Here is a 115,343-nt window from a genome sequence, read left to right as displayed (position 1 = left end):
GATCAAAAGCAGTCCGCCCAAAACTTGGACAAACGGGATTTGCAGCAGCCAAATGGCAATGAAAGTCAGGATGATTCTCAGTCCGATTGCCCCGAATCCGCCCCAGAAAACAGCTTTCTTTTGCACTTCTGGACGCAAGTTACGACAAGCCAGCGCAATAACGACGGCATTGTCCCCACTCAAGACCAGATTGACGATGATGATTTGTAGTAAGCTAAGTAACAATTCTGTCATGATGGCTCCCTCCGTAGGCGATGATAGTGACAATAATAGACCTTTTCGTTTTCATCTGCAGTATTTTTTTCGCTTTTGCCTGCACTTTTTAGCTGGAAACAGTTCAGGTTCAGGCACAGAAAAAGTCTGCCCATCGCGACAGACTCTGTTTTCGTTCGATTGCGACTGGCTGAGGGATTCATCTAACACGATTGCATTAGTTGTTGCCCTCTCCCTTGTAGCCGTATACGGAGTAGTCGGCCTTTACTTTGCGGATCGCATGCCAGACAGGCAAGCCCCGCGCTACCCAACGCAAAGCCGACATGATATTTTGCTCATTCTCAAACTGCTCGACGATAATGACCGTCTTTTCATTTATATAGGACTGAAGCTCTTCCCAGCCCATTGCCGAATAACGGTCATTGCCGTAAGTGCGCAAGGCCAGAAAATCTTCTCGCTTCGGTTCTTTCATCTGGAGCAGTTGCCGAATTGCTCTCGCACAATCGGGATGAACATCGGAACTGGCCGCATTCGCCAAACGGTCATTCATAAACAAATGCCTCGTTTCTTCTATATATAGTTGCCCTTCTAGCATAAGCAATCCCCATGCTTTCAACAACCATAACATGCGCAAAAAGCATGACCGCACGGCGAGCCTAACTGCACCACTCCGCTATCAGCTTCGCCATAAAAGCGCTGGACAATACAACAGGCAATCCGGTCAGTTCGCTCACAAGCTCTCTCGCTTCCTCCGTATACCCCATGCAATCCATGAGCAGGACATCGACCTTGTCTTTGAGCGGTTCGATTGCCGCCTGGTATGCCGCCCGGTCCAGCGCGAACGGGGAGACGACGGCGAATATCGGCTCCAAGCCATGCGGCGCGTATTTTTCCCGCAGCGCTTCCACCTGCTCGGCCAAAGGCACAAGCACGCCGAGTCTGCGGCCTTTTGCCATAATTGCTGCCATGGGCGGAATGATCCGATCCGGCTCCAGCAAAAAAGCCTGCTCTGCGCGCAGTCCGGGAAAGACTCCCGTGCACAAAAGCAAAATGTTGCGGATTCCTGACCGCTCCATGTCCGCTATTTTTTGCTGCAAAATCGGCTGAATCCGTTCCCTGGACAAGACGACAGACTCGCCGCTTGTCAGGCGCGAAGTCAACACGTAATCGCCCGCAGTCGGAGCCAGCTTGTTTGCAATCTCCGCTTTCGTCATCTGATCCAGCACCCCGGCCTGGACCAGCTCCGCCCGGCCCGCCAAATGCTTTTCTACAATCGGCGCAATGTCTTGCCGCGGTGCTTGTCCAATCGTAATCATTCCTACTTTTCTCATCGGCTGCTTGCCTCCTTTTTCCACATCGCTTGTTTGTAAAAAAACGGGGAGAATCCAGCTCTCCCCGTTCGCTTGTTTAGTTGTGCGCTTCCACGCCCATCGTTTGAAAAATTTTCATGGAGCCGTAGCGGCGATTCATATGAGCAAATTCTTGTTCGTCGTAAAAGCTGGTTGTGCCGTTCGTGTATTCTTTTGCCACTTCAACCGCAAACTTGACCGCGAGCGCAATATCCGTCTCATGACTTGCGCCTGTGCCGCATCCGGGAACAGCCGTCTGGGCCGTAATCGCTACTCCGACTACCGGAGCATCGGTGGCGACAGCAGGCTGCAAAATGCTGTTGATATGAAAAAGATCGTTGCCGTACGGCGTGATGTCTTGCTGCGTAATCGGGAACGTCACAGGCAGCTGCCCTGTCGTCATTTCCATGATCCGCAACAAATCTTCGCTGATGCGCAAAATGTAGCCTTCCTTGACGGTTGGCGAGATGGCGATTCCTTTATGGTTCACGATGCGGTTGCCTTTTGTCGTGTCAATCGAGAGAATCGCTTCCATCTCGTCGCTGACTTCATAGCGATTCATCGTCAAAATATCGACAGGCGATCCCATGAAATCGACCGGCTCATGCGGCTGTGTCGGCGCATTCGGGCATATGTGCGTGCTGATGATCACATCGCCATCGAGAACGTCGCCATTTTTTTGCATCTCGGCAAGCTTCAAGGCGCAAGCGATTGCAGCTACAGCGCCGTCGGCATCAGATACCATCCCGATCCGGCTCGGACGCGCTCCGATTCCGCCAAGTCGGCCGATAATCCCGAATGTTCGCGCGCTGCCGCCAGTGGACTTGCCGTTTTTCCCCGGTACGACGATTTTTACGAAATCGGTGCTGCCTTCTGCTCCTGCGACCGTTTGCACGGCAACCGAAACGCCGGGGTAGGCGGTAAACAGCTCCTTGATCGTTTCGCCATTCACATAGGCGCTGTCCATCGTTTCAAAAACAGTCATCGTTTGCTTCAAAGACATGGTTGCTCCTCCTCGATCCGAACATAGATGTTGTCTCGTGATGTGATGTGGAATCAATCGTTTCTAGCCGAAAAGATAAGGCAGGATTTGTTTGCCCACGGCACCTTCCACAGCGGCAAGCAGTTGTTTGTTTCGCATCGTCGCGCTGAGAAGCAAGTTCTCTTTCGGGACGTGAATGACGGCAATTTGCTGTCCTTTTTCGATTTCCGCCGAAACAATCGGCTTCGCTGTATTGGCGTCGAGTGTCATGATCAGGTCCGGGAACGTGCCAAGCCGTTCTCCTTTGTGCTCCAATGTCATGTACTCGTTCCAGAAAGTCATTTCGTGACCGCTAATCACTACGCGCCCGACGTCAAAACCGCCCGCTGTCGTCAATTCGCATTCATCTACAGAGCCTGCCGTCACAATGCGCCCGCCCAATTTTCGGCACACAGCTTCGATCGCAGCCTCGCCTTTTGCCCCGAGCAGTGCCTGCCCCACTTCAATCGCTTGGCTGATCGCTCCTGGCGCTCCATGCTCGCGGGCATAGCCTACGCTGATCGGGTTGCGGGCCACGACTACCAGACCGCCCGTCTCGACCGACACTTTGCGCACCAGACCTGCCGCCTGCTGCAACTGTCCGCTCACACATACTTCATGGTAAAGCTCATCCTTGCCGCCGACTGCCGCCTGATGGGAAATGTAGCCCTCTACCTCATGCAGATTCATCGCTCCCATCGAACCAGTCGGATGGGCACGGCCGTTGCAAGGCAGGTCGATTACGGGCAATCCCGTCACTGCGGCCTGGAACCAGCCGTTTACGGTCGTTCCGGCGCCATTTTCATTGGTGATGATTCCTTTGATCGGTTGTCCGATCGTCTTTTCCAGCAGTTGCAGAGCGCGTACGTAGTGCATCGGCTTGACGTACTGATTTTCCGCAGCAGGCGCTCCGACCAGCGCAACGGTTGCCAACAAGTCAGCGTCATTCATTTCATCTGCTGTCACCAGGACAGGAGAGCCGACTTCGAGGGCGAGACGTCCTGTCTCCATGCCATCCTCGATCCAGCCGCCCCCGCCGCCGCCAAGGACTGCTCCGCCGTAGACGGCCGCTTCCATCATTGCTTGATCCAGTATGATTTTCGCCATTTCGTTTCTCCTCCAGTTGCTTTATTTTTTCGCGAATTTGATCAGGGAGTTACAGAAACTGTAGATCGCGTCACCTGCGATAAAACCTGCTGCGAGAATGCTCAGTGTGCTTTCCGCCTGTTTGCCCTTCACTTTCAGGACGACAAAGCGGATCAAAATTCCCGCCAGTACGGCCCAGCCCGCATTCGGGTTGAGAATCAGCAAACCTGTGGCAAACATGACGCCGAGCTGACGGTTGGAGCCGCCAATCAATTGCAGGAGCGCACCCGGAATCGCCCACAGGAACAACTGCTTGGCCACTTCCGGGGAAGTGCCTGCTGCGATTGTACTGGCGTAAACTTTGTCTACTGGCGGAATCAAGCCTTGCGAGAAAAAGCTTTGATAGGAAAAGGCAACGGTAATGAGCGCAACCCCGAAGGCAATCAATCCGGTAATGTACTGTTGCTTGCGACCGTCTACCTCCAGAGCCGCGTCTGCGCCCTGGCCGCGCAAAATGTAGCCGGTTTTCAAATCGTAGCCCATGTCGGCAAAAGCAGGCCCGGTCGCTGCGCTAAAGCCGACCAGAAGAGCGAGCGCGACAGGCGGGAAGCCAATCATCATCCCGATAATCAGCGTAATCAGTGCAATCGCAAACGCGGGGAACCAGCCGGAATGCATCGCCGCAATCCCCACAATCAGCTCGTGAACATAGGCGGCAAAAGCGGCGAACAACAGAAAGCCGATCAGCATGCCAAACGACATGTCCGTCATCAATCCGCCTGCAAGCGCAACAATCAGCGCTACGACGAGATATGCGACGAAGCCAAGCCCCAAGATGCGGGATGTCGTCTTTTCATTTTGAGTGTAGCTGTCCTCGGGATTGTTCGCGTTTCCTGCGGTGGCCGCAGCAGGCTTTTTCTTTTTCAATATGATAAAAGCTACCTGGAACAACGCGACGATCCCGGCCCCGATCATGAAGCCATGCGGAATGTACAGCGCGTTCAAGTCTTGATTGAACAACGGAACGGAATATTGCCGCAGCAAAAGACCGATTCCGAACATCGTGAGCGCCCAGATGTTCCCGATGAACGCCACCCCGAACGCCGACATCGAAATGCCGAGGTACGAGCCTAACAATCCAGCGCCTGTACCGACTCCCAGCAGCACGCCGCGCTTGCCGCCTTTGTCTCCGGCGATAATCGCCTCGGCCGTTGCTACGCCAGGTGCCCATGTCCCGGAAGCGGGAAAAATTTTCGAATCAAACAGCTTGTACAACAGGGCCGTGTCCACAAACATCGCCAGTCCAGCCCCGATCAGCATCGGAATAATCAGCTCCGGCATGTTCATCGCAAACGGAATCCCGATCGGAATCAACAAACTGTTGGCAGCCCCGAACGTCGCAGAGGAGATCGACGTTTGCACCAGATTTTGCCGATGAGTCGAGCGGTATTTGGAGAAAATCTCCATCGGAATGCGCGCAATCAGCATCGCGGCAATCGCCCCGATAATCGATGTGCTCGGTGTGACCCCGAGTGAAGTAATCAGTTGCATCCCGATCATCGCCCCGAATACGGACAAGGCGATATTGAGAATAAGCGTCATTGGCTCAAATGCGGAGGGATGTTTTTCTCGTGGTGTCTTGTCTTTTTGCATAAGTAGCGCCTCCTTTGTTGAATGAATCATGATGAAAAGAAAAAATGGAAAATAGCCTTTTTGCGATCCAACTTATTTGTTGGCTAGTATTGCCAATCCGCTTCGCCTTTTGCCATGAAAGCGCCTCCACGTTCGCTGGCCAAAAGCTTTGTTGCTTCCCCCCCTTTTGCGCCACGTTTCTTTCTATTCTGTGTTTTTCCACTTTAACAAAAAAAAGACGCTTTCCCCTATGGGAAGCGTCCCAAAAGTTCGCACCCTTTTTTGGGCACGATCACAAACGGCCTGTCGTTATTCGAACGAATGAATGTCGACTCCCTGCGTTTTCCAGACTCGCATGGCGACATCCAAACGAAACCGCACCTCGGGATCATTCAAATCGGTTTGCAGAATCTCGCCAATTCGCTCCAGCCGATACAAGACCGAGTTGCGATGAATGAACATTTCCTCTGCGACCCGCTTTGTATTTCCTCCCGATTGAAGAAAAGCGCCCAATGTCGCCAGCAATTCTGTCCCGTACTCTTCGTCGTAGCGGACGAGCGGCTCGATCAGCATGGAGGTGAGCGCCGCCAGCACCGGATGGCCTGTGTTGTCCAGCAGCAAGTCTTCGACGAGAATCTCGTGATAATGCACCATTTCCTGTTTCGGTCGCGTCTTGGCTCCGACAGCAATCGCTTTGTACGCTTCGCGCGAACTAGCCGGAACGTCTGCCAAATGCTCGCGCGCTCCCCCGATTCCTACAGCAAGCTGCCACTGGGCCGAAAACTCCTCTTGCAGAAGCGCCAGCTCCCTCATGAGTGCTTCCGCGTCCGCTTTTTGCTTGTCCGCTTCGGCAAAAGCCGATGAACAGAGCACGAGCAGCGAATCGTTGATGACGACTCCTTTGCGTGCATGCACCCCTGGCTTGTTCAGCTTTTGCAACAGCAGATGGTACACCTGCGCAAGCTGTTCATCCCGTTCCTTTTGCGCCATCTCGACCTTGCTTTGCACACGCATGACGATTACGTAATGATATTGCCTGAGCGAAATTCCCAGTTGCTTGGCCCGGTAGCGCAGCAAGTCTTCCTGGTGGGCAGAACCGGAAAACAGCTCGACCAAAAACGACTCCTGCTCTCGTTCCCGTTGCAGCTGCTGCGACTGGCGGATCGTAAAGTCAATCGCCAGCACGGTCACCGCATGATCCAGGCACATTTGTTCGAAGCGTTCCTGTTCTTTCAGTTCGCGCGAAATGGCAAGATAGCCCATCACCCTGCTGCCCACCTGGATCGGCCGCTTTTGTTGAATCTGCCTAACATCAAACTGCGACGTAGCACTCTCGATTTCCCCGTCCTCTTTCAGCACAGCCGCCTCGCAAGCGAGCATATTCCCGATCAATACGACAAGCTCGGTCGTTCGCCGATTCAGGACGAGATTGGTAAACTGCTGGTTCACTTCCCGCACCTCGCGCAGCAAAAACGCCTGGCGCTGAAGCACCTGGTCAATCACCGCATGCGTCATGTCGATAAACGAATTTTCCAGCGGGATATCAAACAGCGGGATACCGTACAAATTGCTTTTGTACAACGCCTCGGCAGGCACTTCCTGAATGACTCTCCTCGTCTTGATGCCGATAGCCGAACTGCCGATCCGATGCATTTCATCCAGCAAGCGACAGAGCAGCATCGGCTCATGCCGAAACGCGTAGCCTGTCGTAATAATCAGTTCGTTCGGCCGCAAAAAGCCTGTCAAATCAGGCATTTCCACGGAGCTTATGTAATAAATTTCTTTGGCGATTCCTGCGTGTCCGGCCATGATTTCCGATCCGCGAAACACAGGCAATTGCAACAGCCGCTCGACGGTAAAAGGAGAGTTTTCCATGACTTCACCTCTTCGCTTTTGACTCTTGGCTACATGCTACCACAAAATGCGGAGGGCAGAAAAACGGCAATAAAAAAGACCGTCATCACTTTGATAGGACAACGATCTCTTGTGCTTGTGCTGATTCAGTTTCTCCGCTTTTGTCTTCGTCGCTCGCTGTCTCATGTCAGCAAACACGAAAATGCTCCTGTTCAACTCCGGGTTGCGCTTGCCTTCCCGCGCCAATTTTTCCCGATGCTTGCGCGCGCTGCTTTTTGCCATTTTCACTCACTCCTTTGTGGCGGCCCGTTCGCTTTGGTACCGTCTGCGACTGCCATCCTTGTTGTTATCATAGTACGCCTGGTGCTGGTTTGCAACGAAAATAGGCGACGTCTACCAACACTTGTCCAAACCAATTGTTCGCTTGTGAATAAAGTAAAAGGGACAGGAGGTGTTCATCAAGATGAAAAAAACGGCAACACGCGTAGAAAACCAAGTGTACTCCACTCGCGTTCTGCGCTCGGAATTTGACAGAAACTGGCGCACATTCGTGTCCAGAAGCGGATACGTCGTTTATACGGCAACAGCTAACCAGGCCAAAATCATCGTCCTGTTGGCGGACGGTTCCAGAAAACTGCTGATTTTCGGCAAAGGCGGCAGAGTCCTCGTTGGCGGTGGGGGCACCAGTCATTATAGCAAACCCCACGTCGCACGCGATTTGTAAATGTCACCAAAACAGCCCCCCTGTGCGTTTAGGCGAGCAGGGGGGCTGTTTGGAAAGGTGACCAAGGGCAAGAGCATTTTTACGACGGATGAAGCCCTGTTCAAAATGCTCTATTTGGCGACCACGGACGTGACCCGAAAGTGGACGGGGCGTGTACAAAACTGGGGCAAATGCTCCTTCAACTCTCCGTTTTCTTCCCTGATCGGATCGGGCATTGCTTGCGTTAGTTCTATGCTTCAAAAGGGTTTACCAAAATACTGGTCAGACCCTATTACTTTCTATACAAGATAAACAACATAATTTGAGATAAACACATTTGCACTCCAATACACTAAAAAAACACAGATTATAAATATTGAAACATCCATTACTCTATTTGTTTTACTTGCATTATTTAATCGTAACCTTTTGACACCAATGTAAATAATATAGAATGCCACAACGTAATATATAAAATTGCAAAAGTAATAAAGTGCGGATTCTCCAAACGCCTGTTCATCACCTAGCATATAAACAAATACCTTTCCAAGAAACACGAAAGTCCCAGTAATCAAATATATTATTAAGTATTCTATTATTTTCCTCATAGAATATACCTCCTTACTAACCCACGCCCATTTTATGAGTCTCTCTTAGGCGCGGGTTAGTATTTTGGAACTATTTACCAGTTATTACTTTGATGCCTGTTTCTGCTTTTATATTGCCAATATAAGTTAAATAGGTAACACTTTCATTAGATCTAGCAGCAGATACAATTCCATATAAGTATAGTTTTTTCGTGTTTTTAGAATCAGGTACTCCAACTGGCGATCCGCTGTCTCCATTTACAACTTTAAGCGAAACCTTTTTCTGGTTTTTTAAATGGCTGCCTAATGCATATACACTTTCATTCGTTCCTTGTACAAATCCACACATTTGAGTATCAGATTGACCTAATGATGTGCATACTCCCATACCTTCCCAATCGTTGATTTGCTCACCAATGATTTGGTATCCTGCTTCATCGTAATTGTTTCCTGATGTAGTTAAGATGTTGTGAGTTGTTAAATCAGATTTAACTTTGACCAGGGATACATCTACTGAACTACCCCAGTAAAATATCTTTTTATGAACAGTGCCGATTAAATTGTCTTTATTGTAGCTCTGTAAAACTTGTTGCCCTGTATTATCAGCACAGTGTCCTGCTGAAACTAAAAAGTAAGTAGAACTATTTGAATCTTTTGCTGAAAAGCCATTTGTACAAAAACCGCTTCCTGAATAATTCATTTGAGCTGCTCCCGGTACTGGTCTAACCTTTATTTGTGCTCTATCTATTTTAGGCTCAATTTTTTCTGTTTGTTCAAATTTAATTAGTGACTCATCTATAGTCATTTTTCGAATCGATTTTTTGTTCAACCCTTTTTCTATACTATCTTTTGCCTCACTTTCATCTTCAGTATAACCTACGATTACAGACTGATCTTTAAAACTAGAAGAGATGCTTGCAACATTCTTCTCGAATCTATCAATGTTCACCGAAAGCTCTTCAACAACTTTATCCAAGTCTTCCTTGGAATACTTTACTTCATCATATTCAACTTCAACATCTTCCCCCAATATGTCTCTAACTTTATTCAACTCATCTTTTTGAGGGATAGAATGGAAACCAATATGAATTATTCCTCCATGTTCTTGATCAACGTATAGCCCCGCATAGTTATCATCAAACTTTTTTTCTAAATACTCAATCAAGTCAGGTATTCGCTTTTGAATCTCCATTCTATCCCAGAACTCATCTTCATCAATCGGAGTAACATAACGCACTTTGTCCTCCTTTTCCTTTCCTTCAGCAATGATCGTATTAGATAGTGGCAAAATAGATATTGCACCTACGACCATTAAATTCAGCACAACACTTTTCAACTTCATAATTTATGCCTCCACAAGAAATTTACATAATATGACAAATATAATATATATTAGTAATGTGTGCAACATTCGCTCATACTAGGCTCCATGTCAAGCCGACTCAACCGTTGGGTTATGTGCCTTACAATCGATCTCCAAAATGGATGGCCAGTTGTGATATACAACCATTTGCGGTGGTTTCATGCTTCTTCACAATGTGAGGTTTAAATTCGCTGTTACGGCCACGAGGTACACGAATTTTTGTGTTACCGAACTTTGTTTTCAGCGTCTTTTTACTATACCCATTCCGACTATTTCCTGAATGATTGCCCTCGGTACTATATTTGTTATAGCCCAAATGGTCATCTATTTATGCTTCAAACAACTGCTGGATGGTGTCACGAAACAAATCTTTAAGCATGGCGTGTACGTCTTAATCCTTCGCTAACTACTTGATCGTCATGTCTCTGTTGTCTTGCATAAATGATCATCTCCTTAATGGGGAGTTTAACCATTTACACAAAACTTTTTACGCTCTCTTAAACTGTACTGAGCCTGTTTTAGAAACGGCTTGATGGCTAACGGCTGGCTACTCAGCTGATTTTCTCCCACGCGTCTTGTCCCGGCTGGATTTTCTTAGTCTGCTTATTGTCGGTTGCTGTTTTTCTTCGGACAATTACACTGTGGTTAAAGGAGGACTTTTCTATTTAGGTAAACAAGATTATTTATTATTGTAACAAATGTAATATAATACTATTTTTATATAAAATAATACCAAGGAGGTGCAATAGTGCTAACCTACTTTAGAGGTGCAGGCTGTTCATTATTCGTTGCAAGTATTCTACTTTATTTTTATGTAGTAAGTAGAGAAGGAGTAGTACCAGTAGATGATAGCGGTACATACTATATACTTCAAGGCTACATTATTGTATTAAATTTTGTCGGAGCACTTTTTGGATTGGCACTATATTTGAATTTATCAAGAAAAAAGTCACACAACGTATTGCTTAATATCGTTTTATTCGCACTACTTGGATTGGCGTATTCCATCGTTCTTTCGTTTTTATTGCCGTTCAAAATGATTACATTTGTAATTACGATTTGCGGTTCAATATTTTTTTATCTTGCTCAGCTTTCTACTAAACGCACTGCTTCTTACACAACTGCGATAGGTGGCCTGGTCGTATCCATTTCTATCTTTTTGTTGTTGTATTTTGTTTATTAGTTTTGAGCTGTCATTTTTCGAACCATACACAAAAAGAAACAGGCAGCTTTTAAAAAGGGCCTGTTTCTTTTCGTATATTTTGAGCTTCTATCTCCCTACCTGGAAATTTTGCCTTTACTCATACGTAAACTTGTTAATCAACACTTTCAATTCCTCGGACAACACCGACAGCGCTTGCGCCGACGAGGAAATTTCCTCCATGGAGGCGAGCTGTTCTTCGGAGGAAGCCGCTACTTCCTCGGCAGTTTCGGCATTGCCTCTCGCAATCTGCGCCAGATCGTTCGCAGCTGTCGTCACTTCATGCACCGCGTTTGCGATTTGTCCCGCAATGGCTGATACTTCGTCGATGAGCGGATTCGTTTGGCGGGTACTCTGGACGATTTCCTCAAACTTGTGGATCGTTTCCGTAGAGAGAGCCAAGCCTTCAGCCACATCCTGTCTGACTTTCTCCATGTTATCGACCGAGGCTCTCGTCTCTTTTTGAATTTCTGCAATCAGTTCGACGATTTGCTTGGCTGACTCCTGGGATTGCTCTGCCAGCAAGCGCACTTCGGTCGCGACGACGGCGAAGCCTTTTCCGTGTTCGCCAGCGCGGGCTGCTTCGATCGCAGCATTGAGCGCCAGCAAATTGGTCTGCTGGGAGATGCCGCTGATGACTTCCGAGATCGAGCCGATTTCTTTGGAACGGTCGTACAGCGATTTTATCATTTGATCGGATTTCTCCACGGAAGCATGAATCGAGTTCATTTGCCCTACGACTTGCTGCACCGAGCTTCCGCCTTCATCCGCCTGCTCCGTCGTTTTCGTAGCGATATCCGCGAGAACCTGGACACTTTGCGTGATTTGGACGATTCCTTCCGACACCTCCTGGAGAGAGTGCACATTGCGCTCCGTGACTGCGGTCTGCTTTTCCGCCCCTCCTGCCACTTCCAGAACCGCATTCGTCACTTGCTCCGTAGCAATGCTTGTCTGCTGGGCACTTGCCGTCAACTGCTCGGACGAAGCGGCAACTTGCTCGGCTCGCGCTTCCACATCGGAAATGAGCGTGCGCAAATGCTCCTGCATCATGTTGAACGCGCGGCCAAGCTCGCCAAGCTCATCGCTCGTGCGCACTTCGATGGAATCGGTCAAAATGCCTTGGCTGACCCGGACCGCATGCTCTTTCACCTCGCGAATGCTTGCAATAATCGAACGCAAAATCACGAAAATGATCATCCCGCCCACGATCAAGCAAACCGCAATCGTCCAAAGCGTATGCGTATAGATCGGGCGGGCAGCCTCATCCACTTCCGAGCGGAGCATCGAACCAGCTACTTTCCAGCCCGTAGTCGGATTGGTCATAAAGTACATTTCTTTTGGCTGATCCTGAAACGAATACGAGAACTGGCCCGTCTCCGCCTGGTACAAGTTGTCATAGAAAGCTTCTTTTGCTTCCTCTCCCGCAGTCTCTTCCGGGTGCACAACGTACTTCTTGGTTCCATCCAACACCATCACGTAACCGTTCGTGCCGATATTCACGCTGCTGGCCACTTTTTTGATTTGCTCAATGCCGAGCGTAATGCCGATGACTCCAGAGCCGTCATCCGTCGCTTTGGCAATCGTTACGATGACTTCACCCGTAACGGCGGAAATGTACGGCGCGGTAATAATCGTTTTGCCTTTGCTCGCCATCGCGATTTTGTACCAGTCGCGGGTACGCGGGTCAAAGTCTGCCTTCACTTCCTGTCTGGGCGAGCGCATGTAACTCCCGTCTTCCGTCCCTAAACTGATACTCGCTACTTCCGGGTTCATCCCCATGTAAATATCGAGGAATTTCACAGCCTCCGAGTTGTCACTTGCTGCATACATGCTCTTGTTGATCACTTTCGCCAAGTAGTCAGCGTCTTTCATTTTCGGCTCAAACGTATTGGAGATGATCGAATTTACGAGAGAAACATTTTCATTCGCGCTTGTCATGATCTGTTTCTCAATTTCCTGCTTGGCCTCCTGGAAAGACAAGGCTCCAACCACGAGGGAAGGGATAATCAGGATCAACAGAAACGTCACAATCAACTTGGTTTTGAAGCTTTTGATCCATTCTAGCTGTCTTACGTTCAAGTCTGTTCATCTTCTTTCCTTGTTGAATTTGGATAAAAAAGGACAATCGTTATAAGTCCTAATGACTAATATCGGTAACTGCCTAATGCTTTTTTAGTAAAAAGACGATAAAGTTTGTCGGCTTTGATACCCGGGATTGCCTGTAAAAGGGCAGCAGCATGCGTTTCCGGGCGAAAAAAAGGCTAGAAAAAAAGCCGGGATATCCCCCGACTTTTTCCTGATTGCTTTTGCCCTATTGTTTATCGCTCGTTTTTCAGCTTGGTCAGCCGGATGAACTGCTCGTCTCTTGCGTGCAGCCTGTCCGCGACTGAGACGTGCTCGTACGAGTAGATGCCTGCGCCTGATTTGGTGCCCAGCTCGCCTTTGTTCACGTGCTCGCTAATAATCTGTGGAGCCGTAATAGATTGATCCAGTTCCGGCGCCAAATTGTCCATGACGCGCTGCCACGTATCCAGCCCGCCAAAATCAGCGGTCTCGATCGGCCCGACGAACGCCCAGCGAAAGCCGATGCCTGCTTTCATTACCGTATCGATGTCTTCCGCACTCGCCACGCCTTCCTCCAGCAAATGAAACGCCTCTCTCATCAACGCCGTTTGCAGGCGGTTGGCGATAAAGCCAGGCACATCTTTTTTCAGCAGCACGGGAGCTTTGCCGATTCGTTCCATCAGCTTGACTGTCGCTGTGACAACTTCCTCTGCCGTTTGCTCGTGACGCACAATCTCGACAAGCGGAACGAGCTGCGCCGGATTAAAAAAGTGAGTGATGATAAAACGGTGCGGCAACTTTGCCTTTTCGATCAGCCGCGCGATAGAGAAAGTAGACGTATTGGAAGCGATAATCGCCTCCGGCTTGGCAAACTGCTCCAACTGGGCGAACAGCTGCCATTTCAGCTCGATCACTTCCGGCACAGCTTCCGTAATCACATCAGCCTCAGCCACTGCTTGCTGCAAATCGGTAGTCAGCACAATCCGCTCCAGTGCAGAGGACTTGTCCTGCTCCGTAATGACTCCCTCTTTTTCCAGCAAGTCCAGACTTTGTTCCACGCTCGCTTTTGCTTTGTGCAATAGTTCCTCCTGCAAATCGTAAAGCGAAACAGAGAAACCCGCCAACGCATATAGCTGGGCGATGCCATGCCCCATTACACCTGATCCGATTACTGCTACGTGCTTTATCATGTGGAGAACCTCCCGGGAAGTAGGTAGATCGCTTTTGCTTTGCGAAAATTTCCACAACGGGCGGACCAAATCCTGCTGGCAGCAAGCAGAAAAGCCGCACCCCCGGCTGGATCATCCCCGGACGTACGGCTTGCCTTTTTTACAAAAACCTGCGATGCACCTTTTTGCCGTCATAGGTGAACATGACTTGCCGGTCTTCCACGACTGTCTCCAGGTGGATATTTTTTCCCCACAAGGTGTAGACGTAAGGCAGCGTCTTCTCGACGTACTTCACGTCCAGCTCCAAGCCTTCGAAGTGGTGCTTGAGCAATAGCTCTCCTGAGCGCAAATAGTCGCCATCATGCACCAGCACATATGGGAAGCCGCCGTTTACTCGCGTCCCGGCCAGACCGTCGCGTACTTGCTCCCACTGTTTTTCCGTTACGACCCAGTCGTTGCCCTGCTTGCCGAACATGTACAGGTCGAGGTCGCTCACCAAGTCTTTCGTCAGGAAGTTGCGGATAAAGCTGATGTCGGATTCCAGCTCGCGCACCTCAAACAGCTTGGCGCGCCCTTCGCCCGGCTTGCGGCCAAAGCGCTCCTGCTCTTCCTGCGTTGGATTGTCCCAGCGTCTTTCAATGTCCTCAAAAATTTTCAAGCCGAGATGGTACGGGTTAATGCTTGTCGTCGACGGCTGGATGACTGAGGAATGCAGCTTGGCAAATTCAATCGTCTCCGCCTCCGTCAGCTCCATCTCCCGCAAAATGCGCATATGCCAGTAGGTCGCCCAGCCTTCGTTCATGATCTTCGTCTCCATCTGCGGCCAGAAGTAGAGCATCTCGTCGCGGATGATCGTCAGCACATCGCGTTGCCAATCGTCCAACACGTTGCTGTACTCCATGATGAACAGCAGCAAGTCTTTTTCCGGAGCCGGCGGGAATTTGCGCACTTGCTTGGCGGGATCAGCCTCCACTTTTTCTTTGCGATCCAGTCCCCACAGGTCATCGTAAGGCGATGTCCGCTCATACTTCGCTTTTTTCTGTGGCTCTTCCCCTTCCCGCTTCCATCTCAGCTTGGGACGCAGCAAGCTCGGATCAATATGCTCCTGTATCGCCAGGCTCGCATCCAGCAAGTTCTCGACCGCTTCCTTGCCGTGCTCGATCTCGTACTGGCGAATCCGCTCGCCGCTCGCCGCCATGCTCTCGACCATATCGCGGTTCGTATTGGAGAAGCGCATGTTGTTTTTGAAAAAGTCGCAGTGAGCCAGCACGTGGGCAACGATCAGCTTGTTTTGGATCAGTGAGTTGCCGTCCAGAAGAAACGCATAGCACGGGTTGGAGTTGATGACCAGCTCGTAAATTTTGCTCAGGTTCAGGTCGTATTGCAGTTTCATCCGGTAAAAGCTCTTTCCAAAACTCCAGTGCGAGAACCTGGTCGGCATGCCGTACGCGCCAAACGTGTAGATGATGTCTGCCGGGCATATTTCGTATCGCATCGGATAAAAATCAAGGTTGAACCCCTTGGCTATCTCCGTGATCTCGTCAATGGATCGCTCCAGTTCTTTGCGCTCGTCGCCTGTCATTGCCTTTCCCCCTCCATTCGCCAAAGCCTACTTTATGTATATGGGGCAAGTGGAGAAAAGACGCCACGGTTCTTGGAAAAAACGGTTGGAGTGGCAGGGAAGTGTTTTGACAACAAAAAAGCGTCTCCTTTTGAGGAAACGCCTTCATCGAGTTTAGTCATTCTTTATTCTTGGGTACTTAAAAGCCCTCATATGTCATGCTATCTCACACTCTTTGTATTTTTGTGCTCATTAATTGTTCAAGTACGCTCTCAATCTTAGCCATCTCTTTTTCCTTTGAAATCCACCAATTTCGACTCCAAATGCGATGAATAACCCATCCCTTTTCTTCTAAAAATCTTTGTCTGTATATATCCCTTTCCCGCGCAACTAGCCACATTTAATCGATTTTCCCCACTGTCACGTGACAATGGGCCGAATTGACTTACCATTTTTCCATCGATATCTTTGGCATACCCAACTGAAAAAAGGATAATATCTCGTTCATCCCCCTGAACATTTTCAATATTTTTCACAAAAAGCCCGACATTCTCTTCACCATTTTTTCGATTTTTGGCTTCTTCGATAAGGAATTGGTACTGTTTCAACGATCTGCTCGGCTTCCAGTCTGTTTGATCGGTTTAACCAATGCCCATTAACAGGTATAAATTCGATAGGCTTCGATTTCTTGTCCGTTGATACTGTAGGTGCTATCTGAACTCGTTTGTCATAAAATGCGTAGTTTGAAAAATTGATTAGCTCTTCGTACTGCGAGCGATAATGCCAAGCCAACCATTTTTCTGGAAACTTAGGCTTTGCCCATTCCAATAAGCTCTTTGCTTGCTTCTCATCCCCAGCTACCACCTTTTTCCAGTAATACACGTGGATAAAAGCATAATTAAGGGCTGTCCCAAAAATCAGACATCTGACTTTCGGGACAACCCTATACACAATCGGTCTAAGATTTTAATGCCTTTAGCCGACGGAAATATCAATATTTTGAACAGTATTGTCGATTGAATCAATATCTAATTTTATAGTATGGACATTATCGTCTATGCTTTCTGTAATATTCTTAATCGACTCAACAGCAACTGTCATATCAATAAGATAGTCCTCGATCTTATCCACGCGCTCATTTAAAACCTTGATCTCACCTAGTATTTCCACCAAAACGCTTACTACATCTTCAAGAGTTGCCATTTTTTGCTCCTCCTAATTCGGTCAAATGAACATAATTCAGGCGATCCTCATTTCCAGAATATTTTAATTGAAAATTTCCAATATGTCTATTTCTTTAGCCCTATATCACAAATATGTAATGCACGCAGCGATGTTAGATAAGGCAATTAGCTTACTTGCTTTGCCACGCTTGAATCAATATGCTTCTAAATCGCCAGGCTGGCAAGAACTTGTTCCCCAAATAAAAAAGCGCCCCCATCCAGGAGACGCCTTCGCTTTGTTCACGCCTGCGTGTCGTCCTTATTTTTGGAACCAGTCACGCACGCCCGAATAAATAAGAGCACCGGAGAAGACGAGCATAGCGATCAGGCCAATGCCGTCCACCACTGGATTCAGCCCGTTCAAAAACGTGCCGTCCAACGGAGTGTTCAACAAAGCATAGCCGCCGAGCAGACCGCCAGCCAAGGAAAGCCATTTGTTCATGTCCACGTCACCTCCCTATGCAACAGCCTAAAAATGAAACCGCTGCAATACTTCACTCTATGTCAGAGGCTGACAAGCGGTCTGTACGTTCGTCCAACACACTGTTCATCAAATTGCAATTGGGCATAGCTCATCCTTGTGCGGTACAATAATAATGGATATTTGTGCCTGATTTCGATTATCTGAAGGAGTGAATGACGCATGAAGCTGTTTTTGCTGCTCGGCAGTGTCAGCGGTTTTCTTTCGGTTGCGCTTGGAGCATTCGGTGCCCACGCCCTGAAAGAAAAGCTGGATGAATATTCGCTTGGCATTTTTCATACGGGAGTGACGTACCAGACGACTCACGCTCTGGCACTCGTGCTCGTCGCTTTGCTGCTCAAATGGTATCCGGACTCTTCCGGGCTTGTCTGGGCGGGATGGTGCTTCGCAGCCGGAACTGTGATCTTTTCCGGCAGTCTCTACACATTGGCCATGACCGGGATCAAAGTGCTCGGGGCGATTACCCCGATCGGCGGCGTCCTGTTTCTCGCTGGCTGGGCACTGCTTGCCTTCCACGCCTGGAAAGCCGTATCGTAACCGCTCCATACTTCAGACGTCATCGTACGCCCAACGCTCGCTGTTTGGGCGTTTTTCTCTGTAAAAGAAGCAGCGCCGCACCCCGAATAGACGAATGCCATATGCTGTAGGGCTGGCACTACTGAATCGGTAAGGAGAAAAAAACATGACCAACTCCTCCTACTATTACGGCCTTCCTGATATTTACATGCAGATGGGCTACTTTCCCTTTCCCACACCTCCGCCCACTGCGCCGCTGAACCGCAACATGCCCGCCCCATACACGATGCCAATCTCCGATCCATGCAAGCACTTCCTCGGGCAATCGGAAAAAATAGTCGCTCAAGACGGCGAGCACGGCTTCGCTTCTCTGGTCAATCCGCTTCGCTCTGGCGTGCTTTTATACGTAAACCAGTGGCTGATCACGAATCCGCAAGCTTGCCCTCTCGAAGCGCACATCTGGTTTGGCAAAGCAGCTGGCATCGCCAAAGCCAAAGCATCGGCGCAAGTGACGTCCGGCTACATCCAGCTTGCTGCCTGTCCCGCGGCTCAAGGACAGATCATGTACGGATCAGACCATCCACCCGGCCATCCAGACGGAGTCTTCGCCTCGATCCGCATCGTCCCGCCCATGGCGACAGCGGGCGAGCAACCAAACGGCCAGTGGATCATCGGCCCGGGAATGGCCTTGACGATTCGCGTCCCGGATACAGGCGAGCAACCGGCTTTTTATGTTTACATGAACTGGTGGGAGCACCCGTTATAGGAGGGAAAAAGCCATTCGCTTTTTCCCCGCCCTCTTTTCCATAACCATAACTGCCCCTGAAAGCAAAAAAACGAAGACACAGGCATCGCCCCGTCTTCGTCGTATCGGCTACTATTTTTTTACATGTTGAAAACCTATAGACCCTCTGCTACAATGGGAATTGGTCTGTAGGTGACTTTCGAAAAAACTATCATTCTATCTCCAATATAATCTTACCACATTGCAACATCCTTGTCAAACCTTCAGATCAAAAAAGGGGAACGAAAAAGGAGCGGTACCATGAGCGCTACTGATCAAGAAAGGCAAAACGAACAGCAACGGGTTGAGACAGTCATCACTGAAATCAGCAACCGGATCACCGACCTCGAACAGCAGGTACAAGTCGTAAGTGAAGATATCGTCGGAATCCGCAAGCATTTTTGGGACGATGTGACCGTCAACTTCGAGGATGCCACCGAGGCGATCGAGACGTACGTCAGCATCAAGCAGCAAGCTGAAGTATTGTCGGAGCGGGAGCGCAGCCAGCGTCATGCCCAGAATCAGTTGCGTACCATGCAGCGATTGATGCACTCTCCCTATTTTGGCCGGATTGATTTTCACGAAGAAACCGAGCCTGGTTCAGAACGCATTTATCTCGGAATCGCCTCTTTACTGGACAAAAACGACGAGCATTTTCTCATTTATGACTGGCGGGCACCGATCTCCAGCCTGTACTACGACTATTCCCCCGGCCCGGCTCACTATGACACGCCAAGCGGGGTCGTCTCAGGAAAGATTACGTGCAAGCGGCAATATATCATCCGCGATGGGCAACTGCTTCACATGTTCGATACTGGCGTGACCATCGGCGACGAGCTGCTTCAGGAAGTGTTGGGCAAGCAAGCCGATTCGCAAATGAAAAGCATCGTCGCCACGATCCAGCGTGACCAGAACCGGATTATTCGCAACGAAAAAAGCCGCTTGCTGATCGTCTCCGGGGCAGCCGGCAGCGGCAAGACTTCGGCCGCCCTGCAACGGGTCGCCTATTTGCTCTACCGCTATCGCAAGACTTTGACCGCAGAGCAGATCGTCCTGTTTTCCCCCAACTCGCTGTTCAACAGCTACATCTCGACGGTTCTTCCCGAGCTGGGCGAGGAAAACATGCAGCAAACGACTTTTCAAGAGTACGCCCAGCATCGGCTTGGCGATTCCTTTTCCCTGGAAAATTCGCTGGAGCAAATGGAGTACGTGCTTACCGCCCATGACGAGCCTGACTACGAGGCAAGGCTTGCGGCGATTCGCTGCAAATCGTCCGCTCCTTTCCTGCGCGTGATGAATCAGTACGCGGATCGCCTCATGCGAGGAGGCATCGTGTTCCGTCCGATTTCGTTTCGCCAGGGCACGCTTATTTCCGCCGCGCACATACAGGAGCTGTTTTATTCCCATGACACCTCTTTGCCGATCCCGAACCGGATGGCTCTGGTGGCACGAGCTTTGCTCGCGGAAGTCAAACAGCTGGAACGGCGCGAGCGCAGTAAACCGTGGGTCGAGGACGAGGTGCAATTGCTCGATAAAGATGCTTATGTAGCCGCCTATCAGCAGCTTCGCCGCAAAAAGCAGTTTCGCGACGATTCTTTCGACGACTTCGACCGCGAGCAGGAGCTGCTGGCAAAGCGGGTGGTCAAACAGCATTTTCAGCCGGTTCGCGACTCGATTGCTTCGCTGCAATTTATTGATATACAGGCCACTTATCGCCAAATGTATGCCGACCAGGCGCTGCTCGACCAGTTGCTGTCGGATGAGCCGTCCCTGAGTTCAGCTGCATGGCCCGCGATCTGTTCGCTGACCCTGGAGTGCTTGGATCAAGGCAAGCTGACACAGGAAGACATTCCGCCTTATTTGTACTTGCAGGAGCGCCTGGAAGGCAAGCAGACGAACAATCTCGTCCGCCATGTATTTCTCGACGAAGCCCAGGATTACTCGGCGTTTCAGTTTGCGCTGATCAAAAACTTGTTTCCGCGCGCCAAAATGACCGTGCTCGGCGACTGGAATCAGGCGATTTACGCGCATGCTGCGCACGACGAAAGCTTCGGCACAGTCTCCTCGCTCTTTGAACCAGAAGAGACAGAAACATTCGTGCTGACGAAAAGCTACCGCTCTACCTTGCCGATTGTCCGGTTCACGAAGCAGCTGGTCGCAGGCGGCGAGCAGATCGAGCCTTTCAACCGGGATGGCCGGATGCCGACCGTGACGAAGGTACACAGCGACGCCGAGCTTACACAGCAGATTGTCGAGCGGGTGAAAAAGCTGTCGGCAAACGGACACAAGACGATTGCCGTCATTACGAAAACAGCTGCGGAAGCCGAGAAAGCGCATCAGAGTCTCGCTGCGCTTTTGCCGATTCGTCTGATTACCACTTCTACCTTGTCCTACGATACAGGCAATCTCGTCATCCCGTCGTACTTGGCAAAAGGGGTCGAGTTCGATGCCGTCATCCTATACGACGCTTCTGCCAAGAGCTACAGCCGGGAAAGCGAACGCAAGCTGTTTTATACCGCTTGCACACGCGCCATGCACGAGCTGCATCTTTACTACCGCGATGCAAAAACGTTCTTGCTCGACCACGTATCCGCGAGCAGCTACGAGCATCTGGAAACGGACAACTGATCACAAAAGACCCGGCTGCGCCACTCTGGCTTAACCGGGTCTTGCTTTTGTCGGTTTAAGGCCGACATAGATCGCGACCAAAAGCAAAATCAGATCCAGTTCATACCCGCCGATGAACCCTTTCTCCCACTTCACCGTCACAATCGCTCCGGCCATAACCCCTGCCAGTCCCCACGCCGCATAGCTCGCTCCGATCCCCAGCAAAAAGGCCAGTCCGCCAATCAGCTCGATGGCAAGCACCAGAAAAGCAAGCCACCCCGGCAAGCCGAGATCGCCAAACATTTCGCTGACCGCCCCCATCCCCCGCTGCAGCTTCGCCAGACCATGGAGCAAAAACAGCACGCCAGTCGCCATCCGCAAAACAACGAACGCTCTCTCGTAAGCCATAGCTCGCCCCTCCTCACCACTACCATATGCCAGTCGCGGGACAATCAGTCGTGCTCGGCATGACGTTCGGTCAGCGCACCTATGGGCAGCTCTGCGATCGAACCGAGCCACAGGGCAATCAATCATGATCAGCATGACGTGCGACGCTACAGCGAGAGATCAGTTCAAACCTCGTCTGTCGGCAGCGCGGGCAGCCTTTGCTTTTCAACGCTTCAATCGTTTTCACCCGCTCGTTGGCCCCAACCTTGGCCACCTGAGCGCAGCGCTTGCAGCGATACAGTCGCTGTGAACGCACTTCTTCTCCGGTGTACAGCGGCTTTCTGTACGCTTCCTTCACGATTGGAGCCGTCTGCTCGGTAGTGACGAGCACGATCATCTGGCCTTTTCCGCCCAGCAGTTGTGCCCCCTCGTACTCGTTAAAATGACTGAGAACTTCCCGGACGCTCAATCCCGCCTGCACGAACTTCTGCTGCATCTGCAACGTAAAATCGGGCGACTTGTGCGCAAAAGACAAAAAAACAGGCAGTCCTTTGCGCGGCTGCAAACCGCTGATTCCCCGTGACAAAAACAAGGACATCCCTTGCAGCGTATACGGCGGATCGGTAAAAAAGCAATCGAACTGACGATGCAACCGCGCAGGCAGCGGCTCGCGCAAATCAGCGTGATGGCATTGGATCGCCAAGTTCCGCTGCTGCGCTACATCCCTGATATATTGCAAAAAGCGTTCATCAATATCGACAACCTCAATCTTGCCTGCGCCCCCCGCTTTTCCTGGAAACAACCGTTTCAGCAAAAGGGCGAGCGACACGCTGACCAAGTCGTCGTCGCCCACGCACAATACTTTCTTGCCGACAAGCGCATGGTTCCGCAGACAAAGCAACGCCCGGCGCATACTCGTCTCTGCCGTGCATTTTGCCTGATCGAGCTGCACATTCACTTGCGGCCGCTCGGACAAGATGCTCTCCAACTCGTTGTACACGTCCGCCAGCTCGTTTTTCCAGGCCGACTCGTCTTGCATCAGCTTATTGTACAAAGTCCGGTCCAGCCCGCCGAACCCAAGTCCATTTTCCACGTAGGCCAAGCCGTCTTCCGTGCAAGCCAAGCCGTTTCTCGCTTGCAACGCCCCGGCCTTGATCAGTTCTTTTTTGATTGCAGTCGCCACCGGAACAGGCAGCATGACTTTTCGCGCCAACTCTTTGCCAGGCAAGCCCGGCTGAAAATAACAATGCAGCAGGAACTGCTCAATCACTTGCGGCCCTTCCTGCAATTGAACTTGACGATACGTTTCTTCTATATAGTTGCGCATGTGTACGCCTCTTTTCATTAGGGATATGCCTCCCTCTCCCTGCGCCGAAGCGGTCATAGTGCTTCCCCTTTATCTGAGGAGCAAAGTGATGACCGCAAGCGGACACACCCACTTGCATGAAAAAAAGGCAGCGAAGAACACATGGTTCCCCTCTGCCTTGGGTGCGCAGAAAAAATCGTAGCCGCTGATGCAAAAAAACCGTGCAAAAAGAGCACGGTTCCGGCGACTGATCGGATTGGGCAGGTCGATGACCGTTGTTCTTAACCAATGAAGCTCTCCCTGTTCCCATCACAAACAAACCACTTGCTAGATGGCTTTTTGCGAAAAAATGGGAGAACTTTATCCAATTGGATTAGTTAAGCACAAACGCCGACATCAACATTTCCCCTAGTGAAAAGATTTGAGTTCCAGTATATACCTTTTTACAAATACAGGCAATACTCTTTTTGTTTGACTAGCTGACAGTTTTCACTTGTACACTCTCTTGCATGCTTCGCTGCTCATGAAGGCGGCGGCCTAACCAGTAAAAGACCAAGCTGACCATGGCAATCGCGCCCATCATGACAAACATCGTCGGCCCGCCGTATGCGTGCAGCACGATTCCGCCCGCCCACGGCCCGAGAAAGCTGCCGAGCATGCTGACGCTCTGTGCTCCGTAATAGGTGCCGCGCATATTCGCCGGGCTGATTTGGTCGATCTGCGCGTACTCGGCTGGCACGATCAAAATTTCTCCCAACGTAAAGACGATCATCGCAGCTACGAACCAGCTCCACGTAGCCGAAAAGGCGAAGCCCAGCTCTCCGACTGCCATCAGCGCCGCTCCCGCTGCAATCCGCGAAAACAAGGAATAACGCTCAACCAGTCGCGTCAGAGGCACTTGCAACAGCAGCACCGTAAAGCCGTTGGCACTCATCAACACGCCAAACAAGGCGACGCCTTCCGTTATGTTTTCACGCAAATACTGGGACAACGTAACAGACATCTGCCCATGAACCGTCACCAGCAAAATTCCGCCCACGACAAAAGACAGCAGAGCCACGTCTTTTTTCAAGATGCTCCAGATTTGCTGCAAGCTCGCTTTCTCTGTTGTCGCCTGCCCGCCAGCATCGCCATCTGAGACGCGATACTTTTGGCACACGATCCAAAGCACAGCCGCAAAACAAAGCGTGGAGAACGCCGTAAGCATAAAAGCAATCCCGCTGCCCGCAATGCCTAAAAACGCTCCCAGCATCGGCCCGATAGCCACTCCGAGGTTTATCGCCAAATAGCGGTTGGAAAACACCCGAAACCGTTTCCCTTCCTCCGTCAAATCGCCCATCATCGCCTTCGACACCGTTCCGTAAAAAGACGCCGACAAACCCATCAACAAACTGATCAGCAAAAGCACCAGCAGATTGCCGAAAAAGACGAAACCGACGAAAGCTGCTGCCATCAATACCATGGAAAAAATCATCAGCTTTTGCCTGCCGAACAAGTCCGACAAAATCCCGCCGAGGAAGCCGCCAACTGTGCCCGCCAAAGGCCCCGCGCCGATAATCAACCCGATGTAGGCAGGCGTCAGCGTCGTCGTCTCGCTCAAGTAAATCGCCAGAAACGGCATGCTCATCGATTGCGTCAGGCTGACGAACACCGTGCCCGCCATCAGCAGATGCACAATCGGGTGATACGCCTCCCAAACTTTTTTCCACTTATTCATCGGTCATTCTCCTTGCTCCCTCCCTGTGCAAAAAGGAACGCAGCAGCACAGGCAGACGATCGACGAATGACTCGCGCAAGCTGTAGGCTGCAATCGTTGTGCTGCCGTTATAGTGCGCGCGAATCAGTCCAGCCCGGCGAAGCGCCGTGACGTGGTGGTGGACCGTGCTTTTGGCGAGCGACACCTGCTCTTGCAGCTCTCCCAGCGTACTTTTTTTTTCAGCGAGGCACCGCAAAATGTGCAGCCTTTTTTCATCCGCCAGACACTGGGCAAGCGGCAGAAGCTCAAGCAATGGCTGCGGCTCGGTTTGTCCGGCATCTCTGACCGGATACAAGCACGTGGCAAGTCCGCGGTAAAAATCGAGAACGGACGTAGGCGCACAGTGATATTGCGGGATGAGCACGACCTCTTGCAAATCGGGCATAGGCTCGATCCAGATGCCGTTTGACGCATGGTCGATCAGCTCGATCGCGGTCATTTTTCCCGCCAACTCCGTCATTTCCGCCGCGCTTCGCTCCAGACTCGTGACAATGGCTGGCGAGATCCGGGAAAAATAATGCTCATTCCATCGCGCCAAAAGCGACACGCTATGATCGCGGATTTCACCGAGATTGAGCGGGATCGTCTCTACCCATGGAGCGAGCAGCTCGTAAATTTCTCCGGGAGGCAGCTTTTCCAGCCAGCCGAGAAAGTCCGCCACCGACTTTTTCTCCGGGGCTTGCGCGACCAATAGCACCAGTCTATGCAGCACCTCCCAGCGCTCATCCTCCAGCTCTTGGGCGAACGCTGTGGGCAGCTGTTGCTTCGTTTCTTCCTTCCAGGAGACGCCAAGCTGCAAATGCTTTCGTTCCTTTTCGTAAATGTACGCATACAGGCTGATGATGCATTCATAGGCAGCAGACCATTCGATTCCAATAGAATATTGGTTATTCATTCGATCACCATCGAACATCAGATTTTTTATTAGTGTAGCATCTCCGCTCGTTTTTGAAAAGGCCCGTCTCCCGCGAGCTTTTTCCGAAGTACAGATTAAACCTGACACCCGCTATTTTCCCCAACAAAAAACCCCGCCAGAATCTCCGGCGGAGTAGATGACAAAACCTGACTTTAGCCTGGTTACGTTAAACAAGTTAGACGGCTTAGACAAACGGCGGGTCCCACGCTTTTTTGCGCCAGCCCAGGCGATGATCGACCACATTCAGCTCGCGATCCAGCACGACATCTACTCCAAACGGCAGTTTCCGGTTGTACCAGAAGCGGACGTCGCTCCAGGTAACTTCATATCCGTCCTGCGATTCTTTCCAGGTGACGTGGATGCGCTGGGCAAATCCGAGAAAAGCGCGCACGCCGTCCACGCCGACCGTAGCCTGAATGATCTCGTCGCGGCACTGCTTGGAGTATACGTCTTCGAGCAGCACATGGTCATACTCGATTCTCCCCGTATAAAACCGCTGCTCGGCTTCGATGACAAACCGCCAGTGAAACGGATGCAGACTCGGCAATACGTGGCATACGCCCGCTGTATTCAAGGCGCTTTTCACACGCTTGACTTGCCGCTGATGCTGCCAGCACCGCAAAGCAATGTAAGCAAAAGTCAAGCCGTACGCAACCGGGAACAACACCGTCGCGTCTCCCTGGAAGCCGAGCCACCAGATGGCAGCCGCCAAATGAATGGCGAACAGAAACGGTTCAAAAATCGCCAGCACATCCAGGTGAACCCATTTGCGGCTGAACGGTCGGACACACTGCACACCGTACGCGTTCAGCATATCCAAAAAGACGTGCAGCACGACAGCCGCAAGCGTGCAGCCGTACAATATTCCGATGTGCTGCATTTGCCCAAAGCCCCAGGCCACAGGGAGCGAAATGAGCAGCGGCCAGATGAACAGGGCGGGGATGGAATGAGTGATCCCCCGATGAAAACGGATGTAAAAAGAGATCCCGCGAAGCCTGGCCACTGTGTCAAAATCGGGCGCGTGTGACCCGACTACCGTCGCGACCATCACCGCTTGCGCCAATCCAGGATCGTGCGCAACGGCAGGAGTGAGCTGGGCGAGGCCCGCAAGCGTGACCCCAAGCAAAAGATGACTGGCAGTGTCCATGATGATACCTCCCTTTGCATGGCTATCCCTTCTCTTTCACTGTACAAAATGAACGCGACGATTCCATAAATCCCAGGTAAAAGTTATCCGAAGTTTTGCCGGCGCATCTTTACAAGATCTCTACGAATCGGCGGCAGGCATAAAAAAACAGCACCGCGATTGTCGTGTACATCCAACAATCGCGGTGCTGTTCATACTCGGACAGGCAGCTTGCCCGCTGTTTAGGTCAGGCGCAGAAATTCGTCGATATCGGCCACAGCCAGATCGACCGCTTTTTGCCAGAACTCGACGGTCGTCATGTCTTCGCCCAGATGCTTTTTCGCCAAATCTTCGACCATCAGACGGCCCGTATCCTGGAGAAGCGCATCGTACTTCGCCGCGAAGCTTTCGCCTTCCTCCAGAGCACGCGCATACACGCTCAGGCTGAACAAATAGCCGAAGGTGTACGGGAAGTTGTAAAACGGGTACGAAGTGATGTAAAAGTGCAGCTTGGAAGCCCAGAAGTGCGGCTCGTATTCCGCCAGTGCGCCTTTGAACGCCTGCTTTTGCGCTTCTTCCATGATCCGATCCAGCTCGGCTGCGCTGACCAGACCTTTTTTGCGCTGCTCGTAGAAGTTTTTCTCGAACAGGAAGCGGGCGTGGATGTTCATGAAGAACGCGACGACTGATTGCAGCTTGTCTTCGAGCAGGACGAGACGCTCTTCGTCGTTCGCAGCATTTTTCACGGCAGCGTCAGCCAAAATCATTTCCGCAAACGTCGAAGCTGTCTCGGCTACGTTCATCGCGTAGTTTTGCGCGAGCGCTGGCAAATCCCACATCACTTGCTGATGATACGCATGCCCCAGCTCGTGGGCCAGCGTAGACACGTTGCTTGCGCTTCCGGCATACGTCATGAACACGCGGGACTGCTTGCTCACAGGGAAGCTGGTGCAAAATCCGCCCGGACGTTTTCCAGGGCGATCTTCCGCCTCGATCCAGCCTTCTTTGAAAGCTTTCTCGGCGAATTGCGCCATGCTCGGATTAAAGCGGTTGAAGTGCTCGACGATCAAGGCTGCTGCCTCGTCATAGGACACTTTTTTGTGCACGTTGCCAACTGGCGCGGAGACGTCGGACCAGCTCAGCTTTTCAACGCCAAGCAGCTTGGCTTTGCGCTCCAGATAGGCCACCAGACGGTCTTTGCGATTGTCGATCGCTTGCCACATCGCATCGAGCGTCTTTTCCTGCATGCGCCCGATATCGAGCGGTTCGCGCAGTACGGACTCCCAGCCGCGGTGACGGTACAGAGCCAGGCGGAAGCCGCCGAGATGGTTGAGGGCTTGTGCGCACAGCTCCGTTTCCTTGCCCCACGCTTCTTTCCATTTGGCAAACACTTGGTCGCGCACAGCGCGGTCCGGATGGCTCATCAGGTTGGAGGCTTGGCCTACGGAAAGCTGCTTCGTCTCCCCGTCCAGCTCCACTTCAATCGTCATGCGCCCTACTACCGCGTTGTACAAATCTTGCCAAGCGTGATAGCCGTCTACAGCCAGATCGCTCGCCAGCACTTCCTGTTCAGGAGTGAGCTTTTCCTGGGCGCGGCGGCGGCGTTCGTTCAGCACAAAAGCAAGCGGTTGCAATTCTTCGTCTGCAAGCAGCGCGTTCCATGCCGCTTCGTCAATGCGCAGCAATTGCTCATCCCAGCGCGTCAAAACAGCGCCGAATGCCGCAGAGATCGTTTTCACGCGTCCGCCGAGCAGCTTGGCGCCCTCGTCCTTCACGTTTTGCGCTGTCAGGCAAGAAATGAAAGCGCCTGCTTGTCTCACCCGCACGGCAATGCTTTGCACTTCGGCAACGACATCGACGAACGCAGCTTTTTCCTGCAAGTTCAGGGCCGCATCCTCAACCCGGCCTTTCAAAGTTGCGATATCTTTTTCCAGTTGCTCCAAAAATGCATGGAACGAAGCGGACTCACTTCCACCGGAAAACAACACATCCAAATCCCAACGTTGTGGCAATGCTTGTGACATATGTATCCCTCCTCAAAAACTCTTGATAAAATAATTTCTATAACAACGGGATGATTCCTTCTATTTTATGCAGTTCGCCCGTATATCTATGAATTTAGCGGAAAGAGCGACTGCCGTAAAAAGCAGTCGCTCCGCTTGATCACACAGGCAAGGTAAACGTCTCCCCTTGCTTTTCTACAACAATTCGCTGTTTTTCCTCGCCTGCTGCCGCAAGCAAGCGCTGCATTGGCTCTTCCACAGGCTCGCGCGAGAGTACGAATGTATTCCAGTGGATAGGCACCAGCCATTTGCCGCGACTCTCCTGAAACATTTGCCACGCCTGTTCCGGTGTGCAGTGTGCGGCCTGGTAGGAATCCGGCTTGTAGGCTCCAATCGGCATAAACACGATGTCAATTGGTCCAAACTTTTCAGGCAAATCCTCCATCGACATGTACGCCGTGTCGCCCGGGTACAAAATGCGCACGCCGTTTTTCTCGATGATGTAGCCGTTGTAGCCGTAGTCGTGGTTCCACGGGAAACGGTTTCCCCAATGTCTGACGGGAATCGCCGTGATAGTCACGCCGTCTTTGGTCGTCGCTTTTTGCTGCGCGGAAAGCTCCTTGCAGGAAGCGAACGGCATGCCGCTGAGCAGTTTGCCCGTGTTCGCCGCAGTAATGACGTGCGTAGCAGGATGCGCCAATCGTCGCAGTGTTGGCAGGTCGACATGGTCCATATGCGCATGAGACAATAAAATCAAATCGACGATGCCAATCTCGTCGAAGTCAAGAGCAGGCGGAGTGAAGCGTTTCGGGCCAAAATGAAGCAGCCCTGCGACGCGAAGTCCCAATTTTTCGCCTAATACCGGGTCAGTCAAGATTTTGGTTCCGTACACATTCAGCAGGATCGTCGAATGGCCTACCCATGTAATCGTCACCTCATCTTCTGACCAGTTCGCAGGCTCAGGCTTTGCGTCAAGCTCCTGAAACGCTGGCTTGGGAAGCTGCCCCATGTGATACCAGTAGCGGTACGCCATATAGCCAATCAAGCCTAAAACGAGCACTCCCAAAAAGGAGCCGAACCAGATGAGGATCGTCATATGCATCAAAGAACCCCTTTGTCATAACGTGGTTGTGGTCTCATTATAGCAAAGGGGTCCGTCAGGGACGCAAGGGTAAAACGTGCCGGAAACTGCCGGTTTTGCAAAAAGCCGCGCATGTCCATTCCGCTTGCTTTTGCCCCAGATCAGAAAGAAACACGCCGCGACATACCAAAAAGCACCTGCCGTCCAGTCGAGGAAAGCAGGTGCCTGCGGGGCTGATTGTGGTATACTGCTACTGCCTTATTGATCGTTTCCGAAGGAGGAAAAGCCCATGATTTTACATAAAGGCGAGACGCTGTTCCGCCAGGGAGAAACTGGACCGCTCTTCCATCTGAAAAGCGGATTGCTCAAAATCAACCGGGTGCACGCAGACGGGACGCTCACTCTGGTGAACATCATTGTTCCAGGCGAGACAATCCCGCATCATTCGCTGCTTAGCCCGAACCCTTACTACGGAACAGCCGTCGCGCTTGTCTCCTGTGAAGTCGAGGTGCTGTCCGCAACAGACTGGTACCGGGAGCTGGAGGCGGATCACCAGAAATGCAGGGAGATCGCTTTGCAACTCCAGGGCAAGCTGCGCATGATGCAGCAGCGCATCGACCAGTTGTCGGAAGTCTCCCCGGCAGAAAGACTGCGCAAGCTCCAGTTGTGGTTCCAGTCGTTTGTTCCCGTCGCTTCGTTGTCTGAAGTCTTGACCCAGGACGAGATCGGCCAGTTCATCGGATTGCGCCGGGAAACAGTCAATCGTTTATTGCGTGCCCAATCAGGCCATAAGAAGTAAAACCGCGCCAGCGCCTCTGCTTTAGTCCAGTGTACCGGCAGGGCCGAAAAATTCGAAATGGATGTCTGCCGCGTCCACGCCCCACTCCTTCAAAGCGCGGTTGATTGCTGTCATGAAAGGAACGGGACCACAGAAATAAAAGTTGGCGTTTTTGTCAGCTACGATGCTTTGCAGCCATGGCAAGTCGATGTAGCCTTCTTTATGGAAAGCGTGTGCAGCGCGATCCTGTTCTGTCGGCTTTTCATAGCACCAGAACGCTTTTACTTGCGAATGCTCGGCAGCCAGCTCCTCCACGGCCTTTCGCATCGCGTGTACGTTGCCGTTTTGCGCTGCGTGAATAAAAGTAACCGGACGAGTCGGGGACGTTTTCACCAGCGTTTTCAGCATGCTCATCATCGGAGTCAAGCCCACGCCGCCGCTGATCAGTACAACAGGTCTGTCGTCTTGCTGATCCAGCGTAAAATCGCCAGCCGGAGCGGATATACGAAGCGTATCGCCTTCTTTGATATCCTCCGACAAATAGACGGATACTTTTCCGGCAGGTTTATCGCCAATCGCGTCCTCGCGTTTCACCGAGATGCGGTAATACGGATTGCCCGGCGCATCGGAGAGACTGTATTGGCGAATGTGGGTATTTTCTTCTCCCGGTATATCCAGCTTGACGCTGATGTACTGGCCAGGCTCGTAGCTTGCGATCGCTTTTCCATCCGCTGGCACCAGGTAAAAGGATGTGATGACGTCGCTTTCTTTTACTTTGCGCTGGACGATGAACTCCCGGAAGTCTGCCCAACCGCCAGTCTGCCCTTCTGCCTGGTCATACATTTCCGCTTCCACGCTGATGAACACATCCGCGATGACCCCGTACGCTTCTGCCCATGCCTGGATGATTTCGTCCGTGGCGGCATCCCCCAACACTTCTTTGATTGCCGCAAGCAAGTTTTCCCCGACAATCGGATAATGCTCAGGCTTGATTCCCAGACTGCGGTGTTTGTGTGCGATTTGTTTCACTACCGGCAAAATCGTTTCCAGTTTGTCGATGTACAAAGCAGCCGCGTACACCGCATTTGCCAGTGCCGTTTGCTGTCTGCCCTGTTTTTGGTTGGCGTGATTGAAAATGTTCAACAGCTCTGGATGGCTGGCAAACATCCGTTTGTAAAAATGTTTGGTTATCGTAGTGCCGTGCACTTCCAGTACAGGCACGGTCGATTTGATAATGTCGATGGTTTTTTGGTTCAACATACAAAACCCTCCTTGAAGTTCAACGTCTTGCTTATGTATGTAGTGTAACGGAGCAGCTGTTTTCGCTCGTGTGATTATAATCACAGGAAAAAGCAACGATTTGTGACAAGGAATTTGGGAAAAGGGTACCTCTCGCGCAACTCCTGCGATATAGTAAATCTAGGAAAATTAAGGGAGTGGACCGATATGACGCTGGAAGAATATCAAAAACGCGCCTCGGAGCAAGATGACTGGGCACCAGGCTGGGATGCCCTTGATGAGGCTTTTCAGAAGCTGTACCCTGGTCAGGAGCCTGCCCATTACGGCACAAATATGGTGAGCCGCGCCATGTTTGGCGGTGACGAGTACCTGGATGGCTACAGCATTTATGAATCGTCGCACGGCTTCAAGCATTTGCTGACCTACGGCATGACGGAGCTGTACACAAACGAACAGGCGTATGGAAGCGAGTGGAGCCAGTGGGGCTACGAAATGACGATCAAGCTCAAAGCAGAATCCAATGAAGAATGCATGTGGGCGATTGACATGCTGTCCAATCTGGCCCGCTATACATATACCCAGAAGCGCTATTTCGAACCCGGCCAATACATCGCCGGAAACGGACAATCTTTGCGGATCGGCACAGACTCTGCCATCACCGCCCTTCTGATTGCCGCCGATACAGAAGTAGATGGAATCGACACTGTGCACGGTCGGGTGGATTTTGTCCAGCTTGTCGGCATCACGCAAAGAGAGCTGGAAGTGTTGAAGGAAGACCCTTCCCAAGCTGAGGTTTTGATCGAGCGGATGAAGGACGACAATCCGTATTTGGTGACGGATATGGCGCGGAGCAAGTCCTACTTGTAATTCATGACCGTTCTGTTTCCTCTAGCCTGCTGGTTGATAGAAAGAAAGGAAGTCGGCACACGTGAAAGTCGGTTTAGTGAGACACTTCAAAGTCAAACAAGCTTACCCAAAAGGGGCATTCATTCCCGGCCGCGTAGTGAATGAGTGGTTCCGAACGTACGATCAGGCAGACATTGAATCTGGCAGCACCGACCTTAGCGGAATCGAATGGAACAAGTGCTATGTCAGTACGCTCCCGAGAGCAGTCAAAACGGCGGAAACGATTTTTCCCGGGCCGATTACGCCAATGGTCGAGCTAATCGAAATTCCCCCGCCAGCCTTTTCCGAGCGTCTGCGGCTTCCTGTTCTCATGTGGGCGGTATGGATCAGGCTGTCGATGTACTTCGACCGCAAGACGCGCGAGGAAATCAAGCGTGCTCGCTTCCGGATCAGCGAAGTATTTGATCACGCCTTTGGAAACCACACGGAAAATGTCCTCATCGTCAGCCACGCTGCCCTCATGGTGTTCATGCGAGAAGAACTGATTCGCCGCGGCTTTGCAGGGCCGAAATTCAAGATTGCCAAAAACGGGGAGCTGTACGTTTTTGAAAAGCCTCCTTGTTGACAAACGAATTGCCCATCTGCCCATGAAAAAAGATCATCCCTTATATTCGTCGGGATGATCTTTTTGTATTCGCTCTCTCACAAACTTGGCGATGCTCTCTACGTCATCGACGTGAAAACACGGTACATTTTCCTTGCGATCGGCTGACCAGCTCACGACCCCAACCAGGTGAGAGACGGACTGGAGCAACTCTTCGTCTTCTGGACGCCGCAGCAGCACCAGCTTGGGAAAGTGCTCGCGCTTGAAGCCCTCGATCAAAACGAGATCAGCTCCCGCCTCTGTCAGTCGCTGGACGAGCACAGGCAGCTCCAAGGGGCGCTGCTCGATCATCGCCGTCTTTGTTTTCGAGGTAATCGCGACGAGCGAAGCTCCGGCCTCGCGGTAGCGCCATGTGTCTTTTCCCGGCTGATCCCACTCGAAATCGTGTCCGCCATCGTGCTTGACCACCCCGACCCGCAAGCCTGTACCCTCCAAAAGTGGAATCAGTCTCGTTAACAACGTCGTCTTGCCGCTGTTGGAATAGCCGACAATTTGCAATACCCGTCTCCGCTCGTCCATTCCTATCCGTCCTTTCTCCACGCAGGGGCGGCATGGGCCAGCACATCTACCAGCTCTCCCACCGCTTTGCCACTGCCGCCTGCCGGAATGACAATGAAGCATTCACTGTCTTTCAGCGTCCCCAGGTTGCCTGCCTTGTCGTTGAAATCGGGCACGGCCAGCAACACGCTGTCCTGTTCCATTAATTTCCCCCGCAAATAGCGCGGGTATGGGCAAGGCTTTTCGTACGGAACGGCGAGCCTTGCCTGGATTATCGGCGGCTTTACCCCTTTTTCCCCGGCAAGCTGACGGATCGCCGTCCGCCCGAACAGCTCGAAGCCAAGAAAGCAGGCGCCCGGGTTCCCCGACAGCGCCAGAAGCGGCTTGCCTGCCACGAGCATGCTGGTCGTAGGGCTTGCCGGACGCATCGCTACCCGGTTGAACAACAGCTCTACATCAGGGTCATCAGCCAGATGTGCAATCACGTCGTAATCGCCGACCGACACGCCTCCGCTGGAGATGAGCACATCTACTTGCTGCATGTACTCGCTAATCTTGTTCTTTGCTGGCGCAAGTTCGTCCTTCATGCCGGAAAAGCAGACAGGGACGCCTCCTGCCTCCGCTACCAAAGCAGACAGCATCGCCATGTTGCTGTTGCGGATTTTGCCTGGAACAAGCGGCTCGTCAACGCCCAAAAGCTCGCTGCCCGTGGACAAAAGGCCCACTCGCGGCCTGCGAAAAACGTCTACCCGGGAAAACCCGAACGTAGCCAAAATCGCGATCGTGCCAGCATTGATCCGTTCACCTGCCTGCGCGATTACCGTTCCTTTCGCCATTTCCTCGCCGCGGCGGGAAACGTTATCTCCTGGCTGAAGCGCTCGCTTGATCCAGACCTGCTCAGACTGTTCCCCCGGATTTTGCGTCTGCTCAAACATGATCACAGCATCGGCACCTTCCGGCATCATCGCTCCGGTCATAATCCGCGTGGCACAGCCTGCCATCACTTCCCGGGCAGGCACCTGGCCTGCGGCTACCGTCTCGATCACGCGCAAAGCCACCGGACTTCCCACGGAAGCAGTCACCGTATCCGCTGCCTTGACTGCATAGCCGTCGAGCGGCGAGCGATCAAAGTGCGGCAAGTCGTGCGTCGCGTGCAGATCGCAAGCCAATATCCGCCCGTACGCTTCTCCGATGTTCACCTGCTCTGTCGCCAGCGTCGGCAACACCGCCAGCCATTTGTCGACCGCTTCCTGTACCGAAATGGTTTGTCGCGCAAAACGCATCGTCCGTCCTCCTAGTCATGACCGCCCAGCACGCGGCTTATAATCAGCCGACGTTTACATCCAAATCCTCTACTGGTCTTTCCTTGTATTTTAAATCTTTGTTTGCGGTAAAAGTATCCGCTTTTTCGATCTTGACCGCTGTATTGTATTCCGGGATGCCCGCATAGGCTTCGTATACCCCTTTTGGAATCAGCACGTTTCCTTCCGGCCAGTACACCTGAATATTTCCTCTTTTCGTCTCTTCAAACTTGGCACGTCCCTGGAAGGTTCCATAACTATTATACACAACAATGCTCTCGCCTTCCGCAATGCGCAGCTCCCGAGCGTCTTGCGGATTGATCAAAATATCGTAGCGGTCCGCGTTGTTGAACGGGTCCTTGTTGCTGTAAATCATCGAGTTGAACTGTTTGCCCCGGCGAGTCGTCACGTAGAAGTGCCCGTCCGGCTTGTGCAGTTCAGGAATGTCGATCGGCAGCAGATTCGCTTTGCCATCCGGTGTCGGACACACACCGTCCTCACACAGCCAGGCTCCCCCCCACTGAAACACATCCCCGCGGTTTTTCAAGTGCTGGATGCCTTCGTAGTTCGGATTCGCCTTGGCGATCTCCGCGCGAATTTCCGCGGCGCTCGCGAAGTGCATGAGGTGCTTTTTGTTCGGATGGACGCGGGCTGCCAAATCCACGTAAATCTCCCACTCAGGCCGGGCTTCCTCGATTCGCGGCCCTTCGATCTCCGCACTGAAGTACACCATCCGCTCCGTGCTGGTCGAGGTGCCGCCGCCCGGCTGCTCATAACGCGTCATCGCCGGAAGCACAATGACCTCTTCCTTGGCATCCACAAGCGTAGACGTGTTGAAAATAATGTCCTGATGGACGCGCAGCTCCACACTTTCCAGACACGTCCGCATGAAATCAGGGTCGGGCATCGTCTCCAGAAAATTGCCCCCGCTCGTGTAAAACAGTCTGGTCTTGCGTTCGTGTCCATCCGGCAGCAAGGCGTTTTCCAGCGAGACGCCGACGATATCGCCTTGCCATTTCGGAATCGGAAAATTCCACAGCTTCTCGATTCGCGTCCAGCTTTTTTCATCGAAATCTCCGCCCGGCAAGCTGAACGGGTCCGCTCCCATCTCCCCGGAGCCTTGCACGCCAGAGTGACCGCGAATCGGCATGACGCCGCAATGCTTGCGTCCGAAAAAGCCGCGCAAGATCGCCAGATTGGCTACGGAAGAAATATTGTCCGTCCCGAAGCGATGCTGTGTCAATCCCATGCTCCACACAAACACGCCGGATTTGGAATTGGCGAGCAACAGCGCAAATTCTTTCAAGCGCTCCTTGCTGACACCCGATGATTTCTCCAATGCTTCCCACGATTGATTTTGCAGATGCGCGCGCAGCTCCTCGATGCCGTTCGCATGCTCGCGGACAAACTCGTGATTGATAGCCGATCCTGGATTGGCTTGCTCCATCTCAAACCAGTGCTTCATGACGCCATTCATGAAGGCGATATCGCCGCCGATGTTGACCTGATAAAAGTCGTCCGCGAGCTTCGTGCCAAACACGGCGCTCTCCGGCACGGAAGGAATCCAGTATTGTTCCATGGCCGGTTCCTTGTACGGGTTGATCAGGATGATTTTCGTTCCCGCCTTTTTCGCTGCGTACATGTACTTGGTCGAAACAGGCTGGTTGTTGGCCGGGACTGAACCGAAAAAGACGAGCACATCCGTGCCGATCCAATCCTGATAGTTGCAGCTGGACGCCCCGATCCCCATAGAGCGCTTCAATGCTGTCTTGCTCGGCGAATGGCAAATCCGCGAGGCGTTGTCGATGTTGTTCGTTCCGAGAAAACGGGCCATTTTCGCCGCTGTGTAGTACACCTCGTTCGTAATTCCGCGTGCGGTCAGGAAAAAGGCCAGCTGCTTCGGGCTGATTCCTTTGATCTTTTTGGCGATTCTGTCCAGGGCATCGTTCCAGCTGATTCGCGTGAACTTGTTCTCCCCCGGCTTGCGCGACAGCGGATACGGGATTCTGCCCAGCTTGCGCAGCTCGACGCTGGACAGCTCTCTTAGAGCGCTTACATTTTCCAGCCACTTTGGCTCCATCGCAGGCATTGTATTAAGCCGCAGAACGTTCAGGCGAGTCGTGCACAAATGCGGGCCTGTCAATGTCTGATCGTACAAGCCAGATACGCCGAGCGCGCAGCCGTCACACACGCCCTGGGTCAAAATCCGGTACGCGTAGCCGAGATTGTCCCGGTTGTCGTACACGACCTTCATCGTGTCGAGAATGTGATGCGGCTTGATTTTGCCAAGGCCCATAGGCATCATGGAAGCCCACAGGGAAGGCTTCAAAGAAGTATCCAATTTGACCGGTCCATTATGCTTCGTCTTGCCCATAGCTTTTCCGCTCCCCTCTTGTCTATCACCCGCGAGACTAAAAAACCACCATGAAACCGTCCCTGTCCCGAAGGATAAGAGCGTGTTCACGGTGGTTGTCTACGGCAGGTTCGCTACCTAGTCTCAACGTCGTGTTTGCTGGCGAAGTCCGCGTTGTCTAACCGGTGAACAGGAACGCTGCTTCGTTTAGACTTACGGTTCGTTTTTCCATTTTTTCTCGATGTCCTGATCAAATACAAAGATGGACATCCCAAAGTCACGTTCAATGTCGATGTCAACGAACAGGTCGACGAGCTTGGCTCCTAGAAACGCTTCCATATCAACTGGCTGATGCTTTCGATACATTTCCTTGACCATTTCGGTTCTGGCAGCTCGTAATGTCTGCTTTCCATCCTTCGAAGTGGCAATGAACTTTTCCACTGGCGAAAGATTGCCTTCCATCTCGCAGATCGCCCAGTTTTTGCAAAACGTGGTGCTGATCTTGCTCGGTCCCTTTCCCATATGTCGCTTGCGGAAAGCTCTGACCAGATTACTGAACTCTGCTTCGAACTTATTCATCGACGCTACTCACCTTTATTCCAATCATTCTCTACTATGACTTTACCATTGATCAACTAGCCAATTCAACAGACTTTTCTCTTTGTTTGGCTTCTTCCTTCAATTTTTTAATATCCACTCGGATTAAGAGGGAAATGAGCAGGGCGACAATGAACATCGCCGCAAAAACGCTCATCGTCCCGGTGTAGCTTTTCGTCGTCTCCCGAACCCATGCGGCAAAGATCGGGCCTGCCAGCCCGGCTGCCGCCCAAGCCGTCAAAATATAGCCGTGAATCGCGCCAAGCTGCCTTGTGCCGAACAAGTCGCCAATGTAGGCCGGAATCGATGCAAACCCGCCGCCGTAGCACGTCATGATGATGAACATCGCAACCATGAACAGCAACGGATTGCTCATGTTCGGCAAAAGGAAAAACAGCACCATCTGGATCGCGAAGAAAGCTGTATACGTGTTGGCACGGCCGATGTAATCAGACAGCGAAGCCCAGCCAATCCGTCCTCCCCCGTTGAACAAGCCGTTCAGCCCCACCATCAGGGCAGCGGTCTGCACAGACATGCCGACCATTTCCTGCGCCATCGGGGAAGCGACCGAAATGACAGCGATTCCACAAGTCACATTGATAAAAAGCATCAGCCAGAGCCAGTAAAAACGCCGCGTCTTGATCGCTTCGTTGGCCGTCAGCTGGCACAAATCTTTTTTGATCGGCTTGTCGCCCGCTTCGCCGTTTGTGGAAAAGCCTGCGGGAACCCAGTCTTTCGGCGGCGGAGACAAATATTGTGCAGAAGCAAACATGACGATGAAATAAACAATGCCCAAAACGTAAAAAGTGTTCGCAATTCCTGCACTTTCAATCAGCGCATTCATGATCGGGCTTGCGATCATCGAAGCAAAACCGAAGCCCATGATCGCCAACCCCGTCGCCAGTCCGCGACGATCCGGGAACCATTTGACCAAAGTAGACACCGGAGTGATATAACCGACTCCAAGCCCGATACCGCCTAACACTCCGTAGCATATGTACAGCAGCGGCAAACTGGCTAACTGGGTCGCAAGCCCGGAGCCGACGATGCCCACTCCGAAAAAGATCGAGGCCAGCGTTCCCGCTTTTCTCGGTCCGTGCTTTTCGACGTAATGGCCGAGAAAAGCAGCCGACAGCCCGAGAAACAGGATGGCGATGCTAAAAGTAAACTGCACATCCGGCAGTTCCCAGCCAAATTGCTGGGTAAGCGGCTTGGTAAATACGCTCCATGCATACACCGATCCAATCGAGATATGGATTCCCACCGCAGCCAGCGCAATCAGCCAGCGGTTTTTCACTTGTTGCTCCATCGAACTCATCTCCTTTAGAATGGTTTTGGAAAAGCAAAAAGAAAAACTGCTGATTTCATCGAAGCCCTTGTGTTCCCAACATGCAAAGCATGCAGAAACAAACGGTTCAATGAAACACAGCAGTTAATCATCAGCAGGAACGCTACATCAGCATCAACAAGCACGTGCCCTCGTATTCGGTTGGCAAATCGCTGCGAAAGGTTCGGTGACAGGTTCGCTGTTCCGTGCCATCTCGCTTTGTGGATCGTTCTGATTACTGAAAGAACGAAATATTATGACACTTAAAGTTCTACATAGTATACTACCATGTAAGCGCTCACTAGACAATATTTTCCTCTCTATAAATCTATTTATCGCTTTTCTATCGATTACGACTATATGCACACAGGAGGTTATCATGTCGGAGCTTAGCAAAACAACGAGCCGAAGCGTCCTAAAAATTACGGCTGACCACCACGTCTGGGAAGACGACAAAATCGTCACGGAATACCCGCTCACGATCTTTTTGAACGAGGAAGAGTTTGCTACCATCGTCTGTACGCCTGCCGATCTGGAAGAGATGGTCGTCGGTTTTCTGGCTGCGGAAGGCGCGATCCAAAGCTTTGCAGAGATCAAACAAATCACAATTGATGAAGCAAAAGGCATAGCTTACGTAGACTTGCACAAAGCGACGATTTTGTCGCAGAGCTTTTACTCGAAGCGCAGAATTACTTCCTGCTGCGGAAAAAGCCGGCAATCTTTTTACTTTTTCAGCGATGCCCGCACGGCAAAGCCTGCCAGCGGCACCACTTCCGTCACTCCAGATCAGTGCATCAGGCTCATGGAGGACTTGCAAGCCTCCTCTGACATCCATCGGCAAACGGGAGGCGTGCACAATGCGGCCCTCTGCTCGCCTGAACAAATCTTGCTGCAGTATTCAGATATCGGCCGCCACAACGCCTTGGACAAAATATACGGAAAATGCCTGCGGGAAAACATCTCCACGACCGACAAAATTCTCGTGTTCAGCGGCCGCCTGTCGTCTGAAGTTTTGTTGAAAGCAGCCAAAATCGGCGCGGGCATCATCTTGTCCAAATCGGCTCCGACCGATCTGGCGCTGCAACTGGCAGATGAGCTGCAAATAACCGCTGTCGGCTTCATTCGCCACAACAAAATGAACGTGTATACGCAGCCGCAGCGGATTATTTTACCCTGAACATTTTCGTCCGCCCCCGCACAAAGCAAAGCTGCGCCTACTGCTGCCCTGTTGTTCTGCGCTTTTCCTCGCGGCAGGCGATGTCGTACTCTTCCGGCGTGTTCGCATTGAACAGCGCCCACGGATCGAGCCAACCATCCGGCACCTGTAAAACCGCCAGCTTCTGAATCGTCTTCATCAGCCGCAGCTCTCCTTGCTCAAGCGCTTGTTCCCAGACAGGCTGCGTGCTTTTTCGATACAAGGCGCAGAGCGGATGCAGCCTGTCTTGCGCATACGGAATGACGGCTTCCCAGCCCGCTTCCTGATCGTCTGCGCAAGCAACCAGTCGCGCAATCTGCTCACGATCCATAAACGGCAGGTCGCAGGACAGTACAAGCAGTACCTCTTCCGTACACAGCCGCAGCGCCGTCACCAACCCGCTCACTGGCCCTGCGGACGGCACCAGATCAGGGGTGACCCGCACGCCAGGACGTCCCGCCACCTCTGCCGGGATACGCTCCGGTTCATTGGAAACAATCAGGCAAGGCATGCCTGCCGCTGCTACTTCTTTGACCAGCTCGGTCAGAAATGTTCCCTCTCGCCATGGCAGTTGTTCTTTGGGCACGCCCATCCTGCTGCTTTTTCCCCCCGCCAAAATGACGGCGTGTATGCTTGGCTGCATGATTTTTTCCCTGCTTTCTCGAAGATTTCAGGATGAAAAGCTTGACAATAACGAGTATTAGTTTATAATAATTATAAACAAGGAATTAATTTAAAAAAGAGGAGAGATCATCACTATGGAAAACACACTGTTCAACGTTTTGAATAAACAAGTTGCGAACTGGACTGTCCTGTATACAAAACTGCACAACTTCCACTGGAATGTAAAAGGGCCTCACTTCTTCACCTTGCATGCGAAATTTGAAGAGCTGTACACCGAAGCTGCCGGACATATTGATGCTTTGGCAGAGCGCGTTCTCTCGATTGGCGGCAAACCTGTAGGCACCCTTGCTGCATGTTTGAACACAGCGAGCATCGCGGAAGCGGAAGGCAATGAAACCGCCGAGCAAATGGTGGAAATCATCACCCGTGACTTCTCGGTTCTCACAGACGAACTGAAACTGGCGATGGAAGCTGCCGAGCAAGCAGGCGACGAAGCAACAGAAGACATGCTGTTGTCCATCCGCAGCGGCCTGGAAAAACATATCTGGATGCTCAAAGCATTCCTCCAGTAAACGATACAAATACTCTCACTCCATGAAAAACGTTGAGACGTTTTTCACAGAAAAAGGCGATCGTGCTAGCACGTCGCCTTTTTGCTGTGTACGCAAAAATGTATTAGGCCAATGAAAAAATCAGCTTTCTTCCGTCCTTTTCCACCTTTACCTGGGGCAGGTACTTCAATGACTTCTGTACACCGATGTAAGGGCTGGCAAATTCAACATCGTGTCTTTCCTTCAGAATCAAACAAAGGTCAACAAGTGACATCGGAGACATGTTTTCCCGCAAAATGTTCTCAATATAGTCCGCCACTTCCTGATAATTGTGACGAATGTGCGTCTTCCTTACTTTGATGCGCTTCACCATGTCAGCTGGAAGTTCCTCTGCAGCCACCGCTACTTCTTCAGATGCTTCAACCGCTTCAATCCCGGCTTCCATGTCCATTTCCCGAATCCGGTTGAGAAGCTGTTTGATGTCTGCTCCCAGTTGCTTGTCCTGATCTACGTATTGACGGCGCAGAACCATCCTTTGCTCCAGCATGGCCTGTAGTGTCATCTGCAACGCTTTCCGTTCATTAAACATTGCGTTATGTATTCCCCTTTTCGTAAAAAGTAGAATTTTGTGGAATGTATAACCAATGATAATATAATTCGCTCCCCTTGAAAATGAGAATTTAGGCTCACCAATACTGGGCTTTTGCTTATCTTAGAGATAGATGTTGAATTTAAGAAGCGACAAGGAAAGGATGCACGGGATGGACTTTCATCTGACGATTGTCGGTCTGTTGGTGGGCTTTCTTGTCGGGCTCACCGGAGTTGGCGGAGCTGCCCTTTTGACCCCTATCCTGATTTTTTTAGGCATCCAGCCGACCGTCGCCGTAGGCACAGACCTGGTGTACAACGCCATCACAAAAATCTTTGGCACATGGCAGCATTGGCGACAAAAAACCGTCCATTTTTCCATCGTGCTGTACCTCGCGTTGGGCAGCATCCCCAGCGCTATCGCAGCTGTCCATGTGATGAACTGGATTCATTTGTACGTCACTTCCGCCGATCAGATTTTTAAAAAGATACTGGGCTTTGCCTTGATTCTCATACCGATCGCCATGCTGCTCAAAAGCTTGCTGAACCGCCGCCAGCCGCAGCTCAATACGTGGCAGCAAAAACCTCTCGCCCAAAAACGTCTCGTCTTGATTGCCGTCGGCGCACTCCTCGGCTTTCTTGTCGGCCTGACCTCCATCGGCAGCGGATCGCTGTTCGCCATCGCCCTGATGCATTTTTTCGCCTTTTCCGGAAAAGAAGTCGTCGGCACGGATATCGCCCACGCTTTTTTCCTGACCAGTGCAGCAGGTCTAGCCCACATGAGCTTTGGTACGGTTGATCTGTTCATTGTAATGCAGCTGTTGCTTGGCTCCATCCCCGGAGTAATCATCGGCAGCAGGCTCTCCTGCAAGGTGCCGACTGTGTTTTTGCGATGGGTTATTTCTATTGTGATTATTATTAGTGGGATTAAAATTTTGTGAAATTTGTAGTTGTACTTTTAGTAAATAGGAAAAAGCTGTTGAACAACTTCAACAGCTTTTTCTTGTGTTATTCAATGTTGTACTTACTTGAAACTTCTTTCTGCAACTTGTCAAACTCAGGGAAGTTATAATGTTGAAATTCGTCTTTGTATACAGAGTGTAAACTTTTTCTTGCTTCATCGAGAGGAAACTTACCTTGAATAACCCCTAAGGGAGCCAAGTTATTAAAGTAAGTATTTTTCTTTAGAAATAAAACATATTTCTTTTTATTTTGCATAAGCCGATAGCCTTCAATCGTCCGCTGCTGTTTTCCAATGACATCATCTTTCACGATGATACTAGGTTCCCAAACTTCGACCTCATCACCGACAGCAATTTTCTCATCCAATTGGTTCTTAAATATTTTTTCGACTTTCACCATTCTTTTCGTCGAATAATCATCAATTTCCCCATCTTCGTGATACCTTATATAGTTTTCTGTCTTATTAGTTGCTTCCCCAATGATAATCAGGTCAGCATCTTCTTCCAAATCCTTCACACTCTCATACACTGTAACGGATGCATGGGAGTTTCTTACTTCTACCTGATTGTCTAGGTAGACATATCCAGCTACAAGCGAAGCTGTTAAAGCCATTACAATTTTTCCAAACATGTTTATTTCCCTCCAAATTACTTCCACCTATTTTTCAAATGGGTTTTATCTGCTTTTTGAGGCACATTAAAAGAAAGGTCTCCTGGTTTCATGACTGATACATCATCATTGTTATGTGCCAAACTTAAAGAATGACCAAATTCATGCACAGCAACTTTCTTTTTAAAACTAGAAGAACTTGTTCCTATTTGTTGCAAATTAAGTCTAATGTTTCCTACGCTCCAATCTTCGAAGTTATTGCTATCAAAACTTAATTTTCCTTTTGAATCAGTATAATAAGGCTCCCACTGTCCATCCCAAAATTGAGAATAATAAGAAACATATGCCCTGACCTGTGAATCATCTTTTTTTGATACTTTGGAAAGTGAAACATTTGCTGATATATCATTCCATGACGAGGCTCCAAAATCTAAAATAGAAGTATAGTTGTTACTAGAAACCGAGGAGTCCAACCAATACTTCAAATCGCTGACCTTATCCCCAGTATTAAATCCACCTCGCCACACGTGGCAACTAGAATCGTTGCAACGATCATCATGGGCTGCAGCACTTGTTGATAACAAAGATATAGTTGCTAGAAGTAATAATGATAACAGTTTCATTTTCTTCACTGATTTTCTACCTCCATAACTACCCACAAAGTTTGAAATGATATTTCCCTAGTTAAAAAATGCACTACACTGCCTTCCAGTGTTCAAGCATGTAACCTTTTCACTCCTCTCTATCACTAAATGAATAAGCATATAAATCAGAAACCAACAAAATACCTTATTTTTACATTAAAGGATGAAAAATGTTTATTTCTTCACAAAACGGTAACATTTGTTACGTTTTTGTGAACTAAACAATCGAGTAATACATAACTGTTATCTTCACCCAAGCAGTGGTCATTCGATTAGATATCCTTGTATTAAAAGCTTCAGATTACTATTTTATATATATTAAATACAAAACAAGCGGCCTTTTACGAAACCCTCGTTCAACACTAATTATCTAAGACTTACTAACTAGGTAATTTTTTCGAGAAATATTCTCTTAATTTGTAATAAGCTCACGCACTTTCAATCCTTTTACAACAAAAGAGCCCCAAGTATGCTGCTCTTGGGGCTCTCTGCATGCGCTGAATTGCTATAAAGATTGTTAACTAACGCAACTGCATCAAAATTTGCGGGTCTTTGATCTTGCTGTCTTCCGCAAGCATGACGACTTTGGACAAAATCTCCGCTGTCTTTGGATCTTCGTCCAGGAATGGCAGGAAGAGGCGTCCTCTGTGCTGGGAATGAACCGGAACGATGTGCAGCGCTCCTGCCGCCTGCTTGTACGCCATGCCGCTGCCCAAGTGGACAGCAAATTCGCCAAGGCTTCCGTCTATGCGGGCGTAGTTGCCTTCCAGCCGCACGTTGCCGAGCTTCAACAGGCGCAGCGATTCGGCTACGATGACACGGCGAAGCTCGATCGTCGTCAGGCTGGCCTCTGGATCGACGCCGCCGACATGAGCAACGCTGACGACCAGATCGACGTCACGCATCACTTCCGAGAACAGAACAGGCGGAATTTGATCCAGCCCGACATTTTTGTACGTTTTCCGGTCGAGGAATTGAATATGTTCCAGCGTAGGCGCTTCCGTATCCGCTGGCGAGAACCAGTCCGCCAGCGCCTGGAGGCTGGCAATCAGATTTTCCGCGTAAAACACTTTTTGCAGCCCTTCCTCATAGCTGACCGTCCACTGTCTGCTCTTAAGCAACGCAACCGTCTTCTTGGGCTGCACCTGATAGCCCGCATAGCGGCGGGAATGCGTCACATGAGCAAGCTCGTCCGCATTCGGTACATACAGCTCCCGGAATACTTGCTTGAACGGCTGGCGAAGCTGGCGCTCGAACAAATCGCGCTGGAACAAGCTCCATAGCCCGCTTTCAAAAAGATGCACCGGATGGGCGATCAGCAGTTCCTCTTCGTCTGTCAGGCCGACAAGCTTGCCGGACGGATCGCGTAGCGACTCGATTTCCCCTTCGTAGTAGCCGAGATGCTCCCCGCACTTGAACACCAATGTGCTCAGCAGCGGACGAATAACCGAATTGCCGTAGAGCTTCGCCAATTCTTTGCCGGTAAAGGTGTTGCCCGACACCATGGAACGCTCCAGCTCCTGGCGCGCCCTGCGATACTGTTCCGTCAGCTCGGACTTCATTTCTTTCAGCAGAAGCACATGCTCGGCTTTGTTGAACTTGGCAGGAACCGATTTCAGCTCTTTGCCTTTGCGAATGGATTTGATCTCTGCTTGCCCTTCCTCATCCACTACGAGCTGGACAGTCGTTTCTTCATCGAGTGCATATGGCTCGAAATACGCCTGCATTTCGTCGAGCTTGCGTGCCTCCATGTCCCATTTCAGACGAATAACGTCCCTGTATCCGGCATTGCGCGCCAGGTTGTCCAACGCGATTTGCCCTGCCACTCCTTCGCTCGCCCGTCTTTGCGCACCGAACTTTTTGCTTTGCAACAAAAATTGTTGAATGAAATCATAGCGCTGGCGCAAATCTTGCTCGCGCTCATCACGCAACGGAATCAGGCTGTAGCTGAGCAGATGGTCTTTGTTGCGCTTGTCTGCCGCTGAATCCCGCATTTTTGCAAGCTCCAGCTTGCCCAAAGTAGCATCGGCAAACAGCTGCGAGCGTCTGTGATTGGCCCCTGCGGAAATGTATTTGGCACACTCATACAACAGTTTGAAACGTTTTTCCCCGAGCGTGTCATACGCCTCGCGGAACCAGTTGATATCAAAAGCGCCATCGTTGAACTCTTGCGGCGTAATCGGGGAGTAGTGGGCAACCACCGTCTCCTTTTCCGCCGAAAAGCTTTCATTGATGTGGGCGTGGAAGTACCAGGCCGCGCTGCGCAAACCTTCCCAGCCCAAGTGCTCGGCTACGATATCAATCCACTGCGGCGCATACATGGCGGCTTCGAGCAGACGCTTTTCCGTAATGCCTTTGTGCTCTTTCAGCAGCTTGCCGAGCAGGGCAGCATCTTCGCCTGTGCGCGGGTGGCAGTTTTTCAGCAGATGGCTGAACGATTCCTTTTTCGTCAAATTGCCATTGTAGCTGTAGACGTAACCGCGGACAAAAGCATCCTGGTCAAGCCCGGCCAAAAGACGCACCCAGTAGTCCATGCCCTCGAATCGCTGAAGCCTTGTCACAAAAGAGCTCACCTCTGTAGCCAAGTCTCCTCGACCAAGCTCGATGCTGACGATCCGATCCACGACTGTATCGAGGACAGCTTTCACCTTCGGCCGCTCCTGCAGCGAATCGATCCTGCCGGAAGTCATCGTCCACAGGTAGCTGCTGCTGTCGCCACTGCCGAGCAGCGCCTTGTACAGCTCTGCTTCGCCAATCATCCCTGCTTCAAAAGCGCGCAGCCGTTCTTCCAGAGTGTAAGAGGACATGCCATTTTTGTCGCGAACCATCCGATCATAGGCGAATACGGTATGGTAAAACTCTTTGAACGACGCATCATCGTACACGCGAGTCCGGGTCATGTTCAGCCATGGCTGCGCCAGCAACTCAAATACTCCCGTGGAGTTTTTGGACTCGTATGGACGCATGTTTGCAATCAGCTTGTGGACAGCCGAATCGGTCAAACGGAACGTTTCCTGCTTGTCGCTGTCATGATAAAAAGCCTGAATCAACTGCCTGACCTGGTTGTTGTAAGTCAACGCCTTGAACGCTTCCTGAATCTCCATTATTTTCGCAAGCGGATAAGCTTCCTCGACAAACTCCTTGCGCCAACCTTCCAGGAGCTTGTGCTTCTGCAATTCGCTGTACTCCATCTCGTCGGAAAAATAGCTGTACAAGCCGTCCAGCGTCCGATCCAACGGCTCCAGTATCGTATAGTAGTGAAGCTGCATCAGCTCGTGAGCCGACAGCTTGCTCTCCAGCAGATAGGCCCGCCACTCTTCGGCGAGCGGGTAGCACTCCAGACGCGAGCCTTGTTCTTCCCCGGTTTGGTGCCAACGATGCGGATACAGCTCGCGCAAATTCGTGCCGATCAAAAGCGTGTCTTTGTAGCCGGAATAGTATTCGGACACGTACTCCACATCGCGATGCTTGTGCACGAGTTCGTCCAGCCCTTGCAGAAAAGCTTTGATTTCATTCAGGGACAACGTGAAGGCGTCTTTTTCAAAAGAAAACGTGCTCGTGTCCTTTTCTTCCAGCAACCACGGCTCTGTCTGCTCAGGATCATACAACCCGAAGCCTTCCGCTCGTCCTGCACTGCTTGTTTGCACCAGCTTGTCCAGAACGGCTTTTTCTTTTGCCGTCGGCTCAGCGATCAGCTCTGCCAACGGTTGCAAACGTTCAAACTGCTCCTGGCGCGAAGCATCGCTTTTCACTTCTGTCAAAACTTCCAGTCCGCCCAGTCGCTGCAACTCATTTTTGGCCGAAAGCAGTCTGGTCAGGGAAGACTTCAAAATCTCTTCCGGCTGGCTGAGCAACAGCCCAATCGTGCTTTGGCGAAGCGAACCCGTCTTGAGCTTCAACAGTTCCTCCATCGGAAGCAGTTCCTCGTCCGCGAGGCTCATTTCTTTGGCTTGTTCCAGCGCGTGCTCGCGGTTTTTCATGCTTTTGTCCGTCAGGCTCTCAAAAATAAATGATCGCAGCGCCGGGCGCTCCTTGTCGCTCATAAAATGGGACAGCATGGCGCCGCGCTGGTCAGGGCTCATCTTGTCTTTGCGCGAGATGAGCTGGGCAATCCAGTCGCTGTCCATATCGTATGCCGCTATGTACAGCATTTTCTGCACAGGCAAATCGGACGTGTACTGGATATGGACAAAATCGAGAGCTTTGGACGGAGCCGAGTATTCTTTTTCCATTACGTCAAACATCGCGAGCAAGAGTGAAAAATCACGCTGCCGCTCGTTTTTGTCCTTCAGCGCCTCTACCTGCTCAAACGTAATCGTCGGGCCGTCCGCTTCTGTTCCAGGCTTGCGCCAGAGCGGGTAGTATTGGTAGCAGTAATTCATCAGTACCCAGTATTGCAGCTCGGGATCAGTCTCATGAAGCTGCTCGCGAGCCAATCGCAGACGCAGTTCGCGGTTTTGGCTGTTCGCCAGCACGTACAGCGCAACGATCTTCTGGTGACGCTGTCCCTCGCGCATCAACCGCTCAATCTGCTCGTACAAGTCTTTTTCCTCATGGACGGCTGTCGCCCAGAGCGCAATGTAAACCTCGTTGGCATGGCTGCTCGCCAGCCACTGCTCGCGCACATCTGCTTCTGTCAAAGCGCGGTACGCCTGCTCGATCAACTGTCCAGCCACCCGTTGATTGGCCGCTTCCAGAGACATGCCCGTCCAGACGCCCAGTGCCCGGACTACGGAACTGTAGCGTATGTAGCCTTCGTCGATGATCAGCTTGAGCATGTACAAATTTGCCGCAAGCGTACCCTCGTCCATCCGTTCGACGATGCTCTGCCGCAGCCCTTCTTGCAGACGAGCCGCTTTTAACAGCTCCCCGAGCATTTGGTACATGTCTTCCTGGTGACTCATGACAATCCCTTTGATCATTTCGTGAGTGAGCAGCGCTGTCTGGTTTTCCCCGTAAATGATCTCTTTGAGTGCCTCGCGCACTTGCTGGTTGCCCCGGTCCAGCTCGAAGCCGATCACGTCGCCAATAACATGGCGAATCTGGTAGTTTCTCGCCGGAGAGTAGTCTGTCGTGGTCAAATAATCCGACATTTTGAACTGCTCCCTGTCCATGACCATCAGCGCGATTGCCTTTTGAACGATGAGTCCCATTTTCGGCGCTGCCTCAGCTGTACGGAACGGCCGACGCGCATAGCCTTGGGCGAACGGATATTCCGAGGCATGCACTACAATATGGCGCAACACCTCAGCCTGCTCGCTTTCCAGCAACTGTCCCACGATTTGGACGAGCGGCTCGAACAGACGGCTCTCCTCCCCCGCTGCCCGCTCCAGCAGAAAACTTCTGCACTCGTTCATGTTGTCTTCATCGATGTATCTCTGTTTGCTCAGCTCGACAAGCAAATGGGCGAAATCCCGATCTTCTTTCGCAATTGCCTGGATTCGAGCCTGGATCAATTCTTCGTATGCTTGCTCTTTTTCTTCATGACTCATTGGGTGCTCCCCTCTCACCATAATCTCCCAGCCAACATCGTGAACCGGATCAGCACGATCTCATCGTCCTCTTTTAAAGCAAGCGGCTCATCCAATGCCTCGATTTCCCGCTCGCAAACAAACACGCGATACAAGCCGTCTTCAAAAGCGAGAATCGCTGTGTCGACAGCTTGCTGCACATCTGGAACCCCGTCATTGTAGACAGCGCCAAAGCCCACTTTGCCAATCTCCGCCTGCTCCTGTACTTCTTCGGCGGTCAAGTAAGGAACAAGCGCTACCTGCTGCTGTTTTTCGAGCAGCCCCCGAATATTCCACTCTACCAATCCGGCAATCAGCTCCCGCAATGTCCGGGGAGATGGCAGCAGCTCGACCGGGATGCGGCTAAGGGCATTTTTGCGCTTGCCAATGCTTTTGACTGTGACAGCCAGACGCATACGCGGTGTTCTCCTTTCGGTCCAATTATGGATACATATGTTCTATACAGCTATTCTACTAAATTGTGGTTTGATTTTCCAAATTGATAGAGTGCTTTCCAGCAAGAATCGTTAGTTCGAACTATAGGGAAATGGCGGGATTGGAACGATCGACCTAGAGGGAACAGAAAGCACCTCACATTAGGCACTTTGGGAAAGCTTGCTGCCAAAAAAAAGGACTTCCCCAGCTTTTGCAAATTCTGCTGGGGAAGTCCCTTTTTACGATGCTGCTATGCGAGTTTCGTTCCTTCATTTTTACTCCTCTTCCGACATCACATAAAATTCCTTGCTGAATCCTGTGCGCTCCCAAAATGCTTGCGCCGATGCGTTATCCACGTCGACAAACACCTGGATCGCCACAACGTTTTGGTTTTCCAGCCAGCTTTTCAGGCTATGAAAAATGGCTTGCCCCGCTTTTTGCTTTCGGTAGGCTGGGACGACGTAAAGCTCATCTACTTGGCCTATGTACTCCTCTGTGAGCATGTCTTTTTTGAGGGAAGCAAGGCCGTAGCCAACCAGTTTTTGCTCGTCGTCAACAGCGATGTGTACCATTCCATACGGAGACTGTACGTAATCAGCCAGCTGCTGCCCGATTGCCTCCACCTCTTCTTCGCTCAGCGAGCAATCTGCTGTTTCTTGGGCGTTGTCATTCCATAAACGCACGATTTGGGACAGGTATGGCTGATCTGCTTGCAGTCGCTGGATATGCATGAGTTTGTTTCTCTCCTTGCTCTATCTTCTATTTTTATTTACTTTCACTTGCGAAATGGAAGTTCCATTCATCATCCCGTCCCGTTCGTGCTGCTAATCAACCTCGGATTTTTTTGGCATGATAGCTCCTTGTTTGCTGAAAAGGGCCTTGTTGGCTGGTGTTCCGGAAGCTAAATCGAACTATTATATAGAAGACGTATGAATAGAAAAAATGCCACACATTACATTGGTTTGGCAGCAGGAACATGTCTCGGCAGCTATCCTCTGCCTTTTAGACTGCTTGCTGGTAATGAAGCTCCGTTCTTTTTCCCTTGCTTGAGGGCTTGCTGGCATGGTCGCTTGTCCCTTTTCGCTATTGATTATGAGCACGCAAAAAGCTTATTCCCTTCGTTGCTTGAGTGGGAATAAGCTTTTCGTGTCGGAACTTCTGGATGGATTTTTCGCGCATCAGCAGGAGCATCCTAGCAAATCGTGATATATTTTGCGCTAATCTCGTCCGCCAGCCATACTTTTTCATTGCCAAAATAAAAGGCAGTTCCCTCTTCCCATGCCTTTTTCGCGTGAATTTTCAGCAAGACAGGCTTTTCATCTCTTCTTTTCCCGACTTGCAGCGCGGTTTCTGTATCCTCTGACAAATGTACGTATTGCCTGCCTTTTGGCAAGAGGCCGCTTTCCATGATGGAACTTACAAACCGTGTCGCCGTCCCGTGGTACAGCACTTCCGGCGGTTGTTTTTTCTCCTTCGAGATTTTCTGCGGTACGGAGTGACCATACAAGGCCCGAATTTTTCCGCCCGATATTTCATGACGTTTTTTCGCGGAGGCTTCGATCATTTGAAACAAATGCTCTTCCTTAACCTCCCTCCACCGCTTTGCTTCCCTCAATGCTTCCAATAGCTGCTGCACGTCTACCCAGCCGTTCTCATCCAGCTCCAGCTCATATTCGTGCGGGGCGTGCCTGAGGGCGTATGAGAGTTCTTTGCTGAGTTTGTCCAGGTCCATGTGGGGCCTCCTTTTTTGGGGAGTAATTTTGGTGATCAAACAGTCCAATAGCCATCATTCATTATTTATTCGTATCGGACAGTACGTACTACTTCATGAGTAAGATACTTTTGGAGTCAGCTAAAATCCTTTTGATCAAATCATTCGGTTATCAAATTTTGCATGCTGCAAGTCACAGTATTCAATTCGCTTAGCTGACATGGTCGCTCAATGCCGAAGCGAGGGTAGCCCTAACATATTGCCACTTCATTTCATAGAATCAGTGTAAAAAAAGCCCCATCCGAGCTATTCATTACTCGTTTAGGGCCAGGCACTAGATGGTCGCCAACTATTCCTAACATCCAAAATTTTTAGTATAGATTAGTTTTTTGTAGAGCGGAGTGGCTCATACATATCTGCGACAACCTTGTATGATTCTGCATCAGCTAACTCATAACTTTCACCAATAAACAATTCTTCCCAAAGCCATAAAAAGAAATCTCGTGCATTAGGCGGAAGGTCAAATGGTGGAAGCAGTGATTCAAATACACTTTCAAAATCAACTGTTGGTTTCGTTAAACAATAACTAAGGGCTAATTTTGATTTTCTCTTTACATCTTCCTCAAGATTTTGAAAATATTCTACAAGCGTTTCTCTGATGACTTCTTTATACTGTTCTTCTGTTAGTAATTCAATATTTTTATAATGTTCTATGGCCTCGTCAGCATCAGCTAGCCCCGTTATTGGAACTAAAAAAACAGACAAAAAGTGTGGGTTCACTACCTTCATGTTATACCTCCAAAAATTGATAATTGATTATCTTAACTTAGGGTACAACGTAATCAATTTCCCCTCTCTATACACAGCTTGAACTTTAGTCGTATTGATTATGCTCCCCCCACCTGATAAATACCCTTCCCCAATTATCTCACCCATATCGAAATAGAAAGAGTTTTTTCCAGTTTGCTTAAAAATAGTATCTGCTCGTTGAACAGCATTTAGTTGTTTCTGATGTGTAAGAAAACGAGATGAGTCAACTGCACGACCAATAACTCCATCTGGAGTTACTCCAGTAGTTGCTCTTTGCAATTGTTGGGCAAGCGTTGTTTGCGCGCCATGTCTCGAGAAGAAATGCCCTCCAGCAGTCTGCTCTATTTTCGTTAGCTGCGCCATGGCATTAGATTCAATTTTTGCAGCGATATTCCCCAAATTTTTCAAAGTACCAGCAGCTGCACCCGCTCCAGCCGCAGACACTCCTAGTGTGGAAATGTCCCCTGCTTCTTCCGCCCACTTCTTGCCACCAACGAATCCTACAATCGTTTTAACTTCCTCAACGTATTCCGCTGGTACAACTTCTGCTACACAATCATAAGGAACCTTTCCTGTAGCATCTGCCCATTCTACCGTCTTTTTCGCCCAATAAATCGATGCGTCTTCAAATGTTAAACCAGTAGAATTAACTCTTTCTTGTCCACCAGTTGTAAACTCCAGTTGCTTATGCCCACTTGGATCCACAAACCTCAGCGGATTATTACTCACATACACATACCGATTCAGCGACAACGGATTATCCACTTGCCCCTTATACGTATCCTCCGAAACAAACCGTCCTACCTTCGGATCGTAATACCGCGCCCGCAAATAGTAGAACCCGGTCTTCTCCTCGTACATCTCGCCGCTGTACTGATACGGATTGGACATCGCCTCCGTTTTGGCGGTGAGATTTCCCCACGTGTCGTATGTGTACGTGTTCAGCTCCTGGCCAGTTGCGTCCGAGATTGCCACGACATCTCCGTGGCTGTTGTAGTGGTAGTAGCCCTTTTTGCCAGCCGCAGCGTCCTGGCGGAATAGCAGTTCGTTGCCCCAGACGTTGCGCGCCTTGAGCGCGTTGGTTGCGTCCAGTTCTTCGATGACTTTGCCGCTCAGGTAGACGTACTTGGTTTGCGCACCGTTCTCCGTTTTCGTGGCGCGCAGGCCGTCGCTGTAATACGTGTAGGCAGACGTCTCGCCTGTCGTTTCGTTCAAGACGCCGCGCAGGCGGTTGCGCTCATCGAAGGCGTAGGTGAAGCTGCCGGATTCGGTTGGCAAAGTGCCTGCAAAAGCGGAGCGGTTGCCGCGGCCGTCGTATGAGTATTGATTCGTCGTGCCGGGAGCCACTTCCTTGGTCAAGCGGTCGATTTTGTCGTATTCGTACTGAAGAGTCGTGCCGTTGCGCTGGATGGACACCACGTTGCCAAAAGAATATTGGCTCGCTTCATTCCAGACCGCAGCTTGATTTTTCTCGTGCACAACAGTTTGAACTTGCCCGAAAGAATCGATTTTGCGCTTGTTGCTGCGACCATTCGGATATGCCGCCTTGATTTGCTCTCCGGTATTGTCCACGACATAAGCGTACTCGATTTTTCCCGTCAGTCCGCTGTTGGCCTCGATGAGACGACCAGCATGATCATATCGATAAGCGATTGCTGTGCCATCCGGGTACGTCAACGAATCCATGAGATCGTCGCGATCCGTGTAGCCCATTTGGTAGGTGCGTCCAAAAACGGTCTGGCTTTTCAAGCGCTGGAAGGCATCGTAGCTGTACGTGATCTCGCGGTAGTTGCTGGCCGTCGGGGTGATGTCCGCCCCATTGCTGTTTGTTTCTTTCTGGACCAGTGACGTATTCGGAACGTAGTCTTTGGTTTCCAAATTGGTCACGGTACCGGAAGCGTTGCGGGTCATCAGGCTTGCCAACTCGTTAAACGGCGTATATCGATAAGAGTGGCGATTTCCTGTCTTGTCGGTAAATGTGTTCAGCGTACCATTCTGATTAAAATAATAAGATTCGGTCGCGCCAGATGGCACGTCCTGCTCGCTCAGCTTCCACGACAGGGCATTGTAATGATTTCTTGTCGTCAGTACCTGATTTTCCGTCACAGTCACCAGATTGCCGAGGGCATCGTACTCGTACTGGTAGCGGTTTTGTTCGGGATCGAGCAGGTTGGTGATGTTGCCGTCATTGGTGTAGCGATACTCCCATGTGCGGCTTTTGCCTGTCTGGTCTGTTTCCGTCTTTTTCGTTACCTGGTCAAAAGCGTTGCGGACGAGCTTGGTCGTCATGCTTTGCACGCCATCCCCAGCCCGCTGGACTTCTTTTTCCAGTTGCCCGTAGCGGTCGTGGTACTGCACAGCTTGCAAGCCGTTTGGCGCCAAGGTCAGGCGGGTGAGCGCCGGCGCATAGCTGGTTCCGTCGTTGACCGTGTTGGCGGTCAAGTAAACGGTGGTGCCGACCGGGTCTTTTTTCTGCCAGACGCTGCCGTCAGCATTATAGACGTACGTAGTCGCCCGATTGTTGTCAGCGTACGGAGCGCTGGACAAAAGATGGTTGCCGTCCAGCGAATAGGTGTTGTAAAGCAGCGGGCGCACAGTGCCGTCCGTGCCCAACTGCGCCTTGTACTCCACTTCCCCGTAAGGCGTGAACTGCGTCACCAGCTTCGTGCTGTCTGGCAACGTCATCGTCACCTTGCGCGCAGAGTCGTCGTAGGCATACGTCGTCGTCCTCGTCTGTTGCTTGCTGGTCACGCTTTCTTTTGTTCGGCGGCCGAGCAAGTCGTACTCGTACTGAACAACGGTGTTATCCGGATAAGCACGAGCGGTCAGGCGGCCGAGTCCGTCATAACCAAAGACGTGGTACAGGCTTTGCTTCTGCCCCGTCGCCACTTCCACCTCCAGGCTCATATCCGCAGGGTACAGGCCCATCGGCTCGTAGGCAGTGATTTTTTGCGTCACGGTTTTCGCATCTGGTCCTGTGCTCGCTTCCGTGACAGAGGTGAGCTGTTTTTTGTCGTTGTATGTGTAGGTGCGGTCTGTTTGCACCACCTTGGCTCCCGCCCCGTCCGGGTAAGAGTCGACGATTTTTTCCGTTGCCAAAAGTCCTTTATCGGTATACGTATACGTTTCCTCGTGAAAATGACTCGGGTTGTCCGCAGCCGTTTTCTTTATGCTCGCTGGCATCCGCAGCCCGGATTGCCAAATCGGCTGGACGTACTCCCGCAACGTCACGTTGCCTTTCGGATCGACCTCTCTGGTCACTTCCCCGTGCGAGTTGTAGCTGTATTCGCTAACTAACGCGTAGCGGCCAAGCCTTGCCTGGACTTTGTCCAGCCGATCGGGATTGGGAGCGAGCAGAAACGCGTAGATGTCCGCATCCGCAGTCATGGAAGCAGGGCGGCCCATGAAGCTGTACACATAAGCCGGTTTTGTATCCCGTCCCCTGTACAAATAGCTGGTGTAGCTCGCCGGCGCGTAGCGGTACGTTTTGCCGTCTTCTGTCAGGGCAAGCTCTCCTTGAATCGTCTCGTTATCTGCTCCGCTGCCCACGTAATTTTTGACCGATTGCAGCACAAAATTGCGATCCTGGTTAGGGGTGTAGCTTTTATCTTCACTTGGCAGCCCGTCCTGCAACGTTCTGGACACGACCAATGCCCCGTCTCTGGCAAGCGACTGCTTGGCAAACCGAACCGATTGCGCTTTGGGCGACTTCCAGATTTCTTTTGTAATGTGCGGATAATACTTGGTATACGAATACCATTCTGTGCCAGGCTGATCGGGATGCGGCGTTTTCGCAAAACGGAAATTGACCGCTGTGACAGGCAAATAGCTGGTGTACGTCAGCGCTTCCTTGTCGTGATAAATCCGTGTAACGCCCCGGTCGAGGAACCCTGGAGCATCCGGCTGGTACAAGCTGTACGTATAGGTCATGGACAAGCCTTCGACCGGATAGTTGACTTGCTTGAGCAGCTTGTATTCGACGGTGTTTCTTCTCTCCTTGTCGAGATTCGTATACGCGGTAGATTCCAGGCCGCCGTCGTTGAAGTCAATCACGCCATTCGGCGCAGGGAAGCTATATCCGGCATGCAGATCGAACTCGGCTTTCCCGTATGTTTTCGGATCGAGATAGCTGTACTCGGCAATGACCTTGCTTTCTCCCCCTGTGACGCTATGCTCGACAACCCGATCTTTGTTGGTAGCGTAATCCGAATCGTATTCGAGATACTTCAGCAATTTTGTCTCGCTGTCATCCTGGTAAACTTTGAGAACGGCACCACCGCCTCGCTCCATAACGATCAGGCGGCCGACGCTGTCTGTGATTCGAATCGAATCCTGGTAGTCCTCAGGAATGCGGTAGCGGATGGTATCTCCGTAGGCATTCGTCTTTTTGACCAGGAAAATCCGATACAGCTCATCATTGCGATATTTATGATCCTCGCCAAATTCATACGTGTTGCCATCTACGGACAGCGTCACAATATGCTTCTCGCCAAACTCCCCGGAAGGCTGGCGGTAGGACCCCATGCCGGCATTTGGCTTGTACGGCGTATTCACCCATTCCCCTTTGATAGAAGAAGACTCAAGAATCGTCCCGTCTTCCAACGTAAAAATGTAGCGCTTTCCCTCACTTACCGCACCGCATGTATATTTGGAATCATCCGATCGGAACGTGCACTTCGCGTTTTCTTTGGACACTTCCTGAAACTGCGGAAAATTAAAGCTCCAGCCTTCCGGCAAACCATCGTTGTTTCCTTGCAGCGGAGCTGTTTTGTTTTTGCCTGATGTGGAAAAGTAAATCCTTTCCGTCATCGCATCCAGCGACGAGTAGCGGCGCTCGACCGTCAAGTCCATGCCGTGCTTGCCTTCCAGCTGCACATCCACTTCCTGCACGTTTGCCGCCCGGTACAGCTCGTCCACCGGATTGTCCGTATTGGTGCGCTGGTATTTGTAGGTCAAGCCTTCCGTTTCGAACATGGCATCGGGGATGCTTGCCAGTGCAGACGCGGCTTGTGTGGCAGGCGCTGCGCTTTCTGTCGCTTGCGCCTTGCCTGCTGGCGAGAGCGCTTTTTTCGCCGCAGCCACCTCCTTGCCTTTTTCGTGCAAAGCGACAACCTGTGGTGCATACGCCGCCAACTGCTTTTTCTCGGCTGCCGTTAGGCCGTCCATCTTCTTCTGGAACGCCTCGTCCAGCCATTGATACTTGTCGACCTGCTCGTTATGCGACAAAAACTGGTCGAGCTGCGGGTGCACATACGCCGCAAGTTGCAGCAATTTTCTGTCACCAGTCTGGTACAACTGCCAGACACTTTCGGCTGAAAGCGGCCCCCACTCCAGCTTCATGACCTCTGCCTTTGTGTAGGTCGGCTGCTCATCCGGCTGCTTTTCCTTTGCTCCCGCTCCGGCCTGCAAAGCTGCCTGATAAGCGGAAAGCCATTTCTTCGTCGTGGCGCTTTCATCCGCAGCACGGGAAGCTGCCTGCTTCGGCAAAAGATTCGCCTCGGCAACAGCAATGTTCGGCATGAGCAGCGAACTGGTCAGCACGACGCTTGCTATCTTTTTGATCCAACGATTATGTCGCATCATATCCCTCCTCTTATTGATGAATGAGTTTGCGTGTGAGATTTCCGTTTCCGTCATACGTATACTCGGCCAAAACCTTGCCGTTTTGCTTGATTTGTACAAGCTGCCCTTTGGCGTTGTAGATGTATTCCACTCCCAAATAACGGGCTGCGAGTCGCGCATGCACCGCGCCGTTTCCTGCCGCTGACAGAACGACGTAATAATCTTGTCCCTTTTGCATGGACAGTCGCACCTTGGAAAATGGCGGCTGATCCCCGTCGTCATTGGCCGCAATCAGGCGCGTGCCCGCGTAATCCTCATAGATGGCGAGCTGCGTATTGCTTGTCCCTTCCGCCGGATTGTCGCCGTAAAAGCTCGTATACAGCTCGAAGCTGCCTGAGGACGGCGGTGTAAACTTCACGATTTTTTTCGCGCCTGCCCCAAGATTGAGATCTTTGGGAGCATTCATGAAAAACGGTTCCGTGTCGGAAAACTCAATGGCAAACGGGCCTACTACCACGTCCGCATCCATCCCCGCTACCTTGGCTTTCGGGATGGTGACGAACAAGTTCTGGACGCTGTGCTTGCTCTCGTGCGTGGCTGCTTTCCCCGCAAACTGAATCGTCAGCATCGAGTTGCTGTTCCTTGTGACAACTGGCGTAAGTCCAGCCGGAACGTTGCTGACAGACACGGCACTCGCTGCGTCCGAAGTCAAAATTCCGTTGCTGATCGTGACGACCTGTTGTTCCGCGAGGCTGCCGTCGTTTGCAGCCGCTTCATGCAGCACAGGCGAAGCCACCGTTGCCTTCGTATCCAACGCCGCTGTCAATCGGGCGTGAACGCCTTTTTGCTTGTCGTAAGAAGAGACCCACACAAAATACGTCACTCCCGCTTCCAGCGGTGTGTTGATTTCCGAAAAAAGCGCGCCCGGAGTCGCTTCGTCATTGATTCTCACCACTTGCTGCAGCTTTTCGTCGCGAGACACGAGCAGAACGGTATCGAACAGCGGCCCAAATCCGCCGTACGGACTTGTGTACAGCCGATAGTTGCCTGTTACAGGAGCCGTGAAGCGGTAAGCCGGCACTTCTCCGGCGGGCAAACTGATATCGACAGGCTGATTGAGCGCAAGCACCGCCTTCACATCGCTGAGCAAAAGCGTGTATTCCGCAGTTTCGCTAAAGTGACGGTCCATGCTGAACACGGAAAAATAATACGTCTTGTTCGGCTCGATCTGGAATGTGATGATCTCGTCTTGCCCCAGTGTCGGCTTCATGCTGGTGCCGATCGCCTTGTTTGGCGCTTCAATCACAACCAGGTCGTAGTTCACGTCGTCAGGAACATACAAGGTAACCGTTGCCTGTCCGCTTTGCGTTCCCGAATCGTAGCGGTAAATATCGGTGTCCTGCTTCCACGACAGCTTGGAATTGTACATATTTCCTCGCGTAATCGGGTAAGCACTGCCAACATCGTCGTTCGGCTCAAACGGGTCCAAGACGGCGGCGGCAGTAGCAGTAGCATTGACAGCAGCAGCATGCAATTTCGCCTGCTTCGCACTGTTTTTTCCCGTCCTGGCAGCGGATAACTCTGGCATGAGCTGCTCCCAGTAGGCATCTGCCTTTTGGTTGTACGTCTCAACCAATTCGGCAAGCGGTATTTTTTGAACCGACAGCTGATTTTCTACAGCCGCTTGCTTTGCAGCCCGTTCCGTTTGACCAGGCGCTTCCTTAATTTGATGAAGCGCTTTGGCCTGCTCGAACAGCCTGGATGCTTCCTCGCCAATTTGCTTGGCAAGCGGCTCGTTGTTCTTCTTGGTAGCGACCTCCTGAAAAAAGTCGAGCGTCTGCGAAAGCTTCAACAACTCCTGATCCAGCTGGTAGATGTCAGCCAGTGGATCTGCTGCTGCCGTAACCGCCCTTCCCGGAAGGCAAACGACTGTGATTACAGCCAGCAGTAACAGCAGCACAAACGATTTTTGTTTCATGTGTCCTCACCTCTTCCTTTTGGCTTTCGTTTTGCTTTCGTGGTTTCTCTGCCCCCACTGCGCTGCGTCTCTGCGCTCGTACGCTGGCGCAGACACTTTTTCGTTCAACGTGTCCACCTCCTTTCATAATCAGAACGCTTGTTCTTGTTTTCGTTTGTATAAGCATCTTAATGTACAAAATACTTGTATGTCAAATGAAAAATACAATATTTTCATACATACTTTTTTTCTTTCTTGTCTTTTAGTACAATATAGTTGTACATCTGTAACGGAAGGACTGGCGCTCATGCTATCTCAGCGCTTACGCACAGCTCGCAAAGCGAAAGGTCTGACTCAGGAAGAGCTGGCTGAACGTGTCAGCACGACCAAGGGCACGATCAGCAACTACGAAAATAACCACAGCACCCCTCCCAATGACATGCTGATGCAGCTGGCAGATATTTTGGAGGTTACGACCGACTGGCTTCTGGGACGAACCGAAGACGGCGCTGTTTATGTGGCTTCTTCGTCTGCGCAGACAGGCCAGCGTTCACTGGACGAGCTGTTGCAGGAGAGAATCGACGACCCGGACGACTACTATTTTCTCGATGGGTATCTGGAAGCTTCTGAAGAAGAGAAGAAAGAAATCCGCCGCTACTGGTACGACCTGAAAAAGCAGTGGAAAGCTCGCCAGGTACGCGAATCACGCCCGCCTTCCCTGTTTGACATCACGGAAGAGCTGAAAAAAAAATAACCCCACAGAGGGGTTTTCTTTTCGAGACAAAACAGAACGTACGTTCCAATTTTTCAGGAGGTTCCTGATGCACTTTTCCCTTTTACAAGAAATCGGCAAACCGCAAACCTGGCTGGAAAGCCGCGTCTATCTTTTGCTGCGCCACCATGGCATGGAGCTGCCCGAACAAATCAATCTCGCGCAACTGTGCGAAACATACGGCATCGAAATCCATTTCATCAACGGCCGCAGCCGCGCCCACGCCCATCCCAGCTTGCCGAATCGCTACATCATCGCGGTAGATGAACGTCTCGACCCTGCGACCCAGCGGGTAAAAATCGCGCATGAGCTTGGGCACCTGCTCCTGCATGAAGGAGTACAGCCGCAGTCCAGCGAATGGATGATCGATTGGCAGGAATCGCAGGCGAATCATTTTGCCGAGCACCTTTTGCTCCCGCTCTTCATGATGGGCTCTGTGCTTGCGGATTGCTCCCGCTACCAGGCACCTGTGCTGTTGGCCAGCCGCTTTCAGGTCCCGCTTGCTCTCGCGCGCACCCGCTTTGACCGGATTCTCAGCCGCCTGTACGCCAAAGGCTTTCCCGTCTACGATTGATTGATAGACCGTCCAGGCATTTTTGACCATCTTTTCGGAGGCGATTTTTCGTGAAACGAATCTTTATAGCGGGAGACGCTTACAGCAGCCGTTTTTTCGAGCTGCCACTCGACCAGGATGAGGAATTGTCGCTGCGTCCGTCCATTGAAGTGGCGAGCTATCACGTGGCGCGATTCGCTTTGATCATGCAAGATGACGGTCTTTCCGGCCTCGGCATTTTTCCCGGAGACGCTTTGCTTATTTCCGACTTCTCCATGGAACCGATCAAAGACAGGCCCGTCCTGATCAGGCAGGAAGGCCAGTTTCTCGTCCGCATCGCAACAGATGTCAATCCGGTAGAATGCTTGTTTACGACCACGCGTCCGACAGACGAACCGCTCCTGTTACCTTCCGAAAACATCCGGATTACCGGAGTCGTTTCCGGCATTATCTCTCTTTCGGGGAATGACGTCTGACAGGAGCCAATCCTTGATCGCCGCTACTGTTTGCTGCCACTGCTCCTGCGGAGTGATGGCAGCAGGCTGGTCGCCTTCCTGCGCGCCATAGCTGCCGAACTGCGCGTGATTGCCGCCCTCGATTGTCATGAATACCGCATTCTCCGGCAAAAATGCCTTGCTGGCCGCAAACTTTTCCCGATTCACCACGCCATCCCGCGATCCGAGCAAGGACAAGACGGGTATTTCCGCTTTTTGCAAATCTCCCCGTTTGTCCGGATAAGCTCCCAAAAAGAAGACGCCATCGATCCGATCGAGGTGTTGGATCGCAAACCGGGCTGCCATGGCTCCGCCCAGAGAGTGCCCGCCGATCACAAACGATTGCTTGGGGTATGCTTTCAACACTTGGTTGGCTCGCTCGACATCGCTGATAGCCAAATTCAGCGGCATTCTCGCTACGAATACCCGATATCCGGAACCAGCCAAAGCTCGTGCCAACGGTGCATAGCTCTCCGATTTGACCAAAGCGCCTGGATATAAGATCAACCCTGGCTCCCGGGCTTCTCCGCCTTCAAAAGCAATCCAGTCCCCCGTATCGATAACGGTGATGCCTTCCCCGCCCTGCATCGCATCTTTGGCAGCCTGATCGTGCTGGTAAGGACGCAAATACCAGATCGCTGTACACGCTCCTACAAGCAAAAGCAAAACCAGTGCCCTGCGCCATATTTTCCGTTTGCGACTCATCCCGCCACCTCGCTTCCGGTCCCTTGTTACCTGCTTCTTATTATGCCTCCATTTTCCTTTCCATGTACGTCATTTGCATTTGCGGATTCGCGGGCTACACATACTGAAAGCATGACGCTTCCCATGCCGCGAAACGTTTGCTACAACGATGGCAGCGACAGCAGATCGTGGGCTTCTCCCTGCTCTTTTGCCCAGACATGAAAAAAGGCGCAGTCTGTTTCTCTGCCCCTTTTCCTTCGCTCATTTTTTCTCCTTTTGCCGCTCCCGAAAACGGCGTACCTTCATCAGATTGCCGCACATTTTATCGTCGCACCAGCGCCGCACCCGGTTCCGGCTTTCATCGTAGAACACCCAGCGGCAGTCCTCGTTGTCGCAAATCTTGATCCGCTCCAGATGGGACGGAAGCAACAGCGTGGCAAAAGACCCGGCGATCCGCGCCATGACCAGTGGCCATCCTTCAATCGCGCTATGCCATTCCTGCGCATAAGTTGCTTCCTCTTCACCAGGCACGACGCGAACGTAAAACGGAGCTTTTGCCAGCGTCTCGTTCAGTTGCTCCAACTCCTCTTGCAGCAATGCCTCCCCGCTGACCACCTTTTCCAAAAGCATTCGCATATACTCGCGAAATTGCACAAGAACAGCGACGGTTTCCTCGTCAAGCGGCAGCGGTGCCTGCAATTGGTGCTCTTGCAAAAACCATTCCTGCCATTCCCGCTTTGCCAGGCGATTTTCCTTGCGGCCTGTCCCGCGCCAGTCACGCCAATCGCTGTTTAAAAAATCGATGCATAGCCATTGCACACTTCTCTTCCCCCATCTATTTTCGCTTCTTGTAGGTAACACCAACATATGGTAAGATCATCTTGTAACCACCAAAATAAGTTTTGTACGTTACAAACTTCTTCTTATTGCCATTATAGCGCTTCACCAATCTGTTTGACAGACGAGGAGGAAACACATGAATCGGATGGAATTGCTTGTTCATGAATGGGAGTGCACGTATGACAAAGAAGATTGGTATCCGCCGCTCAAGCACGCCCTGGATGGCGTGACCGTGGCCCAAGCCAGCTGGCGTCCCGAAGGAGAGGCAGCGAACACGATCTGGGAAAATCTCAGTCATCTGCTCTATTTCAAAGAGCGTTTGCTGCACCGTCTATCCGGTACGGATTTTCCTGGTACGGCTGAGACGAACGATGACACCTTCCAACCATCCGGAGCGCCAGACGACGAAGCAGCTTGGCAAGCGGCGGTGCAGCGCATGGAAGAAGTACATCGCGGCATTCATGAAAAGCTCCGCTCCCTTTCCGGCGATGCATTCGATCAGCCGCTGCCCACCATCTCCATCGGGCAAAGCGTGATGAGCATCATTTTGCACGACGCTTTTCATACGGGACAAATCGTGCAAATCCGCAAGCTGCAAGGCTCCTGGCCTGCGCGCAGGTCATTTTTGTAGCCCTTGCTCCCACTCTAGCAATATTTTGCAGCACAACTTTTTTCATTGATTAATAACGATCAATCTTATATAGTTGATAAATAAATCAACTTCATACATGTTATCCTCATCTTTCACGGTGAGGGTAGAGGTCGCGGCTTTTATGTCATCCTGTACGAGATTCAGAAGAAATCTATGACTCCAGGAAAGGGAAAAGCCGCCGAAGCTCATATCGCATCTCTGTGCGCGTGGGCTGGGGCTGTACCCGAAAGGGACAGAACTGTCACGTTTGCTTGCCGGGCAAACGTGGTGTGCTATCTTCAGTGAAGGCTTGGTGGGGATTGGATGATACCGCCCTATGCCGTTTTTTGGCTATTGGCGGTTTTTTCGTTTCCGACCGACCTTCTCAAAATCTTCGAAAGGTCGTGCAAGCATCTTATGTCACAGAATCAACTGCAACGTGGTTTGAAAGCCCGCCACCTGACGATGATCGCCATCGGCGGCTCCATCGGTACGGGCTTGTTCCTGGCGAGTGGAGGCTCGATTCACGAAGCCGGACCAGGGGGCGCTTTGGTCGCCTACATCGCTATCAGTATCATGGTTTACTTTTTGATGACCAGTCTTGGGGAAATGGCCGCCTTCATGCCTGTATCCGGCTCCTTTTCCACCTACGCCACCAGATTCGTCGACCCGTCACTCGGCTTCGCGCTTGGCTGGAATTACTGGTACAACTGGGCAATTACGATTGCGGTCGAACTGTCAGCCGCAGCTCTCATTATGAAATACTGGTTCCCGGATACTCCCGCCATTTTGTGGAGTGCCTTGTTCCTCGTCCTTATGTTTGCTCTTAATCTGTTGTCTGTCAAAGGCTACGGCGAATCTGAATACTGGTTTGCCTTGATTAAAGTAGTCACCGTCGTCGTCTTTATCATCATTGGTATTTTGATGATCTTCGGCATTATGGGTGGCGAAGCAGTCGGCTTCCAAAACTTCACCAAAGGCGATGCACCGTTCAATGGCGGCTTCATGGCGCTTCTCGGCGTCTTCATGATTGCCGGGTTCTCGTTCCAGGGAACCGAGCTTGTAGGGGTGGCCGCTGGTGAGAGCGAAGACCCTGCGCGCAATATCCCGAAAGCGATCCGCCAGATTTTTTGGCGCATCTTGCTCTTCTACATTTTCGCAATCTTGATTATCGGGTTGCTCGTTCCTTACGACAATCCGAATCTGATCAGCGGTGATATTACCGATATTGCCATCAGCCCGTTCACGATCGTCTTTGAAAAAGCCGGCTTTGCCTTCGCCGCCTCTGTGATGAATGCGGTCATCCTCACCTCCGTGCTGTCTGCCGGGAACTCCGGCATGTACGCATCCACCCGCATGCTGTGGGTGCTAGCGAAGGAAGGAAAAGCGCCAAAATGGTTTGCCAAAGTCACTCGCAACGGCGTCCCGATCAATTCCTTGATCATGACGGCTGCCATCGGTGCGCTGGCGTTTCTGTCTTCCCTGTTTGGAGATGGCGAGGTGTACGTATGGCTTCTGAACGCATCCGGCATGTCCGGGTTTATCGCTTGGCTCGGCATTGCCATCAGCCATTACCGCTTCCGCAAAGCGTACCTGGCACAAGGCCGCGACCTGCGTGAGCTGCCATACCGGGCGAAGCTGTTCCCGTTTGGCCCGATTTTCGCCTTTATCATTTGCTGCGTCGTCATTGTCGGCCAAAACTACTCGGCGTTTATCGGCGGCGAGATTGACTGGAACGGCGTGTTCGTCTCCTATGTTGGCTTGCCGCTGTTTTTGATCGTTTGGCTTGTCTACAAGTATACGAAAAAGAGCAAGCTTGTTCCGCTCCATAAAGTAGATTTCAGCATGGACGAAAAATAAATAGCTTTGCCAAACAAGTCATTGCAGGCTCCCTCACGTCGAGGGAGCTTTTTCTTTGTTTCATTTTATTTTTCCGATCAACTTTCTTATGATTACATATTGACGAATATAGACTGGAAATATATACTGTTCATGAAAATTTGATAATGAGAATCGTTATCGAATAACTCTTTTCCTATTCCCAAGGAGGCCCCATAATGAAGTCCAGGTTATCGAACCATCTCTACAGCACTACACTGGTTGCCGCGCTTCTTGCAGGCAATACTCATTTGGCTATGGCCGCTCCTGCAGTCGTTGCAGCCGCAGAACAAACCCAGACCGCTCCTCTGTCTCTCCACGGTGCGATCGAGCAGGCATTGAAAACCAGCATCGATCTTGAGCTGCTGCAAATAGATTACGATGTTACGGAATATGAAACGCTCTATACGCTGCGAGAAAAAGCGGCCATCCAGCTCGAAAACGTCAATACGCTCGATGATGCCAAGAAAAAATACGAAGACGCTGCCAAAGCGAGAAAAGACCTGGCGCTTAGCGAAGTCACTTTGAAAACCTCAAAAAACAATTTGCAGTTGCAAGTGCAAAAAGCGTATTTTGAAGTCTCTTCTCTGGAAGAAAAGATCAAGCTGCAAAAGCAAAGCATCCAACGCCAATACTGGTCGGAGAACGACGAAGCGAAAGAAAAGCTGTCCGCTCTGGAAACCAGCTACAAGCAGGCATTGGCCAAACTCAACGACCTGCTGAACGAAAAAAAGGACAAGTCCTGGCGCTTGGAAACCCGCGAGCTGTCCGCACCGCTTGTTGCCACTCTGGAAGAAGCCAAAGCGCAAGCCTACAAAAAGCGGCCTGACATGATGAAAGCTGTCGCCGAGAAAGATTTTGCCGAAGTCAAAGTTAACTACACGAAAGATTACACGCCCATCAGCACCTATAAAGGCAAAGTAGCCGTCAAGCAATTGCGCAAGTCCGACCTGGTGCTGGAACGACTGAAGCAAAAAGTCGATCAGGAAGTAGCCGACTCTTTCGAAAAGGTCGCCGCGGCGAAAAAAGCATTGGCTGAGAGCGTCCTTGCCAAAAACGAAGCAGCCAAGCAATACCAGCAAGCTTTGTCGGATTACACGAGTCAAAAAGCAGCCTTGAAAGACTTGATCGAAAAAGAAGCAAGCCTGTTTGCAGCAGAAACCAAAGCATCTGAATCGCTCTATCAATACAACCTTGCTGTCAGCACATTGGATCAATCGATCGGTTTCTAATATTTCGCTTCACGTAATATTTTTTCGTCATTTTCCCTCCTTTTTATCTGATGAATTAGGCAGCAAGCTCCAGACTGCCTTTTATATAGATCAGCGGCTCTCTCCTCTTTACTTTTGACCAAGCTCATAGCAAGAAAGGCGTCCGCTATCTGGATGCCTTTCTTGCTGCACGCTGCCTTTACACAAAATTTGTAAATTATTTAAACTCTTTGATTGATAAATGATGTTTTCTATCATTCCAACTCTCGATTTCGTATTGACGAACATCAGGTTGGAAATATATACTGTTCATGAAAATTGATAATGATTATCGTTTTCATTAACTCATGAAATGAAGGAGGCTTTGTAAATGAAGTCCCGGTTGTCCAAACATCTTTACAGCACCACACTGGTCACTGCGCTTTTTGTCGGCAGCTCGCACCTGGCTCTGGCAGCCCCTCTCGCAGCGGCGGTGGAACAAACAGCAGTAGCTCCCCTCTCTCTCGATCACGCTGTTGAGCAAGCATTGAAAAACAGTGTTGACCTGGAACTGGCGAGACTCGATTACGAAACCACTCGCTATGAGTCTCTCCTGACCCTTCGAGACACAGCGGCAATCAAAAAGGATGACGTCAATTCGCTGAGTGAAGCTTCTGACAAGTACGGAGATGAAGCTGAAGCGAAAAAAGATTTGCTCGTCGGTGAAGCTTCCTTTGCCACCAAGCAAAACGCTCTGCGCCTCGATGTCCAAAAAGCATATTTTGAAGTTCGCGCCCTGGAAGAAAAAATCAAGGTGCAAAAGAAAAGCATCCAGCGCCAATACTGGGCCGATGACAATGACGCCAAAGACAAGCTGTCCGCTCTGGAAAGCAGCTACAAGGAAGCATTGGCCAAGCTCAACAGCTTGCTGAATGAAAAACAGGACAAAGAGTGGTTGCTGCAAACGAGCGCACTGACCTCTGCCCCGCTGAATACAGTGGAAGAAGCTCTTGCTCTGGCCTACCAAAAACGCCCTGACATGATCGAAGCCGAAGCGAAAAGAGAGTACGCCCAAATCAAAGCCGATTTTACGGCAGAATACTCCGCGGGAAGCACATATAAAGGAAGAATCGCGCGCAACGACCTGCGCAAAGAAGAGCTGCTGCTGCAAAGCCTCAAACAAAAAGTGAGTCTGGAAGTCAGCGATTCCTACGAAAAAGCGGCAGCTGCCAAAGCTGCACTGACAGCAAGCAACGCTGCCAAAGAAGAAGCTGCCAAACAATACGAACAAACTCTTTACGATTACGCCAACAATAAAAAAGGCTCTTTGAATGACCTGATCGACAAAGAAGCAGAATTATTCGAATCCGAAACCAAAGCTGCCGACGCTCTTTATCAATACAATCTGGCTGTAAGCGCCTTGAATCAATCTGTTGGTTTCTAAAACTTCGCAATACGAAATAATAATTTCATTTTTTCCTATACGACCATTCCCATTGTTGTAACAGGCTGCTCCTATCAACCAGCCGCCTTTTCTACCATATACATGCATACCATTTTCGGTCGCAGCCAACTGCGGCCACTCCCATACGAGCAAGGCTTCATTCAGAAGATGAAGCCTTGCTTTTCATATGGGGCAAGCTTTCTTTCGTGAAGCGAATCCATTCGCGCGTCGCATACGAGAGATAGGCGTTTTTGCGCCAAATCATCCCGAGGTGCCATCGGATCGTCGGATTGACCAGCGCAAGACTGTGAAAACGGCGCGGGTCCAGCTCCCGGCAGATCGTTTGGGGCAGCAAGGTAATCCCGACATTGGCTGCCACCATTTCCGAGAGAAAGTCCCACTGAGAGCTTTTGTACATGACCGCAGGGTGAAAGCCGACTCGCACGCACTCGTCAATAATCCGGTTGTGCAAGGAAAAGTCTTCGTGAAACAGCAAAAAGCGCTCCTGCGCAAGCTCGATCAGCGATACCTCCTGCTGCTCGGCCAATGGATGAGTCGGGTGAACCACGACGCGAATCTGCTCGTTGACGAACGAGTACGACTCAAAAAGCGCTTCATCTGTCGGCAGCAAAACGACACCGCTGTCCAGCATCCCCGATGCGACATCTGCCTCCACTTTTTTCGAACCGACTTCCAGCAGCTCCAACTCGATCCCCGGATACTGCTCGCAAAACTTCCCGATGACTTTTGGAAAAAAGCTCGCTCCTACCATCGGCGGCAGCCCGATGCGAATTTTTCCGCGCTTTAGCTCCATCAAATCTGCCAACCTGATTTTCATATTCTCGAACGATTTCACCATGACTTCCGCCTGGGAGAACAAAACCCATCCCGCATCGGTCAACGTGATGCGCTTTCCGACCCGCTCAAACAGCTCTACGCCAATTTCCTCCTCCAGATTGCGCACCATCTTGCTGATCGTCGGCTGGGTAATATACAGCGACTCTGCCGCCTTGGTGAAGCTGCTATGCCGCGCTACCTCCAAAAAGTATTGCAAATGGCGAATGTCCATCCGCTCTTCGCTCCGTTTCTTCTATAGATAAGATGAATGTTACTCATTCTATATATGCATTTTACCTATGAAAAAAGCTGATGTACACTTTTCCCAAAGGGAGAGGACCATCATGAAAAGACTGATTATCATCGCGGGGCAAGTAGCATTTTTCATTCTCATGTCTGTTTTGATGAACCTGCTTGTTTCTGCGCTCGGCTGGAAAATCCCCGGCAGCATCCTGGGGATGTTTGTTGTGTTTTTCTTGCTCCAGGCCAAAATTTTGCGGCTGGAATGGATTGAAACCGGAGCCGCATGGCTTTTGGCAGAGCTGCTGTTGTTTTTTATTCCGCCGTCTGTCGGCATTGTCTCGTACCAAAGCCTGATGCTGCATGAAGGGCTGCAAATTGTTCTGATTATCGTGATCGGCACTGCGTTCGTCATGGTCTGCAGCGGCTTGATCGCCCAAAGCATCTCGAAGCGGAAGGGGCATACACGCTCATGATGACCGGACTGATTGGCTTTTTGCTGACTATCGTCATTTATTTGACGGCCAAACGGCTTTATCGCTATAGACCGATTATGCTCTTTTCGCCTATCTTGTTCACACCGCTTCTGCTGGTTGTCCTGCTGCTGTGCGCCCAAATCCCTTACGCTGATTACAACGAAGGGGGAAAATGGCTGGCGTACATGCTCCAGCCTGCGACTATCGCCTTTGCTGTGCCACTCTACAAGCACTATCCTTTATTGAAGAAACACGCGGCACAAATCATGATCAGTGTCGTGTCCGGCTCGGCGGTGGCCGTCATCTCCTCCGCTGTGCTCGCTTTGCTTTTGCATACCGATCAGCAAGTGCTCTACAGCCTTTTGCCGCGTTCCATCACGACGCCAATCGCCATGAACGTATCGCAAATGATCGGGGGCGTTCCTTCGATTACCGCCGTGCTCGTCTTGATGACCGGAGTGCTCGGTTCCATCATCGGGCCGTACATTATTGCTTACTTGCGGATTTCCGATGATATCGCGCGCGGTGTCCTGCTGGGCACAAGTGCGCACGGCGCAGGGACGTCCAAGGCGTTTGAAATCAGTCCGATCTCAGGCACTGTCTCCAGTATTTCCATGATCGTAGCTGCGCTTGTCACACAGCTCGTCGCCACGATCGTCATGTCGTCATAAACTTATCCGAAAAAGCAATGCTGCTGCCTCACAAGCAGCAAGCTCCTGCCGAACATAAAAAAAGAGTACAGCGCTACTGGCACTGTCCTCTTTGCTGTTTTCCTCGCCTGCCCTACTGCAATCGTCCCATCAGGCGCTCCATCCGATCCAGCGCCTTTTTCAACTGCTCCATGGACGTCGCATACGAGCAGCGAATGTGGCCTTGTCCGCTCTCGCCAAACACGTCTCCCGGCACGACTGCCACTTTCTCCTCCATGAGCAGCTTTTCGGCAAACTCGGCGGAGCTAAGTCCTGTTGCCGTCACAGACGGGAAGGCGTAAAACGCTCCATCCGGTTCATGGCACGTAAGTCCGATCTGGCGGAAGCCATCGACTACGTAATTGCGGCGCTGGCGGTAGCTCTCGATCATTCGCTCCATATCGGCGCGGCCATGGCGCAACGCTTCGAGTGCAGCCATCTGGGCCATCGTCGGCGCGCACAGCATCGTGTACTGGTGAATTTTCAGCATGCCCGCGAGCAGATCAGGTGTGGCACACACGTAGCCGAGCCGCCAGCCTGTCATGGCAAACGCTTTGGAAAAGCCGGAAATCAGGATCGTCCGCTCTTTCATTCCCGGCAGAGCCGCGATGCTGTCATGCATGCGTCCGTACGTCAGCTCTGCATAAATCTCGTCGGAAATCACCAGCAGGTCGTGCTTTTCAATAATCGGCAGAAGCGTCTTCCACTCCTCTGCTGTCATCGTGCCCCCTGTCGGGTTGTTCGGGTAGCAGAAGATGATCGCTTTCGTGCGCTCCGAAATATTCGCTTCCAGCTCTTGCGGCGTCAGCTTGAACTGGTTTTCCATCGTCGTTTTCAAAAACTTCGGCACGCCGCCAGCCAGCCGGATGACAGGCTCGTAGGAGACGTAGCACGGTTCTACTACCAGAACTTCATCACCCGGATCGAGAATGGCACGCAAGGCGATATCAATCGCTTCGCTCGCTCCTACGGTTACGAGAATCTCCGTCTCCGGATGATAGCTGACCGAAAAGCGCTCCTCCAAATACTTTTGAATCTCGACGCGCAGCGGGAGCATGCCCGCATTGGAAGTATAGGCAGTGTGTCCGCGCTCCAGCGAGGAGATAGAAGCTTCGCGCATGCGCCAAGGTGTGACGAAATCCGGCTCCCCAACCCCGAGCGAGATGACCCCTTCCATCGATGCCGCCAGATCGAAAAAGCGGCGGATGCCCGATGGCTTCAAAGATGCGACTGTAGACGACAAGCGATTTTTTTTGACTGTCAATTGTGTACTCACGGCGTAACCACCATCCTGCGATCTTCGTCACGATCTTCCAGCTCAATGCCATCGTGCTTGTAGCGTTTCAAAATAAAGTGCGTCGCTGTCGATACGACGGAATCGAGCGTTGACAGCTTTTGCGATACGAAGGTAGCGACCTCTTTCATCGTCTTGCCTTCCAAAATGATCGACAAATCGTAGCTGGCGCCAGACATCAAGTAGACGGCCTTCACTTCAGGGAAGCGGCAAATGCGTTCGGCTACCTCGTCAAATCCGACATCGCGCTTGGGCGTCACTTTGACGTCGATCATGGCGTTGACGTAAGGATGATCCTCCACGCGCTCCCAGTTGACCAGCGCCGGATATTTCACGATCACCTTTTCTGCCTCCAGCTCGGCAATCGCCTGTTCGATTACCTCCGTAGGCTCTGCCAGCATTTTGCCGATTTGCTCGGCGCTCATGCGGCTATCCTCTTCCAAAAGGTGCAACAGCTCCCTTTGCTTCAAGCGATCCATTCCCCACCACTCCTATCTCTTTTTGGCGAAAATCAAAAAGCCCCAGCAACCTGATCCATGCTTTCATGAATCGGGTTGCTGAGGCGAAGGTATCGCGGTACCACTCAGCTTTTTTGCCTCTCTCGCAAAAGGCAAACTCGTGCAGTCTTGTCAAAAAGACATGCGCCCCGTAACGCGGGGAAAACGCTGCTTTCTACTGAACCGTTCAAAAGCAGGGCTCCAAGGTGGCTTTCAAAAAGAGTTCGCGGCCGCCCTCCCAGCAATCAGGCAGCTCTCTGGTCGTCAAATCCCTTTTTTACTTTCCTTTTCACAGCCATGTATTTGTGTGCGTATCGTTGTTTGCTTGAATGTCTCAGATTATAAAAAGGTTTTTCGTTATTGTCAACTGACAACTTCATGGGTGGAAAGTCCGATTTCTATGGCATAATGAGAACAAACATGAAAATTTTGGCGAGAATCCAAGCCTATTGTAAGTGGGGAATCACATGAAAAAAAGCATCGGCGTCATCGATCTCGGCTCCAATACAGCCAGATTGGTCATTTACGAGCAAGACGATTCGGGAATGGTAGCAGAGATAGACAATATCAAATACAGCTTGCGATTGAGCAACCACCTGCGTGCGGGCAGACTGGACGAGGAAGGCGTTGCCAAAACGTTGACAGCGATGCGCCAGTTCAAGAAACTGCTGGACGCGCGAAAAGTCACCCAAGCCATCGGAGTTGCCACCGCAGCAGTTCGCCAGGCGGAAAACGGCCGGGAGCTGACAGCGGCAATCGAGCGGGAAAGCGGCATTTCCATGCGTGTATTAAGCGGCAAGGAAGAGGCGCGATACGGCTATCTCGCCGTCTTGAACAGCATGCCTGTGGACGAAGGAATCACCATCGACATCGGCGGCGGCAGCACAGAGGTTACTTACTTCCGCGACCGCCAGCTGATCGAAAGCCACAGCTTTCCATTCGGCATCGTGACATTGACCAGTCAATTTTTCCGCGAAGAGGTTCCGAGTGAGGAAGAATTTGCGCAGCTGCGCACCTTTTTGGCCGATTCGCTTGCCACTTGTCCCTGGCTTGCCAACCGCCAATGTCCCGTCATCGCCATCGGCGGCACAGCGCGCAATCTGGGCAAAATTCACCAGCGCCAGGTTCACTACAGCATGGACAGCCTGCACCATTACCCCATCCAGGCAGATGCGGTAACGAACATTTTGAACGCCCTGCGCAGGCTGCCGCTGGAAGAACGCCGACAAATCCCTGGCGTATCCAAAGACCGCGCCGATGTCATTCTCGCGGGCATGGCGGCTTTTGAAAGCTTGCTTCACTACGCGCAAAGTGATTGCCTGCTCGTAAGCAACAAAGGGCTGCGTGACGGGGTGTTGTACGAAACCGTCTGGGGTGAACAGCCGCCTGCCTCGACCGCCATCGTCCGGGAGCGCAGCGCCTTGCAGTTCATGAACCGCTACCAGGTTGACCAGCCGCATTCGCGCCATGTGCGCGACCTGGCCTTGTCGCTGTTTGACCAGTTGCAACAGCATGCGCTCCATTCGTTCGGCGGATTCGAGCGGCAGCTTTTGGAAAACGCCGCCCTCCTGCATGACACCGGACGCACGATCAACGTCTACGAAGCTTCCGAGCATACTTTCTACCTGCTGTCCAACGTGCTGATGGCAGGCTATACCCATCGGGAACGGCTGCTGCTCGCCATGATTGCGTCCTATAAAACAAACAAGCTGGCGCAGAGCCAGATTGCCCGTCACCCGGATTTGCTCGGCAAGCAGGACAAAAGTCTCGTAGAGAAGCTGGGCCATTTGCTGCTTTTTTCCAGAGTGCTGGATCGCTCGATGACCCAGGCGATCAGCGCCGTCCGCCTTGCTTCAACAGGCGGCGAGTTCGTTTTGTCCTGCACGGGAAAACAGCCGGATTTGCTCGAGTATTCCTTGCTCGATGAGCCGCTGTCCAAGCTCTCGAAAGCTTGGAAAATCCCGCTGAAAGTCGTCGTGGACGCGTAGCCCCGACAAAACTTAACAATCGCTTAACAGTAGACTGCTATACTATTCCTTGCCAGTTATGATCTATCTTTTACTATGCGAAAAAGGTTGGTTCATGATGAAGGATTTTAGTATTCCAGATTATTATATCAACCGGGAATTAAGCTGGATCGCTTTCAACGAGCGCGTGCTTTTTGAAGCTTCCAATCCAGACAATCCGCTTTTGGAGCGGCTCAAGTTCATCGCGATTGCCAGCAGCAATTTTGACGAATTTTTCATGGTCAGGGTGGCAGGTCTAAAGGACCAGGTCAAAGCCGGCTTCACCAAGCCGGACAACAAATCCGGGATGACGGCAAACGAGCAGCTGTTCGCTGTGTGGGATCGCACTCATCTGGTGATGGAGCGGATGTACTCGATCCTCAAACACCAGATTACGCCGGAGCTGAACAAGGCGGGAATCCGCTTTTTGCAGGCAAATCAGCTGAGCGAAGAGCAAGCCGTATTCGTGCGCGCCTTTTTCCATCATCACCTGTATCCGGTGCTGACTCCGATGGCCGTAGATGCCAGCCATCCGTTTCCCATGCTGTTGAACAAAAGTTTGAATCTGGCTGTCTTGCTGGAAGACACAGAGGAAGAAAGCGAAGGCCCGCTGTTTGCTGTTGTGCAGGTGCCGTCTGTCTTGCCGCGTTTTCTGGAGCTGCCTTCCCTCGATGGCGAGGATCATTTTATCTTGTTGGAAGACGTCATCGCGGAGCATATGGACAGCCTGTTCCACGGCTACAACATCGTCGAGGTCAGTCCGTTTCGCATCACGCGCAACGCCGACTTGACTTTTGACGAGGACGAAGCCGATGACTTGCTGGAAGCGATCGAACAAACGCTGAAAAAACGCAAGATGGGCGAGCCTTCCTGCCTGGCCGTCTCTTCGTCCATGAGCGCATACTTGCAAGCCACTCTGCAAGACTGGCTCGATCTCACTGACAAAGAAGTGTACTGCCTCGATGGTCCGCTCGATCCTGCGTTTTTCTTCCGCTTCCATGCGCTGGCAGGCTACGACCATTTGCGCTTTGAACCGCTCGATCCGCAGCAGCCGCTTGATTTGGCGAAGCAGGACGAGGATTTGTTTGCGGTCATCCAAAAAAGGGACGTGCTGCTGCACCATCCTTACGAATCTTTTGAGCCGGTCATCCGATTTGTCCAACAGGCCGCGAACGACCCCAAGGTGCTCGCAATCAAGCAGACGCTGTACCGGGTCAGCGGCGATTCCCCGATCGTCAATGCTCTCCTCCAAGCTGCGGACAACGGCAAGCAAGTCACTGTCCTGCTGGAGCTGAAAGCGCGTTTCGACGAGGAGAACAACATCGTCTGGGCCAAAAAACTGGAGAACGCCGGATGCCACGTCATCTACGGATTGGCAGGGCTAAAGACTCACAGCAAAATCACGCTGGTCGTCCGCTCCGAGGGCGATGGCCTGCGCCGATATGTGCACCTTGGCACGGGCAATTACAACGACAAAACCGCAGGCGTGTACACAGACATGGGCATGTTTACTTCGCGTGAACAGGTCGGGGCAGATGCCACCCACTTTTTCAACCATCTGTCCGGCTATTCCCACCCGCCAAAATGGGAGGAAATCGCCACCGCTCCCGTCGGATTGCGCGAAGCGTTCCTCGATCTGATCGAAGGCGAAATTCAAAATTGCCTGGCGGACAAGCCTGCTTACATCACCGCCAAGATGAATGCTTTGACCGACAAGGAAATCATCGAAGCGCTGTACCGCGCCTCGTGCGCCGGGGTGAAAATCAATCTGATCGTCCGCGGCATTTGCTGCCTGCGTCCAGGCATTTCCGGCGTCAGCGAAAACATCCGGGTCACGAGCATCGTCGGCAGATATTTGGAGCATAGTCGCATTTACGCCTTTTGCAATGGCGGCGATCCAAAAGTGTTCCTGTCCAGCGCGGACTGGATGACTCGCAATATGATCGCCCGCGTCGAGATTTTGTTTCCCGTGGTGCAGCGTGATCTGAAGGAGCGGATCATGCACGTCCTGGCTACGATGTTGCAGGATGACGCCAAGGCCAACGTGCTCATGCCAGACGGCACGTATGTGCGCGTGCAGCCAAAAAACCTCTCGCCTCTGAACAGCCAGCTATTTTTCTGGGAAGAAGCTGTTCAGTCCAGCCAGCCGTGCCAGTCCGCTCCGTCGCTTCAACAGCGACTCAAACCGATTACCGCCCCGTTGGAAACCGTCTCGCCTTTTTCATAAACGAAGCGCCTGAGCATGAGCAGCTCAGGCGTTTTTTGCGTTCGTTCGTTCCAGCGTCAGTTATTGGAAAAATATTATATTGTCATATTGACATTGTTAAAACAACATTATAATATAAACATAACAGGATCAACCAGCACATTACAGAAAGGATGCGATCGTGAGCATGCATCGCCTGTCAGCCAAACGCCTCTTTTTTCGCACCAAGAAGCATCGCTCGCCAGACGGGCTTCCGACCGATATTTGTCTCTTTACCATCCTGTCCGTTCCGCGTGCAACCAAAACCAAATCGTTGCCGCACAAGCAGCTGGCTGTTCTTTTGATCAAGCGCAAAAGCGACACCTACGGGGAGCAGTGGGCTTTGCCCGGCGGCTTTTCCAAGGAAAGCGAGACGCTGGATGAGTGCGCCTACCGCGAGTTGAAGGAAGAGACGAACATCGACCGCGACGTCCACATTGAGCAGTTGAAAACATACTACAAGCCAGGTCGCGACCCGCGCGGCTGGATTCCGAGCGTCGCGTACGTTTCCCTCGTTCACGAAGATTTGCTCAAACATGCGCAGGCTGCCGACGACGCTTCCGATGCGCAATTATTTCCCATCGAAGAAGCTTTCGCTCTCAACCTAGCATTCGATCACCGCGAGATTTTGACGGACGCTTTGCAGCGCGTGCGGGAAAAAATGCTGCAAACGAACATCGCCAAAGCGTTCCTGCCTGAGCGGTTTACGCTGAGCGAGCTGTTGCAGGTCATCGAAACAGTCGTGCCCAGCTTCAAAGTGAACGATCGGGGCAATTTTGAACGCCGCCTGCTCGCCACTACGAGACGGCAAGGCATTCTGGAAGCAGCAGTAGATGATTCGGGCCAGCCTGTTTACTCGACCGAGTATTCCAACTCTCCCGCCAAGCTGTACCGCTTTTCCGACTTCATCCCGACTGCCATGATTTACTGACAGGCTTACCCACATTCACTTCAGGAGGTTTTTGCCATGAAATCCTTGATTGTGATCGACTATACCAACGACTTTGTCGCGCCAGACGGTGCCCTGACCTGCAAAGAACCAGGGCAAGCTATTGAAGGACGCATCGGCGAATTGATCCGCGATTTTCTCGCAGAAGGTGATTTTGTCGTGATGGCGGTGGACGCTCACAAAGAGCAGGACCCGTACCATCCGGAAACCGGGCTGTATCCGCCGCACAACATCATCGGCACGTCCGGCAGGAACTTGTACGGGAGCATTCAAGGCATCTACGAGGAATTTGAGGACACCATCTACTGGATGGACAAAACGCGCTACAGCGCCTTCCAGGGCACTGATCTGGCCTTGCAGCTGCGGGCGCGGGGCATTAGCGAAATTCATCTGGTTGGCGTCTGTACCGACATTTGTGTCTTGCACACGGCAATCGAAGGTTTCTACCACGGTTTTCGCGTCGTCATTCACGAGGACGCCGTCGCCAGCTTCAATCCGGTAGGACACGAGTGGGCTTTGGGACATTTTCAACATCAACTGGGCATGGCCGTTGTGAAAAAATAACATCTGGCAGGCATGGACACCCAGATGCACACGGGAGGTTACGATCATGCGAATCGGCATATACGGAAGCAGCTTTGATCCGATTACTTACAGCCATCTGTTTACGGCAGCTACTGTCGCGCACAGAAGACGTCTGGACAAAGTCATTTTTGTCCCTTGCTCCTCCAAACGCCATGACAAAAAAATGCAGACGGAGGATGTCCATCGCCTGCACATGTTGAAGTTGGCGCTGGCCACCTGCGAGCATAAGACGAACCAATTCGGGCAGCCGCTGTTTGAAATTTCCACGGTGGAGATGGATGCCCTGCCTGGCGAAACATACACGTACGACACGATGGTCCATCTGCAAAAGAAATATCCGAACGACGAGCTGTTTTTCATCATGGGCTCGGACCTGCTGGTAGGGCTGTCGAACTGGGGCAATGCCGAAAAGCTGGTCTCGCAGTTTCAGTTCATCGTCATGTCGCGGGAAGGGTACCCGACCGCCGACCTGATTGCCGAAGACGCGCTTCTGCGCAACCACGACGAGCATTTTCTGATCATGAGCAAAGGCATCAACATGGGCATCAGCTCGACTTACATCCGCGATGAAATCCGCAAAGGCGGCGACCCGAGCTTCCTGCTGCCAGATGCGTGCCTCGCGTACATTTACGAGCAAGGCATTTACCGTGAGCAGCGGGTGTAAGACAGGGCGAGCAAGAAAGGTAAATCTTTCATTTTACAGACAATGAAAACGCCAAACGACAAGCTGACGTCGGTATCCACCTGACGTCAGCTATTTCCGTTTTTTGTCGTCTGCGAATACTGTCACGCTCATTACAGCAAGAGAATCCTGTCCGTTTACTAAAAACTTAATCATGTTCAATATCGTCAATCAAATACTTGGTTCCGTCTTTTACCAGTTTAAATTGTACATTGACATCATACTTTTGCTTAGCACCTGGGTTGAAATAATCATACTCAATTCCGGTAAATGTAACGTTTATGTCCTGATCGTTTTTCTGAATGTCCACTTTTAAATTTTCGTCAATCGCTTCCAGGCCTTTTTCAAATCGCTCTCTTTCAAAGGTCTCATACGAACCATCAGTAGCCGCTCTAAAGAAGGAGTCAAATATTTTTTCAGATGCTTCTGGTGTAAAATATTTATTTAGTCTTGAAGAAATAACATCTTTTACAGCGCCTTCTGCTTTCGGCTTTCCATTTGCTAGACGAGTCAAATCGTCTGTCCAGACTTGCAGTTTCCTAAACCAGTCCCAAATATAAACTGGTTCTTTTGAGGCTAATACACTGTCATCCAACTCAGAAGGAGCGTAGTCTTCCAGGAGAGAAACAAGCAACTCAGCGTTTGCTTGTGTCAATATATCTTTCGTGCTTTCTTGTGTAGTCGTGTTGACATTGGCACTAGCAGTAAACTCCTTTTTTTCCACGCCTTGATTATCGGCAATTGTGTTATTAGAAGCACAACCTGTTACACCCAAAACAAGGCAAGCAATAACAAGCAAGCTTTTGGAAGCGATATTTACTCTGTTCATTCAATCTCTCCTATTTCTTAAAGTAAAAGTCTTTAGAAAAAACTTACCTAACCCGAGAATCACTCTTCCTGTTTTACAAGTAAAATATTACCATTTCCGAGACTCAATATGAACATTCTTACTTTACTTATCACCATTACTCTCTTGCATAAAGCACCCCCGAAGCAGGTTGAACAGCCGTTTGGCAAAAAAGAAAAAAGAGAAGCCCGATTCGTTAAATCGTCGGACTTCCCTTGCTTTTGCTTCATCTCGTATTCTTCAAACTACCATCACGACACTTGATCTTTGCGCAAATAACGCTCGAAATCATCGGTTGCCAACGGTCGGCTGAACAAGTAGCCTTGGCCGTGATCACAGCCGTTTTGCTGCAGGGCGGCCGCCTGGTCGTTCAGTTCGATGCCTTCGGCAATTACGTTCATGTTCAAGCTTTGCGCTATGGTCACGATGGCTTTTACGATCGCTTGGCTTTCCTGGTTATGGTGAATATCGCGGATGAACGAGGCATCAATTTTGATCGTGTCCACCGGCAAGCTTTTAATATAGCTAAACGAGCTGTAGCCTGTCCCGAAGTCATCGATGGAAATGTGGATGCCGATATCGCGAATTTGCTGCAAAACGGCCGTAGCTTCCTCCATCTTCACAAAGATGCTTTCTGTAATTTCCAGCTCCAGCCACTCCGCAGCCAGCTCTGTCTCCGCTAAAATCTGCTTGATCATCTCGACAAGGTCTTTTTGATAAATTTGCCTCGCCGACAAATTCACCGACACTTTCAGCAAGTAGCCTTGATCGTGCCAAATTTTGTTTTGGCGACATGCTTGCCGCAAAATCCATTCTCCGAGAGCAATAATCATCCCCGTCTCTTCGGCAATCGGGATAAACCGATTCGGCGGTATGACCCCAAGCTCCGGGTGAACCCAGCGCACGAGCGCTTCCATCCCCGTCAGCGTATCTGTCGCGATGTCTATTTTCGGTTGGTAGTAAATTTGGAACTGCTCTTGCTCGATCGCTTTGCGCAGCTCGTTTTCCATCAGGATGCGCTCCAGCGACTTGGCTTCCATCGTCGGATCGAAAAAGTCGTATCCGTTTTTCCCGCGCGATTTGACGGTGTACAGTGCGGTGTCCGCCCGTTTGAGCAAATCGTCGGCGTTATCTCCATCCTGCGGGTACAGCGCAATGCCGATGCTGCACGACACGTTGAACGAGTGGTCTTGAAGGATAAACGGTCGTTGCAAAGCTTCCATGATCTGATTGGCCAGCGCGGCCGCTTCTTCGCGATCCGCCAATTGGCTGAGCAATACGGTAAATTCATCTCCGCCCAGCCTCGCGACCACATCGGTGGGCCGCAGACACGCCTTCAGGCGATTGGCTGCTTCCACCAGCAACAAATCCCCTACATCGTGACCGAATGAATCGTTGACGTCCTTGAAGCGGTCCAGATCGAGGAACAAGACGGCCAGATTGGACTGAAAACGTTTGGCTTGCATAATTTCCCTGCTCAGGTGCTGGGTGTACATGCGCCTGTTCGGGAGATCGGTCAAGGCATCGTGATAGGCCAGATGATGAATCAGTTCCTCCGACTGTTTGCGGTCTGTAATATCTCGAGTGACAAACAGCAGCTTGCTCACATTGCCCAGCTCGTCCACAATCGGATTGATCTTGCTTTCGGTCCAGATCGTTTCTTTTCTGCTCGTCTGAATGCGGCATTCCACCGTGTACTCTTTTCGCGTGGAATACGTATGTTGAATCGCAAAAGCCATAATATCCCGGTCATCCTCGACAATCCACTCGAACAGATTGTGAAAACGCTCGTCCGGAACATCGTGGTCAAAAACGGCCTTGTGAGCCGGAGACAAGTACAAAAAATCTCCTTCGGCATTGACGATACTGATGATGTCGGATGTATTTTCAGCGATGAGTCGGTACAATTCCTCGCTTTTTCTGACTTCCTCTTCCATATGTTTGCGCGCCGTGATGTCGTTGCGAATGGAAACGTATTGATAGATTTTCCCCTTTGTATCCACAAAAGGCACAATGGTAGTATCAACCCAATACAGACTGCCGTCTTTCGCCCGATTGCATATTTCTCCCCGCCACACTTGCCCCGAGCCAATGCACTTCCACATTTGCTTGAAAAATGACTTGGGATGGTGCCCGGAGTTGAGCAGGCGATGATCTTGCCCGATCAGCTCACTGCGACTGTATTTGGATATCCGGCAAAATTGCTCGTTTGCCCGGAGAATAATCCCGCGATGGTCTGTGATCGCCAGGATCGTCGACTGATCTAGTGCATACTTTACGTCAGCAAGCTCTCGCAAGACCACTTTCAATTCCCCGTCCTTTTCCTGTAGCAATTCTTCCCATTCTTGTGGGGTCAAGGCTTCCATCAATTTGCTTCTCATCCTATCACCTGCTTGCGCTCATGCACCGTGCACGACGCCGATAATTTTACCAAATTTTGTTTGCCGTCAAAGCAAAAACAAAAGGAGTAACTTTCGCACTGACAAATTCCTAGATTCTCAAAAAAAATGACCCTCTTTCAAAGGATCTGAATATGTTGGCGACAAGTTTGCTTCATTTTACCATGTATTGCTTAAAGATCAACATCCACGCATGCGTCAGAAGCGACAGTTTTGCAAACTTCCGTCACCAGACTGACGTTTTGCAGCTTGTCCGGTTTAAAGCCGCAGGCAACCTGCAAAAACGTTAGCTCCGTTTCCGCCGTTTCGCCCGCCTGGCCCGTCTTGTCGGTCTAACCCGTCCCGCCTGTCTCGCCCGTCTATTCCGTCTCTTGAGCCGCAAACTCCCCCGACTCTCCCCCACGCCCCATGTATTCGTCTCGCTCTGCTTGTTGATGACATTCACAACATTCCCGCTGTTTCCGCCGCCTGAACCGGAAAAGGATTTGCTGACGCTTTTAGGAGAGTTGTTCGCCGTATCGCCAAAATTGACAGTACCCGAATTGTTGGTAATCTGTACATTTCCCACATATGTCGGCACTCCTCTCCCTCCTGCCCTTGTGCTTTTGGACTACTTATACAGTATGTTCGGCAAAACTCGCCTGATTGGACGATGGTTGATAGGTTCCACAAAAAAAGTCTCCCGCATGACAACTGCCACACGGAAGACTCGAATTTTCCCCTTTTATTCGCTCTGCTTTTATTGCGCGGTGTATCCGCCGTCTACCAAAAGGCTTGTCCCTGTCACAAAAGATGCATCGTCACTGGCGAGGAACAAGACTGCCTTCGCGACTTCCTCCGGCTTGCCGAGCCGTCCCATCGGATGCAAGGAAACGAGATGCTCGTTCATTGCTTCATTGCGTCCGGCAATGAGCGGCGTATCGATATAGCCTGGGCACACGGCATTCACGCGGATGCCTTGTTTCGCATACGTAATGCCCAACGTCTGGCTGAGCAGCTTCACGCCGCCTTTTGCCGAAGAGTAGGCAGTAACTCCCGCTTTTCCGGCATGGCTGTGAATCGAGCCGCAGTTGACAATCGCTCCGCCCGTTCCTTGCGCCAGCATTTGCTCGATGACGTATTTATCGCACAGAAACACACCCGTCAGATTGATGTCGATCGTTCTTTGCCAATCGTCGGTGCTGAGCAGATGCGCAGGAGCGTCCTTGGCGATCCCGGCGTTGGCGAACAAAATGTCTACCTGGCCGAACCGCTCCACGGTAGCGTCCACCATGTGCTTCACTTCCGCTTCTTTCGTCACATCTGTCTTCACAAACAACGCTTCGAAGCCAGCTTCATTCAACTCTTTCGCCAGCTCGTCGCCACGCGGGGAAAAGTCGGCAATGACGACCTTTGCCCCTTCCTGCGCGAACAGACGCACCGTCGTTTCCCCGATCCCGCTTGCTCCGCCTGTCACGATTGCCACTTTATTTGCCAGTTTCATGATTGTTTCCCTCCGTTTTCAAATGGATGCTAACGCACAGGAGATGAACGCGCTGTTCCTTCGCCATCGCTGACGAATCCCGCCCCGGTTACGTGGGCAGACTCGTCAGAAGCGAGGAAAAGCACCATATTGGCTTGCCTTGCTTCTATTATAGACCTGCTTTATATTCAATCATATGCAAACATACTTAGTGCAGATTAAGTATAGCTAAAGGATGGAGGAATCCCATGCATCTGGAACAGCTTGAATACATCGTGGAAATCGCCAAGGCAGGCTCTTTGACCAAAGCAGCGCAAAACAAGCATGTCACGCTGTCCGCCATCAGCCAATCCCTCTCCAGTCTGGAAGCGGAGCTGGGCATCGCCCTGTTCACTCGTTCCCGTCTCGGAGCTGTTCCTACATCCGAAGGTCGAGTCATTATCAAAAAAGCTTTCGAGGTGCTGAGCAAGATCGAGGAAATTCAGGAGGAAGCGCAAAGCAGTGCCAATACGCTCAGCGGCGAACTGAGATTGGCGACCATTCCCGGCCCGATGGACTTGTTGGTGAACGCCGTGTCCAGCTTTAAAAAGGACTACCCGCAAATCCGCATCGAGATCGCCGAAAAAGGTTCGCAGGAAATTTTGGAGGACATCGGGCAGGACAAGCTCGATATCGGCCTGATTATTATGTACGAAGGTTTGCTGAAAAAAAGCGCCGGGCAAAGGCTGAGCTTCGAGCCTGTGCTGGAAGGCAAAATGGTCGTGGGCATCAGCAAAAGCTCGCCGCTCGCCTTCCAGGAGTCTGTCAGCCCCGAAGAGCTGCGGCGGCATGCTTTCGTGCTCTACAACGACGACTACGTCAAATGGTTTGTCGCAGACTTTGCCGCCAAATACGGCCCTGTCGATATTTTGTTCACGACAAACAACACGGATGCCATCCGCAATGCCGTGCGGGAAAATCTCGCCGTCACGATCGGACTGGACTATTCCTTCATGCACGACCCGCATTTGCAAACGCTGGACATGCGCACTCTCGATCTCGACATTCCCGAGCAGCAACCCGTTCACCTAAGCTGGGTCCGATCCTCGGAATGGCATTTTTCCCGCCTGGCAAAAGGCTTCACGGACCGTCTTCTGGCGGATTTGAAAAAGAAAAAATTCGGGCCGCTGTCCTGAAGACAGACGACAACCTGTGCCGTCCAGCGCCAAAAAGGCCGCCGTACACGGACGGACAGCCTTTTCGCCTGCTTTCATCTCGTCTTCCTATTCCACTCCCGCCTGAAAAGTCCGGGTAATGGAACCATCGATGATCAGCGCAGATTTCGCCTTGACCAGCTTGTTCTCATACGTAAAATCCTTGCTGGAATAGTTGACGATGACTTGCAAGTCTTGTCCGTAGACGGCCTTTTGCACCAACCTGTCCTTGGTCAATACGGCAAAATCAGTCATCGGGCGTTGCACGGCTTTTTGATGGAACGGCGTCCAGACTTGCAAATGCCGCATGATCGTCTCTTTGTTGGACTCCCAGACGCGGTTGTCCAGATGGTAGAGCGGCGGCACGTTGTACAAAAGCTCGCCAAGCATGCGTGTGCCGACCTCGCCTTTGATTTTCAAGCTGCCCCATTCCCAATGATGGCTGGTAATGACCGACTCGTTGTACACGAGTTTGAACAAAGGCAGCGAGTACGCAGGATCAAGGTAGACATGCCGGTATTCGTCCTTGAGCGGAACCTGTTTGGCATAGCGCTCGGGAATTTCGCCCGCTGGCGACCAGTAGCCGCCTACATAGTACGGACTGGTCTTGTTTTGGCGCATATCCGTGTCTGACCAGCGAATGACCGGAGTCTCAATCCCGTGGGCGTAAGTGATGCTGCCGCTGGCAAAGTCATTGCCCGTCTCCGATCCGATCACCATGTCCCATTCGTCGCGGATGTAGTTCATCCGCGCAAGCTTCGCCTGCATATCCTGCTTTTGCGTAGTCGCATGCTCGGCAGAATAATCGTCGTGGAACTCCCCGGCGGCGTCCACGTCGATAAACCACGAGTTAAACCGCACGCCAGTCCCCATGATCTCACTCATTCTCTGCTTCACGCTGGGCAACGACAAAGTCGGATTCAACAATCTGCCCCGCTGCAAAAACCCGCCTTTTTTCTCCCCGTTTTTCTTCGCAATCGTCGCCTTCTCATACAAGCTTTTGTCCGCGAAAACCGCTGTGTTCCAATCCGGATTCTCTTCTTTATGAATCGAATGGTAGGAATCGTAGGTCGCGATCAAATAGCCGGCATCGTTCGCTTGCCCGATGAACGCAGGCTTCATGTAGGCAGCCGTCCAGTCTGGCAGACCGATCCAGGCGCGCGCAATGCCTGCCTGTTGCATTTTTTGCAGCAGCTTGAGGGAATCGGTATCCCCCCATTGCTCCACAGCGGGAACGGCATCCTGCAAGACGCTTTTCAGCAATCGCTTGTTCAGTTCGTACAACTCGACTTCATCGAGTTGCTCCACGCCTTTTGCGATCAGCGCTTTTGCCTTGCTGTCCGCGACACCTGCAAACAGCTGCGGATTGTAAAAGTCGCGGGAGCGCAGCGCGTAGTTGAAGCCGTTCAAAATCGCCTTCCTTTGATAGGCAGCGACGTAATCTTGCTTCATGATCTCTTTCAGTTGCGCAATGCTCTCCTGCCCGTCCTCCTTGTTGGCGGCCAGAAGCTTGACGAGCCAGTTCGTGAAGTCTTTGCCCAGCTTTTTAGCGAGCATCGCCCACTTGACGTCGTCCTCCGCCAAAAACGTTTTGTTCCATATGTAGAAATGCGGTGCTCCGTACAGCTTTTCCACGTTCGGATTGGCGGCCGCCTTTTGTGCGAGAGTCGTGAACTCGCCCTGATTTTGGATGATTTGCTTGTACAGTCCGGCAATCTGCACCGGGTCATTGTCGGTCACGTACAGGCGGAAGCTGTACGACTTGTCAGGATTTATCGAAGGAAACTCATGCGTGAACTGCATCGAGATAGCCGGGTCGGCGGCAAAATCGAGCGTGTTGTTGAACATGTTGTCCACCATGTAAAAGATGGCGAACTTTTCCTGGTTCAAGGCGAAAAAGCGCATGGAAAACGACTCGCTAAACGACAGGCTCTCCTCCCGCAAAAACGACTGCCAGGCTTTGTCTGCCGCCGGAATCCATTTGCCTTCCCCGAGCGGCAGCATATAGCTCTGAGCCTTTACTTGCGGCCAGGAAAAGCTCTCCGCTCCCGTCGAAGTCAAGGAAATTTGCAGATGGTCTGCCTCTTTCGCGATCTTGACTTGCAGCTTGTCGTCCGGGTAGTTCCAGCTCACTTCCTGTTCACTCTTGTGCAAATTCTCGACCCGGCGCGCTGGCAAAGGCTCTGACGCCCGCTCCCGACTACCGCCGCTTTCGACAAAAAGCTCAAACGTCTCCGGCTTCACCTCAAAAGAAAACGGCAGCGCTTGCTCCGGCTGTTTGGCAAGCTGTTTTTGTCCTCCGGGTTGCCCCGCTGTTGCAGCGCCTGTCTGCTCGGACGTTTGCTGAACTTGCGCGGTACTCTCACACCCGCTTGCCATTTGCAGCAGCAAGGCGAGAACGATTAGTCGCGGAATATGTCTTTTCATGGTTCCCTCCATTATCGAATGACTACATACATCGTATTACGATGTTTATGACCGCAGGAAGCGTGGAGAAAAAGAACGACCTTTCCTCCTGCTATTTCCTGCGCTGACGCACCTGCTTTTTCATCAGGAAAATGTGGAAAACGGCTTGTCCGTCCCTGCTTTGCCCCGTTGTTTGTACACAAAAGCCGCGCCTGCGCGAAACAATCCGTAGCCGCACAGCCCGCCAAGCACATTCAGCAGCAGATCGTCCACATCAAAGCTGCCCAAAGCAAACAAAGACTGCAAAAACTCGACGCCCAAGCTGGCAAACAAAGCGGTAAAAAACACGCGATGAATGCTTTGGAACGATAAAAACAACAGCGGCAACAGCAATCCGAGCGGCACAAACAGCGCGATGTTCCCCAGCAGATTGTAAGCGATCGTATACACGCTGTAATGTTCAAAGTGGAGCACATAATCAAAAAGCGTCCGCATTGGCAGCGTGTTCTGAAAAATATGCGTATATTCAGCCGCACCGTATTGCAGCATCCGCGCTTTCCAGTCCAGTGTAAACGCCCTGCGGTGCCATCTGTCCGGGGAGAGCAGCAGCAAATAGCAGCTCACCGCCACATACAGTCCAAACAAGCCAAGAACCCACTTCCTCACGTACTTGTCGATGAGCGGCATAGACATCGCAAGCTGCCTTTTCAGGATGTCCACAGGCCCGAAGCGCTGGATCGTCAAGGAAGCAGCGTCCCGCTCCGTATGTCCCGCCTCTTCGATCAGCTCCTGCTGCATGCTCGTCAGATGGTCCAACAGCTCGTCTTTCATATCTTGCTTTTCTTTGCGCGAGCACGGCAAATCCCGAACGACCTGGTCGACGTATTCTTCCAGTTTCACGTTTTTACTCACTTCCCTCGTTGCAGAGTGCAACCAGTCTCGTCAGACTCTGCCAATCTTTCATTTTGGCAGCAAGCAGCTTCTGCCCTTCCCGGGTGATCCGGTAATACTTGCGGCGGCCGCCTTCCTTGGATTCTCCCCAGTACGACTCCACCGCTTTTTGCGTCTCCAGCCGCTTCAAGGCCGGATAAAGCGTCCCTTCGCCAATCTCGTACATCTCGTCACTTTTCTCCCGGATTTTTTTGGCCAACTCGTAGCCATACTGATCCTTCTGGGCAATCAGCGAGAGCAGCAACAGATCGATGCTCCCTTTTAACAACTCCTTGTTCACAGTAACAACTCCTTCGCGAGCATGAATAGAGAGTAGCACAATATACATCGCAATACAAGGTACTTAAAAAAGGCAAATCCAAACAAAATATTTTTGATTCTATGTAATTATTGACAAAAATAAAATAGGTAATATAGACTATTTTCGACAACACTTTTCATAGGTCGACAGATTTATTCAGAAAATTCCTCCTTGCTCTACAACCAGATGATAGGTCCAAAGAACAGGGCGGAGGGAAGATGTCCTGAGCACTGCTTGCAGATCAACGTTCATTTTGTGACTTCATTCTCTCAAACTGGAGGAATTAACATGCTTGCTACCCTTCCAAACATCGCTCTTAACACGGTTCTCTTGGCTCATTTTATTATCGGTGTGCTATTTCTATATGCCGAATACAAGTTTTTGAGTAAAATAAAAGCCTCTAAGGAATAGAAGCCATAGATGCAATATGAGAAGCAAGAGAAGCAAAAGCAAAAGGAGTTTGCACCGCAGTGAAATCATTTTTTCGCCAAATGTTTTCCCGACAAACAAAGACCGAAGAAGAGCCCAAGTACAAGCAGCTGGATTCTGACTTGATCAAAGCAGCCCGCTACGATCTGGAAGCCAATCACCTCTACATCCAGTTTCACGATGGCCGCGAATTTGTCTACTGCAAGGTCTCCCCGTATGCCTATAATGCCTTCCTGAATGCTGATTCGTTCACTGATCATTTTCATGCCTTCATCAGTCATCGTTATTTGCACTACCAGGTTATGTAGAAGCGCGATAACTGGACTGTAAAAAGCCCTCCGGATACATTCCAGAGGGCTTTGCGCGCGTCATCTATAGACTATTTTGTACAGCGGTTTGCATAGCCTACAGATTCATTTGCAAAATTTCTCTGTGCTCTACAACCAGATGATAGTTCCGAAAGAACAACGCAGAGAGAGGATGTCCAGAGTGCTGCTTGCAACTCACCGTTCTTTAACGGAGCGCAATATCTGGACTGTTCATTTATGACTTTGTGCTTTTTTCGCTAATTGATCGACATAATCCACAATGATTTTTTTAATCTTGTCATTTCCGTAACCACGTGTAAACGCATTTTCTTTAGGCCAGTACAAAATGCGAAAACTGGAGCCATCATGGAGATAGATGATTACCGTGTATTCTTGGGGCTTGGGTGGCAGACGCTTGTAAATTTTTTTGAATGGGACATGATCCAGTGATAAAAATTCGGCGGCAAATTGGGAAGTATCCTCATCTGATAAATCAACTGAATACACCTTATCGTTTTTGTCAATGTATTCCAAGGTGACTTTCTTCACTTTCCCTGAGATATCGAAAAGATCCCCTATTTTTTTCGCATCTGGATTTTCTTTTGCCTCATAGAGTTCATTCCCCACAAACAGCCGGAACTTTTCTGAGTATCCTTTGACTTGATAAATCGGTGTTCCAATTTCGGCCCAGGTTGCGTCCCCATTTTTTATGCGATAGCCCAAGCAAACATTTCCGTTTACCTTGAAAGAAACTTCGCCTACTTTCTTGCCGCGTTCCAAACCTTTTGTATCAGATTCGTAATTGCGGAGATACTTTAGGTCGTTCCACATTAAAAGGGCATCATATTCATCGACTATGATCTTGCATTTTTGCGTAGTCGGCTGATCGCTATTGATCATGGGTTTTTGCGTGGACATGAGATTACTGGGAAGATGTGTCGTGTCATTCAACAAAAGCATTATCGTCAGGGGGATTAACGCAAGATTCATTGCACGCCCTCCATTACCTTGATCTAAATTCCAAGACGCATCCATTACCAATTTGTTACGTATTTCCGCGATGTATTAAAAATCCGAATGGATGTTCTCCAATCGGATCTAATGTTATTACTCAACTAACTTGTATTTTTTGACTACCTGTTCTTTTAACTGGTTATAATGTTCAATCTGATCTCCAAAATAATCAACTTCGCTCAAATCATTATATTCAAAGTTTTTTCGTATGTTTTTTCCATTCTCATGGATTCTGTTATTATATTTACCTTGATACAAACCAGCAATTGCATAGCCTTTTTTATTTTTTACCGGTTTTAAAAACAAGGTGTATGTTTCGTTTTCGACCATAAGACTATACCCATTAATAGTAAAATAGGCGCCGTTTTCATCCACGATAGCAGGTTCGTATACGATAATATTGTCGTTTTTCTGGAGATCTCCTTCGAATACCTTTTTAATTTCTACAACGGAATCTGAACGGAATACTTTGCCTTCGACTAAGTTAGAAGGTATCGTTTCTCGCTCTCCAGTAAACGTGGCGTGGACGATTATCGGTGCATCTTCTTCCAGCTCACTCAAATTACTGAACGGCATAACTTGCCCATGATAAGAAATGATTTTTTCGCTTTTTCTCGCATCGACAGTCAAATAATTCGATGTCCATAGTACTAACCCAGCGGCTAGAGCAACCGATCCCGTCATTATCCATTTTTTCATGATATTCGATTTACACCCCTTAATATTTCCATTGTAGATTGCTGACATCCAAATCTGTGGGGCTAGTAAGAGTCCCTTTTCCGCCTACCATTATTGAGTCTGTATTAGCAGGCTGATGCTCCAATGCATATACGTGCCCAAATTCATGTATTACTGTCTTTTTTCGATTGGTAGGGCTAAAATCTTGGTCTTTCATATTATCATAAGATAAAAGCACCACCGATGCGTCCCACCGACTGTTATAGCTTGTGTCTTTGCAAGCACCGTTACTATTGTAGTTGCAAGGTAACATAATCCCAGGCAAATCTCCTAGATGAGGATTGTCATCTGAATTAAAAATCATCAAGTCTGGACGGTCACTGATCCAGGACACCTTTTCAAAGCCGAAATTAACATCGTCTATAGAGGAATATTCGGAAATCGCCCAATCGATCTCCTCTGAAAACAAACTTTTAGCGCTAGGGGCTACCATATATCTTAAATTCTGAGTAACTGACAAATTCTTAAATCCCCCGCCAGAGTAGAATGCTTTTGCTCCAGTGAGCGGACCCGATGCAGAGACAACAGAACACAACGATATAGATAATGCAATCATCAACGCAGTTATATTTTTCCTTTTATTCATAATACACCCTCCTTTACAAGGATAATTAAATCATATAAGGAAAATTTTGCATATAAAATATCTGCTACAAAAAAGGGTTACATCTAAGCGAAATGTAGTGCTGATTCGTTCACTGATCATTTTCATGCCTTCATCAGTCATCGTTATTTGCACTACCAGGTTATGTAGAAGCGCGATAACTGGACTGTAAAAAGCCCTCCGGACATTCCAGAGGGCTTTATGCGTCATCATCTTCATAGGCTATTATTTTAGCGCACGCTGCAAAAAGGCGCGTGTGCGCTCGTATTGCGCATTCGTGAACAGCTCTTCCGGCGTTCCCGACTCTACGACTTCCCCGTTGTCCATAAACATGATCCGATTCGCCACTTCTCTGGCAAACCCCATCTCGTGCGTGACGACCATCATCGTCATATGCTCGGAAGCGAGCTGCTTGATGACTTGAAGTACCTCGCCAGTCAGCTCGGGATCGAGCGCTGACGTCGGTTCGTCGAACAGCAAAATATCCGGATTCATCATCAGCGCCCTGGCGATGGCGACACGCTGCTTTTGTCCGCCTGACAGCTTGGCGGGGTACACCTTCGCCTTGTCCGCCAGTCCAACCTTCTCCAGCAGCTCCGCGCTGCGTGCGCGAATGGCGCTGTCTGCCTCTCGCTTGACCACCTTCGGGGCGATCTCCAAGTTTTCTTGCACAGTCAGATGCGGAAACAGATTGAAATGCTGGAAGACCATCCCCATTTTCGCCGTGATGCGCTTGATTTGCTGCTGGGGGCTATAGACGCCGTCCTGCACCAAAAAGTCGTCCGTCACACGGATGCTCCCGCCGTTCACTTGCTCCAGATAGACCAGACTGCGCAGCATCGTGCTTTTTCCAGAACCGGACGGGCCGATCACGGCGACAACATCATTCTTGTTGATCTCAAACGAGACATCCTTCAAGACGGCCAGCTCGCCAAACGATTTTTTCAGATTGGTTACTTGAATGATTGCCATTTCACGCCAGTCCTTTATTCGAATTTGAATCTTCTCTCCAGCCATTTAAAAAACAGCGTCAACAGGAGCGTCATCAACAAATAGATGATGCCTGCGATGAAAAAGGGAACGATCGTAAAATCCCTGTTTACGGCGGTTTGGGCAAAATGCAGCAGCTCAGGTACAGCGACAGCGTAGAGCAGAGCCGTATCTTTTACCAGCGTAATCGACTCGTTGGAGACAGCCGGAAGCGCCACGCGAAACATTTGCGGCAAAATGATCTTGACTGTCGTCTGCCATTTGCTGAAGCCGAGAACTTGCGCCGCTTCATACTGTCCGCGATCGATGGACAACAGCCCACCGCGGAAAATTTCCGCAAAGTAAGCCGCGTAATTCAGGACAAAACCCAAGCAGGCAGCGACAAAGCGATCCATTACCAAATATTCGCCAATCCCGGGCAAAAGCGGCAGCCCAAAGCAGATGAACAACAACTGCAACAGCAAAGGCGTCCCGCGCATGACGTAAATGTACGTGTGTGCCAGCCAAGCCAGCGGTCTGACGTTGCTTTTGGCCAACAACGTCAGGAGAAAACCGAGCGGAATAGACAGCACAATCGCGATCAAAAACAGCAGGATCGTCATTTGCGCCCCTTCCAGCATCGGCTTTGTAATCGAAACGATATATTCTAGACTCATAGTGCATGCTCCTATTTTGAAAAAGGTAGGCGTTTGCTCTTGTTCATCGCGACAAAAGCGTGGCTTCGCCCATCTGCCTGGCGAAGCCACGTTTCTTTCCTATTTCAAGACGCGATTCTCACCAAACCATTTTTCCGAGATTTTCGCGGCAGATCCATCCTGATTCATGGCGTCAAGCGCCTTTTGCAGCTCGTTCAGCAGTGCTTCGTTGCCTTTTTTGACTCCGACGCCGTACTCTTCGGGAGACAGCGATTCCTCCAGGAACTTGAAGGTTCCTTGATCCTTGGTCATGTAATAGTCCGCTACCACCTGGTCAATCACGACGGCATCGATGCGGCCGATTTTCAAGTCACTGAGAGCCAGCACGTTGTCAGGAAACTCGGTGATCGTTTTGATTTGATCTTTCCATTCGCTTGCATTCAGCGCGTCAGCTGCCGACGACATCTTTTGCAGCCCTACCACTTTGCCGTTCAGATCCGCCAGCTTTTTCATGTCCGAGTTCGCCAGCGTTACGACGACTTGTGCGTTCTGCAAATACGGCTTGGTGAACAGCACTTTTTCTTTTCGCTCATCCGTAATGGTATATCCGTTCCAGATCAAATCGATGCGGCCGCTGTTCAATTCGGATTCTTTGGAACCCCAGTCGATTGGCTGAAACTCCACCTGCTTGCCCATTTTTTCGCCAGCAGCCCGGGCGTAATCGATATCGAAACCGACCAGCTCATTTTTTTCATCGCGAAAACCCATTGGCGCGAACTTGTCGTCAATCCCGATGATCAGCTTGTTCGCGTCAGCGCCTGTTTTTTGACTGCCGCAGCCGACTACCAATGAAAATACGGCTCCTACCAGCAAGGATAGCAAAGCAAATTTTTTCATGATGATTCCCCCTAGTCCGACTATCTCTATATTTTACTCTGATAAAGTGGTAATACGTTAACAAGGTATCATGATAGCACATCATCAGAAAAGAGTCGATACTTTAGCAAAGAAAAGCGAATATGAAAAAGATTCCAAATAAATAACGCCGGGATTTCTCCCAGCGTGCGCTTGTTTGTATGCGGATTCTCCCGCTCAATCACGGGATGCGAATTAGCAGATGCACGTCTTGCGCTTCTTGCCGATGGCTCCGCGCGCTACGATTTTTTCGATATACGCAGTCGCAAGCGGCACCTTGCACGCCGTATTGCCGACGTCGACGTGTACTTTCCCGATAGCCTCGGCAACTTCCACCGCTTCGGCATGCAGAGCAGGAACATAGGCGCCTGCCGCGATGACAAAATGATTCATCGTGTACCGCACCCGGTTTCGCTCCTCGTGCACGGTCTGTTGGACTCGCGCAAGCAATGCCCTGATCTCCGGCAAGTCCAACTGCTCGTCAGGAGCGATTGACAAGTAGTTCGCGTACGTGCTCCAGCCGCATGCGGCGATCATTTCTTCTTCCGCTTCTATCCACTCGCGGGCCAATTCCAGTGCGAAAGGGCTTTCTGCCGCCACTCCCGCTACCGTATACTCCGCGAGCATATACCAGTACGCCTGTCTGACCCAGCCTTGCAGTTGCTCCTTCGTCACCGTTTTTGGATTGATGGCCAGCCCTGCCAAATACATCGCATCATGATTGCCCGTCTCGTACAGAGCCTGCACCAGCTTTTGATCGCGCTTGACCTCTTTCACCAGCTTTTTCATATCGCCAATGCGTACGCCGAAGAACGGCTCTCTGGCGCCATGGCGCAAAAAGGTCTTTTTTGTCTGCTCGCTCCCCAGCGCTTCAAGCTTTTGCAAGACTTCTTCCACAGTCATGTCTTTCGCCCTCCCTTTTTCTCTAGCATAACCACTTCTGCATTGCTTTTGCCCTTATAGAATAGAAAAAAGGTAGCGCAGGACCATGATCGAAGCCATCCCCACGACCACCGTTCCCAGCAAGCTGCGCGTCCAGATCGCCACGAGAAAAGTCGGGATTGCTGCCATCAGCTCGACATTGGTCAACAGCGGAGCCAGCTTGCCTTCGTGCAAAAACAGCTCCTGTCCGACCAGCGCGGCCATGACGGAAATCGGCACATAATGCAGCCAGCGGACACCCCATTCGGGAAGCTGCATGCGAGACAGCACCATCAACGGCAGTACCCGCGGCAAAAACGTGACCAAAGCACAGCCAGCAATAATGAGAAAGACGTCCCATCTCACTTCCATCGTTCGATCACCATCCCGATTGTCGATGCGCAAAACGTGGCAACGATGACGCCAAGGTTGCCCGGGTACACGACTGATACCCCGACTGCGATCACGACGGCGCACACAGCCACGAGAACGTCCCGCCTGATCTGCAAGCGGCTCATCATCGCCAGAACCAAAAGCCCGATGAACATGGCTGGCAAGGCGAAATCAAGCCCCAGCCCTTCCGGATTGGCAATCCATTGCCCAAAATAGGCGCCTGCCAGGTTGGCGACGATCCAGTTCAAATAAGCCGTCACATTCAAACCGTGCATCCATTTTTCGTCGATCTGTTTTTTCTTCGCCGCTTCGTTAATGGCAACCCCGAATGTTTCGTCCGTCAACAGCGAGCCTACCAGCATGTTCTTGAACGCTGACAAATGGCGAAAATAAGGAGAGAGAGCCGCACTCAGCAAAATATGGCGCAAATTCACAAACAAAATCGTAATGATAATTCCTGTAGCCGAGCTGCCCGCCGCGATCATGCCTGCCGCGATGAACTGTGCAGAGCCTGCGTACAGCAAAATGCTCATCAAAGCAATTTCCATGATGCTCAGCCCAGCCGTCTTTTCCAGGACACCTGCCGCAAATCCGATGCTCAAATAACCGAGCAAGGTCGGAATGCAATCTTTGACCCCCTGCATGAAGCTTCCCTGATCTCTTGCGTTCGACAACGTTTCTACGTGCAGTTGCTCTCGCCCCACTGTTCTCCCTCTCTCTCTTTTTCACTGCTGGTTAAGAAAGCTTTTTCCCGTAACCACCTGGTAAAGATCCGGTTTGTTTCGCCAAAGCGTCTCGACTTTTTCCGGTCCCAGCACCTTTGTCACTTCTGCAAACATAATGTCGTGGCGAATGTACTCGACAGCCACCAAAACGAGAGCCGGGTCCTTCGTTTTGACGGCCCAGGCAGCCGTATTTGGCGCAAAATTGGCGATCAGGACTTCCTCCAAATCTCGCGCCACGATCGTGAGATGCCCGCCCATGCGCTCTTCTGCGACATCTGGCGCCATGTAGTCATGGTGATACGTCGTTCCCACCCGCGTCTGTGCTTGCCCAAACAGCACGGTAAAAACAGAAATGCCTGCCTCTGTGCACGCATCTACACTTTCCTGGATAGCCGGCACCTGCGGCTCCCAGATCGACAGCCATACTTCTCCTGTCGCCTGCTTGATCATTTGCCGCATCTCCGTCAGCACCAGTTCGTCGCCGCTGATCCGGCGAATCACATCGACTTCTTGCTCAGACTCCAAAGCGGACAAGCTTTTTTCCAAATAGTCGAAGGACTGCTCGAACTGTCCACGCAATCTGCGAATCAACTCTCTGGCCGCAAGCGGCGCGTAAGTCACAGGCTCTGAAGGCACCGTATAGACCGCCCCTTTTTCCAGCAGCTTGCCTATGACCTCGTAAATCATCGAGCGCGGTACGCCGGAGCGCTTGCTGATTTCGTATCCGGTAATCGGAGAATGCTTCAACAAGCCAATGTAAGCCTTGCACTCGTATTGGGAAAAACCGAGCTTTTGCAACTCTTTGTAAATGTCGTCCATATCGTCCTCTTTAGTCGTTAGTCTTATACTCACTATAATGCCTCTCCCGCCAAACATGCAACAAAAAAAGCCCTCGGCATTCGAGAGCTTTTTTCACACATGCTGTTAAGCGATTTCTTTCACTTTAATATAAGAAACGTTTCGCACATTGATGACGATGTCGTCGTACTGGAGCCATCCATCTTTCTGGTTGGCGACCATCTGGATGATCTCTTCCGGTTCTGTCGTCTCAATGCGGATCACTTCTCCCCCTGAAAAGTGAAATTCGATTGTTTTCGTCTCTGCCATCCTCTCATCCCTCCTCTTCTCTCTATCTTTATCGGATGGATGGTAAAATTTTGTTACGCTACTCTTACCGTTACCTTAATTCTGACTATTTTTATAAAGAATTGGTTATTTTTACCCTACCAAAACTTGACAAGACTGTTTCTTTTGGATTATATTTTGCATGATTCGACATGACTATACATTTTTCGCAAACTGAATGACAAAGGCAAAGTCATCGAAAGGTGGCGACGCAAAACCACGGGTCTAAAGTCTTCGACCATGACAGCCGGGTTGCCATACATCATGTGCGTAATTGTGCGATGATGGTGACTGAAGGCTGTTCCCGTGTGTGGAATGGCCTTTTTTGTGTGAAAAACGTCTCGACGTTTTTCAAGAAATTGGATGTGGCCGCTTGCGGTCAACAAAACGGTCATGGCCGTTTTGTGTGCAATCTCATAGAAAGGAGGCGCCAGTCCATCTATCAACAGTAAACTTGTACATGAAAAAACAAAAGAGAGATAAAAATGGAGTGGAGTATTATGTACAAACTGGTTGATTCAGTAGAGTCTTTGGCGAGTTTTCACCAAATCAAGGAGAGCGTTTGGACCTCCATGGGCTTTGAAATGGAATACGTCAAAAATGGTTCCGATGCTTATTTGCTATTGTCAGAAGATGACGAAGCAGGCGGTACTTTTGAATTTACGCCACATGAAAAATCTTCTGCTTTTCTCCGCGATTTGTTTCAGGACGTGTTGAGCGCCGATATGAAAGTGGTGGAAGTAGACAGTTTCGCTGTCTTGCCGAAATACCGTGGAAAACTGGGACGTTGGGGCGTTGCCCTCATGATCGATTATGCTGAAAAACACGGTTATACGCATGCAGTCGGTTTAGCAGACCCGGCTTTTTTTCAGTTGATTAATACAAAATACAACGTCAAAGCGACACAAGTGAAGGATATGGTCTACTACAAAGGAGCGAACGCCATCCCGACCATTTTTCACCTGCAGGAAGCCTATACAAGCAAGGACCATCCCGCGTTTTCCTGGTATCAAACGCTTTGCAAACAAATAAAAGTTGAGGTTAGCTGACATGGAACTTTTACAAAGAAGAAATAATTGGGTCGTCATTGTTTTTGCAAGCATCATTACCGTGGTGCAAATCGTGAATCTCATCATGGGAGTGCCGATTTCCTTCGTCTTGACTGTGCTCGGTATTTTGTACGGAGTGCTGGCGCCGTTCGCGTATTTGTCCAATCGTCCGGCGTGGCGCGACAAAATGGCTCCATTCATGAAGTTTTTCAACTTCGCGGTAATCGGCATCTTCATGTTCATAATTACCGGGCTTGATCCTTGGCTGGTCAATATTATGACCATCATGTTCTTCGTAGCCGTCATGGGGATTTATCAGGACAGGCTGATCAACATTTTGACGATCGTGGCAGCGCTCGGGATCGTCACGTACTACTTCCTGACAAATGGCGAGGCGATTTTTTATACCTCCAATCCGGTTCATTTGATGTACTACCTGCTTACCTTCTGCTTCGTATCGGCAACAAGCATGATGCACGCGATATTCAACAACAGACTGCAACAGGAGAGCGAAGAACAGAAGCAGCAGGCGATCGCTTCCAAAGAATCGCTGCAACGCATTTTGGATCAGATCAACGAATCGCTCAGCTCTGTGCAGGAATACCAGGAGAATCTGAACAAGGTGACGGATGGCGTGAATGTCCGGGCAGTTGAAACCGTCGCTTCCCTTCAGGAAATCATGCGCTCCTTCTCTGTGCAAACCGACAACACAAACGAGCTGCGCCGCGAGATGGGCACGACCAATCTCCAGGTAGAAGACATGACCCGTTCTGTTACAGAGATGCACGATTACGTAGAATCGACGAAAGAAGCGACCAATGAAAGCGGCAAGCGCATCAATAACATCGGCAGCGACTTTGAACGCTTCATCAAGGACATCCAGGATACGAACCGACTGATTCAAGAGCTGAACAAAGAAACGGAATCGATTGAAAAAATCATCCAAACGATCTCCGATATTTCGGCACAGACCAACCTGCTCGCACTCAATGCCACCATCGAGGCGTCCAGAGCCGGTGAGCATGGCCGTGGCTTTGCCGTCGTAGCGGATGAAGTGCGCAAGCTGGCCGAGTCTTCCAAAGTATCCTCCGAATCGATCTCGACCTTGTTGATGACGATTCGCGAAAAAATGAAGCTCGTTTCCGACATGATCTCCGAGTCCCAGGTGTCTTTTGAAAAGAACAGCGAAGGCATTATGGAGGTCCAAGAAATGTTTACAAACGTGGACAACTACATGCACAACTTCGCGGAAAAAACCAAAAATCTGCAAGAGTTCATCGTCCACGTGCACAGCATGATCCAGGAAGTCAATGCAAAAGTCGAAGTCAACGCAGACATTACCGACAAGAACAAGGAAAGCCTCGAAGAAGTTCTCGTGCTCGTCTCTGACCAAAAAGAAGAGATCGTCAAAGTATCTGGCGGCTTCGAAAAGATCGAGCAACAAATTCGCGGCTTGAACACGTAAAAACCATTGGCAAAAATTCCACTGAAACTGTCCTCTTTTGAGGGCAGTTTTTTGCATTTATGGCAATAATGTTACCTAATTGTTACAACTGTGAACGAACCTCAACTTTTTTCCATCAAATTATTTTTTCTGCATAGCATGTCCTCCTGGTATCGCTTATAATACACATGAATTTTTTCCGTTTGCTTTCCTTCCATCATGGATCGATCCAACGCAAAGAGAGGCCATAGCCATATGCCTGTTATACATCGTTTCAAGCTGAGCCCGGGGAAAAAGATTGGTCTGACTGCCCTTCTGACGGGTCTGGTTTCCTTGTCCATCGTGTTGACGGTGACAATTTTGCTCGTCGCATCTTATCAGTCCAAGAAGAAGTCACTGATCGATACCACGCTTACTTTGAACTATTCAAGCGCAAGCAAAATGAGTCAAATGATCAATTCCTTGTTCATCTCCATGCGAAGCAGCTTGCGTTATTCCGCCTCAGTCGTAATCGACCACCCCTCGCAGACGCAAAAAGAAGCCGACGAACATCTGGATATCCTTCGCAAAAGCAGCAACTATTTCAATTCGCTAACTGTCGTGGATGAAAACGGGATTATCCGCACCGTTTCTCCGGCGTCCATCGGCACAGTCGGCCAACACATTATCACCAAGGAAGGCAACTATGCCCTGGAACTGAAAAAGCCCTACATTTCCTTGCCCTACATATCTGCGAGAAGCAACCGCCATATTTTGTTCATGAGCGAGCCGATCTACGACAAAGAGGGCAAATATCGCGGCTTCATCGGCGGAACCATCTACCTCCAGGAGCACAACATCATGAACATGATCTTCGGCAGCGCGGCAACGGATACGACCGGATCTTCTTTTTCCATCGTCGGCTCCAACGGGCAGTTGCTGTTCCATCCGGATGAACAGTTGATCGGAAAAGATCTCAAATCCAATCCTGTCGTAAGGAAGCTGATGGCTGGGCGAAGCGGTCATGAACAAATGGCGAGCATACAGGGCGGGCAGTTGCTGGCCGGCTATGCCCCCGTTGCCGAAAACGGCTGGGGCGTCATGGTCACCTCTCCCATCGAGTTTGTCTACAACGAGCTGCATAGTCAGGTGAGACTCATGCTGGTTTATTTGCTGCCCCCTTCCCTGCTTTTGCTCCTGATTGTCATCAAGCTGGCCCACACGCTTGCCAGACCTTTTGTTCAGCTTGCCGACCTGATGAGCAAGATGGGCTCGGAAAAAGTAGAGCTTCCCCAAAATCGGCATCACTGGAACCGGGAAGCTGATTTGTTGACCAAAGCTTTTCGCAATGCCGCCAAAAAAATCAAGCGGAAAACAGACCGTCTCACGCATGAAGCAACGACTGACGCGCTTACGGGACTTGCCAACCGCCGCTCCGTCGAAAATTTGCTGCAACAATGGTTGCGGGAGAACAAAAGCTTTTCCATCCTGCTGTTGGATATTGATCGCTTCAAGCATGTAAACGACACCTTCGGCCATCCTGTGGGAGACGAAGTGTTGAAGCTGTTTGCCCAGATCATGACAACCTCTGTCCGCAAAAGCGATGTTTGCGGGCGGTTTGGCGGAGAGGAATTTATTGCCCTGCTCGGCGGCGCCTCCAGCGAAGATGCCTTTTCCATCGCCGAGAAAATCAGATGCAGCATGGAAAACAGTGTCACACCAACTGGCCAGACGATCACTGTTTCCATCGGGATCGTCAGCAGCACACGTCAGCTTCACTCCGTTCCCGCTTTGATTGAGCTTGCTGACCAAGCGTTGTATCAGGCAAAGCAGTCCGGCAGAAATCGGGTGGTAGTAGCCCAAACCGCGCAACCAAAAAACAGGCTTGATTCGTAAAAACTTGCGTGAGTGAACCCCTGTCTGTCACTCGCGAATAGCAGAGATCGCCTTGGACGCCTCGACGTTCAGGCGATTTTTTTATGCGCCCGTTGACAATATAAGCATCGGGATATATAGTTACTATAGTTAAGTTAACTAAACTAAATTACTTTGCAAGAGCTTTCTGATCTTGTCTTCTGCCTTCTCCCGGCTCATTTTGTTCGGACTTCGCGCAAATACTATTGTTCACGAGGAGGAAATCCATGCTTGCCGAATATCGAAAAATCGTCCATGAGTTGAACGATGCCTTTTACGAATATTACATGTACTACAATAAAGTCGCGAAAAAGCTGGATGAGTTTCAGTTGACGCTTCAGCAGGAAAACTTGTTGCAGTACATCATTCGCAATGAACGGGTGACCGTCAACGAGATCGCCGCCTTTTTTTCCATTACGAAAAGCGCAGTCAGCCAAGTGTTGTCTCATCTGGAATCCAGGACGTTTATCAGGCGGGAAAGCAATCCGGAAGATCGCCGGGAGTCGTTTATCCTGCTGGGAGAAGCGGGGCAAAAATACGCGGAGTTGATGGATGAAGCAGACGAAGCGTTTGTGAAACAATACTTTTCCCAAATCGACATGAGCGTGCTCGAACAAATGCTGGAAACGATCAAAAAGGTCAACCGGGCCATAAAAGAATCAGCAGATACAGAAAGCCGGTAAAAGCAAGCAGCCGCGGCTGTGAGCGGATTGTAAATTCATTGGAGAGTTAGTGGGGAAAACCATGAAAAGGAACAACAACCAAAACTGGTCTTTAGGTTTAGTCTTGTTTAATTTATTTATTGCGTACGTCGGAATTGGCCTGGTCGTTCCGGTCATGCCGTCCTTTGCCCATGAGTTGAACCTGAGCGGAGAAGTCGTGGGCTACTTGATTTCCGCCTTTGCCTTCGCCCAGCTTCTCGCCTCGCCGATTACGGGCGTCTGGGTCGATACGTTTGGCAGAAAGAAAATGATTGTCTTCGGCCTGTTCTTGTTCGCATTCTCGGAGCTTATGTTCGGATTGGGCAACCAGGTCTGGATTTTGTTTTTGTCGCGAGTTTTAGGCGGAATCAGCGACGCTTTCATTATGCCAGCTGTCATCTCTTACATTGCCGATCGCACTTCGCTGGAAGACCGCGCTCGCGTGCTGGGCTATCAGGCTGCCGCCATCAGCGGCGGTTTCATCATCGGTCCCGGACTGGGCGGATTCATCGCAGAGCTTGGGATACGCGCTCCATTCTTTTTCGCAGCCGGATTTGCTGGTATCGCCGCCGTTATCTCGCTGTTTGTCCTGGAAGAGTCGCTGACGAAAGAACAAATGGCAAAAAATAAAGCGCAAAAAGTGAGCGTCAGCTTCATCGGTGAGATCAAAAAATCGTTCCGCTCGATCTATTTTGTGCCCCTGTTGATTGTGTTTGTGCTCTCTTTCGGCCTTGCCGCATACGAGATGATGTTCAGCCTGTTTGTTGATGCCAAATTCGGCTTCACTGCCAAAGATATCGCCGTCATCATTACCGTCGGCTCCGTTTTCGGCGTAGTTGCCCAGATCGCTTTCTTTGAGAAGCTGGTGGACAAGTTTGGCGAGAAAAACATGATTCAAACGACGCTCGTGACAGCCGCGCTGTTTATTTTTGCGACGGTCTTCATCAACAGCTATTGGGGAATCATGGTCGTCAGCAGCATCGTGTTTTTTGCCTGCGACTTGCTGCGCCCTGCTGTAACCACGCTGCTTTCGAAGATGGCCGACGAGGACCAGGGCTTTGTCGCCGGGATGAACTCCACCTATACAAGCCTCGGAATTATTGTTGGTCCCGCAGTCGGTGGCATTTTGTTCGACTGGAACATCAACTTCCCGTACATGTTCGCCGCTGTCGTGCTCTGCGCTGCCTTTGCGCTGTTTGTTTATTGGAAAAACAAGCTGCGAGCGCCAGCGCACGGGTAAAAACACTTGCGCAGCTGCGGAAGCGAGCGGATGTCGGGCTATCTCGGTTATTGCACGGCTTGGTTTTAACATGCTGTCGCTTTGTTACTACTGGACATGGAACTGCTTGTTTCTAGACACGGCACCGCTCGTTTCCAGCGGTGTTTTTTCTTTTCGCTGAGAACTGATCTCCCACTCGCTGCTACAGGCGCTACTCCTTCGCCCCCTGCTTTTTTCGTCTCCCCGGTCGGAGGCTTGGCGTAAAGAGTCCTCTTTCGTAAGCATACCGAACAAGCTGCGTCCGATTTTTCAACCGCAGCTTGAACAAAAGCTCCTTGAACTGCTTCCTGACCTCGTTCTCGGAAAGCAGCAACTCTTCCGCAATCTCACTGTTTTTATACCCTTTGCACAGGCAGCCGAGCAGCGCCATCTCCGTCGGGTTCAAGCCAGGGCGGTTGAAGTGGCACGGCTTGTCTGCCATAAATTCCTGCAAAATATGATAACCCAGCTCACGCGGCATCGGCGCATCATCTATCAGCACAGAGCGCAAATATTCGTGCCGCGATGCGGGATGCAACGTCTTCAGCAAGTACCCTTGGGCACCGTATTTCAACGCTTCAAAAAAGCATTGCACATCCGTCGAATCGGACTGGACGATAACTTTGCTGCCAGGATTTTGTTCCTTGATTCGCGCAATCGTCTGCCATTCATCCTGATCCTGCAAGTTCAAATCAATCAGCACTGCTTTTGGCGCAAACTTGTTGGCCAGCACTGCCGCTTCCGCAGCCGTATCGGTTTCAGCCACGACCTGAAACCCGCTATCCAACTGAAGCAGTCGCCGCAACTGCTCTCTTGCCTCCCGGTTGTGGTCTGCAATCAATACTGTAATCATCTCTGTCATGTTAGTTTCACCACACTCCGCTTTTTCTTAATCCTACTCCTGTCGGAACTGCTCCGAAATGCCCCAATCGGGTCATATTTCGTTAAGAAGCGATGACAATTCCATGGCAAAAAGTTCACAAAGAGCGAACAGCAGCTTCACATAAAAGCCAACAACAGCTTCATGCCTCTCGCGAATTTGCCTGAATGTGCCCTTGCTGATGCACCTGTCCCGGTTGATGCCGCTACGTGCAGGGCCAAACCGAAAAAGGGGGATTGCGTGTGCTCCGCTGTTTTTTGTCGCCCTCGCTCCTGCTCTGATCCGATGTGCCGACCGCTACTAGCTTCCCTCAACCTTTTCAAAGGACGCGTCCCAATTTCTCTTTGCGCCGCGAAACCAACTAATTGTATAATGGGCACGCAATAAATCCGTTTATAAATGAGGTGACAACCCTTGCCTCTTGATTTGCACCAGGATGAACATATTCAGCTATGGCAACATGCCGATATTCAAATGGTTTCGATCCAAAGGCATACACTGGCGGCAGGCGCCAAAGCCTTTTCATTCTCTTTTCCCTCAAACGGCTTTCTCTGCACAAGCATGGGAAGCGCCCTAATGCTTTTCGACAACCAGATTTACTCCGTACATGGCATGCAGGTGTTTCATGCAGCCGCCAAAAGCTGGGTTGAACTGAACGCTGGCAAAGATGGCCTGGACTTCAGCCTGGTGCTGTACGAAGCTAGTGTTAGCCGTGCTGCTCCTGCCAAATTCGAAACGCCTATGCATTCTCTTGAGCATTCATTCCACATGCCCTATTCCTTCACTCCTGCCCAGCCGACTCTGTTGTATGACATCTTGGAACAGATGCATGACTTGTCGCGCCAACAGCATGCGATGGCACAGTTTCAACTAAAAGCGCAATTTTATCAATGGATTTATCAGGTCGTGAAGCAATACCACTCACAATCGCCTGCGCCCCGGACGACGAGCCCGGTCGAACTGGTGACAGAAGCTCTCGAATACATGCTGGACCATTACGCCGAGCCATTGACGCTCGAATCGTTGGCTTCCGCGTTGAATTGCAGCCAGGGGCATTTGTCCAATCGCTTCAAGCAAGTATTGAACCGCGGTCCGATTGATTGCCTGATCCGCTTGCGCATGGAAAAAGCTCGCAAACTGCTGGCAGAAACCGCTATATCGCTAAAGACGGTTGCTATGGCAGTCGGTTATCAGGATGTGTACTATTTCAGCCATGCCTTCAAAAAACATTTCGGCTTGCCTCCCAGCCTGCTGCGCAAACAGCTTGCTGCAAATGAACATCTTACATCCGCAGCAGGAAGAAATCACATTGTTGCTCCAGATGGGACATGTTATTTTGATAATGATAATTATTATCAAAATAACGACGGAGGGTCAAGTCACATGTTTATAAACAAAATGATGGTGCCCGCCAGCTTATTGTTAGCATTTGGTCTGCTGCTCGGCGCATGCGGCAGCAATCCGACCGAGTCGGCAACTGGCAACAAAGGCGGCAGCGCAACGGCAGCTTCACAACCCGCTGCAACAGCAGAGAACGATACCAAGCCTGCAACCCGCATCGTCTCCACATCGATGGGCGATGTGGAAATCCCAGCCCATCCGGAGCGGGTCGTAACGGATTTCTACATGGGATATTTGCTCGCGCTAGATATTAAACCTGTCGGGTCAAACGGCATCTTTATGAAAAACCCGTATTTGGCGGATCAAATTGCAGGCATAGTAGATGTCGGCGACAGTCTGGAGGCAATCCCGGAGCTGAAACCGGATCTCATCATAACGGGGGATGCCAAGAAGTATGAAGCTTATTCCAAAATTGCACCGACGATCATGTTCCCCAAAGCCTCCGATCTCCGCGACGAGCTGAAGCAGTTGGGCATTATGCTGAACAAAGAAGCCAAAGCGGACTCATTGGTGCAAGACTTGGACAAACAAGTCGAATCAACCAAGAAACGTATTGACCACATTGTAGGAAAAGACAAGACCGTTACTGTTTTTGACGGCGGCGCTGTCAAAACGCTTATCCTTTACGGCAACGCCTTTACCGGACGAACAATCCATGGCGAGTTGGGTCTGCCAATGAACGAAAATGTAAAACGCGACATCGACCCGAAAGTAGGCTGGCTGCAAATTTCCAGCGAAGTCATTGGAAAATACGCCAGCGATTATATTTTCATGGCTGTCGATGCCAAAGCCGAGTCATTTGATTACGCGAATGATCCAATCTGGAACACCTTGGATGCCGTCAAACAAAACCATCTGTACGAAATTGACGGTTACCGCTTCTATTTCTCTGATCCGATTTCTGTGATGGGGCAACTAGAGGATATTGCCGATATGATGGAGGAGAGGGAAAAGGCTAGTGTTAAGCGGGGATAGTGGTGGTGCTGGAGACTTCGGAGTTTTGCCGTAGGCTTGAAGAACAGAAAGATGCCCCTAACGTTGAGTAGGGGCATTGTTTGTTATGCGGGGATTGAATTTTTTACTGAGTTTTCGACAGGCAAAAACGAGTATAACGTCAATGGAACGGTGATATTGTGCTGATTTTGAAGCTTTCCACTAGGCTTTCGAACGCAGGTGCTTGGTCGTCTACATTTGACCTGCTCTACAGTGCTAATCCCGAAGCTTTCGAACCTTCACCATTGGCGTTACGATTGATAGCAGTTTCGCTGTGCTAATCCCGAAGCTTTCCACTAAGCTTTCGAACTCGAGTAGGATTTTGTGTTTTTTTACCGTTTGTAAGTGCTAATCCCGAAGCTTTCCACTAAGCTTTCGAACCTTCTTCGCGAAAGATACGATGGTCGTAACTTGCCAAGTGCTAATCCCGAAGCTTTCCACTAAGCTTTCGAACTGAGTAGCAAGTGCTATTGTACCGCCACCGCCAAGTGCTAATCCCGAAGCTTTCCACTAAGCTTTCGAACGGTGCCAGCGTTCAAGCTAGCTGTAGACAAAGAACAGTCTGTGCTAATCCCGAAGCTTTCCACTAAGCTTTCGAACTATGCTCTCACTGTCATGTGGTCATCACCTGCCCAGTGCTAATCCCGAAGCTTTCCACTAAGCTTTCGAACCCAGTGCGGATTTCAGTTGTCCGCGCGGGTCTTTCTTAGTGCTAATCCCGAAGCTTTCCACTAAGCTTTCGAACCCGACTGGTTTAGTGTAGCGGATGCTCATGGCTCGAGTGCTAATCCCGAAGCTTTCCACTAAGCTTTCGAACCAAACTTGGCTTTCAGTGTTAACGGTCGATCGATCGGTGCTAATCCCGAAGCTTTCCACTAAGCTTTCGAACGATCAGAGTCATGCTTGACCCACGCGCTTTTGACCCGTGCTAATCCCGAAGCTTTCCACTAAGCTTTCGAACGCTGTTAACTTGATAAAAGATACTTTTTATCTAAAAAGTGCTAATCCCGAAGCTTTCCACTAAGCTTTCGAACTGCAGCAGTAGGTGTTTCCGATTCGTCGCAATGTGCGTGCTAATCCCGAAGCTTTCCACTAAGCTTTCGAACAGCACTGGTGTACCTTATGGCAAAAGGAGTGATAGCGTGCTAATCCCGAAGCTTTCCACTAAGCTTTCGAACTCCTTCCTTGCCGAAACCTACAACAACAAGGCTTGAGCAGGGCTTTTTCGAGCGCCAGGAATTTCAGTATCCCTTTCCCCGTCTATGCACTCATTTCCAATGCACAATCGTTCAAAAAAGCTTACTCTCACAAGGATTTCGAGCATCTCCAGTGATTTTTGAGCTGCGGGGATGCTCGAAAATCAAACGCACATACTCAGTGGAACTTCGTGACTATTCGTGGTAGCCGCCCTGTAATGCAGGACGACAATGCACACGCACGAAATTAAAGCAAATCGACATACGGCCTCTAACCGTCGACTATCATCATTGTACTGTTTTCGCCTTGCCTCAACAACACACATCCACTTTCCTAGTAGATAAATTTAGTTAAGTCTCGCGGGAGGAACTCTCTTCCGACCGTGGCAATTCGCTTATCCAATTGGTCCTTGGTCACCGGGCCGATTTTTACAAACATGACCTGATCTTCTGCATGATGAATCAGCTCAGCCAGACTGACCTTCAATTTGACTTGCTGAATCTCTGTCAACTGACATAAGAACACGGAATATTGCACATGTTCCCCCTGTCCTTTCATCAACTTGAAAACCTTTCGCCATCGCTTCTGATCTGAAATATCGTAGCTCACCAGTACAAAATGTCTCATTTTTACCTCGTCATGAGCGGCGTATATTCAGCCAACTCGCCATCAAGGTATCTGGCCAAAAATCTTGCTTCCAGCTCAAGCATCCTCCGATAGCTTAACTTGTAACCGAACTGTGGATGTGTCATTGCTTCATTTAGCCGTCTTTCGTAAGCGGAAAAATATTTCTGGCGACCGCCCTTTTTCAAGTAACAGCTATCTTTTCCCCAGTAAAAATCATCCGGAGTGAGTTCTTTTGTATTCAAGGCGCGAATCGCTACGCTATCAGCGATCAATGCCCGATACGGTTCCATCAGATCAAGCGCCAAAGCTGGCCTCCCCGCTTCCATTGCATGGAAAAAACCAAACAGCGGATCGAGTCCTACATTGACACAAGCCGTATAGACATCTCTTGAGAGCAATGTATAGCCTAGCGACAAAAGAGCGTTAACCGGGTCTTTCGGCGGACGCCGATTGCGTCCATTCATCATGGCGATGCCATCAACCATTGGCTCCGCAAGCATCGTGGGAAAAGACTGCATATACAACTGCGCCGCTCGTCCTTCAATTCCTCTCGCCATGTCAAGCGATTCGGCGCCAAGCACCCGCTCCCGCAGCTCTTTCAATTCTTTTAAAACTGATTTTTCCGGACTGCCGTTTCGCCTTAACATGGTTCGTTGATTGGAAATCTTGGCGTAGATCACTCGCCTGGTAAGTGCAAGTGCAACTGGCGGCTCTTGAAAAGCACCGAACTGTTTGACCCTCGTCCGAATATTTTTGGTGAGCGGCGGAGAAGTAATTCCAGCTAATGTACCATGTGTCGTCAAATAACTGACATGGATGCCACAATTCATTAAGGTGTGTAGAAGTTGCGTGGAACACTGGACGTTTCCCATCAAGCTCACGTGTACCAAATCCTTGCTCGGGATTTCGTCAAGCTTTTCCCCTTTTAACGTAATCGTCAGACACTCGCCGGACCTTCCCAACGTAGCCCCTGGCTCTGCAACATACAACATTCCACCGTCTGGACGACTGGGAACAATTTTTCTGATATTTGCACTGACCCCTGTCAAGTAATTCGTCTCATCAGGCATGCAAACGTAGTTTAGCGAGCAGCGGAAGCATTTTTTCGAATCTTGCAAGGGCGGCGGCATGTCTGCATCTTTAAGTGCTTGCGCCTTTTCAATAAAACGTCGGGTAACGCTGATCAAGTCCTGGGAAAATTCAATCTGCACTTTCTTTTTGTTCCCACGATAGTACAAATAGCCATAGTCCGATTCATAGCCATTTGAGCGCAGCAACAAGCCTTGGGCACATAATTGAATCTGGTCATTGGGCCAGGCAGAGCCATCCAATTCATATTCACCTACAGAGAACGTATGCCCGCCATCTGGTGCCGACGAGTGCTTGCCTTCAACAGGAATCCACTGGTTGCCTTGTTCGACGCATACTGCATCCAGCTTTCCGGTAATGCCGAGCACCGGATCGCCTAGATTCAGACTGGATGGTGCCTCTCCCCACAACTCTTCGGGAGCCATTTTGTTTTTGCGCAAATTTGTCTCCGCACGCCTGTGCTGTGCAGCTCCTTCGATCGTGTCTGCACTTTCTTCAAACAGTCCTTGCACATGCATGATATGGTAAAGTCGCTCACAATACTGAATTTCATTTAACATGCGTACAGGTATCCAGGACAAGCCACACACTCTCCTTGAACACCTTTACCGAGTCTTCATCAAAAACCTCTCCCGCAATTTCCCGTACAGACGCCTTTTTACCTCACTCCAAAAATCTTTCTGGGTACTCCAGACAAATTCAGGGAAAAAGACTCCGCTAGGATCGCGGAACAATGTACGGTATGTGCCTTTCGCCTCTTCCGCTTCCTCGATGATTTCCTGGAAATCTTCCAGTTGTTCGGGCGACTCAGACTCTTCTGTAAAGGTTGTTTTACCTTTCAGCTTGGCCTGGCTATCCCAAACGTATACGTCTTTCATGACTGTATCCGTTTTTTTCACAAAAAGACCTTTTCCCAGCTTCGCCTGCACCGATTTGGTCTTAGGAATGAGATACTCTTCCTCACCTCGGATAAGGACACGGCAGCTTACCTTGAACAGCTCATTATAACGCTGCCAAAAACGCTTTTGCAGATTCTGCGCCGCATTAATATCTGCCTGAAGAAACACAACCTCTTTTCCTTCGCTTCCGTCTGACAAGGTCATGAACCATTCTCCACTGTCGTCCGGGACAATGTCACCGGGCCTTAGCTGTTTCACTTGCTCTTCCGTCAAAAACTGTTCGCTGACTAATCTCTTCTGTAAGTTCTCAAAGCGTTTGCCCTGTAGCTCTTGACCTTTCACCATTTTGCAGCGGATGCCCGGCGTTCCTGTCTTGGCGTGAAAACGAGAGGAATATTCCGCACGGACATCGCCAACTTGAATCCCATATGGCTCTGCCTGCATATGAACGTATTTGGGGATGCTGCGGTGTGCCCATTTCATCAAGGTGGAGTTTTCTTTTGTCGAACGATCCATGTTTGAACGGTACTGGCTCAGGTTTTCAAACAGGATGACCTGACAAGCCGGATACTTGGCGAACCACTCCAATTTCTTTTCGTCGTATACATATCCCAAAGCAGTCATGACGATGGCGTGACTTAACTGCTTCAACCGATCCTCTTTTACATTTTGGATATGCGTCAACAGGCGCTGGTGGCTGGTATGTCCTTGTTCAAAGCGGTTGATTTCCTGCGGATTTCTCGTCCTGCGGCTCCAAGAAATCAACAGCTTGCGCAGACTGTCCAATTCTTCTATGCTCCACATGCTCAGACCTGCGATGCCTTTTCGCTCGTCAGCATCAAAGCGTTTGCGCCATGCCTGAACGACTTTTCCTACATGCTCCTCTGCTTTGCGGTGTATTTGTACCACCGCTTGCTCCCAGCCGCCTTCCTTCTCACGTAAAGCATCTGTCAGGTCGCAGACGATTCCGTTCCAAAAAGTCCGGTCTGTTTGATCGAGCAGCGACTTTTGCTTCTCAAGCGCTTGACTCAAATGATCAAGCTCATCCGCTCGTTCTCTGTTCTGTTTCTTCGCCATGCGTATGACTTGGGACAATATTCTGATCTGAAACCTCACTCGTCTCTGCTGATCCTGCCTCTCGTCCCGTTTTTCCCTCACCTGTTTTTCTACCTGCTCACCAGGCAGTTTCAACATATAGCTCCGCTTATGGACAGCAACGAGCGGGGTTCCTTCAATCCAATAGGAAAAACCAGCCGCATTTGCATCGTTGCTCTCTTCTACAGAAAAAATGGAAGTCGCCGCAGCAGTTCGCAGCCCAAGGTCTATACTCATCACACGGAACCCGGATTCCAGCGATTCCACCCCGGACGAGTGGTTCTGCGAAGCCTTCATCCATTCAACAAGCTCCTCTGACTTGTAAGTAGTGACCTTTGGAAACTCATTGGGACGGCGAACGAGTTGCAACACTTGTCCATATGGCGACTGCAAACGGCCATTTTTCACTTCTTGCAAAGGTTCGAAATCGATGACAATGTTGAGATAGACACTGCCAATCTCCCCACCCTCGAAGTCTTTTTCTTCCTTTTCTAAATCGCCTCTTTCCAGCTGTAGCTTGGCTCCCCCCAAATGTCCGCTAAACGTCGATCCTGAACCCTTATCCTTAAACTCGATTTCTTGCTTGCCTTTGTCGTTTTTCTGCAACGTCACCTGTTGGTAAAACTGCTTGGACAAAGCCAGCTCGACCTCGACGTCCTGCTTTTCCATCCATCCGGATTCGTTTGGCCAGATCAGTTGACTAAACGTCACAAAACGCCTGCTTCTGGGGTTGTCTGCTTCCGCCGTCAAATAATAATCTTGCAAATTTCCTCCGCGAGCGTCGAATCGCACCCACAGTGGATGCTTCCTGGCATCAGGCAACGTCATAGTAGCGTTCTGCTTGGCTTCTTCCAAACGCTTCTTCAGCTCATTGCGTGCAACAAAATAATGGATGCGCTGCGGATTCCCTTTCCAGATCAGGTGGTGCTCCTCTTTCATCAGGTACTGAAAGAAATGGGCATCGCCAAATCGCCCCCTCAGCCGCTGCTGCACACGTTTGAGCGCCTCTCTGTATTGCTCGTGACTGGCATTGGGGAGAACTGTCGACCATTGCTCGTACAGTTCGTTCCAACCTTTCATTTGCCGTTTGGTAATCCGATACTTGTCATTGGCAGCGGTCATGTTTTCTATTAGCTCTTGCTCCCGTTGTTCTTCGTATTGCTCCAGCAAGCTGATCCATTCCTGGCCACCTTCCAACTGCTCGTTCAATTGGGTCATTTTTTCTTGCAGCTTGGAATATTCCTCCTGAACGCGCTTGTTCCAGCTCTCCCAACTGAGCAGTCTTTCAATCGCCTGTTGCAGCATGTCCCTGTCCCAAGTGCGCACAAACTGATTGGACTGAAGCGGTAGCCATGCGATGTCTGCTACGGTGTTCGTGTACAGTGGAAAAATCGGCCTGATTCCGTATTCTTCCAAGGTGGTAATCACGGAAGCGGTCGGATCTTCTTCGCGTCTTTTTTTCCACTTTTCATAATCCTGCTCCCAAGTCGGGTCGTTGGCTTCTTTTTTCTTCTGCCAGGTCGGCTTTGCGCCTGCCTTTGAGGTACCTTTGCCGCCTTCGCTGTTCGGATCGACTAGCGGGCTGAGGAATTTTCGGCTAATGATCTGGGCGTCGCCACTTTGCCCAATCGAGGAGGGAACAAGCAGTTCATATAGTTGCCGCAAAGCTGCGAATGCCTTGTCCAACGGGAGCGCTTGCGTATTTTTATCTGCACGATTTTTTTGTTGCTGTTCGCGAATATGACGAACCAGCTCTTCTTGCAGTTCTTTTTTTGTCTGTCCGCCAGTGCTCTCCTGACGAAAGAGCAAGAGCATTTTCATATAATAAGCGACGCCTTCATTTAACAGCCGATGCGTTCGCCATATTCCTTTTCGGAGGTTTTGGGCTTCCGGGCCTGTGCGGGTTTTGAGCTTTAGTTTTATACTGCGGATTGCCATGGCTGGTGCCTCCCGGTTTGATTTTGAAAAGAGTTGGGCATGATTTTTATTTATTGTAAATCATTTTCATATTTTGGGGTAATAGGAAAAAGCCAATTCCACTGTTTCTAGATGAATTGGCTTTTGTTCTGATGAACCGTGAAGTTTTCTACTGGGGATTCGAAGAGCCGCAAGATGTATTTAGATATGCACGTGCTTGTTTCAAAGTTTTCGAATGGACTGGCCGTTTGGTGCTGGCTTCATCCATCCCCGTGGTGCTAATCTTGAAGCTTTCTACTGAGCTTTCGAACGTCGTTTGTTAGCCGGATCGTCGACCTTCGACCAGTGCTAACCTCGAAACTTTCCACTAAGCTTTCGAACCAAGATCGAGCACAGAATAGAATTAACAAATGCAGAGTGCTAACCTCGAAGCTTTCCACTAAGCTTTCGAACGGGAAAGAAATGGGCAAACGGAAGTGCTACGTCCGACGCGTGCTAACCTCGAAGCTTTCCACTAAGCTTTCGAACCAAGCTGGTGTGGAATTGTATCGCCATTATCGTTATGGTGCTAACCTCGAAGCTTTCCACTAAGCTTTCGAACCAAAAGTTTCATCCTCATCAGCAACAATGTTTTCTATGGTGCTAACCTCGAAGCTTTCCACTAAGCTTTCGAACCACCATCATCGTTCCGGGCGAGTCTGCAAAGATCTGTACGGGTGCTAACCTCGAAGCTTTCCACTAAGCTTTCGAACTCTTCACATACCCTTGGTCGCGTTATCGCTTATTTGGTGCTAACCTCGAAGCTTT

99 protein-coding genes, 2 pseudogenes, 2 CRISPR repeat arrays, 2 riboswitches and 1 other annotated feature (1 of these 106 running past the window's edge) are annotated in these 115,343 nt (G+C 50.6%); of the genes and pseudogenes, 34 read left to right on the top strand and 67 right to left on the bottom strand.

What is annotated here, in order from left to right; all coding sequences use genetic code 11:
* The 8 genes from EDM60_RS03900 to EDM60_RS03865 form a co-directional block, all read right to left on the bottom strand.
* Positions 1-234: the beginning of a TerC family protein gene (locus tag EDM60_RS03900; RefSeq protein ID WP_122962772.1), read on the bottom strand. 468 nt of this gene lie to the left of the window's left edge; only the first 234 of its 702 coding nucleotides appear in the window; its start codon is at positions 232-234; its stop codon lies off the left edge, out of view.
* Positions 235-430: 196 nt separating this feature from the next.
* Positions 431-763, bottom strand: coding sequence for a hypothetical protein (locus tag EDM60_RS03895; RefSeq protein WP_122962771.1), 333 nt, complete (start codon positions 761-763; stop codon positions 431-433).
* Positions 764-869: 106 nt separating this feature from the next.
* Positions 870-1,544: an AroM family protein gene (locus EDM60_RS03890; protein WP_122962770.1), complete on the bottom strand. Its 675-nt coding sequence runs from the start codon at positions 1,542-1,544 to the stop codon at positions 870-872.
* Positions 1,545-1,620: 76 nt separating this feature from the next.
* Entirely contained in the window at positions 1,621-2,565 is a 945-nt protein-coding gene (locus EDM60_RS03885; protein ID WP_122962769.1) for a DUF1177 domain-containing protein, read from the bottom strand.
* A gap of 63 nt (positions 2,566-2,628) precedes the next feature.
* The gene (locus EDM60_RS03880) at positions 2,629-3,690 is read right to left on the bottom strand and encodes a DUF917 domain-containing protein (protein ID WP_122962768.1); all 1,062 of its coding nucleotides are present in this window, start codon (positions 3,688-3,690) and stop codon (positions 2,629-2,631) included.
* A gap of 21 nt (positions 3,691-3,711) precedes the next feature.
* The gene (locus tag EDM60_RS03875; RefSeq protein ID WP_122962767.1) at positions 3,712-5,322 is read right to left on the bottom strand and encodes an OPT/YSL family transporter; all 1,611 of its coding nucleotides are present in this window, start codon (positions 5,320-5,322) and stop codon (positions 3,712-3,714) included.
* 288 nt (positions 5,323-5,610) lie between these two features.
* Positions 5,611-7,176 (bottom strand): PucR family transcriptional regulator, encoded by a 1,566-nt coding sequence (locus EDM60_RS03870; protein ID WP_122962766.1) that lies wholly within the window; start codon positions 7,174-7,176, stop codon positions 5,611-5,613.
* A gap of 36 nt (positions 7,177-7,212) precedes the next feature.
* Positions 7,213-7,437 carry a hypothetical protein gene (locus EDM60_RS03865; RefSeq protein ID WP_122962765.1) on the bottom strand — a complete coding sequence of 75 codons (225 nt, stop codon included), beginning with the start codon at positions 7,435-7,437 and terminating at the stop codon, positions 7,213-7,215.
* A 181-nt stretch (positions 7,438-7,618) separates the two neighbouring features.
* Between EDM60_RS03865 and EDM60_RS03860 the strand changes: the two genes are divergently transcribed.
* Together EDM60_RS03860 and EDM60_RS29055 are read left to right on the top strand one after the other, a co-directional pair.
* Entirely contained in the window at positions 7,619-7,879 is a 261-nt protein-coding gene (locus tag EDM60_RS03860; protein WP_122962764.1) for a hypothetical protein, read from the top strand.
* Between the two features lie 54 nt (positions 7,880-7,933).
* Positions 7,934-8,106: pseudogene (locus EDM60_RS29055) on the top strand (IS256 family transposase); the annotation flags it as partial.
* A gap of 430 nt (positions 8,107-8,536) precedes the next feature.
* Here the strand turns inward: EDM60_RS29055 and EDM60_RS03845 are convergent.
* Positions 8,537-9,787, bottom strand: coding sequence for a chymotrypsin family serine protease (locus EDM60_RS03845; RefSeq protein ID WP_122962762.1), 1,251 nt, complete (start codon positions 9,785-9,787; stop codon positions 8,537-8,539).
* A gap of 148 nt (positions 9,788-9,935) precedes the next feature.
* Positions 9,936-10,199 (bottom strand): annotated as a pseudogene (locus EDM60_RS29050) (transposase); the annotation flags it as partial.
* A 357-nt stretch (positions 10,200-10,556) separates the two neighbouring features.
* Between EDM60_RS29050 and EDM60_RS03835 the strand changes: the two are divergent.
* The gene (locus tag EDM60_RS03835; RefSeq protein ID WP_122962761.1) at positions 10,557-10,991 is read left to right on the top strand and encodes a hypothetical protein; all 435 of its coding nucleotides are present in this window, start codon (positions 10,557-10,559) and stop codon (positions 10,989-10,991) included.
* A 114-nt stretch (positions 10,992-11,105) separates the two neighbouring features.
* On the opposite strand, the gene EDM60_RS03830 is transcribed toward EDM60_RS03835, so the two are convergent.
* The 6 genes from EDM60_RS03830 to EDM60_RS03805 all read right to left on the bottom strand — a co-directional run bounded on the left by EDM60_RS03830 (position 11,106) and on the right by EDM60_RS03805 (position 17,468).
* A complete protein-coding gene (locus EDM60_RS03830) occupies positions 11,106-13,088 on the bottom strand; it encodes a methyl-accepting chemotaxis protein (protein WP_122962760.1) in 1,983 nt (660 codons plus the stop codon).
* 239 nt (positions 13,089-13,327) lie between these two features.
* Positions 13,328-14,263, bottom strand: coding sequence for a 3-hydroxyacyl-CoA dehydrogenase family protein (locus tag EDM60_RS03825; protein WP_122962759.1), 936 nt, complete (start codon positions 14,261-14,263; stop codon positions 13,328-13,330).
* 139 nt (positions 14,264-14,402) lie between these two features.
* Positions 14,403-15,824 (bottom strand): SpoVR family protein, encoded by a 1,422-nt coding sequence (locus EDM60_RS03820; RefSeq protein WP_122962758.1) that lies wholly within the window; start codon positions 15,822-15,824, stop codon positions 14,403-14,405.
* 205 nt (positions 15,825-16,029) lie between these two features.
* Complete coding sequence (locus EDM60_RS29045; RefSeq protein WP_233454046.1) at positions 16,030-16,203, bottom strand: hypothetical protein; 174 nt, start codon at positions 16,201-16,203, stop codon at positions 16,030-16,032.
* 575 nt (positions 16,204-16,778) lie between these two features.
* Positions 16,779-17,006 (bottom strand): hypothetical protein, encoded by a 228-nt coding sequence (locus EDM60_RS03810; protein ID WP_122962757.1) that lies wholly within the window; start codon positions 17,004-17,006, stop codon positions 16,779-16,781.
* A gap of 279 nt (positions 17,007-17,285) precedes the next feature.
* Positions 17,286-17,468, bottom strand: a complete 183-nt coding sequence (locus EDM60_RS03805) for a hypothetical protein (protein ID WP_122962756.1) — start codon at positions 17,466-17,468, stop codon at positions 17,286-17,288.
* Between the two features lie 201 nt (positions 17,469-17,669).
* Here EDM60_RS03805 and EDM60_RS03800 point away from each other — a divergent pair, with 201 nt between their 5' ends.
* The 3 genes from EDM60_RS03800 (at position 17,670) to helD (ending at position 21,435) form a co-directional block, all read left to right on the top strand.
* A complete protein-coding gene (locus tag EDM60_RS03800; RefSeq protein WP_122962755.1) occupies positions 17,670-18,044 on the top strand; it encodes a DUF423 domain-containing protein in 375 nt (124 codons plus the stop codon).
* Positions 18,045-18,189: 145 nt separating this feature from the next.
* Entirely contained in the window at positions 18,190-18,789 is a 600-nt protein-coding gene (locus EDM60_RS03795) for a DUF6143 family protein (protein ID WP_122962754.1), read from the top strand.
* A 279-nt stretch (positions 18,790-19,068) separates the two neighbouring features.
* Positions 19,069-21,435 (top strand): RNA polymerase recycling motor HelD, encoded by a 2,367-nt coding sequence (gene helD / locus EDM60_RS03790; RefSeq protein ID WP_122962753.1) that lies wholly within the window; start codon positions 19,069-19,071, stop codon positions 21,433-21,435.
* A 30-nt stretch (positions 21,436-21,465) separates the two neighbouring features.
* On the opposite strand, the gene EDM60_RS03785 is transcribed toward helD, so the two are convergent.
* The 7 genes from EDM60_RS03785 to EDM60_RS03755 all read right to left on the bottom strand — a co-directional run bounded on the left by EDM60_RS03785 (position 21,466) and on the right by EDM60_RS03755 (position 30,010).
* A complete protein-coding gene (locus EDM60_RS03785; RefSeq protein ID WP_122962752.1) occupies positions 21,466-21,822 on the bottom strand; it encodes a DoxX family protein in 357 nt (118 codons plus the stop codon).
* 118 nt (positions 21,823-21,940) lie between these two features.
* Positions 21,941-23,128, bottom strand: coding sequence for a bis-aminopropyl spermidine synthase family protein (locus tag EDM60_RS03780; protein ID WP_122963245.1), 1,188 nt, complete (start codon positions 23,126-23,128; stop codon positions 21,941-21,943).
* Positions 23,129-23,582: 454 nt separating this feature from the next.
* Positions 23,583-24,824: an MDR family MFS transporter gene (locus tag EDM60_RS03775; protein ID WP_122962751.1), complete on the bottom strand. Its 1,242-nt coding sequence runs from the start codon at positions 24,822-24,824 to the stop codon at positions 23,583-23,585.
* Positions 24,817-25,758: an ArsR/SmtB family transcription factor gene (locus EDM60_RS03770; protein ID WP_122962750.1), complete on the bottom strand. Its 942-nt coding sequence runs from the start codon at positions 25,756-25,758 to the stop codon at positions 24,817-24,819. Before EDM60_RS03770 ends, EDM60_RS03775 begins: the two co-directional genes overlap by 8 nt.
* A gap of 205 nt (positions 25,759-25,963) precedes the next feature.
* Complete coding sequence (locus EDM60_RS03765) at positions 25,964-26,926, bottom strand: metal-dependent hydrolase (protein WP_122962749.1); 963 nt, start codon at positions 26,924-26,926, stop codon at positions 25,964-25,966.
* 221 nt (positions 26,927-27,147) lie between these two features.
* Complete coding sequence (locus tag EDM60_RS03760) at positions 27,148-28,929, bottom strand: M3 family oligoendopeptidase (protein WP_122962748.1); 1,782 nt, start codon at positions 28,927-28,929, stop codon at positions 27,148-27,150.
* Between the two features lie 139 nt (positions 28,930-29,068).
* A complete protein-coding gene (locus EDM60_RS03755; protein ID WP_122962747.1) occupies positions 29,069-30,010 on the bottom strand; it encodes an MBL fold metallo-hydrolase in 942 nt (313 codons plus the stop codon).
* A 268-nt stretch (positions 30,011-30,278) separates the two neighbouring features.
* Here EDM60_RS03755 and EDM60_RS03750 point away from each other — a divergent pair, with 268 nt between their 5' ends.
* Positions 30,279-30,788, top strand: coding sequence for a Crp/Fnr family transcriptional regulator (locus EDM60_RS03750; protein WP_122962746.1), 510 nt, complete (start codon positions 30,279-30,281; stop codon positions 30,786-30,788).
* Positions 30,789-30,809: 21 nt separating this feature from the next.
* On the opposite strand, the gene hmpA is transcribed toward EDM60_RS03750, so the two are convergent.
* Positions 30,810-32,027: an NO-inducible flavohemoprotein gene (hmpA, locus tag EDM60_RS03745; protein ID WP_122962745.1), complete on the bottom strand. Its 1,218-nt coding sequence runs from the start codon at positions 32,025-32,027 to the stop codon at positions 30,810-30,812.
* A 186-nt stretch (positions 32,028-32,213) separates the two neighbouring features.
* On the opposite strand from hmpA, the gene EDM60_RS03740 reads away from it, so the two are divergent.
* The gene (locus tag EDM60_RS03740) at positions 32,214-32,873 is read left to right on the top strand and encodes a suppressor of fused domain protein (protein ID WP_122962744.1); all 660 of its coding nucleotides are present in this window, start codon (positions 32,214-32,216) and stop codon (positions 32,871-32,873) included.
* 61 nt (positions 32,874-32,934) lie between these two features.
* A complete protein-coding gene (locus EDM60_RS03735; protein ID WP_122962743.1) occupies positions 32,935-33,477 on the top strand; it encodes a histidine phosphatase family protein in 543 nt (180 codons plus the stop codon).
* Between the two features lie 33 nt (positions 33,478-33,510).
* On the opposite strand, the gene mobB is transcribed toward EDM60_RS03735, so the two are convergent.
* The 5 genes from mobB to EDM60_RS03710 form a co-directional block, all read right to left on the bottom strand.
* Positions 33,511-34,035, bottom strand: coding sequence for a molybdopterin-guanine dinucleotide biosynthesis protein B (mobB, locus tag EDM60_RS03730; RefSeq protein WP_122962742.1), 525 nt, complete (start codon positions 34,033-34,035; stop codon positions 33,511-33,513).
* A gap of 2 nt (positions 34,036-34,037) precedes the next feature.
* Positions 34,038-35,297: a molybdopterin molybdotransferase MoeA gene (locus tag EDM60_RS03725; RefSeq protein ID WP_122962741.1), complete on the bottom strand. Its 1,260-nt coding sequence runs from the start codon at positions 35,295-35,297 to the stop codon at positions 34,038-34,040.
* 43 nt (positions 35,298-35,340) lie between these two features.
* Positions 35,341-37,689, bottom strand: coding sequence for an FdhF/YdeP family oxidoreductase (locus tag EDM60_RS03720; RefSeq protein WP_122962740.1), 2,349 nt, complete (start codon positions 37,687-37,689; stop codon positions 35,341-35,343).
* A gap of 192 nt (positions 37,690-37,881) precedes the next feature.
* Positions 37,882-38,247: a Na-translocating system protein MpsC family protein gene (locus EDM60_RS03715; RefSeq protein WP_122962739.1), complete on the bottom strand. Its 366-nt coding sequence runs from the start codon at positions 38,245-38,247 to the stop codon at positions 37,882-37,884.
* A gap of 52 nt (positions 38,248-38,299) precedes the next feature.
* Positions 38,300-39,574: an L-lactate MFS transporter gene (locus EDM60_RS03710; RefSeq protein ID WP_122962738.1), complete on the bottom strand. Its 1,275-nt coding sequence runs from the start codon at positions 39,572-39,574 to the stop codon at positions 38,300-38,302.
* Positions 39,575-39,971: 397 nt separating this feature from the next.
* On the opposite strand from EDM60_RS03710, the gene fdhD reads away from it, so the two are divergent.
* A complete protein-coding gene (fdhD, locus tag EDM60_RS03705; protein WP_122962737.1) occupies positions 39,972-40,769 on the top strand; it encodes a formate dehydrogenase accessory sulfurtransferase FdhD in 798 nt (265 codons plus the stop codon).
* 37 nt (positions 40,770-40,806) lie between these two features.
* Here fdhD and mobA read toward each other — a convergent pair whose 3' ends face one another.
* The gene (gene mobA, locus EDM60_RS03700; RefSeq protein ID WP_217364953.1) at positions 40,807-41,430 is read right to left on the bottom strand and encodes a molybdenum cofactor guanylyltransferase; all 624 of its coding nucleotides are present in this window, start codon (positions 41,428-41,430) and stop codon (positions 40,807-40,809) included.
* Positions 41,431-41,545: 115 nt separating this feature from the next.
* Here mobA and EDM60_RS03695 point away from each other — a divergent pair, with 115 nt between their 5' ends.
* On the top strand, positions 41,546-41,983 hold the full coding sequence (locus EDM60_RS03695) for a Dps family protein (protein ID WP_122962735.1): 438 nt from the start codon (positions 41,546-41,548) through the stop codon (positions 41,981-41,983).
* Between the two features lie 103 nt (positions 41,984-42,086).
* Here EDM60_RS03695 and EDM60_RS03690 read toward each other — a convergent pair whose 3' ends face one another.
* Positions 42,087-42,551 (bottom strand): alpha-amylase family protein, encoded by a 465-nt coding sequence (locus EDM60_RS03690; RefSeq protein WP_122962734.1) that lies wholly within the window; start codon positions 42,549-42,551, stop codon positions 42,087-42,089.
* A gap of 172 nt (positions 42,552-42,723) precedes the next feature.
* Between EDM60_RS03690 and EDM60_RS03685 the strand changes: the two genes are divergently transcribed.
* The gene (locus EDM60_RS03685) at positions 42,724-43,491 is read left to right on the top strand and encodes a sulfite exporter TauE/SafE family protein (RefSeq protein WP_122962733.1); all 768 of its coding nucleotides are present in this window, start codon (positions 42,724-42,726) and stop codon (positions 43,489-43,491) included.
* Between the two features lie 67 nt (positions 43,492-43,558).
* Here the strand turns inward: EDM60_RS03685 and EDM60_RS03680 are convergent, their stop codons facing one another.
* From EDM60_RS03680 to EDM60_RS03640, 9 genes are all read right to left on the bottom strand, one after another.
* Positions 43,559-44,143: a hypothetical protein gene (locus EDM60_RS03680; RefSeq protein WP_122962732.1), complete on the bottom strand. Its 585-nt coding sequence runs from the start codon at positions 44,141-44,143 to the stop codon at positions 43,559-43,561.
* A gap of 17 nt (positions 44,144-44,160) precedes the next feature.
* Positions 44,161-44,745, bottom strand: a complete 585-nt coding sequence (locus tag EDM60_RS03675; RefSeq protein ID WP_229049937.1) for a matrixin family metalloprotease — start codon at positions 44,743-44,745, stop codon at positions 44,161-44,163.
* 542 nt (positions 44,746-45,287) lie between these two features.
* Positions 45,288-50,258, bottom strand: coding sequence for a DUF4132 domain-containing protein (locus EDM60_RS03670; protein ID WP_122962730.1), 4,971 nt, complete (start codon positions 50,256-50,258; stop codon positions 45,288-45,290).
* A 14-nt stretch (positions 50,259-50,272) separates the two neighbouring features.
* Positions 50,273-50,692 carry a hypothetical protein gene (locus EDM60_RS03665; RefSeq protein WP_122962729.1) on the bottom strand — a complete coding sequence of 140 codons (420 nt, stop codon included), beginning with the start codon at positions 50,690-50,692 and terminating at the stop codon, positions 50,273-50,275.
* A 294-nt stretch (positions 50,693-50,986) separates the two neighbouring features.
* Positions 50,987-51,442 (bottom strand): GNAT family N-acetyltransferase, encoded by a 456-nt coding sequence (locus EDM60_RS03660; RefSeq protein WP_122962728.1) that lies wholly within the window; start codon positions 51,440-51,442, stop codon positions 50,987-50,989.
* A 461-nt stretch (positions 51,443-51,903) separates the two neighbouring features.
* Positions 51,904-52,443, bottom strand: coding sequence for an RNA 2'-phosphotransferase (locus tag EDM60_RS03655; RefSeq protein ID WP_122962727.1), 540 nt, complete (start codon positions 52,441-52,443; stop codon positions 51,904-51,906).
* 360 nt (positions 52,444-52,803) lie between these two features.
* Complete coding sequence (locus tag EDM60_RS03650; protein ID WP_122962726.1) at positions 52,804-53,211, bottom strand: hypothetical protein; 408 nt, start codon at positions 53,209-53,211, stop codon at positions 52,804-52,806.
* 27 nt (positions 53,212-53,238) lie between these two features.
* On the bottom strand, positions 53,239-58,812 hold the full coding sequence (locus EDM60_RS03645; protein WP_122962725.1) for an RHS repeat domain-containing protein: 5,574 nt from the start codon (positions 58,810-58,812) through the stop codon (positions 53,239-53,241).
* Positions 58,813-58,825: 13 nt separating this feature from the next.
* Positions 58,826-60,772, bottom strand: a complete 1,947-nt coding sequence (locus EDM60_RS03640) for an RHS repeat protein (protein WP_122962724.1) — start codon at positions 60,770-60,772, stop codon at positions 58,826-58,828.
* A 286-nt stretch (positions 60,773-61,058) separates the two neighbouring features.
* Between EDM60_RS03640 and EDM60_RS03635 the strand changes: the two genes are divergently transcribed.
* The 3 genes from EDM60_RS03635 to EDM60_RS03625 all read left to right on the top strand — a co-directional run bounded on the left by EDM60_RS03635 (position 61,059) and on the right by EDM60_RS03625 (position 62,552).
* Complete coding sequence (locus EDM60_RS03635) at positions 61,059-61,505, top strand: helix-turn-helix domain-containing protein (protein WP_063231496.1); 447 nt, start codon at positions 61,059-61,061, stop codon at positions 61,503-61,505.
* Positions 61,506-61,572: 67 nt separating this feature from the next.
* Positions 61,573-62,097 carry an ImmA/IrrE family metallo-endopeptidase gene (locus tag EDM60_RS03630; RefSeq protein ID WP_063231495.1) on the top strand — a complete coding sequence of 175 codons (525 nt, stop codon included), beginning with the start codon at positions 61,573-61,575 and terminating at the stop codon, positions 62,095-62,097.
* A gap of 50 nt (positions 62,098-62,147) precedes the next feature.
* Positions 62,148-62,552, top strand: a complete 405-nt coding sequence (locus EDM60_RS03625; RefSeq protein WP_122962723.1) for a hypothetical protein — start codon at positions 62,148-62,150, stop codon at positions 62,550-62,552.
* On the opposite strand, the gene EDM60_RS03620 is transcribed toward EDM60_RS03625, so the two are convergent.
* Together EDM60_RS03620 and EDM60_RS03615 are read right to left on the bottom strand one after the other, a co-directional pair.
* Positions 62,481-63,275, bottom strand: a complete 795-nt coding sequence (locus EDM60_RS03620) for an alpha/beta fold hydrolase (protein WP_122962722.1) — start codon at positions 63,273-63,275, stop codon at positions 62,481-62,483. The two genes, EDM60_RS03625 and EDM60_RS03620, sit on opposite strands and share 72 nt — an antisense overlap.
* Positions 63,276-63,515: 240 nt before the next feature.
* A complete protein-coding gene (locus EDM60_RS03615; RefSeq protein ID WP_122962721.1) occupies positions 63,516-64,073 on the bottom strand; it encodes a CGNR zinc finger domain-containing protein in 558 nt (185 codons plus the stop codon).
* A gap of 157 nt (positions 64,074-64,230) precedes the next feature.
* Between EDM60_RS03615 and EDM60_RS03610 the strand changes: the two genes are divergently transcribed.
* From EDM60_RS03610 to EDM60_RS03595, 4 genes are all read left to right on the top strand, one after another.
* Complete coding sequence (locus tag EDM60_RS03610) at positions 64,231-64,725, top strand: DinB family protein (protein WP_122962720.1); 495 nt, start codon at positions 64,231-64,233, stop codon at positions 64,723-64,725.
* 117 nt (positions 64,726-64,842) lie between these two features.
* Positions 64,843-65,029: riboswitch (Lysine riboswitch) on the top strand.
* A 113-nt stretch (positions 65,030-65,142) separates the two neighbouring features.
* Positions 65,143-66,585 (top strand): amino acid permease, encoded by a 1,443-nt coding sequence (locus tag EDM60_RS03605; RefSeq protein ID WP_122963244.1) that lies wholly within the window; start codon positions 65,143-65,145, stop codon positions 66,583-66,585.
* A 197-nt stretch (positions 66,586-66,782) separates the two neighbouring features.
* Positions 66,783-67,835 (top strand): TolC family protein, encoded by a 1,053-nt coding sequence (locus tag EDM60_RS03600; RefSeq protein ID WP_122962719.1) that lies wholly within the window; start codon positions 66,783-66,785, stop codon positions 67,833-67,835.
* 349 nt (positions 67,836-68,184) lie between these two features.
* Positions 68,185-69,237 carry a TolC family protein gene (locus EDM60_RS03595; RefSeq protein ID WP_122962718.1) on the top strand — a complete coding sequence of 351 codons (1,053 nt, stop codon included), beginning with the start codon at positions 68,185-68,187 and terminating at the stop codon, positions 69,235-69,237.
* Positions 69,238-69,394: 157 nt separating this feature from the next.
* On the opposite strand, the gene cidR is transcribed toward EDM60_RS03595, so the two are convergent.
* A complete protein-coding gene (cidR, locus tag EDM60_RS03590; RefSeq protein WP_122962717.1) occupies positions 69,395-70,306 on the bottom strand; it encodes a cidABC operon transcriptional activator CidR in 912 nt (303 codons plus the stop codon).
* A 112-nt stretch (positions 70,307-70,418) separates the two neighbouring features.
* Here cidR and EDM60_RS03585 point away from each other — a divergent pair, with 112 nt between their 5' ends.
* The gene (locus tag EDM60_RS03585; RefSeq protein WP_122962716.1) at positions 70,419-70,790 is read left to right on the top strand and encodes a CidA/LrgA family protein; all 372 of its coding nucleotides are present in this window, start codon (positions 70,419-70,421) and stop codon (positions 70,788-70,790) included.
* Positions 70,787-71,461, top strand: coding sequence for an LrgB family protein (locus EDM60_RS03580; RefSeq protein ID WP_122962715.1), 675 nt, complete (start codon positions 70,787-70,789; stop codon positions 71,459-71,461). Before EDM60_RS03585 ends, EDM60_RS03580 begins: the two co-directional genes overlap by 4 nt.
* A 112-nt stretch (positions 71,462-71,573) precedes the next feature.
* On the opposite strand, the gene EDM60_RS03575 is transcribed toward EDM60_RS03580, so the two are convergent.
* Both EDM60_RS03575 and EDM60_RS03570 read right to left on the bottom strand, forming a co-directional pair.
* Complete coding sequence (locus EDM60_RS03575; RefSeq protein ID WP_122962714.1) at positions 71,574-72,755, bottom strand: aminotransferase; 1,182 nt, start codon at positions 72,753-72,755, stop codon at positions 71,574-71,576.
* Positions 72,752-73,252: an Lrp/AsnC family transcriptional regulator gene (locus EDM60_RS03570; RefSeq protein WP_122962713.1), complete on the bottom strand. Its 501-nt coding sequence runs from the start codon at positions 73,250-73,252 to the stop codon at positions 72,752-72,754. The genes EDM60_RS03575 and EDM60_RS03570 overlap by 4 nt, the downstream gene beginning before the upstream one ends.
* A 76-nt stretch (positions 73,253-73,328) precedes the next feature.
* Positions 73,329-73,572: a binding site (T-box leader), on the bottom strand.
* Positions 73,573-73,737: 165 nt separating this feature from the next.
* Between EDM60_RS03570 and ppx the strand changes: the two genes are divergently transcribed.
* The 5 genes from ppx to nadD all read left to right on the top strand — a co-directional run bounded on the left by ppx (position 73,738) and on the right by nadD (position 79,719).
* Positions 73,738-75,258, top strand: coding sequence for an exopolyphosphatase (gene ppx / locus EDM60_RS03565; protein WP_122962712.1), 1,521 nt, complete (start codon positions 73,738-73,740; stop codon positions 75,256-75,258).
* 94 nt (positions 75,259-75,352) lie between these two features.
* Positions 75,353-77,503 carry an RNA degradosome polyphosphate kinase gene (locus tag EDM60_RS03560; protein WP_167470233.1) on the top strand — a complete coding sequence of 717 codons (2,151 nt, stop codon included), beginning with the start codon at positions 75,353-75,355 and terminating at the stop codon, positions 77,501-77,503.
* A gap of 166 nt (positions 77,504-77,669) precedes the next feature.
* Positions 77,670-78,452 (top strand): NUDIX hydrolase, encoded by a 783-nt coding sequence (locus EDM60_RS03555; protein WP_122962710.1) that lies wholly within the window; start codon positions 77,670-77,672, stop codon positions 78,450-78,452.
* Positions 78,453-78,488: 36 nt separating this feature from the next.
* The gene (locus tag EDM60_RS03550) at positions 78,489-79,034 is read left to right on the top strand and encodes a cysteine hydrolase family protein (RefSeq protein WP_122962709.1); all 546 of its coding nucleotides are present in this window, start codon (positions 78,489-78,491) and stop codon (positions 79,032-79,034) included.
* Between the two features lie 46 nt (positions 79,035-79,080).
* Complete coding sequence (nadD, locus tag EDM60_RS03545) at positions 79,081-79,719, top strand: nicotinate-nucleotide adenylyltransferase (protein WP_063229672.1); 639 nt, start codon at positions 79,081-79,083, stop codon at positions 79,717-79,719.
* 166 nt (positions 79,720-79,885) lie between these two features.
* On the opposite strand, the gene EDM60_RS03540 is transcribed toward nadD, so the two are convergent.
* The 4 genes from EDM60_RS03540 to EDM60_RS03525 all read right to left on the bottom strand — a co-directional run bounded on the left by EDM60_RS03540 (position 79,886) and on the right by EDM60_RS03525 (position 84,466).
* Positions 79,886-80,566 carry a hypothetical protein gene (locus EDM60_RS03540; protein ID WP_122962708.1) on the bottom strand — a complete coding sequence of 227 codons (681 nt, stop codon included), beginning with the start codon at positions 80,564-80,566 and terminating at the stop codon, positions 79,886-79,888.
* Positions 80,567-80,835: 269 nt separating this feature from the next.
* Complete coding sequence (locus tag EDM60_RS03535) at positions 80,836-82,950, bottom strand: EAL domain-containing protein (RefSeq protein ID WP_371736969.1); 2,115 nt, start codon at positions 82,948-82,950, stop codon at positions 80,836-80,838.
* Between the two features lie 319 nt (positions 82,951-83,269).
* Positions 83,270-83,563, bottom strand: coding sequence for a spore germination protein (locus tag EDM60_RS03530; protein ID WP_122962706.1), 294 nt, complete (start codon positions 83,561-83,563; stop codon positions 83,270-83,272).
* A 159-nt stretch (positions 83,564-83,722) separates the two neighbouring features.
* Entirely contained in the window at positions 83,723-84,466 is a 744-nt protein-coding gene (locus EDM60_RS03525) for an SDR family NAD(P)-dependent oxidoreductase (RefSeq protein ID WP_122962705.1), read from the bottom strand.
* 227 nt (positions 84,467-84,693) lie between these two features.
* Between EDM60_RS03525 and EDM60_RS03520 the strand changes: the two genes are divergently transcribed.
* A complete protein-coding gene (locus tag EDM60_RS03520; RefSeq protein ID WP_122962704.1) occupies positions 84,694-85,620 on the top strand; it encodes a LysR family transcriptional regulator in 927 nt (308 codons plus the stop codon).
* Positions 85,621-85,707: 87 nt separating this feature from the next.
* Here EDM60_RS03520 and EDM60_RS03515 read toward each other — a convergent pair whose 3' ends face one another.
* The 3 genes from EDM60_RS03515 to EDM60_RS03505 all read right to left on the bottom strand — a co-directional run bounded on the left by EDM60_RS03515 (position 85,708) and on the right by EDM60_RS03505 (position 89,275).
* Positions 85,708-88,065, bottom strand: a complete 2,358-nt coding sequence (locus EDM60_RS03515) for a glycoside hydrolase (RefSeq protein ID WP_122962703.1) — start codon at positions 88,063-88,065, stop codon at positions 85,708-85,710.
* 123 nt (positions 88,066-88,188) lie between these two features.
* The gene (locus EDM60_RS03510) at positions 88,189-88,944 is read right to left on the bottom strand and encodes a VanZ family protein (protein WP_122962702.1); all 756 of its coding nucleotides are present in this window, start codon (positions 88,942-88,944) and stop codon (positions 88,189-88,191) included.
* Positions 88,945-88,948: 4 nt separating this feature from the next.
* Positions 88,949-89,275, bottom strand: a complete 327-nt coding sequence (locus EDM60_RS03505) for a PadR family transcriptional regulator (protein ID WP_122962701.1) — start codon at positions 89,273-89,275, stop codon at positions 88,949-88,951.
* 491 nt (positions 89,276-89,766) lie between these two features.
* On the opposite strand from EDM60_RS03505, the gene EDM60_RS03500 reads away from it, so the two are divergent.
* Positions 89,767-90,033: a KTSC domain-containing protein gene (locus EDM60_RS03500; protein ID WP_063229664.1), complete on the top strand. Its 267-nt coding sequence runs from the start codon at positions 89,767-89,769 to the stop codon at positions 90,031-90,033.
* A gap of 231 nt (positions 90,034-90,264) precedes the next feature.
* Here EDM60_RS03500 and EDM60_RS03495 read toward each other — a convergent pair whose 3' ends face one another.
* The 11 genes from EDM60_RS03495 to EDM60_RS03445 all read right to left on the bottom strand — a co-directional run bounded on the left by EDM60_RS03495 (position 90,265) and on the right by EDM60_RS03445 (position 98,075).
* Positions 90,265-91,023, bottom strand: coding sequence for a hypothetical protein (locus tag EDM60_RS03495; protein WP_122962700.1), 759 nt, complete (start codon positions 91,021-91,023; stop codon positions 90,265-90,267).
* A gap of 117 nt (positions 91,024-91,140) precedes the next feature.
* Positions 91,141-91,746, bottom strand: coding sequence for a hypothetical protein (locus EDM60_RS03490; RefSeq protein ID WP_122962699.1), 606 nt, complete (start codon positions 91,744-91,746; stop codon positions 91,141-91,143).
* Between the two features lie 19 nt (positions 91,747-91,765).
* Entirely contained in the window at positions 91,766-92,371 is a 606-nt protein-coding gene (locus EDM60_RS03485) for a hypothetical protein (protein ID WP_122962698.1), read from the bottom strand.
* 243 nt (positions 92,372-92,614) lie between these two features.
* Positions 92,615-93,361 (bottom strand): amino acid ABC transporter ATP-binding protein, encoded by a 747-nt coding sequence (locus EDM60_RS03480; protein ID WP_122962697.1) that lies wholly within the window; start codon positions 93,359-93,361, stop codon positions 92,615-92,617.
* Positions 93,362-93,375: 14 nt separating this feature from the next.
* Positions 93,376-94,035, bottom strand: a complete 660-nt coding sequence (locus tag EDM60_RS03475; protein WP_122962696.1) for an amino acid ABC transporter permease — start codon at positions 94,033-94,035, stop codon at positions 93,376-93,378.
* A gap of 99 nt (positions 94,036-94,134) precedes the next feature.
* Positions 94,135-94,911: an amino acid ABC transporter substrate-binding protein gene (locus EDM60_RS03470; protein ID WP_122962695.1), complete on the bottom strand. Its 777-nt coding sequence runs from the start codon at positions 94,909-94,911 to the stop codon at positions 94,135-94,137.
* 213 nt (positions 94,912-95,124) lie between these two features.
* Positions 95,125-95,832 carry a DNA alkylation repair protein gene (locus EDM60_RS03465; protein WP_122962694.1) on the bottom strand — a complete coding sequence of 236 codons (708 nt, stop codon included), beginning with the start codon at positions 95,830-95,832 and terminating at the stop codon, positions 95,125-95,127.
* Positions 95,833-95,886: 54 nt separating this feature from the next.
* The gene (locus EDM60_RS03460) at positions 95,887-96,222 is read right to left on the bottom strand and encodes an AzlD domain-containing protein (RefSeq protein ID WP_122962693.1); all 336 of its coding nucleotides are present in this window, start codon (positions 96,220-96,222) and stop codon (positions 95,887-95,889) included.
* Positions 96,213-96,887, bottom strand: a complete 675-nt coding sequence (locus EDM60_RS03455; RefSeq protein WP_122963243.1) for an AzlC family ABC transporter permease — start codon at positions 96,885-96,887, stop codon at positions 96,213-96,215. The genes EDM60_RS03460 and EDM60_RS03455 overlap by 10 nt, the downstream gene beginning before the upstream one ends.
* A gap of 81 nt (positions 96,888-96,968) precedes the next feature.
* Complete coding sequence (locus EDM60_RS03450) at positions 96,969-97,787, bottom strand: TrmB family transcriptional regulator (protein WP_122962692.1); 819 nt, start codon at positions 97,785-97,787, stop codon at positions 96,969-96,971.
* A 105-nt stretch (positions 97,788-97,892) separates the two neighbouring features.
* A complete protein-coding gene (locus EDM60_RS03445) occupies positions 97,893-98,075 on the bottom strand; it encodes a hypothetical protein (protein WP_122962691.1) in 183 nt (60 codons plus the stop codon).
* A gap of 194 nt (positions 98,076-98,269) precedes the next feature.
* A riboswitch (cyclic di-GMP riboswitch) is annotated at positions 98,270-98,353 on the top strand.
* Positions 98,354-98,677: 324 nt separating this feature from the next.
* Between EDM60_RS03445 and EDM60_RS03440 the strand changes: the two genes are divergently transcribed.
* From EDM60_RS03440 to EDM60_RS03420, 5 genes are all read left to right on the top strand, one after another.
* Entirely contained in the window at positions 98,678-99,142 is a 465-nt protein-coding gene (locus tag EDM60_RS03440) for a GNAT family N-acetyltransferase (protein ID WP_229049833.1), read from the top strand.
* 1 nt (position 99,143) lies between these two features.
* The gene (locus EDM60_RS03435) at positions 99,144-100,607 is read left to right on the top strand and encodes a methyl-accepting chemotaxis protein (RefSeq protein ID WP_122962689.1); all 1,464 of its coding nucleotides are present in this window, start codon (positions 99,144-99,146) and stop codon (positions 100,605-100,607) included.
* A 234-nt stretch (positions 100,608-100,841) separates the two neighbouring features.
* Positions 100,842-102,461 (top strand): sensor domain-containing diguanylate cyclase, encoded by a 1,620-nt coding sequence (locus EDM60_RS03430; protein WP_122962688.1) that lies wholly within the window; start codon positions 100,842-100,844, stop codon positions 102,459-102,461.
* Between the two features lie 245 nt (positions 102,462-102,706).
* Positions 102,707-103,162, top strand: a complete 456-nt coding sequence (locus tag EDM60_RS03425; RefSeq protein WP_122962687.1) for a MarR family winged helix-turn-helix transcriptional regulator — start codon at positions 102,707-102,709, stop codon at positions 103,160-103,162.
* 61 nt (positions 103,163-103,223) lie between these two features.
* Entirely contained in the window at positions 103,224-104,420 is a 1,197-nt protein-coding gene (locus tag EDM60_RS03420; protein WP_122962686.1) for an MFS transporter, read from the top strand.
* A gap of 190 nt (positions 104,421-104,610) precedes the next feature.
* On the opposite strand, the gene EDM60_RS03415 is transcribed toward EDM60_RS03420, so the two are convergent.
* Entirely contained in the window at positions 104,611-105,300 is a 690-nt protein-coding gene (locus EDM60_RS03415; protein ID WP_122962685.1) for a response regulator, read from the bottom strand.
* Positions 105,301-105,732: 432 nt separating this feature from the next.
* Between EDM60_RS03415 and EDM60_RS03410 the strand changes: the two genes are divergently transcribed.
* The gene (locus EDM60_RS03410) at positions 105,733-107,694 is read left to right on the top strand and encodes an AraC family transcriptional regulator (RefSeq protein WP_122962684.1); all 1,962 of its coding nucleotides are present in this window, start codon (positions 105,733-105,735) and stop codon (positions 107,692-107,694) included.
* A gap of 292 nt (positions 107,695-107,986) precedes the next feature.
* Positions 107,987-108,890: a CRISPR direct-repeat array (repeat unit 36 nt; unit sequence GTGCTAATCCCGAAGCTTTCCACTAAGCTTTCGAAC).
* 352 nt (positions 108,891-109,242) lie between these two features.
* Here EDM60_RS03410 and EDM60_RS03405 read toward each other — a convergent pair.
* The 3 genes from EDM60_RS03405 to cas12b all read right to left on the bottom strand — a co-directional run bounded on the left by EDM60_RS03405 (position 109,243) and on the right by cas12b (position 114,557).
* On the bottom strand, positions 109,243-109,467 hold the full coding sequence (locus EDM60_RS03405) for a CRISPR-associated endonuclease Cas2 (protein WP_233454212.1): 225 nt from the start codon (positions 109,465-109,467) through the stop codon (positions 109,243-109,245).
* 71 nt (positions 109,468-109,538) lie between these two features.
* A complete protein-coding gene (cas4g/cas1g, locus tag EDM60_RS03400) occupies positions 109,539-111,185 on the bottom strand; it encodes a CRISPR-associated endonuclease Cas4g/Cas1g (protein WP_122962682.1) in 1,647 nt (548 codons plus the stop codon).
* A 45-nt stretch (positions 111,186-111,230) separates the two neighbouring features.
* Positions 111,231-114,557, bottom strand: a complete 3,327-nt coding sequence (gene cas12b / locus EDM60_RS03395) for a type V CRISPR-associated protein Cas12b (protein ID WP_122962681.1) — start codon at positions 114,555-114,557, stop codon at positions 111,231-111,233.
* Positions 114,558-114,811: 254 nt separating this feature from the next.
* A CRISPR array of direct repeats spans positions 114,812-115,288; the repeat unit is 36 nt; unit sequence GTGCTAACCTCGAAGCTTTCCACTAAGCTTTCGAAC.
* Between the last annotated feature and the right edge of the window lie 55 nt (positions 115,289-115,343).

Source organism: Brevibacillus parabrevis, from assembly GCF_003710905.1.
GTDB classification, from domain to species: domain Bacteria; phylum Bacillota; class Bacilli; order Brevibacillales; family Brevibacillaceae; genus Brevibacillus; species Brevibacillus parabrevis.
The sequence above is the reverse complement of the archived record's forward strand: the minus strand, read 5'-3'. Positions and strand labels throughout refer to the sequence as shown.

Excerpts from the sequence above, each read along its gene's own strand:
- EDM60_RS03895 (WP_122962771.1), bottom strand. The coding sequence starts at position 763 with ATGAATGACCGTTTGGCGAATGCGGCCAGTTCCGATGTTCATCCCGAT.
- EDM60_RS03890 (WP_122962770.1), bottom strand. The coding sequence starts at position 1,544 with ATGAGAAAAGTAGGAATGATTACGATTGGACAAGCACCGCGGCAAGAC.
- EDM60_RS03885 (WP_122962769.1), bottom strand. The coding sequence starts at position 2,565 with ATGTCTTTGAAGCAAACGATGACTGTTTTTGAAACGATGGACAGCGCC.
- EDM60_RS03880 (WP_122962768.1), bottom strand. The coding sequence starts at position 3,690 with ATGGCGAAAATCATACTGGATCAAGCAATGATGGAAGCGGCCGTCTAC.
- EDM60_RS03875 (WP_122962767.1), bottom strand. The coding sequence starts at position 5,322 with ATGCAAAAAGACAAGACACCACGAGAAAAACATCCCTCCGCATTTGAG.
- EDM60_RS03870 (WP_122962766.1), bottom strand. The coding sequence starts at position 7,176 with ATGGAAAACTCTCCTTTTACCGTCGAGCGGCTGTTGCAATTGCCTGTG.
- EDM60_RS03865 (WP_122962765.1), bottom strand. The coding sequence starts at position 7,437 with ATGGCAAAAAGCAGCGCGCGCAAGCATCGGGAAAAATTGGCGCGGGAA.
- EDM60_RS03860 (WP_122962764.1), top strand. The coding sequence starts at position 7,619 with ATGAAAAAAACGGCAACACGCGTAGAAAACCAAGTGTACTCCACTCGC.
- EDM60_RS03845 (WP_122962762.1), bottom strand. The coding sequence starts at position 9,787 with ATGAAGTTGAAAAGTGTTGTGCTGAATTTAATGGTCGTAGGTGCAATA.
- EDM60_RS03825 (WP_122962759.1), bottom strand. The coding sequence starts at position 14,263 with ATGATAAAGCACGTAGCAGTAATCGGATCAGGTGTAATGGGGCATGGC.
- EDM60_RS03820 (WP_122962758.1), bottom strand. The coding sequence starts at position 15,824 with ATGACAGGCGACGAGCGCAAAGAACTGGAGCGATCCATTGACGAGATC.
- EDM60_RS29045 (WP_233454046.1), bottom strand. The coding sequence starts at position 16,203 with ATGTGGCTAGTTGCGCGGGAAAGGGATATATACAGACAAAGATTTTTA.
- EDM60_RS03810 (WP_122962757.1), bottom strand. The coding sequence starts at position 17,006 with ATGGCAACTCTTGAAGATGTAGTAAGCGTTTTGGTGGAAATACTAGGT.
- EDM60_RS03805 (WP_122962756.1), bottom strand. The coding sequence starts at position 17,468 with ATGAACAAATGGCTTTCCTTGGCTGGCGGTCTGCTCGGCGGCTATGCT.
- EDM60_RS03800 (WP_122962755.1), top strand. The coding sequence starts at position 17,670 with ATGAAGCTGTTTTTGCTGCTCGGCAGTGTCAGCGGTTTTCTTTCGGTT.
- EDM60_RS03795 (WP_122962754.1), top strand. The coding sequence starts at position 18,190 with ATGACCAACTCCTCCTACTATTACGGCCTTCCTGATATTTACATGCAG.
- helD (WP_122962753.1), top strand. The coding sequence starts at position 19,069 with ATGAGCGCTACTGATCAAGAAAGGCAAAACGAACAGCAACGGGTTGAG.
- EDM60_RS03785 (WP_122962752.1), bottom strand. The coding sequence starts at position 21,822 with ATGGCTTACGAGAGAGCGTTCGTTGTTTTGCGGATGGCGACTGGCGTG.
- EDM60_RS03780 (WP_122963245.1), bottom strand. The coding sequence starts at position 23,128 with ATGCGCAACTATATAGAAGAAACGTATCGTCAAGTTCAATTGCAGGAA.
- EDM60_RS03775 (WP_122962751.1), bottom strand. The coding sequence starts at position 24,824 with ATGAATAAGTGGAAAAAAGTTTGGGAGGCGTATCACCCGATTGTGCAT.
- EDM60_RS03770 (WP_122962750.1), bottom strand. The coding sequence starts at position 25,758 with ATGAATAACCAATATTCTATTGGAATCGAATGGTCTGCTGCCTATGAA.
- EDM60_RS03765 (WP_122962749.1), bottom strand. The coding sequence starts at position 26,926 with ATGGACACTGCCAGTCATCTTTTGCTTGGGGTCACGCTTGCGGGCCTC.
- EDM60_RS03760 (WP_122962748.1), bottom strand. The coding sequence starts at position 28,929 with ATGTCACAAGCATTGCCACAACGTTGGGATTTGGATGTGTTGTTTTCC.
- EDM60_RS03755 (WP_122962747.1), bottom strand. The coding sequence starts at position 30,010 with ATGCATATGACGATCCTCATCTGGTTCGGCTCCTTTTTGGGAGTGCTC.
- EDM60_RS03750 (WP_122962746.1), top strand. The coding sequence starts at position 30,279 with ATGATTTTACATAAAGGCGAGACGCTGTTCCGCCAGGGAGAAACTGGA.
- hmpA (WP_122962745.1), bottom strand. The coding sequence starts at position 32,027 with ATGTTGAACCAAAAAACCATCGACATTATCAAATCGACCGTGCCTGTA.
- EDM60_RS03740 (WP_122962744.1), top strand. The coding sequence starts at position 32,214 with ATGACGCTGGAAGAATATCAAAAACGCGCCTCGGAGCAAGATGACTGG.
- mobB (WP_122962742.1), bottom strand. The coding sequence starts at position 34,035 with ATGGACGAGCGGAGACGGGTATTGCAAATTGTCGGCTATTCCAACAGC.
- EDM60_RS03725 (WP_122962741.1), bottom strand. The coding sequence starts at position 35,297 with ATGCGTTTTGCGCGACAAACCATTTCGGTACAGGAAGCGGTCGACAAA.
- EDM60_RS03720 (WP_122962740.1), bottom strand. The coding sequence starts at position 37,689 with ATGGGCAAGACGAAGCATAATGGACCGGTCAAATTGGATACTTCTTTG.
- EDM60_RS03715 (WP_122962739.1), bottom strand. The coding sequence starts at position 38,247 with ATGAATAAGTTCGAAGCAGAGTTCAGTAATCTGGTCAGAGCTTTCCGC.
- EDM60_RS03710 (WP_122962738.1), bottom strand. The coding sequence starts at position 39,574 with ATGGAGCAACAAGTGAAAAACCGCTGGCTGATTGCGCTGGCTGCGGTG.
- fdhD (WP_122962737.1), top strand. The coding sequence starts at position 39,972 with ATGTCGGAGCTTAGCAAAACAACGAGCCGAAGCGTCCTAAAAATTACG.
- mobA (WP_217364953.1), bottom strand. The coding sequence starts at position 41,430 with ATGCAGCCAAGCATACACGCCGTCATTTTGGCGGGGGGAAAAAGCAGC.
- EDM60_RS03695 (WP_122962735.1), top strand. The coding sequence starts at position 41,546 with ATGGAAAACACACTGTTCAACGTTTTGAATAAACAAGTTGCGAACTGG.
- EDM60_RS03690 (WP_122962734.1), bottom strand. The coding sequence starts at position 42,551 with ATGTTTAATGAACGGAAAGCGTTGCAGATGACACTACAGGCCATGCTG.
- EDM60_RS03685 (WP_122962733.1), top strand. The coding sequence starts at position 42,724 with ATGGACTTTCATCTGACGATTGTCGGTCTGTTGGTGGGCTTTCTTGTC.
- EDM60_RS03680 (WP_122962732.1), bottom strand. The coding sequence starts at position 44,143 with ATGTTTGGAAAAATTGTAATGGCTTTAACAGCTTCGCTTGTAGCTGGA.
- EDM60_RS03675 (WP_229049937.1), bottom strand. The coding sequence starts at position 44,745 with ATGAAACTGTTATCATTATTACTTCTAGCAACTATATCTTTGTTATCA.
- EDM60_RS03670 (WP_122962730.1), bottom strand. The coding sequence starts at position 50,258 with ATGAGTCATGAAGAAAAAGAGCAAGCATACGAAGAATTGATCCAGGCT.
- EDM60_RS03665 (WP_122962729.1), bottom strand. The coding sequence starts at position 50,692 with ATGCGTCTGGCTGTCACAGTCAAAAGCATTGGCAAGCGCAAAAATGCC.
- EDM60_RS03660 (WP_122962728.1), bottom strand. The coding sequence starts at position 51,442 with ATGCATATCCAGCGACTGCAAGCAGATCAGCCATACCTGTCCCAAATC.
- EDM60_RS03655 (WP_122962727.1), bottom strand. The coding sequence starts at position 52,443 with ATGGACCTGGACAAACTCAGCAAAGAACTCTCATACGCCCTCAGGCAC.
- EDM60_RS03650 (WP_122962726.1), bottom strand. The coding sequence starts at position 53,211 with ATGAAGGTAGTGAACCCACACTTTTTGTCTGTTTTTTTAGTTCCAATA.
- EDM60_RS03645 (WP_122962725.1), bottom strand. The coding sequence starts at position 58,812 with ATGCGACATAATCGTTGGATCAAAAAGATAGCAAGCGTCGTGCTGACC.
- EDM60_RS03640 (WP_122962724.1), bottom strand. The coding sequence starts at position 60,772 with ATGAAACAAAAATCGTTTGTGCTGCTGTTACTGCTGGCTGTAATCACA.
- EDM60_RS03635 (WP_063231496.1), top strand. The coding sequence starts at position 61,059 with ATGCTATCTCAGCGCTTACGCACAGCTCGCAAAGCGAAAGGTCTGACT.
- EDM60_RS03630 (WP_063231495.1), top strand. The coding sequence starts at position 61,573 with ATGCACTTTTCCCTTTTACAAGAAATCGGCAAACCGCAAACCTGGCTG.
- EDM60_RS03620 (WP_122962722.1), bottom strand. The coding sequence starts at position 63,275 with ATGAGTCGCAAACGGAAAATATGGCGCAGGGCACTGGTTTTGCTTTTG.
- EDM60_RS03610 (WP_122962720.1), top strand. The coding sequence starts at position 64,231 with ATGAATCGGATGGAATTGCTTGTTCATGAATGGGAGTGCACGTATGAC.
- EDM60_RS03605 (WP_122963244.1), top strand. The coding sequence starts at position 65,143 with ATGTCACAGAATCAACTGCAACGTGGTTTGAAAGCCCGCCACCTGACG.
- EDM60_RS03600 (WP_122962719.1), top strand. The coding sequence starts at position 66,783 with ATGAAGTCCAGGTTATCGAACCATCTCTACAGCACTACACTGGTTGCC.
- EDM60_RS03595 (WP_122962718.1), top strand. The coding sequence starts at position 68,185 with ATGAAGTCCCGGTTGTCCAAACATCTTTACAGCACCACACTGGTCACT.
- cidR (WP_122962717.1), bottom strand. The coding sequence starts at position 70,306 with ATGGACATTCGCCATTTGCAATACTTTTTGGAGGTAGCGCGGCATAGC.
- EDM60_RS03585 (WP_122962716.1), top strand. The coding sequence starts at position 70,419 with ATGAAAAGACTGATTATCATCGCGGGGCAAGTAGCATTTTTCATTCTC.
- EDM60_RS03580 (WP_122962715.1), top strand. The coding sequence starts at position 70,787 with ATGATGACCGGACTGATTGGCTTTTTGCTGACTATCGTCATTTATTTG.
- EDM60_RS03570 (WP_122962713.1), bottom strand. The coding sequence starts at position 73,252 with ATGGATCGCTTGAAGCAAAGGGAGCTGTTGCACCTTTTGGAAGAGGAT.
- ppx (WP_122962712.1), top strand. The coding sequence starts at position 73,738 with ATGAAAAAAAGCATCGGCGTCATCGATCTCGGCTCCAATACAGCCAGA.
- EDM60_RS03560 (WP_167470233.1), top strand. The coding sequence starts at position 75,353 with ATGATGAAGGATTTTAGTATTCCAGATTATTATATCAACCGGGAATTA.
- EDM60_RS03555 (WP_122962710.1), top strand. The coding sequence starts at position 77,670 with ATGCATCGCCTGTCAGCCAAACGCCTCTTTTTTCGCACCAAGAAGCAT.
- EDM60_RS03550 (WP_122962709.1), top strand. The coding sequence starts at position 78,489 with ATGAAATCCTTGATTGTGATCGACTATACCAACGACTTTGTCGCGCCA.
- nadD (WP_063229672.1), top strand. The coding sequence starts at position 79,081 with ATGCGAATCGGCATATACGGAAGCAGCTTTGATCCGATTACTTACAGC.
- EDM60_RS03540 (WP_122962708.1), bottom strand. The coding sequence starts at position 80,566 with ATGAACAGAGTAAATATCGCTTCCAAAAGCTTGCTTGTTATTGCTTGC.
- EDM60_RS03535 (WP_371736969.1), bottom strand. The coding sequence starts at position 82,950 with ATGGAAGCCTTGACCCCACAAGAATGGGAAGAATTGCTACAGGAAAAG.
- EDM60_RS03525 (WP_122962705.1), bottom strand. The coding sequence starts at position 84,466 with ATGAAACTGGCAAATAAAGTGGCAATCGTGACAGGCGGAGCAAGCGGG.
- EDM60_RS03520 (WP_122962704.1), top strand. The coding sequence starts at position 84,694 with ATGCATCTGGAACAGCTTGAATACATCGTGGAAATCGCCAAGGCAGGC.
- EDM60_RS03515 (WP_122962703.1), bottom strand. The coding sequence starts at position 88,065 with ATGAAAAGACATATTCCGCGACTAATCGTTCTCGCCTTGCTGCTGCAA.
- EDM60_RS03495 (WP_122962700.1), bottom strand. The coding sequence starts at position 91,023 with ATGAATCTTGCGTTAATCCCCCTGACGATAATGCTTTTGTTGAATGAC.
- EDM60_RS03490 (WP_122962699.1), bottom strand. The coding sequence starts at position 91,746 with ATGAAAAAATGGATAATGACGGGATCGGTTGCTCTAGCCGCTGGGTTA.
- EDM60_RS03485 (WP_122962698.1), bottom strand. The coding sequence starts at position 92,371 with ATGAATAAAAGGAAAAATATAACTGCGTTGATGATTGCATTATCTATA.
- EDM60_RS03480 (WP_122962697.1), bottom strand. The coding sequence starts at position 93,361 with ATGGCAATCATTCAAGTAACCAATCTGAAAAAATCGTTTGGCGAGCTG.
- EDM60_RS03475 (WP_122962696.1), bottom strand. The coding sequence starts at position 94,035 with ATGAGTCTAGAATATATCGTTTCGATTACAAAGCCGATGCTGGAAGGG.
- EDM60_RS03470 (WP_122962695.1), bottom strand. The coding sequence starts at position 94,911 with ATGAAAAAATTTGCTTTGCTATCCTTGCTGGTAGGAGCCGTATTTTCA.
- EDM60_RS03465 (WP_122962694.1), bottom strand. The coding sequence starts at position 95,832 with ATGACTGTGGAAGAAGTCTTGCAAAAGCTTGAAGCGCTGGGGAGCGAG.
- EDM60_RS03460 (WP_122962693.1), bottom strand. The coding sequence starts at position 96,222 with ATGGAAGTGAGATGGGACGTCTTTCTCATTATTGCTGGCTGTGCTTTG.
- EDM60_RS03455 (WP_122963243.1), bottom strand. The coding sequence starts at position 96,887 with ATGCAGGGGGTCAAAGATTGCATTCCGACCTTGCTCGGTTATTTGAGC.
- EDM60_RS03450 (WP_122962692.1), bottom strand. The coding sequence starts at position 97,787 with ATGGACGACATTTACAAAGAGTTGCAAAAGCTCGGTTTTTCCCAATAC.
- EDM60_RS03445 (WP_122962691.1), bottom strand. The coding sequence starts at position 98,075 with ATGGCAGAGACGAAAACAATCGAATTTCACTTTTCAGGGGGAGAAGTG.
- EDM60_RS03440 (WP_229049833.1), top strand. The coding sequence starts at position 98,678 with ATGGAATACGTCAAAAATGGTTCCGATGCTTATTTGCTATTGTCAGAA.
- EDM60_RS03435 (WP_122962689.1), top strand. The coding sequence starts at position 99,144 with ATGGAACTTTTACAAAGAAGAAATAATTGGGTCGTCATTGTTTTTGCA.
- EDM60_RS03430 (WP_122962688.1), top strand. The coding sequence starts at position 100,842 with ATGCCTGTTATACATCGTTTCAAGCTGAGCCCGGGGAAAAAGATTGGT.
- EDM60_RS03425 (WP_122962687.1), top strand. The coding sequence starts at position 102,707 with ATGCTTGCCGAATATCGAAAAATCGTCCATGAGTTGAACGATGCCTTT.
- EDM60_RS03420 (WP_122962686.1), top strand. The coding sequence starts at position 103,224 with ATGAAAAGGAACAACAACCAAAACTGGTCTTTAGGTTTAGTCTTGTTT.
- EDM60_RS03415 (WP_122962685.1), bottom strand. The coding sequence starts at position 105,300 with ATGACAGAGATGATTACAGTATTGATTGCAGACCACAACCGGGAGGCA.
- EDM60_RS03405 (WP_233454212.1), bottom strand. The coding sequence starts at position 109,467 with ATGAAAGGACAGGGGGAACATGTGCAATATTCCGTGTTCTTATGTCAG.
- cas4g/cas1g (WP_122962682.1), bottom strand. The coding sequence starts at position 111,185 with ATGTTAAATGAAATTCAGTATTGTGAGCGACTTTACCATATCATGCAT.
- cas12b (WP_122962681.1), bottom strand. The coding sequence starts at position 114,557 with ATGGCAATCCGCAGTATAAAACTAAAGCTCAAAACCCGCACAGGCCCG.